We start from the raw sequence: 114,609 nt of genomic DNA, 5'->3' as shown, positions 1-114,609 counted from the left end.
TCGCGCACCGTCTCGACGATCATCTGCTGGTCTTCGTCGGGCGTCAGGTCGAAGTAGCCGGCGTTCCGGGTCGCCCCGTCGGGCAACCGGGTGGGGGCACCGTTGCCGGAGACCCGGTTGAAGGTGCGGGTCGCGGCGCCGAGGGTCTTGAATCCCGTCTTCGTGCCCTCGTAGGTGACGCGGTCGATGACCTGCCGCAGGTTGTACTTCTCGGCCAGGTCGGATCCCGTGATGCGGGTCAGGAACCGCATCGCGGCACCCATCGCGTCGCGCTTGACCGGGTTCAGGCCGACCGCCGAAGTGTCGCGGGGCTCACGCGCGGCGCCGTTCGTCTTCACAACGTCTTGGTTGCTCATCATGACCATTTCTCGCGGTTCGGTCTCGGACGCCCCTACCTTACTCCGGAGTAAGAAACGAAGTCGAGCACCACCGGAAAGTGTCGAGCATCACTCGGCCCCCTTCCCTCCTCGCGTTCGCGCACTTCTCGCGCGGCAGCCGGGGCCGGGCCCGGGGCCGCGACAAGTGCGCGAAACGCGGGGGAGTGGCGGCCGGGGTCGGAGCGAGGGGGAAACCTGCACACAACCTTCACAACTTCTCCGGGGGATCCCCACACCCGAGAAATACAGTCGATCCCGTGATCAACCGCGAACCGGGTAGCCAGCGCCGCGTGCTCGTCGTCGACGACGAGCGCACGATCTCCGACACGATCGCCGCGCGCCTGCGGGCCGAGGGCTACGACGTCCGCGTCGCGTTCGACGGGCCCACGGCGGTGACCGAGTGCGACGCCTTCGGTCCCGACGCGGTGGTGCTCGACGTCATGTTGCCGGGATTCGACGGACTCGAGGTGTGCCGGCGCATCCAGGCCGCGCGCCCGGTGCCGGTGCTGATGCTCACCGCGCGGACCGACGAGACCGACATGGTGATCGGACTCGGTGTCGGCGCCGACGACTACCTGAGCAAGCCGTTCAGCATGCGGGTACTGGTGGCGCGGATCGCGGCGCTGCTGCGCCGCTCCGACCGGACGACGCGGTCGGACGTCGTGGTGCTCGGTGACGTGTCGATCGACCTGAGCGCCCGGCTGGTCCGGTGTGGCGGTGCGGAGGTGCATCTGACGCGTACCGAGTTCGACCTGCTCGCGCACCTCGCGTCCCGACCGCGGGCCGCCATCGCCCGCGAGACGCTGCTCGAACAGGTGTGGGGTTGGGGCGCGGGCGCGAGCAGTCGTACCGTCGACAGCCATGTGAAGGCGTTGCGCCGCAAGCTCGGTGGCGCCGTCATCCGCACGGTGCACGGGGTCGGTTATGCGCTGGAGGTGCCGCGATGAACTGGCCCCGTCCGCTCGACCCGCTGCGCTCGTTCAAGGCCAAGACCGGCCTGCTGGTGGGCGCGTCGCTGGTGCTCGCGTCGCTCACGTTCTGGATCACCGCGCAGTGGCAGTTCCGATATGCCCTCCTGGCCGCGCTCGTCGCGGCGCTGGTGGTGACGCAGATCCTCGCGCACGGGATGACGTCGCCGCTGCGCGAGATGACGGCGGCGGCGAAAGCGATGGCCCGGGGCGACTATTCGCGCCGGGTGCGGTCCACGTCTCGGGACGAGATCGGCCAGCTCGCGACGGCGTTCAACCAGATGGCCGAGGATCTCGAGGCGCACGACCGCTATCGCCGGGAACTGATCGGCAACGTCTCGCACGAGCTGCGCACACCCATCGCCGCGTTGCAGGGGGTGCTCGAGAACGTGGTCGACGGCGTCGCCATGCCGGACGCGGCGACGATGCGGTCGGCGCTGGCGCAGACCGAGCGGCTCGGCGGGCTGGTCGCCGACCTGCTGGACCTGTCCCGGCTCGAGGGCGGCGCGGTCCCGTTGCGTCGCGAGGATTTCGCGATCGAGCCGTTCCTCGACGACGTCGTCCGGCAAGCGTCCAGTCCGGCGCGGCCGCTGTGGGTGGACGTGGACGTCGCGCCGGCGGGGCTGCGGGCGGTGGCCGACAGCGCGCGCCTGCACCAGGTGATCACCAACCTGGTCGACAACGCGGCCCGGCACGGCTCGCCGGACGCCCCGGTTCGGATCCGGGTGCGCACCGATCCCCGCGCCGGGGAGCTGCTCCTGGACGTCCACGACGACGGGCCCGGCATCGCCGTCGCCGACCGCTCCCGCGTCTTCGAACGCTTCGCCCGCGGCGGCACCCAGGACGGCGGCACCGGCCTGGGGCTGGCGATCGCCCGGTGGGCGGTCGAACTGCACGCCGGCCGCATCGAGGTGCTCGACACCGCGTCCGGCTGCTGCATCCGCGTGGCATTGCCGCAGAGCTAGAACGACCGAATTCGATTCGGGACGAGCGCTTTCCGCTCGTCCCGCGATGACGCCTGCCCTCGGGGCCGGCGCGGAGGAGGAGAGATGACTGCATCGACCGTGAGCCCGCCGGACGCGATTCCGGCTTCCGGCCGCGCCTTCCGGGGCTGGCCGCGCGGAGCCTGGCGCCGCGACCGGACGTCGCTGGCGCCCCGCGTGACGGTGGCGGCCGCGCTCGGGGCCGGGGCCCTCGCCACCCTCACCGTGCAGACCCCGGCGGCGAGCGTGGCCTACCTGCTCACCGGCGCGGCGGTGGTGACCACGGCGTTCGCGACGGTGCGTCCGCGCCCGAGCGCGCTCCGACTGGTGGCGGTGGCGGCCACGCTGGCACTGCTCGCGGTAGCCGCGCTGCGCGGGGCCGAGTGGCTGGTCGCGCTGTGCGTGGTGGCGAGCTGGGTCGCCGGCTCGCTCGCGCTCGTCGGCGGCCGCACCTGGACCGGGATGGCGCTGGGGGTCCTCGCACCGGGGTTCACGCCGGTGCGAGTCGCGGGATGGGTGCACCGGGGCCGGGCGCGGTGGCGCGGCGGACGGCGCGTCCACCCGGGGCGCGTCGTGGTCGTCGCGGCGCTGAGCGTCGCGCTGGTGGCGCTGTTCGGGTCGTTGTTCGTCAGCGCGGACCCGGAATTCGGCCGGCTCTTCGACGCGGTCGTGCCGGACGTGCGGGTGACGAACCCTCTCGGACGCCTGCTGCTCGGGGCCGGCGTCGCGGGTGTCGCGCTGGCCGCGGCCTACCTGCGCCGGCGGCCCCCACGGTTCGACTCGCTCGCCCCCGGGCCCGGTCGTCCCCTCGCATCGTGGGAGTGGGCGGTCCCACTGGTGTTGCTGGATCTGCTGTTCGCCGGCTTCGTGGCGGTGCAGGTGCGGGTGCTGTTCGGCGGCGAGGACCACGTGCGCGACACCGCCGGGCTCACGTACGCGAACTACGCGCGGCAGGGGTTCTGGCAGCTCGCGGCCGTCACCGTGCTGACGCTGATCGTCATCGCGGTGGTGGTGCGCAGGATCGACCGCGCGGGCCGCGGCGATCGCGTGCTCGCGCGCGTGCTGCTGGGGCTGTTGTGCGGGCTCAGCCTCGTCGTGGTGGCCTCGGCGCTGCATCGGATGTCGCTGTACGAGAACGAGTTCGGCTACACCCGTCTGCGCCTGTCGGTGATGGCGGTCGAGCTGTGGCTCGGTGTGGTGTTCGTGCTCCTGCTCGCGGCGGGGGTGCGGATGTCGGGTCGATGGCTTCCGCGTGCGGTGCTGGTGTCGGCGGTGATCGGTGTGCTGGGGTTCGCCGCGCTCGACCCGGACGGCTACATCGCAGGCCGCAATGTCGACCGCTATGCCGAGACCGGCCGTCTGGACGTCGCCTACCTGCGTGGGCTCTCGGTCGACGCGGTGCCCGAACTGGACCGCCTGCCCGAGCCGGCCCGTTCGTGCGCGCTGTCGGGGATCGACGTCGGCTCGGGAGCCACCGGATTCGACTACAACGCCGCCCGGGCGCGGGCGCACGACATCCTGCAGGCGCGGCCGGTCGGGCCGTGCACGATCAGTGCCACGGGGTGATCGGTGGCTTGACCCACATGATCTTCTCGTCGGCGTGGGGGCGGGCCGCTCGCGGGTCGTCGGGATGCTGGGCTGCCCACCGGTCCTTCTCGTCGATCAGCTCCGCGGCCACCGTCCAGGTCTCGCGGGTGCTCGGCGGGTTCGCCCCGGCGGCGCGCGCGAGCTTACGGAGACGGTCGTCGGGCATGTCCAGCAGTTCGGCGCCCGTGACGCGGCGCTCCCACGCGAACCGGGCGAGCCCCAGCGCCTTCTCCCGGCGCTTGCGGTCGGCCTGGTCGGTGTGGGCGAAGTCGACCTCGTCGGCGTCCATTCCTGTCACTCCCATCCGTATCGCTCCGGCGCACAACGCGGGGAAGGGTAATCAGCGGAGCCGGGCGAGGACCTCGTCGTGCAGCAGACCGTTGGTGGCGACGGCGCTCCCGCCGTGCGGGCCGTCGACGCCGTCGAGGTTGGTGAAGCGTCCGCCTGCCTCGCGGACCAGCAGGTCCAGCGGTGCCAGGTCCCACAGCGACACCTCGGGCTCGGCGGCGATCTCGAGGGCGCCCTCGGCGAGCAGGCAGTAGGAGAAGAAGTCGCCGTAGCCGCGGATGCGCCACACGTCGTCGGTGAGGTCGACGAACCGGTCGCGGATGCCCCGCTCCTTCCAGCCGGACAGCGACGAGAACGCCAGGCTCGCCGAGGCCAGGTCCCGGACCCCCGACACGGACAGTGGACGCGGCGCGCCGCCGTCGAAAGACGCCCACGCGCCCGCACCGGCCGACGCCCACCAGCGCCGGTGCAGGGCGGGGGCGCTCACCACACCGGCGACGGGCACGCCGTCCTCGAGCAGCGCGATCAGGCTGGCCCACACCGGGACGCCGCGGACGAAGTTCTTGGTGCCGTCGATGGGGTCGATCACCCACTGCCGTCCCTCGAACGTCGCGTCGCCGCCGAACTCCTCACCCAGCACCGCGTCGGCCGGACGCTCGACTCCCAGCACCGCCCGCAGCGCGCGCTCGACGGCCAGGTCGGCGTCGGAGACCGGCGTCAGATCGGGCTTCGAATCGACCTTCAGATCCAGCGCGCCGAAGCGGGCGCGGGTGATGGAGTCGGCTTCGTCGGCCAGGCGCAGGGCGAGTTCGAGGTCGGTCACGCGCTCGACGCTACTGCACCGCCGCGGCCCCTTCCGCCGGTGATCCGGGCCGCCGAGCCGCCGGTGTGGTCGGTGCAACTCCGGCCCACGCGATACACCCGGTAACCTGGATAACTGTGCATCCTGATGTTTCCGCTGACCTCGCCGAGCTCGACACCACTCTGACCACGGTCGAGAAGGTCCTCGATGTCGAGGAACTGCGCCGCCGCATCGACGAACTCGAGCACCAGGCGTCCGACCCGGACCTGTGGAACGACCAGGAACACGCGCAGAAGGTCACCAGCCAGCTGTCGCACGCCCAGGCCGAGCTGCGCCGGGTCGAGGAGCTGCGCTCGCGGCTCGACGACATGGCCGTGCTGTACGAGCTCGCCGAGGAGGAGGGTCCGGAGGCCGTCGCGGACGTCCACACCGAGCGGGCGCAGCTGCGCACCGACATCGAGGCGATGGAAGTCAAGACGATGCTCTCGGGCGAGTACGACCAGCGTGACGCGCTCGTCAACATCCGCGCGGGTGCCGGCGGCGTCGACGCCGCCGACTGGGCCGAGATGCTCATGCGCATGTACATCCGTTGGGCCGAGAAGCGCGGCTACGGCGTCGAGGTGTACGACACGTCGTACGCGGAAGAGGCCGGGATCAAGAGCGCCACATTCGCGGTCAAGGCGCCCTACAGCTACGGCACCCTGTCGATCGAGATGGGCACCCACCGCCTCGTGCGGATCAGCCCCTTCGACAACCAGGGTCGCCGGCAGACGTCGTTCGCCGAGGTCGAGGTGCTGCCCGTGGTGGAGACCACCGACCACATCGACATCGACGAGAACGACGTCCGCGTCGACGTCTACCGCTCGTCCGGCCCCGGCGGCCAGTCGGTCAACACCACCGACTCGGCGGTCCGGCTGACGCACGTCCCGACCGGCATCGTCGTGACGTGTCAGAACGAGAAGTCGCAGCTGCAGAACAAGGTGTCCGCGATGCGGGTCCTGCAGGCCAAGCTGCTCGAGCGCAAGCGCCAGGAGGAGCGTGCCGAGATGGACGCGCTCAAGGGCGACGGTGGCAGCTCGTGGGGCAACCAGATGCGCTCGTACGTGCTGCACCCGTACCAGATGGTCAAGGACCTGCGCACCGAGTACGAGGTCAACAACCCGTCGGCCGTGCTCGACGGTGAGATCGACGGATTCATCGAGGCCGGCATTCGCTGGCGGATGAGCGAAGCCCAAGCCCAAGCCTAGGACGCATGCAGACCACATATCTTGCCCTGACATTCACCCCGTACGACCGACTGCAGGAGTGGCTGAAGGTCACCGGCCTTCCCATCGCGCTGTCGATCCTCGGTGCGCTGATCCTGGCCCGGTTCGTGAACTGGGCCGGCGGTCGGATCACCCAGCGGATCGACGACACGTACCAGCAGGGCGACGCGTTGGTCCGGTCCGAGGCGACCAAGCACCGGCACTCGGTGGCGCAGGTCATCACGTGGGTGGTCATCACGATCATCTACGTCATCACCGCGATGAAGGTGCTCAACCTGCTGGGACTGCCGATCGGCAGCCTCGTGGCCCCCGCCACGGTGCTGGGCGCGGCGCTCGGCTTCGGTGCGCAGCGCGTGGTGCAGGACATCCTCGCCGGCTTCTTCATCATCACCGAACGTCAGTACGGGTTCGGTGACACCGTCCAGATCGCCATCACCGGATCGTCCACGGACGCGGAGGGTGTGATCGAGGACGTGACGCTGCGGGTGACCCGGATGCGCAACGCGGACGGTGAGGTCATCACGGTGCCCAACGGTCAGATCGTCAAGGCCGTCAACCTCTCCAAGGACTGGGCACGTGCGGTGGTGGACGTGCCGATCCCGGCGACCGCCGACATCAACCACGTCAACGACATCCTCCATCGCGTCGGCGTGGACGCGTACGAGGACAAGGCGCTGCGTCCGCTGCTGCTGGACACGCCGTCCGTGATGGGCGTCGAGAGCCTCGCGGTGGATCAGGTGAGTATCCGCATGGTCGCGCGGACGCTGCCGGGCAAACAGTTCCAGGTGGGTCGAGCGCTGCGGGTCCGTGTCGTGACGGCGCTGCGCCGCGCCGGGATCACCGTCTCGGCCGAACTCGAGACCGACGCGGTGGGCGGTGAGATCGAATGAGCCCGCAGGAGAAGGTGTCGCTGCTGTGGAAGCGCATCCCGCGCAAGCTGTTCGGTGGGCGGGTGCGGACCACGACGGTCGTCATGTGCGTGCTGTGGCTGGGACTCGCGATGCTCAACGCCGATCTCAACCCGGCACCCGAGCCCGCGTCGAACCCCCCGGCGCAGACGAGCTCCGAGCACCGAACGGATCCTGGTCCCGCGGTGCAGCCGCAGGAGCAGACGTCCAGCACCGAACCGCCGACCGAGACGTCCACGACGGCGCCGTCGCTGTCGGAGGAGCCGTCGGAGACCACGAGCCGTTCGGGTGGGCAGTCGACCACCACGACGGTTCCCGTCCCCGGACGTGAGAGCGTGACGCAGGAGACGACGGAACGGCAGCAGACGACCACGACGCAGCCGCAGCGCACGCAGAATCCGGTCACCACCACGCCCGGCTCGGAGTCGACGACCAATCCCACGCCCGAGGGCTGACGCGCCGTCGGGGCGCGTCGCTACCCAAGGTCACCGTTCGATAACGGCTAGACTGGCTCTCCGTGATCAGCGTCAAGGATGTCTCCAAGTTCTACAAGGCCTCCACCAGGCCCGCCCTGGACAAGGTGAGCGTCGAGATCGACAAGGGGGAGTTCGTCTTCCTGATCGGGCCGTCCGGCTCGGGCAAGAGCACGTTCATGCAGCTGCTCCTCAAGGAGGAGACGCCCACCTCGGGGGACATCCACGTCGCGGATTTCCACGTCAACAAGCTCTCCGGACGCAAGGTGCCCAAGCTGCGGCAGAGCGTCGGCTACGTGTTCCAGGACTTCCGGCTGCTGCCCAACAAGACGGTCTCGCAGAACGTCGCGTTCGCGCTCGAGGTGATCGGCAAGCCCCGATCGGTCATCGCGCGCACGGTCCCCGAGGTTCTCGAACTGGTGGGCCTGTCGGGCAAGGCCGACCGCATGCCCAACGAGCTGTCGGGCGGTGAGCAGCAGCGGGTGGCGATCGCGCGGGCGTTCGTGAACCGGCCGCTGGTGCTGCTCGCGGACGAGCCGACCGGCAACCTGGACCCGGACACCAGCGCCGACATCATGCTGCTGCTCGAGCGGATCAATCGCACGGGCACCACCGTGCTGATGGCCACGCACGACCACCACATCGTCGACTCGATGCGCCGCCGCGTCGTCGAACTCGACCTCGGACGGGTGGTGCGCGACGAAGCGAGAGGCGTGTACGCCGTCGGCCGCTGACGCCGACGACGCCTTTCACCACCCTCTCGAACAGACGACACAAGGACTGCATACTCCGATGCGCGCCAGCTTCATCTTCAGCGAGGTCCTGACCGGCCTGCGCCGCAACATCACGATGACCATCGCGATGATCCTCACCACCGCAATCTCGCTGGGACTGTTCGGCGGCGGTCTGTTGATCGTGCAGATGGCCGACAAGACCCAGCAGATCTTCCTGGACCGCGTCGAGGTGCAGTTGTTCCTCACGGAGGACGTCTCGGCGTCCGATCCGGACTGCCGGCAGGACATCTGCCGCGGCATCCGCAGCGACCTGGAGAACACCGACGCGGTCGTCTCGGTGCAGTACCTCAACCGGGACGACGCCGTCGCCGACGCCACCGACCGGGTGTTCAAGGACAACCCGGAGCTGGCCTCGCTCGTGAGCTCGGAGAGCTTTCCGGCGTCGTTCAAGGTCAAGTTGAGCGATCCCGAGCAGTTCGGGGTGATCAACGCCGAGTTCGGCGCCCGCCCCGGTATCGACAGCATCCTCAATCAGCGCGAACTGGTCGACCGATTGTTCAGCGTGCTCGGCGGCATCCGGAACGCGGCGTTCGCGATCGCGATCGTCCAGGCGATCGCCGCGATCTTCCTGATCGCCAACATGGTTCAGGTCGCCGCGCTCACCCGGCGCACCGAGGTCGGCATCATGCGGCTGGTCGGTGCCACCCGGTGGTACACCCAGCTGCCGTTCCTGCTCGAGGCGGTGGTCGCGGCGCTCATCGGCGCGGTCCTCGCCATCGTCGGACTCTTCAGCGCCAAGAGTCTGTTCATCGACAGGGTGCTCGCCGACATCTACGACGCGAACATCGTCGCGCGGATCTCCGACAGCGACGTGCTGTTGGTGACACCGTTCATCGCGATCGTGGGTGCCGGCATGGCGGCCGTCACCTCCTACATCGCCCTGCGCCTGTACGTGCGCGACTGACCCGCGGCGGCGGGTAAACGAGTTGCTACGACACCTATGCTGGTGTCGTAGCAATTTCAGGTCAGAACAGAACTGACGGCGGATCGAGGACAGTGAGGGCCCGCACGTGAAAGAGAAGGGCCGCAAGGTCATCGCGACCAATCGCAAGGCGCGACACAACTACACCATCATCGACACCTACGAGGCCGGTGTGGCGCTGCTGGGCACCGAGGTGAAGAGCCTGCGCGACGGCAAGGCCTCGCTGGTGGACGCATTCGCCACCGTCGACGACGGCGAGGTGTGGCTACGCGGGCTGCACATCCCCGAGTACACGCAGGGCACGTGGACCAACCACGCGCCGCGCCGTACTCGCAAGTTGTTGCTGCACAAGCGTGAGATCGAGCACCTGGTCGGCAAGACCCGTGAGGGCAACCAGACGCTGGTGCCGCTGTCGATGTACTTCTCCGACGGCAAGGTCAAGGTCGAACTCGCGCTCGCGAAGGGCAAGCAGGACTACGACAAACGCCAGGATCTCGCCCGCCGCACCGCGGAGCGGGAGGTGACCCGCGAGATCGGACGCCGCGTGAAGGGCATGCGCTGACCTCAGTCCTGCTCGCGCTCGTGGCCGCGGTCGGCTACGGCGTCAGCGACTTCGTGGGAGGAGTGGCGTCCCGCCGGGTCGCGGCCCTGCGGGTGGTGATCGTCTCCTACCCGCTCTCCCTGCTGCTGGTGCTCGCCCTCACCCCGCTCGTGGGCGGCACCGTCAGCGCCGAGGCGCTGCTGTGGGGTGCCGCGTCCGGGGTCGGTTCCGGTCTCGCGGTGTGGTGGTTCTACCTGGCGCTCGCCGCGGGGCCGATGGCGGTCGTCTCCCCGCTCACCGCCGTCCTCGTCGCGGGACTGCCGGTGGCCGTCGGCGTCGTGCTGGGCGAGCGCCCCGGACCGGTCGCGTACGGCGGGATCGTGGTGGCACTGGCGGCGGTGGTGCTGGTGTCGCGCGAATCGCCGGACGCGGTGGCCGGCGAGGTCGCCGGCGGCCGGCAGCTGCGCTTCACCCGGCCGGTCGCGTGGCTGACCGTCGGCTCGGGGGTGGCATTCGCTTTCGCATTCGTGGGTCTGCACGAGATTCCCGACGGCACCGGGTTGTTGCCGCTCGCCGCCGCCCGGGCCGCCGCGACCGCGGTGGTGTGGACGGTGGCGCTCGCGTCGCGGCACGTCCGCCCGCCGCACGGGGAGGTGCTGCGGCTGTCGGTCTACATTGCGCTGCTCGACGTGGTCGCCAACGCCGCGATGATGTTCGCGTTCCAGGGCGGGCTGCTCTCCCTGGTGAGCGTCATCGGGTCGCTGTACCCGGCGGCGACGGTGCTGCTGGCCATGGTGATGCTGGGCGAGCGGGTGAGCCGCACCCAGCAGGCCGGCCTGCTGCTGGCGCTCGCATCCGTCGCGATGATCGCCGTGGCCGCCGTGTGACCGGCGGAGATTCGGTCAGCAGTTCGTGGGCGCCGGCAGCCCGGCGAACCGGTCCTTCAGATACGTGAACGCCTCGGGCAGGCCCACCACCGCGTTGGTCATGTGTTCGGCGATCGGGTACCCGCGGAACATCAACGTCGCGCCGGCGCGGCAATAGCGCTCGGCGGTCGCCGCGACCGACCGATACGGGGTCAGCTCGTCGGTGGTGCCCTGCCACATGAATACCGGCGCGGTCGGCACCCCGGGGTAGTCGACGAGGCTGTTCTCGCGCATCACCGCCCGGGTGCGCTCGTCGTCGATCAGGCTCGTGGACTTCGCGACCTCGGTGACGCTGTGCAACAGGCCCTTGGCGATGATCATCGTGCGGCACTCGTCCTTCAATTCCTCGCGAAAGCCCAGCCCGCTCGGCGTGAGTTGATCACCGATCGGGAGCCGGTCCGGGTATTCGCGCTCGAGCCCGATCGCCGCCGCGAAGCCGAGACCGAATCCGGGGTGACGGTCGGCGAGGCCGAGACCGCGTGCCATCAGCTCGATGTCCGCCGGGATCCCGCCCTGTGCGACCCCGACCAGCCGGACGTCGGGCGCGTAGGTCGGGTTGAGGGCCGCGGCCCACGCGGTCGCCATACCGCCGCCCGAGTACCCGGCCAGCGCGACCGGGCTGTTCGACAGCCGCAGCTCCGGCAGCCGCTTGACCGCGCGGACGCCGTCGAGCGTGATCATGCCGCCGAGCTTGGCGGCGCCGTACGCGCTCTGCGGTCCCAGATGGTCCGGGATCGCGACCGCCCAGCCCTGCGCGAGCGCCAGCGGCAACCCGAAGACGTCCTTGATCTCGCCGGTGAACAACGCTGCCGACGGTGCGCAGCGCATCCCGAGCGAGTTGACGATCGCCTGGTAGGACAGCACCGGCATGTCGGCCGGCGCGTTGACGGGCTTGATGACCGTCGTCACCGCCGGAATCGGCTCACCGGCGGAGTTGGTGGAGCGGTACTTGATCTGCCACACCTCGTTGCCGGGCACCAGCCACGTGTCGGCGCGTCGGGTGGCGAGGATGTCGCCGGGCGCCTTCGACGCGATGTCGGGCGGCGCGGAGTAGAACGGATCCGGAAGGGGAGCGGGGTACGCCGGCGCGGCGGTCGCCGTCGCGGGAAGCGCGGTTCCGGCCACCACGGCGGTCAGCGCCAGAGCGGCAGCGGCCAGCAGTCGACGCGCCAATGACGTCATGCGTCCCCCCAGATGTCCCGTGCTGCGCGATGGTGATCTGCGTCACCGGATCGCGGTGTCGGGGCCCGACAGTAACGGAACCGGCTGCCTCCCAATGCGGAAATGCGCAGATGGGCGGCACGGCCCGGTGTGCTCGATCTCGACGCGTCGGTGTGCTCGAGCACAGCGGGGTCGTCGAACCGCGATAATCGGGATGAATCCCGGGGGCGGGGGAGTTACAGTAGGTGACCTCACGAGAGTCGTGGGGACGTACGGGGCTGAACGGTTTCGACTGCGTACGTTGAGTCAGGGGAAGCGTGTCGGTGCAGGCAAGAGACCACCGTAAGCGTCGCTGCAAACCAATAAGCGCCGATTCCAATCAGCGCGACTACGCCCTCGCTGCCTAAGTAGCGACTGCGTGTCTGTCAGCCCGGGTTCGCCCTCGACCCGGATCCTGGCATCAGCTAGAGGGCTCTACCGTTCCACTCGGTCGCGGGGTGGAGCGGGACAACCAACAGCGACTGGGATCGTCATCACGGCTTGTTCGCGAGACCGGGAGATCCAAGTAGAGGCATAGCGAACTGCACACGGAGAAGCCCTGGCAAAGCGGCGGAGGACCCGGGTTCGATTCCCGGCAGCTCCACTGGAGAGGGGCCCGATCGGAAAACCTTCCGATCGGGCCCCTTTTTCGTTGTCCGGAACCTGTCGACCCGCGGGCCGCCCGCCGGCGAAGGACGCGGTGGGCTGCCACACTCGGTGCATGGTCCTCGGTCACGCGCCCGCCGAGCCGTACGCGTCCGGGCTGCTGGAGGTGACCGACGGCCATCGCTTGTACTGGGAGACGGTCGGCCGCCCCGACGGCGTGCCGGCCGTCTGTCTCCACGGCGGGCCCGGGTCCGGCTGCGGACCGGGCATGCGCCGGTTCTTCGACCCGTCCGCGTTTCGGGCGGTCCTCTTCGACCAGCGCGGGTGTGGGCGCAGCCGGCCGCTGGCGAGCGAGACCGCCGCCGATCTCTCGACCAACACCACGGCGCACCTCGTCCACGACATCGAACGGCTGCGCGAGCACCTCGGCATCGACCGGTGGGTGGTAGTAGGGGTGTCCTGGGGCGTCACGCTGGGCCTGGCCTACGCGCAGGCGCATCCCGATCGGGTGATCGGCATGGCCCTCGGGGCGATCACATCCGGTACCCGCGCGGAGGTCGAGTGGATCACCCGCGACATGCGGCGGATCTTCCCGCGCGAATGGGAACGCTTCGTCGAACCCGTCCCGCTCGACGAGCGCGACGGCAACCTCGCGGCCGCGTACGCGCGGCTTCTCGCCGATCCCGATCCGAGGGTGCGGGACGACGCGGCCCGGCGGTGGTGCGAATGGGAGGACACCCACGTCTCACTCGCGCCGGGCTGGAGCCGGAACCCGCGCTACGACGACCCCGCCTTCCGCATGGTGTTCGCGCGGCTGGTCACCCATTACTGGGGCAACGACCACTTCCTGGGCGAGAACCCGATCCGCGACGGGATGGCGGCGTTGGCTGACGTTCCCGCGGTGCTCGTGCACGGTCGCCACGACGTGTCCGGACCGCTCGACACGGCGTGGGAGCTGTCCCGGCTCTGGCCCGGCAGCCGGCTCGTCGTGGTCGACGACGCCGGACACGGCGGCGGCAGCTTCACCGGTCACCTCGTCGCCGCGATCGACTCGTTCGCCGATGTCCACGTCCGTTCCGACGTGCAGGACACTCGTCGGCTGCCATGATCGGGTGCGGTCGTGGACCGGGGGCCGGCGCGCCGGTGAACGGAAGGGAGCGCAGTCGTGCAGGTCGTCGAGCGCCGAGAGGTGACGATCGTCGGGATCGAGGTGGTGGCGCCGTTCTCCGAACTCGCGGTGGTGGTGCCGCAGGTGTGGGCACGGGTGTTCGCGCGCCGCGGCGACCTGCCGAGCGGCCCGGACGACGGCCTCGTCGACTTCAGCACCGACCTGGGTGGCGGCGACTACCGCGAGGTGCTCGGCGCCGTCGTCGACGTGCCGCCGCTGTCCCTGCCGGAGGGCTGGACCCTGGGCCGGGCACCGGCCGGCCGGTACCTGCACCACCGGCACGTCGGGGACGTGTCGGCGATCGCCGACACGTTCGCCGAGATGTACCGGTGGGCGGCGACGAACGAGTTGCGGGCCGGCGCGCACAAACTCGACGTCGGATACCACCACGACCAGCACGGACCTCACGACCTGTACCTGCAGCTGCAGGGCCCTCCCGTCCGGCCGGACGCACCCCGTCGCGGACGATGACGGACAATCGCCGTGCCGATACTGGCGACGGGACGGATGGGAGCGGTCGTGGTGGAGGGACGGGCACTGTCCGTGGTGGCGGTGGGCGGTGCGGTGGGCGCGACCGTGCGGTACCTGCTCGCGCAGCAGTTTCCCGGCATCTGGGTCATCGCGGTCGTCAACGTCGTCGGCTCACTGTTGCTCGGAGTCCTGGCCGCGATTCTCGGACCCGACCGATTGTGGCGGCTGTTCCTCGGCGTCGGTGTCCTGGGCGGTTTCACGACCTTCTCGACGTTCGCCGTCGACGCGGTCCGCAACCCGGGTGAGGCCACTCTCTACGTCGTCGCGACGCTGGTGCCCGCGCTGCTGGCCGCCCGTCTCGGCATGGGCGTGGGCCACGCGGTGCACGTCCGGCTGCGGGCGGAGCGGGCATGACGGTGCTGCTGGTCGCGCTCGGGGGTGGTGTGGGCGCCGGTGTGCGCTATCTCGCAGCGCGGCACCTGCGGTCGTACGCGAGCTTCCCGGTGCCCACGTTCGTCGTCAACGTGGTGGGGTGCCTCGTCCTCGGGCTGTTGTCCGGGGCGACGCTGCCGGCCGCGGTCTTCGCGCTGCTCGGGACGGGCTTCTGCGGCGGACTCACCACCTATTCGACCTTCGCCACCGAGACCGTCGGCCTGGTGCGGGTGGGCCGGTCGGTCACGTCGGCGGTGTACGTCGCGGCCAGTCTCGCGGCCGGCATCGGCGTGGCGTGGGCGGGGTTCCATCTCACCGCCTGAGCGGCTCGACCCGCCGGTAACGTCCGCCCCTGGCACGATGAACGCGTAGGAGTTCACGGAGTCGGAGGGGTAGATGGTGCACGAACGAGCCGGACAGGTGGCACAGCCGCAGGATCTCGAGGACCTGGCGCACCTGGTGTCCGCGTACTACACGCGCACCCCCGATCCGGCGGACCCGTTGCAGCAGGTCGTGTTCGGAACCTCGGGCCATCGCGGCTCGAGCCTGGACTCGGCGTTCAACGAGGCGCACATCCTCGCCACCACGCAGGCCATCGTCGAGTACCGCGCCGCACAGGGCGTCACCGGCCCGCTGTTCCTGGGACGCGACACCCACGCGCTGTCCGAACCCGCGTGGGCGACCGCCCTCGAGGTGCTGGTCGCCAACGACGTCGCCGTCGTGGTCGACGCGCGGGACGGGTACACCCCCACTCCGGCGGTGAGCCACGCGATCCTTCGGCACAACGCCGCCGGGTCCGGCGCCCGCGCCGACGGCATCGTCGTCACGCCCTCGCACAACCCGCCCCGCGACGGCGGCTTCAAGTACAACCCGCCGCACGGCGGGCCCGCCGACAGCGACGCCACCTCGGTGATCGCCGACCGCGCCAACGAGCTGCTCCGCGCCGGTGTGTCGGAGATCGCGCGGGTGCCGCTCGCGCGGGCACTCGCGGCCGCCGGACGCCACGACTTCCTCGAGCACTACGTCGACGACCTGCCCGGAGTCCTGGATCTCGACGCGATCCGGGCGTCGGGGCTGCGGATCGGTGCCGACCCGCTCGGTGGCGCGTCGGTTGACTACTGGGCGGCCATCGCCGAACGGCACCGCCTCGACCTCACGGTCGTCAACCCGCTCGTCGACGCGACGTGGCGGTTCATGACCCTCGACGGGGACGGCAAGATCCGGATGGACTGCTCGTCGCCGCACGCGATGGCGTCGCTCATCGCCGCCCGCGACCGATTCGACCTCGCGACCGGCAACGACGCCGACGCCGACCGGCACGGCATCGTCACTCCCGATGCCGGGCTCATGAATCCCAATCACTACCTCGCGGTCGCGATCGACTACCTGTACACCCACCGCGCCGGATGGGCGCCCACGACGAAGATCGGCAAGACACTGGTCAGCTCCTCGATGATCGACCGGGTCGCGGACGGACTCGGTCGCGAGGTCGTCGAGGTGCCCGTCGGGTTCAAGTGGTTCGTGCCCGGCCTGCTGGACGGGTCCCTCGGCTTCGGCGGTGAGGAGAGCGCCGGCGCGTCGTTCCTGCGTCACGACGGTTCCGTGTGGACCACCGACAAGGACGGAATCCTGCTGGCGTTGTTGGCGGCTGAGATCACCGCCGTCACCGGACGGAGCCCGTCCGAGCGCTACCGCGAGCTCACCGAGCGGTTCGGGGACCCGGCCTACGCGCGCATCGATGCGCCGGCGACCCGGGACCAGAAAGCGGTGCTGTCGCGGTTGTCGCCGGAACAGGTCACCACGACCGAACTGGCCGGCGAGGCGGTCACGGCGACGCTCACCACCGCGCCGGGTAACGGTGCGGCGATCGGCGGGCTGAAGGTCACCACCGAGAACGCGTGGTTCGCCGCGCGCCCGTCCGGCACCGAGGACGTGTACAAGATCTACGCCGAATCCTTCCGCGGCCCTGACCATCTCGCGGAGGTGCAGGCGGCGGCGCAGGACGTCGTATCCCGCGCACTGGGATCGGCCTGAACCCCGGTTCTACCGCGCCGATACATTCGTCCGCAATGAGCACCTCGCCGGATACCTCCCCGACCGCCGACACGAAGCTGCCCAGGGAGATCTGGGTCCTCGTCGTGTCGGCGTTCATCGTCGCGCTCGGGTACGGGATCGTGGCTCCCGCCCTGCCGCAGTTCGCGTCCAGCTTCGGGGTGGGACTGACCGCGGCCAGCGCGGTGATCAGCGTGTTCGCACTGATGCGTCTGATGTTCGCGCCCATGAGCGGCACGCTGGTGCAGAAGCTCGGCGAGCGGCCCACGTACATGGCGGGTCTGCTGATCACGGCGACGTCGATGGGCGCATGCACGGTCGCCACCGATTATTGGCAGCTGCTCGTCTTCCGGGCGTTCGGCGGCATCGGGTCCACGATGTTCACGGTGTCCGCGCTGGGCCTGCTGATCCGCCTGTCCCCGCCCGGGGGACGCGGCCGAGTGTCGGGCATCTACACGGCCTCCTTCCTCACCGGCACCATCACCGGCCCGTTGTTCGGTGGTCTGCTGGCCGGGTTCGGGCTGCGGGTGCCGTTCGCGATCTACACCGTCGCGCTGGTCCTCGCGGCGACGGTCGTGTTCGTCGCGCTGCGCAACTCCCGCCTGGCCGAACCCGAGGGCGACAGCGAGATGCGGACGATGACGCTGCGGGAGGGACTGCGCTCGTCGCTGTTCCGGGCGGCACTGGCGTCCAACCTCGCGACCGGGTGGGTGATCTTCGGCGTCCGGATCGCGCTCGTGCCGCTGTTCGTCGTGGAGGCGCTCGACGGAGACACCGCCGGCACCGCCATCGCCCTGACCGTGTTCGCGGTCGGCAACGCGCTGGTCCTCATGCGGTCCGGCCGGCTCTCCGACCGCATCGGCCGAAGGCCGTTCGTCATCACCGGTCTGCTGGTCTGCGGGGTCTCGACGATGACGATGGGCCTGACCGACAACTTCGTCGTGTTCTGCGTCGCGACCGCGGTCTCGGGCATCGGGTCGGGGATCATGGGGCCCGCGCAGCAGGCCGCGGTGGCCGACGTCGTCGGGTCCGAGCGCCGGGGCGGGCCGCTCCTGGCGGCCTTCCAGATGACCAGTGACATCGGCGCGTTCGCCGGTCCGCTGGTCGCGGGGATACTGGCGGAGTCACTGTCCTTCACCGCCGCGTGGGCGGTGACCGGGGCGATCATGCTGGCCCCGGTCGTGCTCTGGATCGTGGCACCGCGGGGGTTCGGTCGCGACGCGGGATCACCCACCGACGCCGACGCCGACGAGCGCACCGACGAGGTAGGTGGCGCCGACGGCGATCGCACCGAACAGCAGCTGCCGGAGGGCGCCGCGGAACTTGGACTGGGCGGTGAAGTGCGCCGCGAGCGCGCCCGCGAGCAGTAGCCCCGCACCGCCGATGCCGAGCCCGGCGAACAGCGACTCGAATCCCAGCAGATAGGGGATGAGCGGAATGATTGCGCCGATCGCGAACATCACGAACGACGACCCCGCCGCCACGACCGGCGACGGCTTCTCGTTGGGATTGACCCCCAGCTCCTGGGTGATGTGGATCTCGACGGCCCGGTCGGCGTCGGCGTGGACCTCCGCGACCGCCACCCGCGCCGTCGCCTCGCTCATGCCCATCGACGTGAAGGTGTCGACCAGTTCGGCCTCCTCGGCCTCCGGGTGCGTGCGCAGCGCGCGCCGCTCGACGCGCACCTCGGCATCGATCTGCTCGTTGGCGGTCTTGACGGACGTGTACTCGCCCAGCGCCATCGAGAAGGCGCCGGCGACCAGGCCGGCGACGCCGCTGAGCACCACCGTGTGCGCGCCCACGCCCGCGCCGCCCACCCCGGCGATCAACGAGGTGTTGGTGACGAGACCGTCCATCGCACCGAACACGGCGGCACGCAGCCAGCCGCCCGACACGTCGGCGTGAGTGTGGTCGAAGTCGTGCGGCAGGGAACCGGCGTCGGCGGATACGGCGTTCACCAGACCGAACCTAGCTGGGAAGACGCGGACGATCCAGGCAGCGCAGGCATACCTGTTCGGTAGCGTGGGGGCCGTGTCGCAACGCAAGTGGACGCTCGTCGTGAGCCTCGTCGCGCGGTTCGGGCTGGCCGCGGTCTGGTTGATCTCCGGGTGGATCAAGTTCGCCGACCCGACGCAGACCGTCGTCGCGGTCCGCGCATATCAACTGCTGCCCGAGGACCTCGTGCGGCCGGTGGCGTACACGATGCCGATGTTCGAGATCGCACTCGGCCTGTTCCTGGTGATCGGGCTGGCGGTACGCGTCGCTGCCGTGGTGTCGGCCGCGACGCTGCTGGTCCTCATCGGCGTCATCCTCTCGGTGTGGGCGCGGGGGCTGTCCATCGACTGCGGATGCTTCGGCGGCGGCGGCGTCGCCGACGTCGACGGCTGGGACTACGCGCGCGAGATCGCCCGCGACGTCGGGTTCCTCGTGCTCGCGGTGTGGTTGGTGGTGCTGCCGCGCAGCCCGTTCGCGCTCGGTCCCCGGTCCCGGCCGCCGTTCTCAGTGCCCGCTCAGGCTGCGGTGGCAGAGTGAGATCCGAGTAGTGCCTGTTACACGGTCCCGGGGCGGGCACTCGGTCAGTTCCGGACGGATCTCACCCCCATGACGAAGGACGAGAAGTGAGTTCGAAGAACCCGAAGTCGGTCAAGTACAACCCCCAGCCGACCTCCAGCAAGGCCACGTACATCGTCGGCGGTCTCGCGATCGTCGTGATCGCCGCCCTGGTGGTCGGCGGCATCCTCCTGACGCGGGACAGCGACAAGCCGCGCAACGAGGGCTACGGCGCGGTCCAGAACTCCGCAGTGCAGGTGACGATGGAGGACGCCGGAGTGGTCCGCGTGGGTCTGCCCGACGTCACCAACACCATCGACCTCTTCGAGGACCCGATGTGCCCGTACTGCGCGCAGCTCGAGCAGAAGCACGGCCAGGAGGTGGCGCAGGCCGTCGACGAGGGCAAGTTCGCCGTTCGCTACCACATCCTGAACTTCCTCAACCGGCTCTCGGCCAGCGGCGACTACTCCACCCGCGCCGTCGCGGCGTCGCAGTGCGTCGCCCAGACCGGTGACGCGATCGCGTACTCGAAGTTCCACGGCGAGCTGTTCTCCCCGGACAACCAGCCCGCCGAGAACGGCAAGTCGGACCTGACCGACGAGGACCTCGCGAAGCTGGCCTCGGACGCCGGTGCCGACGAGAAGGCCGTCAACTGCATCACCAGCGGCGAACGCGTGCAGCAGGCCGCCGCGGACGCCGAGACCGGTCGCGCCGCGCTCGCCGCGTCCGGGGCGACGGGCACCCCGGCCGTCGTCCACGACGGTCAGGTGGTGGACGCCCTCGGCAACCCGGACTGGGTCTCTCAGGTGTCGCAGTAACGATTCGCTCGGTGGCCGGCCCCGACGGGTCGGCCACCGCCGGCGTGCCGCTGTAAACGCTTATGACCACCCGATTTGTTGTCCACGTCGGCGGTGGTGTAACTTTCTTTCAGCGCAAGGGAGTCACTCCGGAAGCGCGAAGCACAACTTCACACGGGGCTATGGCGCAGCTGGTAGCGCACCACACTGGCAGTGTGGGGGTCAGGGGTTCGAGTCCCCTTAGCTCCACTCCGAAGACCGGGCCACCATCATGCGATCGTGGCCCGGTCTTTTCGTATCCGGTCTTTTCGTGGTCCCGTCTTTCCCTACGATCTCGGGCGGCGGGCGCGCGGTCGCACCGAACGAGAAAACCCCCGATCCGTCCGGGGACGGGTCGGGGGTTTCGAGACTGCGGCTGACGAATCAGCTGAGGGCAGCCACCGCGCCGATGAGGCTCAGGATGGCGCCGATGCCGCCGATGACGGTGCCGATGCCGCTCACGACCGGCTGAATCTGCTTGATCAGCGCGAGATCTGCGTCAGACGAACCCATTTTTACTCCTCTTGTGTGTTCCACGCCGGCGTTCTCCACCGGGTGTCTGGCACCGTGAACCAAACGACCTTTCGGTCGATGACGGCAGACAGACCGTAAACCATGCTGTGGTGGATGTCTCGTCGAGGGGTCCACTGTGCGGACCGGATCGCCTATGCGCGCTCGATTTCCGCATAGTGCTCGACGGTGGGGAACGGGTCGTAGAAATGATGCAGCAGGCGTCGCCACTCCCGGTATTCGGCCGAGCCCCGGAACCCCTCGGTGTGGGCCTCGAGGCTGTCCCATTCCACCAGCAACAGATAGCCGTCGGGACGTTCGAGGCAACGCGACAGGGTGAGCCGCCGAAACCCCGGCATCGCGGCGATGATGTCCTTCGCCTGGGCGAATGCCTGCTCGAATTCCGAGGAGTGACCGGGTTTCACCTGCAGCGGCGCGTGTTCGAGGATCATCCGCGGATCCTCCCACGGTGCCGGGTGGGGTGTGGAGTCATCTCACACACCCCACCCGGTGGCCCGCTCGGGCAGGGGGGGGAACGCCGAGCGAGCACCGCTGCTGCCCAGGGGGGAGGGGCAACTTTTTGTACTTTAGTGCAATTTGTGGGGCGTCGCACGTCGCTTGTCCGGTCGGGCGTTTGACGTAGTCCGGCTCGTGTGTCCCCGTCGGCCCGCTACTCGACGTCCCGGGCGGGGTGGTGCGGGCGGGTGAGCGCACAGTCGCCGCAGTACCCGGAAGCCGGTGTGCGATAGAACAGGCAGCAACTTCGCCGCCGGTAGCCGGCGCCCTCGCGGTCGACAGTGGCCGCCAGTCGCGGATCACGCAGCAGCGTCTCGGCGAGTTGCCCCGCTGTACTTCCGGATTCGCCGTCGAGCAGCCGCGCGGCGCCGATCAACGCGGAGGCCGTGTTGCCCCACAGCAGTTGCTCCGACATCGGCTCCACGGCCCGGACGGCCGCGATCAGGGGTGCGAGGTGGCGGTCCAACACCATCTCGCGTGCCGACCGGGCCGGCTCGGCGTCCACCCGTCCCGTCGGCCGGTGCAGGTGCAGGTCGAGGCGACCGTCCGTGTCCCGCCAGTGCAGTCCGTCGAGATCGAGCAGGATCCCCGCGCGCACGGCGGCGCCGAGCGTCACGGACCAGAGCCGGGCCGCGTAGCCGAGGTACAGCGTGGACGCGGCCACCCGGTACTCGGTGGTGCCGAGCCGCGCTCCCACGTGCGCCACGACGGCGGCCAGGGCGGCGGGACGGGCATGGAGGTCGCGCACCGGCCGCCAGTGCCCAGGGGGTGGTTCGCCCGTCGTGACGGTGAAGTACGCGCCCAACTCGGCCAACTCCGTGAGGCAGGACGCGACCGCGGCGGGCGAGGACTGCCGGCCGGTGCGGGCGCGCGGACTGCCGAGACCGACCTCGAAAGCTGCTGACTGCGAATCGGACACGACGCCGATGCTCCCGTCCGGTGCGCGTTGTCCGCGCGCCTTCGCTCGATCCCGTGCCGCGGGGACTGACCGCGGAATTCTCGCACGCCCGCCGCCGGCGCAGAACCGGCCGAAACGGGCGGGGTCCCCGCCGACGCGAACCTAGTACGATGGCCGATCGGTTGTCATCGGTGGTGCGGAGGTCGGGTTGTCGAAGAAGCGGAGTCCGCGGTCGATCCCCGTCGTGGTGGTCGCCGGGTTCCTGGGATCCGGGAAGACGACGCTGCTCAACCACCTGCTGCGCAACAACGGCGGCACCCGGATCGGGGTGATCGTCAACGATTTCGGGTCGGTGAACATCGATTCGATGATGGTCGCCGGTCAGGTGGACTCGATGGTGGCGCTGAGCAACGGCTGCATGTGCTGCGCGGTCGACGTCAGCGACATGGACGAGATGCTGAACCGACTGGCGCACCGCACGTCGGAGATCGACGTCATCGTGGTCGAGGCGAGCGGTCTGGCGGAGCCCCGCAACATGATTCGTCTGGTGTTGGGCAGCGAGAACCCCTTCGTCACGTACGGGGGCCTGGTCATGCTCGTCGACGGCGTCGAATACCAGGTGAGCCGCCGGCGTCATCCCGAACTCGACCAGCACATCGCGATCGCGGACCTGGTGGTGCTCAACAAGACCGACCGGATCGACGAGGACGCCCACGACACGCTGCTCAGCGACGTGTGCCGGATCAACCCGCGGGCGGCCGTCGTCTCCACCGTCCAGGGCCGGGTCGATCCGGGGCTGTTGTTCGACCGCCCCCCGCGGCGGGAACCCCGGCCCGGTGAACAACTCTCGTTCGACGCTCTGCTCGCCGACGACGCCGACGCCGGCGCGTGCGGCGCGTGCGGCGGCGACCACGACGAGCACTTCCACTCGATGTACCAGAGCGTGACGTTCACGTCGGAGTGGCCGATGCACCCGCGGCGGCTCGTCCGGTTCCTCGAGAAGCAACCGGCCGGCGTATACCGGATCAAGGGGTACGTCTACTTCGGCGTGCCAGGGCACCAGCAGAAGTACCTGCTGCAGGTGGTGGGCGACCACATCGCCTTCCACCCGCAACGGTGGGAGAAGGGCGAGGGCCGGCGCACCGAACTGGTGGTGATCGGCACCGACCTCGACGCCGAATCCGTCGACGCCGTGCTCGACGCGTGCACCGAACCGGAGGCCGAGGGGCTCGAGCCCGACACGATGATGGGCGTGCACCGGTACACCGTCGAGATCTGACCGGACCCCGGCGAGCGCCCACACCCGGGCGGCTACCGTGGAGCGGTGACTGAATCCCTCGTTTCCGTGTACGAAGCCATCCGTCGGCGCCGCGACGTCCGAGCCGAGTTCAGCGGTGAACTGATCCCGGACGAGATTCTGCAGCGAGTCCTCGGAGCGGCACACGCGGCTCCGAGCGTGGGCAACACCCAGCCGTGGGACTTCGTCGTCGTGCGCGACCCCGACACCCTCGACAGCTTTGCCGAGCACGTCGCCGGACGGCGCAAGGCGTTCGCCGACTCGCTACCCGAGGACCGTCGAAAGACGTTCGACCCCATCAAGATCGAGGGCATCCGCGAAAGCGGCACCGGCATCGTCGTCACGTACGACCCGGCCCGCGGCGGCCAGAACATCCTGGGCCGCCACACGATCGACGACACCGGCCTGTTCTCCGCGGTGCTGGCCATCCAGAACCTGTGGCTCGCGGCCGCCGCCGAGAACATCGGCGTCGGCTGGGTCTCGTTCTACGACGAGGACCATCTCACCGATCTGCTCGGCATCCCGGCCCCGGTCCGGCCGATCGCATGGCTGTGCGTCGGCAAGGTCGACAAGTTCCAGGAGGTACCCGACCTCGAGCGTTTCGGCTGGCGCAATCGCCGGGACCTGGCCGACGCGATCCATTGGGAGCGTTTCTGATCCGCTCCCGGATCCGACTCGTCTCCGAGTCAGCCGCGGCGGCGGCGCGAGCCGCCGCCGGTCCCGGCGGCGGTGCCCGACGTGCCCGCGGCCGGGTTGGGCCGGGCGCCGGAGCGGCGACGGCCGCCCCCGGCCGGGGCGCCCTCCGCGCGCGTTCCGCGGGCCTGACCCTGTCCCTGCCCCTGTCGGCGGCCCTGACCCTGCCGCTGGCCCTGCGCGGACGGCGCACCGCCCCGGCGCGTCCGCTGTCCCTGGCGCTGACCGCCGCCGGCGGCCGGCTTGTCCTCCTTCGGCTGCGGGGCGACGTGCGGGGCGGGCTCGCCGACCAACCGGGTCACGTGCTCGGACTCGGCGGTCACCTGGAGGGGGGTCACGGAGATCGCGGCCTTGCGCATCAGCACCGAGAGGTCCTTGCGCTGTTCGGGTAGCACGATCGTGACGACGTCACCGGCGCTGCCGGCCCGCGCGGTACGACCCGAACGGTGCAGGTACGCCTTGTGTTCGGCCGGCGGGTCGACGTGCACGACGAGTTCGACGTCGTCGACGTGGACGCCGCGCGCCGCGACGTCGGTGGCGACGAGGACGCGTGCGCTGCCCTCCGAGAACGCGGCCAGATTCCGGTCCCGGGCGTTCTGGGAGAGGTTGCCGTGCAGGTCCACCGACGGGATACCGGCCTCGGTGAGCTGGCGGGCGAGCTTGCGCGCCTGATGCTTGGTGCGCATGAACAGGATTCGTCGTCCACGCCCGGACGCGAGCTTGTGGACGAGGGCCTTCTTGACGTCGACACCCGCGACGTCGAACACGTGGTGCGTCATCGCGGCGACCGGCGAGTTCGCCTCGTCGACCGAGTGCAGTACCTCGTTCTGCAGAAACCGCTTGACCAGCTTGTCGACCCCGTTGTCGAGCGTGGCCGAGAACAGCAGGCGCTGGCCGCCCTTCGGGGTCGCCGCGAGGATCCGCGTGACACCGGGCAGGAAGCCGAGGTCGGCCATGTGATCGGCCTCGTCGAGGATCGCGATCTCGACGCCGTCGAGTGAGACGAAGCGCTGCTTCATCAGGTCCTCGAGGCGGCCGGGGCACGCGACGACGATGTCGACGCCGTGCTCGAGGGCGTTGACCTGCCGGTTCTGCGACACGCCACCGAAAATCGTGGTGACCCGCAGGCCGACCGCCGCGGCGAGCGGCTCGAGGGCCGCGGTGATCTGGGTCGCCAGTTCGCGGGTGGGCGAGAGCACCAGGCCGCGCGGCCGGCGGGGACGGCGCTTGCCACCGGCGAGCCGGGCCGCGAGCGGGATGGAGAACGCGAGCGTCTTGCCGCTGCCGGTCTTGCCGCGCCCGAGCACGTCCCGGCCCGCGAGAGTGTCGGGAAGCGTGTCGATCTGGATGGGGAACGGCGCGGTGATCCCTCCGTCGGCCAGGGCCGTGACGATCGGGGCGGGGACGCCCAGCGACGCGAACGAGGCGGTGGAGGGGGAGGTGACGCTGGTGGACAAGATCCTGGGTGCCTTTCGGGCGTTCGTCAGGCGGGTGCGGCCGGGGAGCCCCGGCGCAGGGCCTGTACGAGGTGGCGACATTGCCGGTGGGCAAGGCCGATCGCCGCAAGACAAGCTCGGGAATGGAAGCGTTCTACGACGCTGGACGCCCCTCGGGGACGCCCAGTGCAGTCACCATACCGGTCGGGGAGTCCCCGACGCTCAGAGGCCCACCCACTCGGAGACCCCGGTGGCGAAGCGTTGCCGCTTCCAGATCGGCACCTCGGCCTTGATCCGTTCGACCAGCTCGGCGCAGGCTGCGAACGCCTCCGCCCGGTGCGGTGCGGCCACCGCGGCCACCAGCGCCAGATCGCCGATGGTGAGCTGTCCCACCCGATGGACGGCAGCGACGGGGAGCCCGGTCCGCGCGGACACGTCCTCGCAGCACTGCCGGAGGAATCGCTCGGCGTCGGGATGGGCCTGGTACTCGAGCGCCGACACCGTCCGGCCTCCGTCGTGGTCGCGGACCACACCGGTGAAGACCACCACGGCGCCGTGCTCGGGGCCCGCGACGGCGGCGTCGACCGCCGTGGGGTCGAGGGGCTCGGCGGAGATGACGGCCAGCACGTCACGCATCGTGGACACCGCCCCCGGCGATCTGCGCGAGCAGGTGGTCGAGGATCGGATCGAGCACCGCCAGCCCGTCCTTTACCCCACCCGGCGAGCCCGGCAGGTTCACGACCAGCGTGGGGCCGGCCAGCCCGACCACCCCGCGGCTCAGCGACGCGTGCGGGGTCACCTCGGTGCCGCGACGGCGCATCTCCTCGGCGATCCCGGGCAGTTCGCGGTCGAGCACGGCGAGCGTCGCCTCCGGCGTCGCGTCGGTGGGCGACGCCCCGGTGCCGCCGGTGGTGACGACGAGGGCGGGTGCGTCCGCGAGCGCGTCCGCCAGCCCGGCGCGGATGTCGGCGTCGGCGTACACCAGGGGGCCACGGACGGCGTGGCCGCGGGCGGTGAGCCAGTCGACGATCGCCGGACCGGTGGTGTCGGGGCGGGTGCCGCGAGCGCCGCCCGTCGAGGCCACCAGCACGGTGGCCGTCCCCGGCCGCACCGCGGGCGTGGCCACGGCCACGGGGGTGGGGGCGGCCGCGGAAGCGGGATCGTCGCGGCGCCACTCGCCGCGCTTGCCGCCCTCCTTGGTGAGCAACCGCACGCCGTCGAGGGTCGCGGCCGGATCGACGGCCTTGACCATGTCGTGCAGCGTCAGTCCGGCGACGGCGACCGCGGTGAGTGCCTCCATCTCGACGCCGGTGGGGCCGGTGGTCTTCGCGGTCGCCTCGATGGTGATCGACGACGCGGTGAAACCGAACTCGACCTTCACCGACGACAGCGCCAGCTGGTGGCAGAGGGGGATCAGCTCGGACGTCTTCTTCGCGCCCGCGATCCCGGCGATGCGGGCGGTCGCGAGGACGTCCGCCTTGGGCATGTCGTCGGCGCGCACCAGGGCCACGACGTCGGGCGTGGTCACCAGCTCGCCGGCGGCGACCGCGATCCGCAGCGTGTCGGTCTTGGCGCTGACGTCGACCATGCGGGCGCGGCCCTCACCGTCGAGGTGGCTCAGTTCGGTCATGTTCGGGTCACTCACTGCAGGGGCCACACCTTCACTCGATCACCCGCCGCCAGGGACGTGACGGCGGCCGGAACGTCTATCAGCACGTCTGCCCAGGCCAGCGCCGCCACCAGGTGCGACCCCGGTCCCGCGACGACTTCGACGCCGGAGCCGGTGCGGCGGCCGCGCAGGAACTGCCGCTTGCCGGGCACCGACGTCACCGCGTGGTCGAGGACGGACTCGGCGTGGGGGACCGGTGGCAGACCGGCGGCGCGCCGCAGCAGCGGCCGCAGGAACACCTCGAACGAGACCAGCGTGCTGACCGGGTTGCCGGGGAACGTGAGGATCGGCATTTCGTCGACCAGCGCCAGGCCCTGCGGGCCGCCCGGCTGCATCGCGACGGGCCCGAAGCGGGCACCGAGTTCGAGCAGCACGTCCTTGACGACCTCGTAGTCGCCCATCGACACGCCGCCGGAGGTGACGACCAGTTCCGTGCGCGCCACCGCGCGCCGCAGCGCCGCGCGGAAGGCGTCGGGCTCGTCGCTGCTGCGGTCGACGATCGCCACTTCGGCGCCGGCGGCACGCAGGCTCGCCGCGAGCGTGGGCCCGTTGGAGTCGTAGATCTGGCCCGGCCTCACCACGGCGCCCGGCTCGACGAGTTCGGCGCCGGTGGTGATCACCGCGACCCGGGGCCGGGTCCGCACGGCCACCGAGGCCAGCCCGACGGCGGCCAGGACGCCCAGGTGGCGCGGGCCCAGCTCGGTTCCGGCGGACAGCAGCAGCGTCCCGGTCCGCACGTCGCTGCCACGCTCGCGGACGTAGTCGCCCACCGCGCGGGACCGACGGATCGTGACCTTGTCGTCGACTGTCTCCGTGTCCTCCACGGGGACAACGGCATCCGCGCCGTCGGGCAGCACCGCGCCGGTCATGATGCGGACGGCCGTCCCCGGCACGTGCGGCGCCGGTTCGGCCGGGCCGGCCGGCACCGTCGCGACGATCGGCAGCGTCACCGGGACGGCGGTGAGCGAGGCCGCGTCGACCGCGAATCCGTCCATCTGCGAGTTCCGGAACAGCGGCAGGTCGACGGGGGCGGAGACGTCGTAGGACAGAATTCGGCCCAGCGCCTCGTCCAGGCGGATCGTCTCCGACGGCCGGGTCAGCAGCGGCTCCAGGAGTTCGGCCACCTCGGCGGCGTGCTCCTCGACCGATCGAGCAGTGCTACCCCGGCCCGAGTGCCGCTGCGCGTGTGCCATGAGAGCCAATCCTAGGCATCCATCGCCGCGCTCGCGGGCCGTGTCGGCGGCATACTGGGGGACATGACGACAGCGGCGCGGACGGCGACGGTGGTGGACGTGGGAATCCCCACCGTGCGGTCGGCGGCGCCGTCCACGGACGGGCGGCCGGACGTGCCCGAACTGGTGGACGGGTTCGGGCGGGTCGCCCGGGACCTGCGGGTGTCGATCACCGAGAAGTGTTCGCTGCGCTGTACGTACTGCATGCCGGCCGAGGGGCTGCCCGCGATACCTGCCCGGGACCTGCTGACCGCCGACGAGATCGTCCGGCTGGTCGGGGTGGCGGTGCACCGGCTCGGGGTCCGAGAGGTCAGGTTCACCGGTGGCGAGCCGCTGATGCGCCGCGACCTCGAGGCCATCGTGGCCGGGTGCACCGAGACGGTGCCGGGGATTCCGCTGTCGATGACGACCAACGCGGTCGGTCTCGAGCACCGCGCCGACGCCCTCGCGCGTGCCGGCCTCTCGCGGATCAATGTCTCGCTGGACACGGTCGACCGCCGGCACTTCGCCGAGCTGACCCGGCGCGATCGCCTCGACTCGGTGATCGCGGGGATCCGCGCCGCTCGACGCGTCGGTCTGGCGCCGCTCAAGATCAATGCCGTGCTGATGGCCGAAACGCTCGACGGGGCGGGTGATCTGCTGCAGTGGTGCCTGGACGCGGGCTGTGCGCTGCGATTCATCGAGGAGATGCCGCTCGACGCGGACCACGAATGGGCGCGGGCGAACATGGTGGACGCGCAGACGCTGCTGCGCGTGCTCGGCGAGCGCTTCGAGCTGCAGGAGGTGGGACGCGAGGAACCGTCCGCGCCCGCGGAGGAATGGCTCGTGAACGGCGGCCCGGCCACGGTCGGGATCATCGCGTCGGTGACCCGTTCGTTCTGCGCGGACTGCGACCGCACCCGGCTCACCGCGGAGGGCACCGTCCGGTCGTGTCTGTTCAGCGACCGGGAACTGGATCTGCGGGGCGCGCTGCGATCCGGCGCCGACGACGAAGACCTCGCGCAGTTGTGGCGCGCGGCGATGTGGAACAAGTGGGCCGGACACGGCATCAACGCGGCGGGCTTCGTTCCGCCGCAACGCAGTATGGGAGCGATCGGTGGCTGACAGGACAGAGGTGGCCGAGGCGATGGACGCGGTACGTGCGACGCCGCGGACGGTCGAGGTGCGGTACTTCGCGGCCGCCGCCGAGGCGGCGGAGCGGCCGGACGAGGTGCTGTCGCTGCCCGCGGACGCCGACCTCGCCGATCTGCGGTCGGTGCTGGTCGAGCGGTACGGGCCACGGATGGAGAAGATCCTCGCAGTGGCGGCCTATCTCGTCGACTCCGAACTGACCCGGGATCCGGCGCGACCGGTGGGCGCCCAGGTGGACGTGCTGCCGCCGTTCGCGGGCGGGTGACCGGTCAGCGGCGCGCCAGCCACTGAGCGAAGGTGACGGTTCCGAACCGGTTGTCCGGCACCAGGTTGCGTCCCTCCCGCCAGAAGGCGCCCATGCTGCCGGGCATCCGGATGTTCGTCACCCGGCCGCGGGCTCCCGTCGCGTCCTTCCAGGCGACGGCCATCTCGCGCATCGTGAGAATCTCGGGCCCGGCCACGACGGTCGGTGCCGCGGCGGGCCGAACCATGCCGGCAGCGTCGGCGAGCGCGCGGGCCACGTCGGAGGTGTCGATGGACTGGAACCGGGTGCGGGTGAACGCCGGCACGAGGCCCAACTTCGCGGCCGGTGCGCAGATCATGGGAACGAACTCGTGGAACTGGGTGGCGCGCACGACGTGGGTCGGCAGGGCCGCTTCCCGATACAACCGCTCCTGCTCGGTCTTGGCTCGGTAGTACGCGAATCTCGCCGTGTCGACGTTCACGATCGACAGCAGCACCGCACGGGCGACGCCCGCCGCGGCGGCCGCGGTCAGGAGGTTCGCGGCGCCGTCGGTCAGTACGGCACGCGTCCGTCGGGTCTTGCCGTCGGTCGTGTCGACGACGACGTCCACGCCGTCGAGCGCCTCGGCCAGCCCGACCCCGGTGAGCAGGTCGCCGACGACGTGCTCGATACCGTCACCGGTCCCGCCGCGCCGACTGAGGACGCGCACGGCGGCGCCGCGACGGACGAGTTCGGTGGCCACGGCCCGGCCCGCCACTCCGGTTCCGCCGGCCACCAGGTACGTCGTCATCGCGTCTCCCGGACGTCGCGGTCAGTCCTCGCGCCACCAGCTGTCCTGCGGGCTCACCGGCACGGTGCGCTTGTGCCGGGTGTTGCGGTACATGGTCTGCAGGTGGTCGACGACGTCCGCGCTCACGTCCTTGCCCTCGAGGAAGTCGTCGATCTGCGCGTAGGTGACACCGAGGGCAACCTCGTCCGGCAGCGCCGGCCGATCGTCCTCGAGGTCGGCGGTCGGCACCTTCTTCCACGTGCTCTCGGGCGCGCCCAGTTCGCGCAGCAGCGCCGCGCCCTGCCGCTTGGTCAGGCCGGACAGCGGGGTGATGTCGACGCCACCGTCGCCGAACTTGGTGAAAAAGCCCGTCAGGGCCTCGGCGGCGTGATCGGTGCCGACGACGAGATGGTTGAGTTCACCCGCGATCGCGTACTGGATCATCATGCGTTCGCGGGCTTTGATGTTGCCGCGCACGAAGTCCCGGATCTGACCGCGGTCGTCGAGCAGATCGCGCATCGCCCCCGACGCCTCCGCGGCGGTCGCGTCCGCGCCCGGCTTCACGTTCACGGTGAGGGACCGGTCCGGACCGATGAACTTCATCGCCACCTGGGCGTCGTCCTCGTCGACCTGGGCCCCGTACGGCAGTCGCACCGCGACGAACTCGGCGGTCCCCCCCTCGGCCCGCACCTCCTCGACGGCCAGCTGCGCGAGGCGCCCGGCCAGCGTGCTGTCCTGACCGCCGCTGATGCCGAGCACGAAGCCCTGGGCCGGGGTCGACCTCAGATAGTCCGCGAGGAACCGGACGCGACTGCGAACCTCGGCGGCGGGGTCGATCGTCGCCTGGACTCCGAGTTGCTCGATGATCTGTGCACGCTCAATCGCCATGGCAGAACTGTAGCGAGCACGGGCCGAGTGCGCACAGGTCTCGACGGCCGGGAAGGATGTGGTGCGGCGTCGGGTCGGCGCCGGTCGGCACGGGTCGGATGGGGAGAGTTCGCATGAGTGGTCCCGGCGTTCTGGTGGTCAGTGCCACCGCGGGGGAAGCGGCGCACGTGCCGGATTCGTTCGACGTCGTGGTCACCGGAATAGGCAAGGTCGCGGCGGCGGTCGCCGTCACGCATGCGCTCGCGCGGTACCCGTCGGAGTCGATGCCGCTCGTCGTCAACATCGGTACCGCCGGTGCCCTGCACGCGCATCACGGCGGCCTGTACCTGCCGTCGGCCGTGCTCAATCACGACATCAGCAGCGAGGTGCTGCGCTCGCTCGGCCATCCGGTGCGCGACGTCGTCGAGATCGAAGGCGGTGACGGCTCGGTCCTCGCGACCGGCGATTCGTTCGTCTCCGACGTCGAGGTGCGCGACGCCCTGGCCGCGCGTGCCGACCTGGTCGACATGGAGGGGTTCGCGGTCGCGTTCGCGTGCGATCGGCTGGGCGCCCGCTGTCGGCTGGTCAAGCACGTGAGCGATCACGCGGACGACTCCGCGATGGACTGGCCGGCGCAGGTGGACGCCAGCGCACGCGTGCTCGCGGACTGGCTGACCCGGACGTTCGGACCGCGCTAACCGGGCTCGTCGGGACGGTCCCGGTCCCGGCCGGTGGCCAGGTCGCCGCACGGGACGGCGGCCACCGCGGCGCGGTGCGTCCGCAGATACTCCCGCGCGCCCGCGTCGCCGGCGGCGCGGGCCGCGATCGGCCCCCAGTGTCGCCGCCCGAGGACGACGGGGTGCCCGGGCGTGGCACCGAAGTACGCGCGGGCCATCCCGCTCGGTGTGCTCGTGGCGGCGTCGATGGTGCGGGCGACGACGTCGGGCCCGACGTCCGGCAGATCGACGAGATGGACGACGACGTAGTCCGCGTCCGGGTCCTCGGCGACCACATCGAGTCCGGCGCGCAGCGACTCTCCCATGCCCTCGGCCCAGCGCGGTGCGTACACCGCCTCGGCCCCGGACGGCAGCGCGGCGCGGGCGGCGCCCAGCACGACGAGCACGCGGCCGCACCCGCCGGACCGCAGGGCGTGGACCGCAGTGCGGAGCCACCGGCCCTCGTGGGCAAGCACTTTCGGGTAGCCGTAGCGACGCCCGGCTCCCGCGGCCAGAAGCAGTCCGACGACGTGGTCCGTCCGGGCTCCGGGGACGGCGCCCTCGCCGGTCCCCGGCACCGCGGTGCCACCGCCGTCGCTCATCGGCCGACCGGCGAGACGTCGTCGCGGCGTGCGGGGCGGGCGCGGGGAGCGGGTGCGGTCCTCGCGACCAGGACCGACGCGGTCATCAGGACGGCGATCGCGGCGAAGCACGTCCCGTACCCGATCCGCGGCGCCAGGACGGAGACGAGGAACGGTAGCGCGAATCCCAGGTAGATCAGGCAGTAGTAGACCGCGACCGACTGTGCGAGTTCGTCCTCCGGCGCGAGTCGTTCGACCGCGACCAGGCCGGAGATCAGGAGCACGCCGTAGCACGAGCCGAGCAGGAGCGCGGCCCCGAAGACCGCGACGACCGCGACGGCGCCGTCGGTGTGGACGACGACGCCGGCCGCGCCCAGCCCCAGCACACCGAGCACCGCTCCCGCCGGCGCCCCCCACTCCTCGCGGTGCTCGAGGAACCGCCGGGCCCACGGCTGGATCACCGCTCCGGTGATCATGGTGAGCGCCGCGATCGTGCCGGTGAACGCGATCGACACCGCACCCAGTGACTGCTCCACGCGCGGCGGGAGCGTGGCGAAGGAGATGGTCGCGGTGCCGAACACCCACGGCGTCCAGGGAACCACGCCCCGAAGGAAGGGCGCCGTCGACAGCGCCGTCACGCGGGTGACCGCCGGAGTCGTTCGGGCGGTGCGTGTCTCGGGCACCGGCCACACCAGCGCCAGGGCGGCGATCATCAGCGCGATGTGGATCACGTACGGCGACACCTGAGGTGCGGGCAGCCACTGCGCCACCACGCCGGCGAACAGCGCGCCGCACCCGAAGCCCGCGGACAGGGACACCGCGGCCCGGCGCGCGCCGGCGCCGGCGGGTGCCCGGGCACTGAGTTCCTTCATCCACGCGGTGCCCGCACCGAACGCCATGCCGGACGCGACTCCGGCCAGCACCCGCCCGACGTAGAGCAGTTCGGGACTGAGGGGACCGAGCAGAAGGACGAGCGAGGAGACCACCGAGACCGGGATCATCGAGCGGATGACCACCCGGCGTCCCGCGCGATCCGCGACGCGGCCGAAGTACAGCAGCGCGGGAACGAGGCCGAGCACGTAGGCGCCGAGCATCGCGGTGAACGATCCGCTCGTGAGCCCCAGGTGCCGGCTGTAGACGAGCTGCATCGGCGCGAACTGGTTGGCTCCCCAGCTCACCGCGAACAGGGCGACGGCGAGACGCAACCACGGGGCAGGCATGGTCCGATCCTCGCAGAGGTGTGGAGCGTGGGGAGTATCAACTGTTCACAGCCCGGGTGTCGTCTTGCTGTGAAACCTGGCCGTTTCGCGCCGGTTACGCCAGCCCTACCGTGTGCTGCACCGACGATGCCGGAGGAGGCGCCGTGGCAGGATTCGGAGGCGGTCGGATCGGATCGACCGCGCGTGACATCGCTCGCGCAGTAACCGGACGCGAGGTATCGGCGCGCGCCGTGATCGAGGAGCACCTGGACCACATCGAAAACTGCAACCCCCGGTGGAACGCGGTGGTCACGGTGCCGGCGGAGCAGGCGTTGGCGGCGGCGGACCGCCTCGATCGCCGGCTGGCCCACGGTGACCCGGTCGGCCCGCTCGCCGGTGTGCCGTTCACCGTCAAGGATCTGATCGCCACCGCCGGCGTCCGGACGACGGCAGGGTCGCGGGCACTCGCGGCGAACGTGCCCGCGGCCGACGCCCCGGCGGTGGCGGCGATGAAGGACGCCGGCGCAATCCTGGTGGGCAAGACCAACACCCCGGAGTTCGGGGCGAGCGGTCTGACGCACAACGACCTGTTCGGCTACACCCGCAACCCCCTGGGCACCGAAGCGGACCCGCGCTCTCCGGGCGGGTCGAGCGGCGGGGAGGCGGCCGCTCTCGCGGCCGGGATGAGCGCGGTGGGCCTCGGGACCGACTTCGGCGGCTCCGTCCGCTGGCCCGCGCACTGCACCGGCCTCAGTTCCATTCGCCCGACGTCGGGCCGGGTGAGCGCGGACGGCCAGTACCCGGGAGTGGCCGCCGGCGACCGGGTGCTGGCCAACCCCGCGACCGTGCACGGCGTCGTGCAGACGATCGGCCCGCTGGCGCGGACCCTCGACGACGCCGCGCTGGTCCTGCGGGTCGTGTCGTCCCGTCGGTTCCGGTGGGCCGATCCGGCGGACGTGGAGGTGGACGGGCTCGACATCACCTGGGCGCGCGGGGAGGGCACCGTTCCCGTCGAAGCGGAAATCGTTGCCGCGGTTGCGGAGACGGCCGGCGGACTCGGGGCCCGACGGTACGCGGGTTCGGCCCTCCCGCGGGCGAACGACCTGTTCGGACGACTGCGCGCCACCGAGACCGCGGCGGACATCGAGGCGTACGGCGCACCGTCCGACTTCGGGGCGAATATCCGGGCGATGCTGGCGGCGGGGTCGGGACGACGAAGCCACCGCGACGTCGAGGAGTTGTGGGCGCAGCGAGCGCGTCTCACCGCCGGGCTGCTCGACGAGATGGGAGACGTCCTCGTGCTCCCGGTCGCCTCGATCACCGCGCCCCCGCTCGGGCTCGAGACGTTCACGGTCGACGGCCACTCGCTGACCTGGCAGGATGCGCTCGCATGCTGTCGGGCGATCAGCGTCACCGGACTTCCGTCCGTCGTCGTCCCGGTCGCGACGGCGTCCGACGGGTTGCCGATCGGCGTCCAGGTGATCGCGCGGCCGTGGCAGGAACACGTCGCACTCGCCGTGGCGCACAGTGTCCGCCGGACCAGTACCTACCGATCATCACACGAGGAGGCTTCGCGATGCGCGACATCCTGACGGAACTCACGGCGTGGTTCGACCGGGGCGAGGCGTTCGCGCTCGCGACGGTCGTGCGCACGTGGAAGTCGTCACCACGCACGCCCGGCGCGGCGATGGCGGTGTCCACGGCCGGCGAGGTCCTCGGCAGCGTGTCCGGGGGATGCGTCGAGAGCGCCGTGTACGAGTCGGCAATCGAGGTCCTCGCCGACGGATGCAGCCGGACGGAGGTGTTCTGCGTGGCCGACGACGATGCCATCGGGGTGGGGCTGACGTGCGGCGGGACGATCGAGGTGTTCGTGCAACGGGTCGACCGTGCCGCGTACCCGCAGTTCGCCGAGGTGGCACGCCTCGTCCGCGAGGGTGAGCCCGTCGCGGTGGTGACCGCCACGGATTCGGGGCGGCCGGCTCGCCACACCGTGGTCACCGCGGCCTCCTCGCGGGGGGCGGTGGAGGTGGCCGAGTCGGAAGTCGCCGACATCCGCTCGCGGTCGGCGGCAGGCACGTCGACGGTCTACGCGTTCGAACCGGCGACAGGGTCGTGCGCGTCGGCCATGGTCGAGGTGTTCGCGCCGCGGCCGCGGATGTACGTGTTCGGCGCGGTCGACTTCGCGGCGGCGATGTGCACGCTCGGCTCCTTCGCGGGCTACCACGTGACCGTCGTGGACGCCCGCCCGGTGTTCGCCACCCGGGCCCGGTTCCCCGGCGCGGACGAGGTGGTCGTGATGTGGCCGCACCGATTCCTCGAGGCCGCGCCCGTCGACGCGCACACGGTGATGGCCGTTCTCACGCACGACGAGAAGTTCGACATTCCACTGCTCGAACGCGCGCTCCGCTCGGACGCCTCGTACGTGGGGGCCATGGGCAGTCGGGCCACCCACGAGCGCCGCGTCGCCTTGCTGCGGGAGAGGGGCCTGACCGACGACGAACTGGGCCGACTGCACTCGCCGATCGGCCTCGACCTCGGCGCGCGAACGCCCGAAGAGACCGCGGTGTCGATCCTCGCGGAGATGATGAAGGTGGCACGCTCGGCAACGGCACTCGAACTGCGTGATCTCGACGGCCCGATCCACCGGGACCGGCGGAGCGATGTCCGCCCCGCGGACTGCCCGGCTTGAGCGCTGGACTTCACCGCCCTCGGGAGAGATGATCTCGAAGTCCGTGTGGCGCGCTGCCGAGTTTCGGGGGCGCGCAGATCAGAGGAGCAGGGTGGTGCGGTGACGGCGTCGAACACGTTCGCACCGGTTCCGCTCGATACCCTGCTGGCATCCGGACTCCTGCCCGGAGCGGCGCTGGTCACCGAACGTCCGGCCGCCGCGGGGGCGATCACGAACGTCGCCGTGATGGCAGTACCGGACGTCGGGCCGTGGCTTCGCCGCGACCAGCTGCTCGTCACGTCCGGCAGCGTCCTGGCGCGGCTGGCGTCGGTGTCCGACTTCGTCGCCCGGCTCGACCGACGCGGTGTCGCCGCTCTCGCGGTGCGGCTGGACACCGGCCCCGACCTTCCGCGCGAGCTGGCGGACGCCGCGACCGAGGCCGGAATCCCCGTGGTGACGTTCACGGCGGCCTGCTGTTCCGGGCACGAGATCTCCCGGTCCCTCGACCGCATGGCGGCCCGCCAGATCGACGCGGTGTTGGCCGCCGACCATGTGCGGCACGATCTGATGTCGGTGGTGATGACGGGCGGTGGTCACCGGGAGCTCGCCGCGGCGCTCGCGCGGGCGCTCGGTGGCGCGGTGCTCGTCACGACTCCGGACGGCCGGCAGATCAGCCGGGCCGGGGAGGACGCCGATCTGTGCCGGCTGACGGCCAGTAGTGCGCTCGACGCGACGGGACGGCTGCGGACGGACTCCGTGGAGGGCGGGCTGGGGCGGCGTGAGCTCGGCAACGGGTTCATCGCCGTCTCCGCGGTCTCCGCGAACGGCATCGATCACGGACGGCTCGCGTTCTTCACGGCGTCCCGCTCACTGGCCGACGAGGAGTTGTACCTCGTCGAGCGGGCCGCGGAGGTGTGCGCGCTGGTGGTGACCCGCGAACTCGCAGTCGCGGCCGTCGAGGAGAAGCATCGGGCGAACTTCGTCCGCGACCTGCTGCGTGGCCGTGGCGGCGACCCCGACCGGGTGGTGGCGCACGCCAGGACGTTCGGGTGGGATCTGTCGCGCCCGATCGTCGTCCTCGCGATCGAACCGGACCCCGTCGACACGGACGCCGCCGCGGCCCCGAACCGGATGCCGGTCGTCGAGAGGCAGGCGCGAGCGTTCTCCGGCGCCGTCGCGGCGCGTGATCCCGGGGCGGTGGTGACCGCGCTCTCGACGGAAACCGTGGTCCTGATGGGGGAGGGCGCCGACACGATGACCCTCGTCCACGAACTCGTCGCCCACGTGCGCGGCGCGGGCGGCGGGGGCCGTCGGCCGTTCGGTGTGGGCGTATCGCGCGTCTCGGCCTCCGTGGACGACCTTCCCGCGCTCTACAGCCAGGCGCGGACCGCGCTCGAGGTGGGTCGGCGCATCTCCGGGGAGTGGGCCGTGACGCACTTCGACGAGCTGGGGGTGTACCGACTACTCAGCCTCGTCGACGAACCCGAGGAGCTCGAGTCCTTCGCGCGGGAGACGTTGCGGGAACTCACCGAGGACACCGCCGAGGCGCAGGACATGCGCCGCACCCTCGAGGTCCTTCTGGCGACGAACATCAACATCGCGGAAACCGCGCGGCAGTTGCACTTTCACTACAACACCCTGCGCTATCGGGTCGTGAAGCTGGAGAAGATGCTCGGGCCCTTCACCGCGCACCCCGCTCTGCGTCTCGATCTCTCACTCGCGCTGAAGATCATCGCCATGCGTGGCATCAATTCCTAACATTGCCAATATCTTCCGTTCCGCACTGGCACATTGCTCTCACGCCGCCGCGATAGCGCTGTATTAGCGTTTCCCTCCTATCGAGGTGCAACTGTGAGCTGCAGCACACCGTGGACGGGTGTGTCGGCCCCGGCCCGTGGTCGCAGCAGGCACCGCCCTTCGTTCGAAAGGCCCGAGTATGCCCATGTGGACGTTGCACGGAGACGGTAAGACCATCGAACCGGGACAAGTGGTCGCGCCCGATGAACGATTGACCTGGGGCCGCACGATCGGGCTCGGCGGACAGCACGTCGTCTCCATGTTCGGCGCCACGTTCGTGTTCCCCATCATCATGGGACTCAATCCGCAACTGGCAGTGATGTTGTCGGGGTTCTGCACGCTGTTCTTCCTGCTGGTGGTGAAGGGCCGGATCCCGAGTTACCTCGGCACGTCGGCCGCGTTCGTCGGCGGTATCGCCGCCATCCGCGCGCAGGGCGGTACCTCGGCCCAGGTGACCGGCGCGATCATGGTGTCCGGCCTGGTGCTCGCCGCGATCGGTGTGGCCGTCCACTTCCTCGGCGGCGGTGTCGTGTTCAAGATCCTTCCCCCCGTCGTGACCGGTGCGGTGGTCATGCTGATCGGCTTCAACCTGGCGCCGGTCGTCGCCGGCACCTACTGGCCGCAGGACCAGTGGGTGGCGCTGATCGTGATGGTCGTGCTGGTGGTGTCGAGCGTGGTGCTCCGAGGGTTTCTGGGCCGGGTCGCGATCTTCCTGTCCCTGTTGTTCGGGTACGGACTGTCCTGGGTGCTCGACCGATTCGGGCCGGTCACGTCCTACGATCCGACGGCCGGCGAAGTCACCGAACACTTCCGCGTCAACTGGGACGGTGTCGCGTCCGCGCCCTGGTTCGGGTTGCCGCCCTTCTCGGACGAGGCCAACGGCGTCGTGGGCATCCACGCCCCGTCGTTCAGCCTCACGTTCATCGTCCTGGTCCTGCCCGGAGTCATCGCCCTGATCGCCGAGAACGCCGGCCACGTGAAGGCCGTCGCCGAGATCACCGGGACGGATCTCGACCCGATGATGGGACGCGCGCTGGCCGCAGACGGTTTCGCGACCGCCATCGCCACCGGCGTCGGCGGCTCGCCCACCACCACGTACGCGGAGAACATCGGCGTCATGGCGGCCACCAAGGTGTACTCCACCGCGGCGTACGCCGCGGCCGGGGTGATCGCGATGCTGCTGGGATTCTCGCCGAAGTTCGGAGCCGTCATCTCCGCGACCCCGGGAGGTGTCCTCGGCGGCATCACCGTCGTCCTGTACGGCATCATCGGCCTGCTCGGCGCCAAGATCTGGAAGGAGAACGGTGTCGACTTCGGCAACCCCCTCAACCTGATGCCGGTCGCCGCCGGTCTGATCATCGCGATCGGCGACACCACGCTGAGGTTCACCGACACCTTCTCGCTCAGCGGCATCGCCCTCGGCACGATCGTCGTCATCGTGATGTACCACCTGTGCCGCGCGATCGCGCCCCGGGACACCGACACCGAGCCCACTCGCCCGACGAATTCGGCGCCCCAACCGGACACCGACCCCGACGAGGGCGCGCGTGTCCCGGCCCCCTCGGTGTGACCTGGAATACATCTGCCATCGCCGAACTGTCAGGCTTGTCACATTTTCACGAAACGTCGCGCTCTGGATGCAGGCAGGATTTGAGAGATGAAACCGTCGCCACTGACTTACCACCGGCCCGGGTCGATCGACGAGGCGTGCACGGTATTGGCGCAGGTAGCGCACGAGGGCAAGGTACTCGCGGGTGGGCAGTCGCTGATTCCGCTGCTGTCGATGCGGCTCGCGGCGCCTGCGCACCTCGTGGACATCGGTGCCCTCCCCGACCTGGACGCCGTCACCGCCTCCGGACAGTCGGGTGTCACGTTCGGGGCGCTCACCCGCCACGCGGCCCTCGAGGCCGACCCGGCCGCAGCGCGCGTGCAACCGTTGCTCGGCCGCGCCCTACGCCTCGTCGCGCACCCGACGATTCGCAATCGCGGCACGACCGTCGGTTCCATCGTGCACGCCGACCCCTCGGCGGAGATGCCGGCCGTGGTGGCGTTGCTCGGCGGGACGGTGACGGCGCGGTCCGTCCGGGGCACCCGCGAGATCCCCGCGGCCGAACTGTTCGTCGGACCGCTCGAATCGGCGCTCGAGCCGGACGAGATCGCCACGAGTGTCACGGTGCCGGCCGCGCGCCCCGGCGTCGGTACCGCGATCGACGAGATCGCCCGCAGGCACGGTGACTACGCGCTCGTCGGTGTGGCCGCGCAGGTCCGCGTCGAGGGCGGTGTCGTCACGTCGGCCCGCATGGCGTACGTGTCCGCGGGCGAACTCGGCGACGTCGTCGACTACACCGACGTTCTCGGCGGCGCGTCCGCGAGCGACGCCCGGGATCCGCTGTGGCAGGCGCTGTCCGAGAGGGCGCGCGAGACGATCGAGACCGAGGCCGACATCCACGCCACGGCCGGGTACCGCTCGCAGTTGGTTGCCGCCCTGACCGCACGTGTCGGATTTGCCGCGGCGCAGGACGCGACGAGTGTCCGCGTGAACGAACTGGTTTCGGTGGGAGGAGCGTGAGGATGACGAAGACGACACGGGGCATCGACGAGCAACTCGCCGACCTGCAGGAGGAGACCGGCGAACAGCATGTGGCGGTGACCTTCACCCTGAACTCGGTGACCCAGACGGTGATCCTGCCGTCGAGGACGCTCGCGTCGGACGCGATCCGGCATCACCTCCGCCGGACCGGAACCCACGTGGGATGCGAGCACGGCGTGTGCGGCGCGTGCACGGTGCTGCTCGACGGCAAGCCGGTGCGATCGTGCCTGGTGCTCGCGGCGAGTCTGGAGAGCAGGTCCGTCACGACGGTGGAGGGCCTCGTCGAGCCCGACGGGACATTGCATCCCGTGCAGCAGGCATTCGTCGACTGTCACGGTCTCCAGTGCGGTTTCTGCACACCGGGATTCGTGACGACGATCGCGGCGTTCCTCGAGGAGAATCCGTCCCCCACCCGGGAGGAGGCGACCGAGGCGATTGCCGGCAACCTGTGCCGGTGCACCGGGTACCAGAACATTCGGGCGGCGGTCCTGCGGGCGGCGGAGATCACGCGCGAGCGTGCGGGTGGCTCGCCCCTGGGGCCCGACGACGCGGCCGCCCGGGCCTCCCTCGAGGGCAAGGTCCGCGGCACCACCGCGCCGGTGGGCGGAAAGGCGGGACGGGCATGAGCGTCACCAAACCCCAGCCCGCCGAGCGCCCCGCCACGGCCGCGGCGTCCGAGGTGGCGTCCGAGCCGGACCGGTACTTCGGCAAGCCGATTCCCCGGAGTGAGGACGCGCGCCTGCTCAGCGGCAACGGGCGGTACCTCGACGACCTCGGCCACAATGCCCTGATCGCGGCCTTCGTACGCTCACCGCACGCGCACGCGCGGATCACCGGGATCGACACCGATGCCGCCTCGGAGCTGGCCGGGGTGCACGCGATCTACACCTACGAGGACCTCGAGGCGGACTCGGCCGGTATGGCGGAGAACCTGCCGCTCCTGATCCCGCACCCCGCGATCACGGCACCCCGCAACGGGTATCCGCTGGCCAAGGACGAGGTCAACCACGTCGGCGAGGCCATCGCGATGGTCGTCGCGGACAACCGGTACATCGCCGAGGACGCCTGCGCGCTGATCGAGGTGGGCTACGAGATGCTGCCGCCCGTCGTCGGCATCGACGTGGCGCGCCGCGCCGAGAATGCCGTCCACGCCGATGTCCCCGACAACGTCGCCGCGCACCTGCAGCACGGCTTCGGTGACGTCGACGCCGAGTTGGCCTCGGCCCCGCACCGGCTGACGTTGGACCTCGAGATCGAGCGGTCCGCCTCGATGCCGATGGAAGGCAAGGGCGTCTACGCGCGGTGGGACGACGACGAGCAGACCCTCACCTTCTGGACCTCCACACAGACGTCGACCTCGGCGCGCGCCGCCATCGCGGCGCGACTGAACATGGCGCACAACAAGGTGCACTGCATCGCGCCCGACGTCGGTGGCGGTTTCGGCGTGAAGATCGTGCACCCCTGGCCGGAGGAGGTGATGGTCACGTGGGCCGCACGCCAACTCGGCCGCGCGGGAATCTCCAGTGAGGTCAAGTGGGTGGAGGACCGCCGCGAACATTTCGTGTCGAGCGCTCACGAGCGCGGCCAGCTCCAGCAGGTCACGGTCGGATTCGACGACGAAGGCAGGCTGCTGGCCTTCGACTTCACGTTCTGGCACGACAACGGCGCGTACCTGCCCTACGGCATCATCGTCATGCTGAACACCTCCACGCAGGTGCTCGGGCCGTACAAGCCGAGATCCTTCCGGGTGGACGCGTACTCGCTGTACACCAACACCGTGCTGGTGACGCCCTACCGGGGTGCGGGGCGCCCCCAGGCCGTGTTCGCGATGGAACGCTCGATGGATGCCATCGCCCAGTACCTCGGCAAGGACGTCCTCGCGGTCCGTGAGGCCAATCTCATTCGGCCGGAGGAGATGCCGTACGACTTCGGTCTGATGTTCCAGGACGGGCGGCCGCTCATCTACGACACCGGGGACTACCAGGCCGGGATCGACAAGCTGAAGGAGCTGATCGACTGGGACGGCTTCCCCGAGTACAAGCGGCGAGCCGAGGCGCAGGGTCGCACCGTCGGTATCGGCGTCGGCGCGTACGTCGAGGGCACCGGGCCGGGACCGTACGAGGGCGCCCACGTCCTCGTCGAGACCTCCGGGAAGGTCAAGGCCGCAACGGGTCTGACCACGCAGGGCCAGGGACACCAGACGTCCTTCGCGCAGATCGTCGCCGACGATCTGGGGGTGCCCGTCTCCGACGTCGAGATCGTCACGGGCGATACCAGACGGTTCGGGTACGCCGTCGGCACGTTCGCGTCACGCGGTGCGGTCATGTCGGGTTCCGCCTTCCACGTCGCGGCGCAGATGGTCGCGGAGAAGGCACGGAAGATCGCCGGTGAGCACCTGCACCTGGATCCGGACGATCTGGAACTGCGCGGCGGGCACGTCTGCCGGAAGGGCACGGAACCCGGTGCCACCGGCACGTCGATACCGCTCGGTGTGGTCGCGGTGCTGTCGAATCCGCTGCGGTACGCGTTCGACGAGTCGTCGCGGCAGGCGACGGGATTCGCGTCCACCGAGACGGACATGACCGTGCCCCCGGTCCGGGAAGGCGAACAGCCGGGCCTGGAGGCCACCGGCTACTACTCGCCGCCGACGTCGACCTTCGCGTCCGGTGTGCACGCCGCGATCGTCGAGACCGACCCGGTCACCGCCGAGATCCACGTGCGGAAGTACGCGGTGGTGCACGACTGCGGCAACGTCATCAATCCCCGCATCGTCGAAGGGCAGGTCGAGGGCGCTGTCGCGCAGGGGATCGGCGGCGCGTTGTACGAGAGGATCGTCTACGACGAGCACGGGCAGATGCTCAACGCGTCGTACATGGATTTCCTGATGCCCTTCGTCACCGAGATGCCCGACTCCCTCGACATGGACCACACCGTCACCCCGTCCGGTCTCAATCCGCTCGGCATGAAGGGCGCCGGCGAGGCTGGCGTGATCCCGACGTCGGCGGTCATCGCCGCCGCGATCGAGGATGCCGAGGGCATCCCGATCCGGTCCATGCCGATATCACCTTCCGAGTTGTTCGAGCTGCGTCTGACGCACGCAGCGTCCCAGAGCGAGGAGAACGAATGAGAATCGCCGGCACCGCGCAGCTGTTGGCTCCGCCCGAGGTCGTGTACGACAACCTGCAGGACGGGCGTGTGCTTGCCGCCACGATCCCGGGCGTGCAGTCGCTCGAGCAGCTCGCCGACAATCACTACAAGTTGTCGATCACGGCGGGCGTCGCCTCCATCAAGGGCACCTACGACGGAGAAGTGATTCTGTCGCAACAGAATCGGCCGGAGTCCTTCGTGCTCACCGCATCCGGCTCGGGCGCCCCGGGCACGGTGAAGGCCGACGTCACGGTGCGGCTCGAAGAGTGCGAGGGCGGCGGCACTCTGCTGAGCTACGACGCCGATGCCGTGGTCGGCGGCATGGTCGGTGGCGTCGGCCAGCGCATGATCACCGGTGTGGCCAAGAAGATGGCGGGCGTCTTCTTCAAGGGCATCGACGGTGTGATCGTCGACGGCATACCGGTGGCCGAGGCCCCGGCGGACGTCGTCGAAGCAGCCGAGATCGTCGCGGGTGCCTCGCCGGCCGCGCCCGTGGCGTCCGCGGCGCGCGCGGTCGGGGTGTCGGCCGTCCCCGCTCGGAGCGGCGAGTCCGTCTCCGCCCCAGCACTGTTCGCTTCGGCGGCGGTGGGGGCCGCGTTGGCCCTCACCGGCGTCGTGGTCGGCGGGATCCTCGCGCGCGGCGGCGCGCGAAGGTAGCCGTTCGAGCGAACGGCGGGAGCAGGCGCCCCGGGCTACGGCCCGGGGCGCCGTCGTCTGTGCAGCGGTGTCGTCAACCCCCAACGGGCACCGTCGGGTTCGGCGAAATGTGACAAAGAATCCGCGCGATCGAGCGGGTGGAATGGGAGCACGCAGGTAGGAACGGGCGAGACCAGCCAGGAGGCAGCGTGGAATCCAGGAAGATCCGGGTCGGCATCGACACCGGCGGCACATTCACCGACGTCGTGGCAGTGGACGAGGAGTCCGGGGCCGTCGTCACGACGAAGACCCCGTCCACGCCCGCGGATCCGGCGCTCGGATTCCTCGCGGGGATCGAGAAGGTGCTCGCGCAGCTGGGGGAGACCGGTGATGCGATCGGTGCCGTCAGTCACGGCACCACGGTCGCGACGAACAAGCTGCTCGAAGGGAAGGTGGGGCACCTCGGCTTCATCACCACCGAGGGCTACGAGCACGTGCTCGAGATCGCCCGCCAATCCGTCCCGGACGGATACGGCAACTCGTACTTCTGGGTCAAGCCCGACCGGATCGTCCCTGCCGACCGCGTACGCACCGTCCGTGGCAGGCTTGCCTTCGACGGCAACGAGATCCGCCCGTTGAACGAGGACGACGTGCGTTCGGCGGCCCGCTTCTTCGCGGACCGAGACATTCGGACGATCGGCGTGTGCCTGATGCACTCCTACGCCGACCCCAGCCACGAGCGGCGTGTCCGGGACATCCTGCTCGAGGAATTCCCCGACGCGACCGTGAGCATCTCGAGCGAGGTGCTGCGCGAGTATCGCGAGTACGAGCGGTCGATCACCACTCTCGTCGATGCAGCGGTGAAGCCGAACATCCGGAACTACGTCAACAACATCGCGACACGCCTGCGGGAGTTCTCGTCCGTCGAGGGGGAGCGGCGCGACATTCCGTTCTACGTGATGAAGTCGAACGGAGGCGTGCTGTCCGCCAAGGAGGTTGTCCACCAGCCGATCACGACGGTCCTGTCCGGGCCGGCGGCGGGCGCCCTCGGCGCGGCACTCATCGCCAGTGTGGCCGGCGTGGACCAGGTGCTCACCTGCGACGGTGGCGGCACGTCCACGGACGTGACCGTCGTCGTCCGTGGTGAGCCCGCACTCACCACCGAGGGACGGGTGGGCGTGTACCCGTCGAAGATCCCGATGATCGACGTGGTCACGGTCGGCGCCGGCGGCGGCTCGATCGCGTGGATGACGCCCGAGGGGACGCTGCGCGTCGGTCCGCAGTCGGCGGGGGCCGACCCGGGCCCGCTGTGCTACGGCAAGGGCGGCAGCGAGCCGACGATCACGGACGCGCACGTGCTGCTCGGCCGGATCCCTCCGCACCTGCTCGGCGGCGAGATCCCGCTCGACACCGAACTCGCCCGCAAGGGCGTCGAGGAGCTGGCCCGCACGTTGGGCCTCGACTTCGAAGCGTGCGCGACGGGCATCCTCGAGGTCTCGGCCTGGAACCAGGCCAACGCGCTGCGCCAGATCACCGTCAAGCGCGGGCTCGACGTGCGCGACTTCACGCTGGTGACCTTCGGCGGATCCGGCTCGCTGCTCGCGTGCCGGCTCGTCGACATCCTCGGACTCCGCGATGTCCTGATCCCGCCGAATCCGGGCAACGTCTCCGCGTTCGGTCTGCTCACGGTCGACGTGCGCAACGACTACGTGCAGACCCACGTCTCCAGGCACGACCGGTTGAAGGCCGACGCGCTGCAGTCCGAGTTCGACGCTCTCGCCGCGGAAGCGGAGCGCGCGCTCGCCGACGAGGGATTCGCGTCCGATCAGCGCCGCTATGCGCGCTCGGCCGACCTTCGCTACCTCGGCCAGGCGTTCGAGGTGCGCGTCCCCATCGGCGACGGTCCCGTCACCCGGACCCTCATGGACGAGGCGGCCGAGCGATTCCATCAGGCCCACCGCGAGCTGTACGGCTACGACTTCCGGGGAGATCCCCACCAGCACGTGGAGTGGGTGAACCTCCGCGTGAGCGGTATCGGACCGATCAAGCGCCCCGAGCTCACCGAGATCCCCGCCGGGCAGGGGGCTCAGAGCGCCGTCACCGGCACGCGCCCGGCCTACTTCGACGAGTGGGTCACCACCGCGGTCTACGACCGCACGAAGCTCGGGGCAGGTGACGAACTCGACGGTCCGGCGGTGATCGAGGAGTTCAGCTCCACCATTCCCGTCCATCCCGGATTCCGGGCACGCATCGACGCGTTCGGGAACATCCGCATCGCCAAGACGTCCGACTCGAACGGAGTGAACCGATGACTGCCATCACCGAGCCCGCTGCCGTGCAGGCGAGCAAGCCGTACCGGTTGAGCCCCCTGGACGGGGCAGCGCCCGATCCGGTCCTCGTGGAGATCGTCGCCGGTTACCTCGCCAGCGTGGAGATGGAGGTCGAGACGTCGATCTCGAGGACGTCGCGGTCGCCGATGATCCGCGACGCACACGACTTCCGCGCCGGCATCCACGACCGGAACCTGCGCAAGCTCACGGGCCGCTCGTACTCGGCGCTCGTCCACCCGGTCGCACGGGACTTCCCGCTGGAGACGATGAATCCCGGAGACGTGTACTTCCACAACGACGTCTACCTCTCCGAGGGTGGCATCGGTCACCTCCCGGATCTCTGCGTGACGGTGCCCGTCTTCGCCACCCGGCCCGGCGACACCGAGCCGTCCGTCGTCGCCTTCGTCCAGGCCTTCGGTCACCACGACGACATCGGTGGCTGCTGCCCGGGGTCGATGCCGTCCGGCGCGACCACGGTGTACGAGGAGGGGCTCATGGTGCCGCCGATCAAGCTGTGGGACCGCGGTGTGCCCAACGAGGCGGCGTTGCGCATCATGACCCGCAACTCGCGGATGCCCGACGCACTCGCGGCGGACCTCGACGCGGAGTGCTCCGCCTGCCTGATGGGGGCTCGGCGCCTGACCGAACTGTTCGAGCGCTACGGCGTCGAGACGGTCGAGGCGTGCTTCGACGCGATGATGGATGCCACCACGGAGACCTACCGGCGGGAGATCCTCAGCAAGATCCCGGTGGGCGAGTACACGTGGGAGGACTACGCCGAACACGACGGCGTCGACGAACCGAAGTTGCACACCCAGCGGATCACCCTGACCAAGACCGGCCCGGAGGACGCGGGCGGCGAGCGGCTCATCCTCGACTTCACCGGCACCGGTCCGCAGGCGAAGGGGCCGATCAACCACTGCGGCGACTACGCGGACGGAAACTTCCTCGTCAAGTGGCTGGCGCCGATTCTGCGCAATCTCGCGGACACCCCCGAGCGCATGGCGGAACTGGACGTCAACGAGGGCGTGGTGCCGCTGATCGAGATGAAGTTCCCCGAGAAGGGCACACTGATCACCCCGATCTTCCCGGCCCCCACGAACGCGCGCACCTTCGTGATCCTGCGTCTGCTCGGCGTTCTGGCAGGTGTGGTCGCCAAGGCCGTCGACGGGAACATGCCGGCCGACCAGGAGACGATCCGCTACACCGGCGTCTACGGCGAGGACTTCGAGGGGCACTCCTACCTCATGCGTGAGGTCCTCGGTGGCGGCTCCGGCGGCCGGCACTACGCCGACGGCGAGGACACGATCCACGTGGTCCCCGATTCCCGGAACCTGCCGACCGAGTTCACCGAGAGCCGCTTCCCCTTCATCGTCGAGAAGCTGGGCCTGGCCATCGATTCCGGAGGCGCCGGCCGCTACCGCGGCGGACTCGGGTACGAAAAGCACATCCGCATGCTCAAGGATGCGCACTTCATGTCGATCGCCGACCGCTCGATCCTGTCCTGCTGGGGAGTCAAGGGCGGCAAGGCCGGACGCCCCTTCTCGGTGGTCCTCGATCCCGGCGGGCCGAACGAGCGCGAGTTCGACGCCCTCACCGACGCGGAACCGATCAAGGCCGGAGAAGTGGTCCGGATCCGGACCACCGGCGGTGGCGGCTGGGGCGATCCGTTGGACCGGCCCGTCGAGGAGGTCGTCCGGGACGTGTTGTGGCGCAAGGTGTCTCCGGACGGCGCCCGCAACGATTACGGCGTGGTGCTGGCGCCGGAATCGACGACCGACGAGCCGATCGTGGATCTCGTCGCGACGACGCACCTGCGGGAACGGATGCGGACCGAGCGCAGTGACGGCGAACCGTTCTTCGACCGCGGCCCCGGCTACGAACGACTCTCCGGCGGGGCGAAGTTCGCCGAGTACGACTTCGTCGGGAGCTGACCTGATGGATCGGTTCCAGCCCCGCGGCGGCGAACTCGCCGTCATCGGCGCCGCCGGAAAGACCGGAGCGGCAGTCGTTCGCGCGCTCGCGGGGCGGCCGGTGCGCCGGGTGGTCCACACTGCCCGGCGCGCCGGTGACCGCCGCGTCGACCTCGAGACGGGGGAGGGGCTCGAGGCCGCCCTGACGGGCTGCCGGGGGGTGTACTTCATCGCACCCAACGTGCACCCCGACGAGCCGGGGCTGCTGCGCCGGACGCTCGACGCGGCGGCCCGGGCCGGCGTGCACCACGTCGTCTACCACTCGGTGGCGTGGCCGCACACCCCCGCGATGCCGCACCATCTCGACAAGGCGGTGTGTGAGGACATGCTGCGCACCCACGGGGGAGTGCAGTGGACGATCCTGCAGCCGTGTGCGTACGCCGAGAACTTCCCGACGCTGCTCGACGGCACCGCCACGGCGCTCGAGGTGCCGTACAGCCCGGACGCGCCCTTCACGTTCGTGCGCCTTGCGGACGTCGCCGCGGCGGCCGCCCGGGTGCTCGACGAGGGCGCCGACGTCCATCACGGCGTCACCTACGAACTCGGCGCCGCCGAGGTGTCGAGCATCGGGCAGTGGGCCCGCGCCCTCCCGCACGAGGTCACGGTGCGCCGCATCGGCGTCGACGAGTGGGCCGACAGATACGGCGGCGATCTGCCGCGCGACGCGCGCGATCGCCTGATCGCGATGTTCGACTTCTACGATCGGCACGGGTTCGTGGCCCGCAGCACAGGGTGGGAGGCATTGCTCGCCCGGCCGCCCGGCCGTCCCGCTCCCGATCGCGTGCCGGCGGGCCGCTGATCGGGCGGGCTCACACGCTGCGCAGCCCCAGGCCCGTCCCGTCGGCGCGGAGCAGGCGCATCGAGGGCCCCTCCACCGAGTACGTCACCTCGCCGTCCAGGACGTGCAGCACCGTCCGCTCGATCTCCGCGAGATCGTCCGGGCAGGCCGTGCGGGTGGTCGCGAGCGGTCCGAGGGTGATGGTGCTGTCGCCCACGCGTACCGGTCCGTCGAAGCGGTTGCACCCGGTCGACCCGGTGGCCCGGCCGTCCTGCCCGATCGTCAGGGTGGGTGCGGCAGCGTCCAGCGCGGTGGACGTCACGACCGCGTCGGGACCGATCAACGACTCGACCACCCACGCCGTCCCGACGACCGGCCGGTCCGGATCCGTGGTCTTCTTGTCGGCCAGCACGACGGTGACGCCCGGGGCCGCGAGGGTGAGGACGTCGTCGACGTACGTCCAACCCGGCCGGCTGGCGAACAGATCGGTCATCCACTTGTCGGCGCCGACGAGTTCCCCGGGGCAGGCCGTCATCGTCGTGGCGATCGGCCCGGTCGTCACGACGCCGTCGGCCAGGTCGACACTGCCGACCCCGCGGTTGCAGCCCGCACTCATCGCGATGCCGTCCCGCTCGGGGAATGCCACCTCGAGCGGCCCACCGCCGGGGATGGCCGTACCCGTCACCGCCGTCGAGACGAACGTCCGTCCCCACAGGGCATCGCCCGGCGACGACGGCGCGAGCGACGTGGTGTCCGCGGTCGCCGACGTGTCACGGCTGTCGGCGCTGCTGCTGCAGGCGATCGACGTCGCGGCGGCGGACAGGAGGACGAGGGCGGCCAACGGTGCTCGCATTCGCCCCACCCTGTCGGCGGACCCCGTTCGGGTGATCCTGCGCGCCAGGTCTTCCCAGCCGTCGGCGATCCGGTCGTGGGACATCCCGAGGACCCGGATCTGGTGTAGGACGAGGCCCGCCTCGAGCGGCGCGAGCAGTGCCACGGCGAGCAACTCGACGTCGCCGTCGACGCCGGCCTGGGTGAGCAGCGTCACGACGTGGCGCAGGCTCACCGCGCGCGCCGGGCCGCCGAAGCGGACGTCGGGGGAGCCCTCGGCCGCGCGCAGTACATCACCCTGCACGGTCACGATGTCCAGCCGCGCCCGGCCGAAGGCGATGAGTCGGCGCACCGGGTCGGCGCCGGGGCCCAGGGGCGGGGGACCGAACATGAAGGCGTTCTGCAGTTCGCGCTCGGTGTGGTCGAGCAGGGCGTTCATCAGTCCGGGGCGGCTGCCGAACCGGCGGAAGACGGTGCCCTTGCCGACGCCGGCCGCGGCCGCGACGGCCTCCATGGTCACGGCGTCGACGCCGCGGGCGGCGACGAGTTCCGCCGCCGCGTCGAGAAGCAGCTTCCGATTGCGGGCAGCGTCACACCGCTCGGGAACCTCGGCGTCCACCAGCGGAAGTAACGGGCTGTTCACACTCGGCATCGTAACCCAGCGGGAACATAAGTGGACCGCGGTCCGTTTAGGCTGCTATACCTGTTGCAGCGTCAACCATCGCACCACCGAAGGAAGCCCCCATGTCTCAGACCCGCGTTCTCGCCCTCGTCGGCAGCCTCCGTGCCGGATCCGTCAACCGTCAGCTCGCCGAGACCGCTGCGGCCGTCGCCCCCGAGGGCGCCGACGTCACGATCTTCGAGGGCCTCGGAGACCTGCCCTTCTACAACGAGGACGTCGACGTCCCCGGCGCCACCATCGCCGGCGTCGACGCGCTGCGTGCCGCCGCCGCCGAGGCCGACGCACTGCTGCTGGTCACCCCGGAGTACAACGGCACCGTTCCCGCCGTGCTGAAGAACGCCATCGACTGGCTCTCGCGTCCGTACGGCGCCGGTGCCGTCAAGGACAAGCCGGTGGCCGTGATCAGCGCGTCCCCGAGCCCCAACGCCGCCAAGTGGGCCCACGACGACGCGCGCAAGGCTCTCGGCATCGCCGGCGCCAAGGTGCACGACATCGAGCTGTCCATCGGCGGCACCATCCAGAAGTTCGGCGAGCTGCACCCGCGTGAGAACGCCGAGGTCGCCGAGCAGGTGCGCGGCGTCGTCGCCGCTCTGGTGGAAGCGTCCGCGGAGCTCGTGAACGCCTGATCCCCGGGGCCTCCGCCCTCCCGACCGAATGTCACATGCGAACGCATGTGACATTCGGCGTTTTTAGGTCGGGGCGCGGGCCGGTCACAGCCCGGCCCGGTCCATCGCGTCGTCGACGGCGTCGCGCACCGAATCGAAGTCGCCGCCCGCGGACAGGGCGGCGTGCTGCGCGGCCTCGATGCGCTCGCGCACCCGCTCGTACCGCGCCGTCCAGGCCTCCTTGTCGGCGCGCCAGTAGCCGATGACGTCGTACCGCGCGGTGGGCCAGCCGAGCTCGTGACGCACCCATCGGCGCACGGCGCGGGACAGGCCCGCTTCGCCGGCGAACCACACGTACCCCGGACCGTCCGGCCGGTTCCACACGCGCGCGGCAGCGGCGAGCGCACTCGGGCCGACGCCGTTGCCGGTGCCGTGCAGCCACGTGTAGGTGACGTCACCCGAGGTGGGGACCTGCTGCTCGTCCGCGGCGGTGGTGACCTCCGCGACCACGTGCACGCGCGTGCCGGGCGCGAGTTCCCCGACGATGCGGCCCACCGCGGGCAGTGCGGTCATGTCGGCGATCAGCAGCCGCCACGAGGTGTCGACCGGCGGGCGGTACCAGCCCGAGGCCGCCGTGACGCCCAGCACGTGGCCGGGACGGGCCTGCAGCGCCCACCGCACGGCCGCGCCGCCGTCGTGGACCGCGAAGTCGAGGTCCATCTCACGGCTCTGCGGGTCCCAGCGTCGGACGGTGTAGCTGCGCATCTCCGGGCGCGGCCCGTCGGTGGGGTAGTCCCAGGCGTTTCCCAGCCGCTCCGGGGCCGGCGGTCGCGCGGCGCCCTCGTCGGGGAACACCACCAGTAGTCGCTCGTCGGGGACGCCACTGGAGACGAAGCGCGCGAGGTCCCCGCCCGTCAGCGTGACGCGCTGCATGTTGGGGGTCACCCGCACGACGGACGACACGGGCGCGAAGAAATAGGGGCAGTCGTCGGGGGACACGAGGCCACCCTGTCACACGCCGGCCCGGCGGCCGTCCGAACGCCCGGCTAATTGTCAGCTAACGCCGGCGTGAGGCCCTTCGCCGCATCGTCGTGGGCGTTCACCGGACGGGTCGGCGTGTCGCTGCCGGGCGTGTCGGTAGCGGGGGCTCCGAGCACTGTGGGCCCGGTCTCCGCGGGGGCCTGGAGGACCTGCGGTCGGCGACCCCGAGGGTGCGTCCGGACGAGTTCCAGCGCCGGCGGGCGCAGCCCCGATCGCCGCCCACCGCGGACGCCGGCCGTGTCAGCGGATGTGGCGGAACTCACCACCCGTTTTGTGACGTGAAACACGCCCGAAAGCCGCCCGCGACGCGCGGGTGCGGGGTGCCGACCTGGGAATTTCAAGCGTGTCACTCACAAGATCTCGGGTTCTACGAATCTGTCGGACACAAGGTGTAGTGTCTACACAGCCGAGAGGGCACAACGGGAACCAAACGGATCCCGGGACCGGCCAGGACCCCGACGCTCGGCGCGAAGACTGCACAAACCCAGCTCGTCAGGCCGTTGGAAAGAGGACCACCATGAGCATCACCGTCTACACCAAGCCCGCCTGCGTTCAGTGCAATGCCACCTACCGTGCCCTCGACAAGGCCGGTCTCGAGTACGACATCGTCGACATCTCCGAGAACCCCGAGGCGCGCGACTTCGTGATGGCCCTCGGATACCTCCAGGCCCCCGTCGTGGTCTCCGGTGACGACCACTGGTCCGGCTTCCGTCCGGACCGCATCAAGGCCCTCACCGCAAACGCCGCCTGAGGCGACGCCGCGACGCGGGGTCCCGTTCCACGCTCGACCGAAATGGTGAACACCGATGGCATCGCTGGTGTACTTCTCCAGCGCGTCGGAGAACACACACCGATTCGTTGAACGACTCGGTGTCCCCGCAACGCGCATTCCGCTGCATGACCGCGAAGGCACGTTCGAAGTCGACGAACCGTACGTCCTGATCCTCCCCACCTACGGCGGAGGCACGACGGCCACGGGACGCGACACGAGCTACGTGCCCAAGCAGGTCATCCGATTCCTCAACAACAAGCACAATCGCGACCTCATTCGAGGGGTGATTGCTGCCGGCAACACGAATTTCGGCGAGTCGTACTGCTACGCCGGAAACGTGATTTCACAGAAGTGTCAGGTCCCGTACCTGTACCGCTTCGAACTAATGGGAACAGTCGAGGACGTCGTCGCAGTGCGCGAGGGCCTCGCACAATTCATGGAGAGTGAACAGTGGCACCGACCATCACGGATTCAGCCCCGGCTGGGAGTGTAGAGCGCGCTGCGGCACGACCCGATGCATCGGGCGAGCTGGACTACCACGCGCTCAACGCAATGCTGAACCTGTACGGTCCCAACGGCGAGATCCAGTTCGACAAGGACGTCGCCGCCGCTCGGCAGTACTTCCTCCAGCACGTCAACCAGAACACGGTCTTCTTCCACAACCTGGACGAGAAGCTCGACTACCTGGTGGAGGAGAACTACTACGAGCCCGAGGTCCTCGACCAGTACTCGCGTGAGTTCGTGAAGTCGCTGATCGACCGGGCGTACGCGAAGAAGTTCCGGTTCCCGACGTTCCTCGGTGCCTTCAAGTACTACACCTCCTACACGCTCAAGACGTTCGACGGCAAGCGTTACCTGGAGCGCTTCGAGGACCGCGTCTGCATGGTCGCGCTCACGCTCGCGGCCGGCGACGAGGAACTCGCCACCAAGCTCGTCGACGAGATCATCTCCGGCCGCTTCCAGCCGGCCACCCCGACGTTCCTCAACTCGGGCAAGAAGCAGCGCGGCGAGCCCGTCTCGTGCTTCCTGCTCCGCATCGAGGACAACATGGAGTCGATCGGCCGTTCGATCAACTCGGCCCTGCAGCTGTCCAAGCGCGGTGGCGGAGTTGCGTTGCTGCTCAGCAACGTTCGAGAGCACGGCGCGCCGATCAAGAAGATCGAGAACCAGAGCTCGGGTGTCATCCCGATCATGAAGCTGCTCGAGGACTCGTTCTCGTACGCCAATCAGCTCGGTGCCCGTCAGGGCGCCGGTGCGGTGTACCTGCACGCGCACCACCCCGACATCTACCGCTTCCTCGACACCAAGCGCGAGAACGCCGACGAGAAGATCCGCATCAAGACGCTGTCGTTGGGTGTCGTGATCCCGGACATCACGTTCGAGCTGGCGAAGAAGAACGAGGACATGTACCTCTTCTCGCCGTACGACGTCGAGCGCATCTACGGTGTGCCGTTCGCGGACATCAACGTCACCGAGAAGTACCACGAGATGGTCGACGACAAGCGGATCCGCAAGTCGAAGATCAAGGCGCGCGAGTTCTTCCAGACCCTCGCCGAGCTGCAGTTCGAGTCGGGCTACCCCTACATCATGTTCGAGGACACGGTGAACCGGGCCAACCCGATCGAGGGCAAGGTCACCCACTCCAACCTGTGCTCGGAGATTCTGCAGGTCTCGACGCCGTCGTACTTCAACGACGACCTGTCCTACAGCCACGTCGGCAAGGACATCTCCTGCAACCTCGGTTCGCTGAACATCGCGCTGACGATGGACTCTCCCGACTTCGCGCAGACCATCGAGACGTCGATCCGTGCGCTGACCGCGGTGTCGGACCAGACGCACATCTACTCGGTCCCGTCGATCGAGCAGGGCAACAACGACTCCCACGCGATCGGCCTGGGACAGATGAACCTGCACGGCTATCTCGCTCGCGAGCGCATCTTCTACGGCTCCGAAGAGGGCATCGACTTCACGAACATCTACTTCTACACGGTCCTGTTCCATGCGCTCCGCGCGTCGAACCTGATCGCGAAGGAGCGCGGCAGCTACTTCAAGGGCTTCCCGCAGTCCAAGTACGCGTCGGGTGAGTTCTTCGACAAGTACACCGAGCAGGTGTGGGAGCCGGCCACCGATCGGGTCCGGCAGCTGTTCGCCGACGCCGACGTGCACATCCCGTCGCAGGACGACTGGCGTGAGCTGAAGGCCTCGGTGCAGCAGTACGGCATCTACAACCAGAACCTGCAGGCCGTTCCGCCGACCGGGTCGATCTCGTACATCAACAACTCCACCAGCTCGATCCACCCGGTGGCCGCGAAGATCGAGATCCGCAAGGAAGGCAAGATCGGTCGTGTCTACTACCCTGCGCCGTACCTGACGAACGACAACCTGGAGTACTACCAGGACGCGTACGAGATCGGCTACGAGAAGATCATCGACACGTACGCCGCCGCCACCCAGCACGTCGACCAGGGCCTGTCGCTGACGCTGTTCTTCAAGGACACCGCCACCACCCGGGACGTGAACAAGGCGCAGATCTACGCGTGGCGCAAGGGAATCAAGACGCTGTACTACATCCGCCTGCGTCAGATGGCGCTCGAGGGCACCGAGGTGGAGGGTTGCGTCTCGTGCATGTTGTGACCGTCAATTCCGAAGCTCCGTCACGAAATTCGAACAGGGAAGAACGATGACCTCCGCTCCTCATGCGCATTCGCCGGCCGACGGCACGCGCGTCAAGCTGATCGACCGCGTCTCGGCGATCAACTGGAACCGCGTCCCCGACGACAAGGACTCGGAGGTGTGGGATCGCCTCACCGGCAACTTCTGGCTGCCGGAGAAGGTGCCGGTGTCCAACGACATCCAGTCGTGGGCCACGCTGACCCCGCACGAGCAGCAGCTCACGATGCGCGTGTTCACCGGACTGACGCTGCTCGACACCATCCAGGGCACCGTCGGCGCGGTGAGCCTCATCCCCGACGCGGTCACCCCGCACGAGGAGGCGGTGCTCACCAACATCGCGTTCATGGAGTCGGTGCACGCCAAGAGCTACTCGCAGATCTTCTCGACGCTGTGCACCACGCGGGAGATCGACGACGCGTTCCGGTGGTCGGAGGAGAACCCGAACCTGCAGCGCAAGGCGCAGATCGTTCTCGACTACTACAAGGGTGACGATCCGCTCAAGCGCAAGGTCGCCTCGACGCTGCTCGAGTCGTTCCTGTTCTACTCGGGCTTCTACCTGCCGATGTACTGGTCGTCGCGTGCCAAGCTCACCAACACCGCCGACATGATCCGTCTGATCATCCGCGACGAGGCCGTGCACGGTTACTACATCGGCTACAAGTACCAGCGCGGACTCGAGCGGATCACCGAGGCCGAGCGCGAGGACCTCAAGAACTACACGTTCGAGCTGCTGTTCGAGCTGTACGACAACGAGGTCGAGTACACGCAGGACCTGTACGACGAGGTCGGGCTCACCGAGGACGTCAAGAAGTTCCTGCGCTACAACGCCAACAAGGCGCTGATGAACCTCGGCTACGAGGGCTTGTTCCCGAAGGACGAGACGGACGTCAACCCGGCGATCCTGTCCGCCCTGTCGCCGAACGCCGACGAGAACCACGACTTCTTCTCGGGCTCGGGTTCGAGCTACGTCATCGGCAAGGCCGTCAACACCGAGGACGACGACTGGGACTTCTAGTCCGCTTCCACCTTCCGTGGCCGAATGTCACATGCGTTCAGTTCGACTGAACCGGTGTGACATTCGGCCATCGGTCATTTCGGGAGACGGTTGATACGGGTGGCGCCCACGCCTACTGTCGAACGTGCGAGAACTCAGCCGACGACCGATCGAGGAGACGGCAATGAGCGGTCGAGTAGTGCACTTCGAGGTCCCGTTCGACGACGGGGACCGCGCCCGCGACTTCTACCGGCAGGCGTTCGGCTGGAGCGCCACCGAAATGCCGGAACTCGAATACACCGGCGTGTCCACCGGCCCGGTGACCGACTCGGGTATGCCCGCCGAACCCGGGTACATCGGCGGCGGGATGTTCCAGCGCTCGGCGGAGTCGCCGACGGGGCCCGTGATCACCGTCGACGTCCCCGACATCGACGCCGCCCTGGAGAAGATCGAATCGCTCGGCGGCGCCACGGTCTCGGCGAAGCAGTCGGTGGGGGAGATGGGGTTCGCCGCCTACTTCCGGGATCCCGAGGGCAACGTGATGGGTCTGTGGGAGTCCGCGCGGGGCTGAGCGGGGCGGCACAGAGCCGCGTTCGGCCGCGTGGTTCAGTTGCGCGCGAACCACGCGCGTTCGTCGTCGCGCAACGCTGCGGGGATACGCCGCCGTGACGACTCGGTGAGATCGGGCGGCAGCGCGTCGGGCGCGAACCACCGCACGTCGAGGTTCTCGTCGTCGGTGACGCGGGCCTCTCCGGCCACCGCGCGGGCGAGGAAGCACACGTCCAGATAGCCGGCGACGTCGCCGTTGGGATACGTGATGGGGCCGGCGGTGTCCACACTCGTGACGCGCACCAGCTCCGCCTCGACACCGGTCTCCTCCCGGACCTCACGCAGCACGGCCGGCCCCGGTTCCTCACCGGGCTCGAGAATGCCCGAGACCACCGCCCACAGCCGGTTGTCGGCCCGCTGCGTCAGTAGCACGCGGCCGGCGTCGTCGAGTACGACGGCGCTGACCCCGGGCAGCCACAGCGGCGCGTGCCCGACGCGCTCGCGCAGGGCCGCAACGAATTCCGGAACCGGCATGGCGCTCCTAGCTCACGTAGGCGTTGAGGCTTTCCTGCAGGTCGGTCAGCACCGCGCGGGCCGCCACCACCCCGTTGCCGGCGTTCCACACGGCGTCGTCGACCGCGAACACGCGGCCGTCGGTGACGGCGCCCAGGTCGGACCAGGCATCGGACTCCATCACCGCCGTCCCGTGCTCGAGCCCGTCCGGCCCGTCGAAACTCACGTAGATCAGGTCGCCCTCGGCCGCCGGGAGACCGCCGAGGTCGTCGACGTCCTGCGACGCCACCTCGAGCCGCTGGTACGCCGGGCGCTGGACGCCGGTGTCGGCGAGAACCTGCCCCGAGAACGAGCCCGGGCCCTCGACCGCGGTCCGGTCCGCACCGAACCGGAGCACCGACGCCTGCGTCTGACGGGCGTTGATCTCGGTACCGATCCGGGCGGCGTTCGAGGTGTAGGCGTCGAGCGCCTGCCGGGCCGCACCGGCACGTCCGAGCGCCTTGCCGGACTCGAGGAAGCGCGACTTCCACTGGACCGGATCGCCGCCGACGAACACCGTGGGGGCGATCGCCCGCAGGCGGTCGGCGAGTTCGGGGGAGGCCGGGGAGGAGCCGAGGATCAGGTCCGGCGACGCCTTCGCGACGAGGTCCACGTCCGGAGCGGCCGTGGGACCGACGCCCGGCAGCAACGAGACGCCGGTGCCCAGGTACGAGGGCTGCGGGGTGTCGCCCGGGGAGGCTGCCGCGCCCACTACCCGCTCCCACAAGCCCAGCGCGCACACCGAATCCATTGCCGCGGCGTCGAGTACGACGATCCGCTGCGGGTCGGCCGCGCCAGGGTCCGCCGGTGTGGGGGTGGCGCAGGCGGCGCGGGTGTCGCGCTCGACGCTCACGACACCCGCGCCCGCGATCTTGGTGGTCGTCCGCACGATGGTGCTCGCGTCGTCGTCCGCCGAGTCACCGCAGCCGGTGAGTCCCACGAGGGCCGCGGTCGCCACGAGCACGGCGACGGTGGCGCGGCGGACGGTGCGGACGGGCTGGGAACTGGACAATGCGGCGACTTCCTGTTCGGCGAGCGCGACGTGCGGGCCGATCCAGGTTAGCTGTTGTGCGGATCGACTCCGAACGCCTCGGCGAGGTCGTCGAGGATCTCGTGCGCGCCCTGAATGCTCACCGGCGTCATCCACATCGCGTCGTCCACGTTCACGATGCGCCCCTTCAGTGTTCCCCACAGCGGGTTCTGCAGAAATGCCTGCGCCGCCTCGAGCGACTTACCCGCCGGATCCTCGTACGTCGCGACGAAGATGACGTCGGCGTCGGCCTCGTTGAGGCGTTCGGGGCTGATCGAGTTCATGATGCTGCCGGCGTCCGCGGGGTCCGGTCCCTGGCTGTCCGGGCGGGCGAGGCCGGCGTCGGCCAGCACGATGCCGCTGAACGACGTCGTGCGGTACAGGCGCGCGGTCGGCTCGCCGGCGAAACGGACGACCGAGACCTTGGGGTTGTTCGCCTTCGCGTTGATCTCGTCACCGATCGCCCTGGCACGCGCTTCGTACTCGCCGATCTTCTGCTCGGCCAGGTCCTCCTTGCCGAGGGCGCGTGCGACGAGCCGGATGTTGTCCTTCCACGTCGGCCCGGTCGACTGCGAGAACACCGTCGGGGCGAGGGCCGAGAGCGCCTCGTAGTTCTTCCCGTCGCGCACCTCCGCCGACAGGATCAGGTCCGGCTGGAGTTGCGCGACCTGCTCGAGGCTCACGTTCTGCACCTTGCCCACCGACACGGCGTCGGCCGCGTACTCGGTGCGGGCGTCACCGAGATAGTCCGGCAGGCCCTGTTCGCGGTAGTCGACGTAGCCGACGAGCGGCGACTCGAGGAGCAGGACGGCGTCGGCGTAGCTGTTGTCGAGTGTGACGATGCGCTGCGGCTGCGCGTCGATGGTCGCGGTGCCGCGGAAGTGCTCGACCGACCGGGGGAACCCCGGCGACGCGGTCGTCGTTGTCTCACCGGTGTCCGAGGTCGACGAACAGCCGGCGAGGGCGAGGCTGACGGCGACACCCACGGCGGCGACGGAGGTGAAGGTACGGCGGGACGATCTGAACACGAGTGAAGCTCCCGAAATGCTTAGGTGAGGCTGGCATAAATTAGGCGCACCTTAGCAGTTGTCGTGGTCGTCGCCGACCGCGCGGTCGGATGCGGGGCCTCCGATCCCGAGTCGGACTCCGTCGACACGCCGCGTCCGTGTGGGGTGGTTGGCCGATGGGGGACTAAAGTCCTGCTCGCGGCTCTATGGGTCGACGGCGGAAGGGCCCGTGTACGACAGGGAGTAGGACCCGGTCCACCGGGCTCGAAAGCACCGTCTACGATTCGATGAGCGCATGCCGGAGAACGCCTGCCTCGAACACGAGGGGGTGGGGGTTCGGAGCGAGCCTGCGGAGCGACCAAGGGCACATTCAGGAGGATCAGTGACTGCCGTAGCGCCCCAGCCAGTCCCAGAGATAGCCGCGAGGCCGTACCCGCCGCGGCAGGGACCCAAGGGCTCGTTCATTTACAAGATGGTGACGACCACTGACCCCAAGGTGCTCGGGATCATGTACCTGGTCACCTCGTTCGCGTTCTTCCTCATCGGTGGCCTGATGGCCCTCCTGATGCGTACCGAGCTCGCGGTTCCCGGTCTGCAGTTCCTGTCGAACGAGCAGTTCAACCAGCTGTTCACGATGCACGGCACGATCATGCTGCTGCTGTACGCGACCCCGGTCGTGTTCGGCTTCGCCAACTACATCGTCCCGCTCCAGATCGGTGCCCCGGACGTCGCGTTCCCGCGTCTGAACGCCTTCAGCTACTGGCTGTACCTGTTCGGCGCCCTCATCACCACGGCCGGCTTCATCACCCCCGGTGGTGCCGCCGACTTCGGTTGGACCGCCTACACCCCGCTGACGAGCGCGCTGCACTCGCCGGGCATGGGCGCCGACCTGTGGGTCATGGGTCTGGCCGTCGCCGGCCTCGGCACCATCCTCGGTGGCGTCAACTTCATCACCACCATCGCGTGCCTGCGTGCCCCCGGTATGACCATGTTCCGCATGCCGATCTTCACCTGGAACATCCTCATCACCAGCATCCTGGTGCTGCTGGCGTTCCCGCTGCTGACGGCCGCGTTCATGGGTCTGTTCGTCGATCGTCACCTCGGTGGCCACATCTTCGATCCGGCCACCGGCGGTGTCCTGCTGTGGCAGCACCTGTTCTGGTTCTTCGGTCACCCCGAGGTGTACATCATCGCGCTGCCGTTCTTCGGCATCGTCTCGGAGATCTTCCCGGTCTTCTCGCGTAAGCCGATCTTCGGCTACAGCGGCCTGGTGTACGCCACCATGGGCATCGCGGCGCTGTCGATTGCGGTGTGGGCGCACCACATGTACGCCACCGGCGCGGTGCTGCTGCCGTTCTTCTCGTTCATGACGTTCCTCATCGCGGTTCCGACCGGTGTGAAGTTCTTCAACTGGATCGGCACCATGTGGAAGGGCCAGCTGACGTTCGAGTCGCCGATGCTGTTCTCGGTCGGCTTCCTCGTGACCTTCCTCTTCGGTGGTCTGTCGGGCGTGCTGCTCGCGAGCCCGCCGATCGACTTCCACGTCACCGACTCGTACTTCGTGATCGCGCACTTCCACTACGTGCTGTTCGGCACCATCGTGTTCGCCACCTACGCGGGTATCTACTTCTGGTTCCCGAAGATGACCGGCCGCATGATGGACGAGCGTCTGGGCAAGTGGCACTTCTGGACCACGTTCGTCGGCTTCCACGCCACCTTCCTCGTCCAGCACTGGCTGGGCGCTGAGGGCATGCCGCGCCGCTACGCGGACTACCTGCCCAGCGACGGTTTCACCACGCTGAACACGATCTCCACCATCGGTTCGTTCGTCCTCGGTGCCTCGACGCTGCCGTTCCTGTGGAACGTCTTCAAGAGCTACCGCTACGGCGACGTCGTCAAGGTCGACGACCCGTGGGGCTACGGCAACTCGCTCGAGTGGGCCACCAGCTGCCCGCCGCCGCGGCACAACTTCACCGAACTGCCCCGGATCCGCTCGGAGCGTCCGGCGTTCGAGCTGCACTACCCGCACATGGTCGAGCGCATGCGCGCCGAGGCCCATGTCGGCCCGGGCCACGGCGGCAAGCACGCGGTCCTGGAGGACAGCAAGTCCTAGCGGACCCGAGGGTCCCTGCACTACCGGAAAGGCCCCGCCCGTTTCTCGGGCGGGGCCTTTCCGCTGCTCCCGGGCCGACTTGGCAGAATGGGGGACGGTCATTCGTTTCCACGAGGTTGGAAGCCCAAACGAACGGAGTTTCTCGGTGGGTGCGTCAGACGCCACGGTGCTGGTGACGGTTACTGGTCCGGACAGGCCCGGCGTGACGTCGGTGCTCTTCGCGGCGTTGTCGCGCCACGACGTGAGTCTGCTCGACGTGGAGCAGGTCGTCATCCGCGGCCGGCTCACGCTCGGTGTACTGGTGCAGTGCCCCACCGATCCGGAGGCCCTCCAGGAGGAACTCGAGGAGGCGATGGACACCGTCGGCATGAACGTCGACGTCGAGATCGGTGCCGACCCCGCGGGCCGGCAGCAGGTCTCGACGCACGCGGTCGTCGTCCTCGGCAGCCCGGTGAGCGCGCGGGCATTCCGTTCCCTCTCGCGCGAGCTGGCACGGCAGGGCGCCAACATCGACTCCATCCGCGGGATCGCCGACTACCCGGTGACCGGTCTCGAACTGATGGTCACCGCCTCGGGTACCGGGGCGGAGGCGGACGCGCAGTTGCGTGCCGGCCTGGCCGAGGTCGCCGCCGGGGTGAACGTCGACGTCGCGGTCGAGCGTGGGGGACTGGCCCGTCGCGCCAAGCGGCTCATCGTGTTCGACGTCGACTCCACGCTCGTGCAGGGCGAGGTCATCGAGATGCTCGCGGCCCGTGCGGGTGTCGAGGACGAGGTCCGCGCCGTCACCGAGGCCGCGATGCGCGGTGAGATCGACTTCACCGAATCCCTCAACCAGCGCGTCGCCACGCTCGCCGGTCTCGACGCGTCGGTCATCGACGACGTGGCCGCCGACCTGCAGCTGACGCCCGGCGCCCGGACCACGATCCGCACGCTGCGCCGTCTCGGCTACCACTGCGGTGTCGTCTCGGGCGGATTCCGTCAGGTGATCGAGGGTCTCGCGCACGAGCTCGAGCTGGACTTCGTGCAGGCCAACACCCTCGAGATCGTCGACGGCAAGCTCACCGGCCGGGTGGTCGGCGACGTCGTCGACCGGGCCGCCAAGGCCACCGCGCTGCGCAAGTTCGCGGCCGACGTCGGCGTCCCGATGGAGCAGACCGTCGCGGTCGGTGACGGCGCCAACGACATCGACATGCTCACCGCCGCCGGTCTGGGTGTGGCGTTCAACGCCAAGCCGGCGCTGCGCGAGGTGGCCGACACCGCCCTGTCGCATCCGTTCCTCGACGCCGTGCTGTTCGTACTCGGTGTGACCCGCAACGAGGTCGAGGCCGCCGACGCGGTCGACGGTGTCGTGCGGCGCGTGCCGCTGCCGTGATCCTGACGGACGACGGCTTCGCGGCACGTCACGCCGTGCTGGCCGCCGGGTACGGCAGCCGTCCGGACCCGACGGACCCGGCGCAGGTCCTGGCGATGCCGCTGGTGCTGCACATCCCCAAGATCGACCCGCCCGCGCGCAGCGCGCTGCTGGCGGCGGCCGCGTCGGCCACCGTCGCGCTGTGTCTCGACGAACGGGTCGGCCCCGCGGCCGACGGCACGCCCGGCCCGTGGCAGCACGCGTTCCGGGAATGGACCGACGCCCGTATCCGCAAGGTGGCCCGCAGGGCCCGCGGGGCGCAGTGGCGCGCCGCGCAGGATGTCGACGGGGTGACCGTGGACGCCGACGGCGCGCAGGCGCGGGCACTGGTGCCCGGCAGCGTCGGCGCTCTGGATCCCCGGATCAGGAAGCTGCAGATCGGCGGCACCGACCTCGAACCCGACGAGCCGGGCCCGACCCCGGATGGCGTGCCCGTGCTGTGGGTGAACGCGTCCCTGGGGATGACGGTCGGCAAGGCGGCCGCACAGGTGGGGCACGCGTCGATGATCCTGGCCGGTGCGATGTCGCTGACGCGGGCGCAGGCGTGGGCTGCGGACCACTACCGGTGCGCGGTCCGCGACGCCGACGAGGCCACGTGGACCGCTCTGTGCGACGACGTCGCGCAGGGGCGGGCCGTCGCGGTCCGCGACGCCGGATTCACCGAGGTGGCACCGGGCTCGATGACGGTGATCGCGCCCGTCGGCTGAGTCGCGGCGACACGCAGGTCCGGTCCGGTCGGCACCGCCGGTGGGCGGTACGCGAAGATGGTCGTCGTGTCGGAACCAGATCCTGATCTCCTCATCGATTTCGAAGATGTCCTGATTCGCCGCGGCGGAGCGACCCTCGTCGGCCCGGTCTCCTGGAAGGTGGAGCTCGACGAGAAGTGGGTCGTGCTCGGCCCCAACGGCGCGGGCAAGACCTCGCTGCTGCGCATCGCGGCGGCCGAGGTGCACCCCACCGCCGGTGTGGCGCGTCTGCTCGGCGAGACCCTCGGACGCGTGGACATCACCGAGTTGCGTCCGCGGATCGGCCTGTCGTCGTCCGCGCTCGCGCACCGGGTCCCCGCCGACGAGGTGGTGAAGGATCTGGTGGTCTCCGCGGGGTACGCGGTCCTGGGACGCTGGCGGGAACGCTACGAGGACATGGACACCGATCGGGCCGTGGAGATGCTCGAGAGCCTGGGCGCCGAGCACCTGGCCGACCGCACGTACGGCACCCTCTCGGAGGGCGAGCGCAAGCGGGTCCTCATCGCCCGGGCGCTCATGACCGATCCGGAGCTGCTGCTGCTCGACGAGCCTGCGGCCGGTCTCGACCTCGGCGGTCGCGAGGAACTCGTCGCCCGGCTCGGGGACCTGGCGGCCGACCCCGATTCGCCGGCCACCGTGCTCATCACGCACCACGTCGAGGAGATCCCGCCCGGCTTCACACACGCGCTGCTGCTGTCCGAGGGCCGCGTCGTGTCGCAGGGCCTGCTCGACGACGTCATCACCGCGGAGAACCTCAGCGAGGCGTTCAGCCAGTCCATCAGCCTGGACCGGGTCGACGGCCGCTTCTTCGCGCGCCGCACCCGGCACCCCGGTCTGCACCGCGCCTGACACCGGACACGACACGCGGCCGCGCAGTGGGACCGCACCTGAGGCGTCCGTCACTCGCAGCGTAGGTTCGCGGTATGGGAACCAGTCGGGAGACGGGCGCCTCCGGCGTCGCTCAGCAGGCCGAGACGAGCGCCGAGACGGCAGCCGCCGTGCCCAAGGACGCGTCCACCGTCATGCTCGTGCGCGACGGGGACTCGGGCGTCGAGGTCTTCCTGCTGCGACGGGTCGCGGGCATGGCGTTCGCGGGCGGCATGACGGTGTTCCCGGGCGGCGGCGTCGACCCCAGCGACGGTGTCGCCGACGTTCGTTGGGCCGGTCCGCCGGTCTCGTGGTGGGCCGAGCGGCTCGGCGTCGACGAGGTGCGTGCCAAGGCCCTCGTCTGCGCCGCGGTCCGCGAGACGTTCGAGGAGTGCGGAGTACTGCTCGCCGGTCCCACCGCGGACAGTGTCGTCACCGACACGGCCGGCTACACCGGGGCGCGTCGGCAGCTCGAGTCGCGCGAGTTGTCGTTCGCCGACTTCCTCGCCCGCGAGAACCTGGTGCTGCGCGCCGATCTGCTCCGGCCGTGGGCCAACTGGATCACCCCCGTGCAGGAGGGCCGGCGTTACGACACGCGGTTCTTCGTCGCGGTGCTGCCCGAGGGGCAGCAGGCCGACGGCGACACGTCGGAGGCGGCCGAGGTCGCGTGGCGCACCCCGGCGGCGGCCGTCGAGGACTGGCGCGAGCGGCGCAGCGTCCTGCTGCCGCCCACGTGGCGCCAGTTGGCGACGCTGGGCGAGTTCGACGGCGTCGAGGCGATTCTCGCTGCCGAGCCGGAGATTTCACCGATCCTGCCGGAGCTGTCGTTCGTCGACGGCAAGCCGCGGGTGTCCTTCCCCGGCGACACGGGCTACTACGACACCGGGGCGCTGCCCTGGGGGTGACGCCCAGTAGCCTGAGCCGCATGGCTGAGTTTGTGACCCTCGAGGTTTCCGAAGGTATCGGCACCATCCGTTTGGCCCGTCCCCCGATGAACGCCCTGAACCGGCAGGTGCAGGAGGAGATTCGGGCGGCCGCGCGTCAGGCGACGGTCGATCCGGACGTCAAGGCTGTCATCGTGTACGGCGGCGAGAAGGTGTTCGCCGCGGGCGCCGACATCAAGGAGATGGCGGAGCTCGACTTCGTGCAGATGAGCGAGATCATCGCCGACCTGCAGTCGGCGCTCGGTGCGATCGCCGACATCCCGAAGCCGACCGTCGCGGCCATCACGGGCTACGCCCTCGGCGGCGGACTCGAGCTCGCGCTCGGCGCCGATCGGCGAATCGCCGGCGACAACGTCAAGCTCGGTGTGCCCGAGATCCTGCTGGGCATCATCCCCGGCGGCGGCGGCACGCAGCGGCTGGCGCGGCTGGTGGGCCCGGCCAAGGCCAAGGACATGGTGTTCACGGGCCGCTTCGTCGGCGCCGAGGAGGCCCTCGCGATCGGCCTGATCGACCAGATGGTCGCGCCCGACGAGGTGTACAACGCCGCCCGCACGTGGGCCGCGCAGTTCACCGGCGCCGCGAGCCGGGCGATCGCCGCCGCCAAGGCCGCGATCGACCAGGGACTCGACACGGATCTGGACACCGGCCTGAAGATCGAGCAGCACCTGTTCGCGTCGCTCTTCGCCACCGACGACCGCACCATCGGCATGCAGTCCTTCGTCGAGAACGGTCCCGGCAAGGCGAAGTTCACCGGCAAGTAGGACCTCACCGCGGTTCGCGCACTCGCCGGCGTCCGGGCCACCCCGCGAACGTCGGCACGTGCGCGAATCGCGGCGCCGGAACCGGCAAAACTAGAACTTGTTCTCTCCTTACCATTCGGTAGGATTCCCGGCATGACTGCGAGCCCGCAAGACCCCGCGCCCAACCCGCACGCCACGGCCGAACAGGTCGAGGCGGCGTTGCAGGACACCAAGCTTGCCCAGGTCCTGTACCACGACTGGGAGGCCGAGACTTACGACGACAAGTGGTCGATCTCGTACGACGAGCGCTGCATCGACTACGCGCGCGGCCGGTTCGACGCCGTTGCCGGTGACCAGCCGTTGCCGTACGAGCGGGCGCTGGAACTGGGCTGCGGTACCGGCTTCTTCCTGCTCAACCTGATGCAGGGCGGGGTCGCGAAGACCGGCTCGGTCACCGACCTGTCGCCCGGCATGGTCAAGGTCGCGCTGCGCAACGCCGAGAACCTCGGCCTTCCCGTGGACGGCAGGGTCGCGGACGCCGAGACGATCCCGTACGACGACGACACGTTCGATCTGGTCGTCGGACACGCGGTGCTGCACCACATTCCGGACGTCGAGCAGTCGCTGCGCGAGGTGCTGCGCGTCCTCAAGCCGGGCGGCCGTTTCGTCTTCGCGGGCGAACCCACCACGGTCGGCAACTTCTACGCCCGCTGGCTCGGTCGTGCCACCTGGGCCGCCACCACCAGCGTCACCAAGCTGCCGTTCCTGACGGATTGGCGCCGTCCGCAGGCCGAACTGGACGAGTCGTCCCGCGCGGCCGCGCTCGAGGCGGTGGTCGACCTGCACACGTTCGACCCGACGGACCTCGAGAAGATGGCCGAGTCGGCCGGCGCGATCGAGGTGCACGCCGAGACGGAGGAGTTCGCGGCGGCGTTGCTGGGCTGGCCGGTCCGCACGTTCGAGGCCGCGGTTCCGACCGAGAAGCTGGGCTGGGGCTGGGCCAAGTTCGCGTTCGGCGGCTGGAAGTCGTTGAGCTGGGTGGACGAGAACGTGCTCAAGCACGTCGTCCCGCGCAGCTTCTTCTACAACGTCATGATCACCGGCGTGAAGCCGGGCGCCTGAACGACAAGCACTTGGGTTACGACTTCACGCTCGACGACGTCGCGTACCTGCGCAGCGACGCCGGTGTCGCGGCGCTGGCCGAGACGGCGGAGTCGGAGCTGTCCCCGCGCACGCGTCTGGCCGACATCGGGCGGGCACGTGCGCGTTTCGGCGATCGGGCGGGGCTGCTCGTCGAGACGGTACTGCTGCGACGCAAGGCGCAGGCCAAGCTCGACGAGTCCCGGTCGTGGCTGTTCACCGACGACGCGCTGCAGCAGGCCACGCCGCTCGCGGTCGCGCGCCATCGCGGCGCCCGGTTGGCGGGACGCCGAGTCCACGACGTCACGTGCTCGATCGGCGCGGAGCTGGCGGCTCTGGTCCCGTCGGCCGACACCGTGATCGGGAGTGACCTCGATCCGGTGCGGCTCGCGATGGCCGCGCACAACGTTCCCGCGGCATCGCTCGTGCGTGCCGACGCGCTGTACCCGTGTACGCGGGACACCGTGGTGATCGCCGATCCCGCACGCCGCTCCGGTGGCAAGCGCACCCACGACCCGGCGGCGCTGATGCCGCCGCTACCGGATCTGCTCGACGTCTACGCCGGCCGCGATCTGGCGGTCAAGTGCGCGCCCGGACTCGACTTCGACCGCCTCGGCTGGGACGGGGAGGTGGAGGTCGTCTCGCTCGACGGCGGGGTCCGGGAGGCGTGCCTGTGGTCGCCGGGGCTGGCCGGGCCGGGCGTGCGCCGGCGGGCGAGCGTGCTGCGCTCGGACGGGACGTCGTGGGAGATCACCGACGCCGAGACCGACGACATTCCCGAGCGCGAACCGGGGGAGTGGATCGTCGACCCGGACGGTGCCGTCGTCCGCGCGGGGCTGGTGCGCCACTACGCGGCCCGGCACGGGTTGTGGCAACTCGACCCGCGGATCGCGTATCTGACCGGCGACAGCGTGCCCGACGGTGTCCGCGGGTTCCGGGTGCTCGCGCGGCTGAAGTACACCGAGAAGGCACTGCGGCAGGAACTGGCGGCCCGGGACTGCGGGTCCGCCGAGATCCTCGTGCGTGGCCTGGACGTCGATCCGGCGGTGCTGCGTCCGCGACTGAAGCTCCGCGGAACCACGCCACTGTCGGTGGTGCTCACCAGAATCGGGCGCGCCCCCGTCGCCTTCGTGTGCGCGGCACGGGACTGATCCGGCCGTCACTTCAGGACGAACAACTCCCCGATGAGCGTGGGGGTGAGGACCTCGCCGTCCGGGCCGACCGACGTGCCGGCCGTGTAGCCGGACGCCCCCGGTAGCCGGTCCTGGTCCCTCGTGTCGCCCGTGCGGGTGTCGAACGTCAGCAGCGCGACGCCGTCGCCGTCGCGCACCGCCGTGTACCCGGTCGCCCCCGCGGTCTGGGCCGCGGCGCCCACGGGAGTGACATCGCTTCGCTCCCACAACGTCTCGACCGATTCGCCGCGATCGCGCAGTGCGGACAGGCGGGCCCGGTCGCCGCCGGCCGGGACGATCACGCCGTCCGACGACACGGACGGGGCGCCCAGCGGCCGGTAACCGAGGTCGTGGTCCCACCTGGTCTCGCCGGTGCTCGCGTCCACCGCCCACAGCCGACCGGTGTTGTCGCCGACGTACACGGTCTTGCCGTCCGCGGACAGCACCGGCGCGGAGGAGGCGCCGTCGGTGAGGACGGTCGACGACCACTCGGTGTCGATCCGGGGGTCGTCCCCGCCGGTGTAGCGCATCGCCACCAGATCGGCCTTACTCGCCCCGGGACGCCAGAAGGTGAACACGAAACGGCCGGAGTCCACGTCGATCGCGGGCGCGTCGGCCACGGGGCACGGTGAGGCGCCGTCGAAGCAGGCGCCGAGGCCGAGTCCGTTCGGGACGGGATCGACGTTCATGCCCTGGGTGTAGGAGGCGGGCGGGATCAGGTCGTACGCCGGCACCACCTTGAAGCCCGTCTGCGGGTCCAGCACGTCGATCTGCCCCAGCTGCGTGACGAACAGCAGGTTGCCGTCCCCCGTGAACTGACCCGACAGTGGTGTCCCGGTCACCGGTGTGCGCCAGCGCAACTGGCCGTGCTCGTTGAATGAGCTCATCGCGCCCTCCTCGCCGACGTACACGTTGGTGGCGGCGTCGACGACCGGAGCGGAGGCGGCGGCGCCGGGCCCGACGCGGTTGCACCAGCGCTTGCGGCCCGAGTCGATCTGGAAGGACAACAGATTGCAGCCCTGCTCGGCCTGCGAGGTGATGAAGATCTGACCGCCGGCGCCGACCGTCGCGTGCGTGGGCGTCGGACCGCCGATCGGCCGGGACCAGCCGAGATCCAGGGACTGTGATCCCGTCACGCTCGACGTACCGCTGTTGCGGGCGTCGGCGTGGGCCCCCGGCCAGCCCCCGGCGCCGAAGATGTTCTCGGTGCCGGAATCCGCGCCGCAGCCCGCGAGTAGGAGGGCCGAGATCGCCGTCAGCGCCGCCGCCGACGACCGCAGGGCACGCCGCATCACATCTCCTCGAATCGACATCGGTCCGGAGCAGAGACTATCCCGGCCACGATTCGGCGTCGGCGAACCGCCCCACCCCGTTTCGTGGGACCCTCGAAGCGGGCCCGGCGGCGTACGTCGACGCGGCCGAGGAATCCGTTCCGGCGGAGGAGGCCTCATGCGGATCGGTGTGCCGAAGGAGATCAAGAACGGCGAGCTGCGGGTGGCTCTCACCCCGCTCGCGGTCAGAGAACTGCGCGTGCGCGGCCACGATGTCCTCGTCGAGCGCGGCGCGGGTGACGGATCGTCGATGCCGGACGGCGAATTCGTGGCCGCCGGCGCGCACGTGGTCGATCGCGCGGAGGACGTGTGGGCCGACGCCGATCTGGTCGTCAAGGTCAAGGAACCGCTCGCTCCCGAGTACGGGCTCATGCGGCGCGGTCAGGTGCTGTTCACCTACCTCCATCTCGCGGCCTCGCTCGACTGCACCGAGGCGCTGCTGGCGAGCGGGGTGACGGCCATCGCGTACGAGACCGTGGAGCGGGCCGACGGGTCGCTGCCGCTGCTGGCGCCGATGAGCGAGGTGGCCGGGCGACTGGCCACCCAGGTGGGGGCGCACGCGTTGCAGGCGAGCGCCTCGGGCGACTGCTCGGGGCGGGGTGTCCTGCTCGGCGGAGTCCCGGGGGTGCCGCCGGCCCGTGTCGTCGTCGTCGGTGCGGGCAGCGCCGGCACCCAGGCGACGGCGGTGGCCGTGGGCATGGGGGCGCGGGTGACGGTGCTCGACCGTGACGTCGACCGTCTACGTGCCGTGGATGCCCGGTTCGGATCGCGAATCTCGACGGCGGTGTCCACCCGCACCGAACTCGAGTCGGTTCTCTCGGACGCCGAATTGGTGATCGGTGCCGTACTGGTGCACGGGGCCCGCGCGCCGCGCCTGGTGTCGTCGGAGCAGGTGCGCAGAATGCTGCCGGGCAGCGTGCTGGTCGACATCGCGATCGACCAGGGTGGGTGTTTCGAGGACTCGCGGCCGACCACACACGAACGGCCCACATATATGGTTCACAATTCGATCATTTATGCGGTTCCCAATATGCCGAGCATTGTTCCCTATACGTCCACCCGGGCTTTGGTAAATGTCACGCTGCCGTTCGTATCAGCCCTGGCGGAAAATGGTTGGCGCGCGGCGATGCGCGACGACCCGGCGCTGGCGATGGGGCTCAGCACCTGGTCCGGGCAGGTGACCCACGGTCCTGTCGCACTTGCGCACGCTCTCCCTTTCGTCGCGGTCGAGAACGCGCTGCGTAGCTGAAAAGTCCGATTCGCGTGAACATCATCAATGTCATCACCCGGGTCGGCGATCGTTGCCGATCGTTTATCCCGCTCCGTCGCGACACGCCGTCGTGAATTGTGTCTAATGGTTTCATGCAGCCGGGGACGCAGACGGAATCCGAACGACACGAGCGGGAGCCTGTTGCGGGTGGGTCTGCGGCGCGATCGCCGGATCGACCGGCCCCGAGTGCGCCCCCGGAGGCGCCCGGCGACGCGCGGATCGGTGAGGACGATCACCTCCTCGGTTCGCCGCGTGCCGGGATGGTCGTCACCACCCTGTTGGTCGTCGGTGTCGCGGGTGCGGTCGGCGTCGTGATGCTCTCGGTGATCGCGATGGTCGTGACGGCCGTCGTCGGCGCCCTCACGGCCTACGTGGTCGCCCACGACGACGACTGGGCGCGGCGGGCGCGGCGGCGTCGCGCGCGGCACCGCCAGATCGCCGTCGAACCGGGCTGGGCCGGTCGCAGCTGGGGCACGCACGGATGGAGCGAGCACGGGGTCGGACGCCACGCCGCGTAGCCGAGTCCCAGGGCACGTGACCGGGCGCACAGCGGCGATCCGTAGGCTGGTGTCCCATGACGAGCATGTGGGGCGCCCCGTTGCGCTCGAGGTGGCGCGGATCCCGGCGCCGGGACAGTGAGCAGGCCCGTTTCCTGACGTTGGCCTCGCTCAAGTGGGTCATCGCCAACAAGGCGTACACGCCGTGGTACCTGGTCCGGTACTACCGCCTGGCCAAGTTCAAACTGGCCAACCCGCACATCGTCACGCGGGGGATGGTGTTCCTGGGCAAGAACGTCGAGATCCACTCCACGCCGGGGTTGTCGCGCATGGAGATCGGCAAGTGGGTCCACATCGGCGACGGCAACGCGTTGCGGTGTCACGAGGGTTCGCTGCGCATCGGCGACAAGGTCGTCTTCGGCAAGGACAACGTCGTCAACACCTACCTCGACATCGAGATCGGGGCATCGACGCTCGTCGCCGACTGGTGCTACATCTGCGATTTCGACCATCGGACCGAGGACGTGACGGTGCCGATCAAGGACCAGGGCATCGTCAAGGGCCCGGTCCGGATCGGACCCGACACCTGGATCGCCGCCAAGGTCACGGTGCTGCGCAACACGCGGGTCGGCCGGGGCTGCGTGCTCGGGGCACACGCCGTGGTCAAGGGGGACATCCCGGACTTCGCCATCGCGGTCGGTTCGCCGGCCCGCGCGGTGAAGAACCGCCGCGCCGACTGGGAGGCCGGTGCCGACGAGCGCGCCAGGTACATCGCCGCCCTCGAGGACATCGCCCGCAAGAAGGCCGCCGCCGAAGGGGCGCCCGCGCCCGCGACGAACGGGAACGGGGCCTCCTCGGCCGCGAACTGAGACGGACCGACGCCGCTACCGACCCGGCAGCGGACGTTCGGGAATCGTTGGGCGGGCCAGCGGGTGGCGCACCCGGCGCTTGGCGCCGGAGTACACCTGGACGGTCTCCTCGGCCACCTTGCGCCAGTCGAAGTCCGCGGTCAGCCGGTCCCGCGCGGCCGCCGCGCGCAGCTGGGCCGCCGCCGGGTCGTCGAGCGTCTCGCGGATCGCGGAAGTGAGTCCGTCGACGCCGCCCGGCTCGAAGGACAGCCCGGTGACCCCGTCGACGACGGCCTCGCCGAGGCCGCCCGCGGTGGACGCGATCAGCGGGGTACCCGCGGCGGCGGCCTCGAGCGCGATGATGCCGAACGGCTCGTACCGGCTGGGAAGCACGATCGCGTCGGCGCCGTGCAGCCAGCCGAGGAGTTCCTCGTGGTCGAGGTTGCCGAGGAACGTCACCGAACGGGCGACCCGGTGGGTGCGGGCCTGCTGTTGCAGCCACTCGAACTGGGTGCCCTCACCGGCGATCGCCAGCGTCGTGCCCGGATGCGTCCGCCGGATCCGTGGGAGCGCCGCGATGGCGTCCTGCACGCCCTTCTCGTACTCGAGCCGGCCCACGTACAGCAGCGTGGCCGGTCCGGACCGCGGTGGCCGCGGCCGGTAGCTCCACGTCGTGACGTCGATCCCGTTGCGGATCACGGTGACGGGGGGAAGATCGGGGCCGTACAGCTGGGTGACCTCGTCCTCCATCGACGCCGAGCACGTGATGATCGAGTCGGACTCGTTCGCGAGCCACCACTCCACCGAGTGCACCTGGCGATTGATCCGGCCCGAGACCCAGCCGCTGTGCCGGCCGGCCTCCGACGCGTGCAGCGTCGAGACGAGCGGCACGTCGTAGAATTCGGCCAGCGCGATCGCTGGGTGGGCCACCAGCCAGTCGTGCGCGTGCACGACGTCCGGCTGCCACCCCTCGCCGACGCCACCTTTCGACAGTGCGACGCCTGCGCGGACCATCGCGTGCCCCATCGCCAGCGTCCACGCCAGCATGTCCTCGCCGAACACGAAGTGCGGCGGATCCTCGGCGACCGCGACCACCAACACACCGTCGGTGATCTCCGTGGTCGTCGGATGGGTGGACGGATCGGTGCCGGACGGCCGGCGTGCGAGCACCACCACCTCGTGCCCGGCCGCGGCCAGCTCGGTCGCGAGATGGTGGACGTGGCGCCCCAGCCCGCCGACCACGACGGGCGGGTACTCCCACGAGACGATCAGAACTTTCATCACTTGCTCCCAGCGGATACGGCGGTCGGCCCGGTGGTGCCGGCCTCGCGACCGGGCAGGCGCCGTGCGTCGAGTGCCGGGAACAGTCCGTCGGCGGCGTTCCAGCCCTCGGCGAGCCGGCGTGCGACGTCGCCGCGCCCGGAGGCGACGGCGTCGGCGATCTCCCGCAACGCGTGGGCGTGCTTGTGGGCTCGGTCGCGGGCGTACCCGGCCGCCGAGTCCTTGCTGACCATGAAAGCCCAGTCGCTCGAGACCGTCATCAGCGTCTCACGCAACATCTGGTCGTGGACCCGATTGCGTAGTTCCGGCTGTTCCGGATTCGCGTCACGGGACTTGTCGATGGTGTCGAGGGCGGTCTGCACCACCTCCGCGTTGAGCTGGACCAGGTCCTGGACCTGGTCGCCGGCCCACACCCGCCAGTCCTTGCCCGACCCCCACGACGAGTCCTGCAGTTCGACGGGCTCGCCGACGTACCCACGGGCTCGGGCGTCGGCCAGGGTGCCGATCTCGATTCCGGCCGCGGGCAGCGCCCGGAGCACCTTCTCGAGCCACTGCGGGCCCTCGTACCACCAGTGCCCGAACAGTTCGGTGTCGAAGGCGGCGACGACGAGTGCGTCCCGGCCGGTGCGCGCCGATTCGCTGCGCAGGCGCCGGCGGACGGTCTCGACGAAGTCGTCGACGTGCTTGTCGAGCGCGACCGCGGCGAGCGCCGGATCGTACGGTGCCTTCTTCTCCGCCGGCACCGACCGGCCGGTGACCCGGGCCGGCTTGAGACCGGTGTCGTGGTCGTAGGTGTGGAAGTCGCGGTAGGCGGCGTGCCCGGGGTACCCGGTCCGGGGCGACCACACGCGGTAGCTGACCTCGAGGTCGCGTCCGAACGCGACGACGTCGGAATCCCACACCGGGCGGCCGACGGAGGTGTCGCCGCGCAACGCCGGACCGTCGACCATGAAGTGCGACACACCCGCGTCGGCGTAGCCGCGTTCCATGCCGGGCGTGAATCCGCACTCGGGCGCCCAGATGCCGGACGGCGTGTGCCCCCACCGGGCCCGGGCGTCGGCGAGGCCCTCGGTGAGCGAGAACGCGCGCAGCCGCGGATCGAGCAGTGGCTGGAACGGGTGCGCGAGCGGGCCGCCGAGGAGTTCGATCGTCTCGGCGTCGATCAGCTGCCGGAGCACCGCCGAACCGCCGTGCCGCCAACGGGTCTCGAAGTCCTCGAGCGCGGCGGCGGAGGCGCGGTGCTCGAGGGCGCCCAGCTCGCGAAGTGCGGGCGACGGCATCCCCGCGGCCTCGTGCGCGCGGAGCTGCCAGTTGCCGAGCCAGTGGTGCATGCCGTCGAGGCAGTGCGGGTCGTCCAGCTGCGCCGCGAGCACCGGGGTGATGCCGAGCGTGAGCAGCCGGGTCCGGCCCTCGTCGGCGAGCCGGCGCAACACCGACGTCACCGGCAGGTACGTCGCGGCCCACGACTGGTACAGCCATTCCTCGCCGACCGGCCAGCGCCCGTGGTTCGCCAGCCACGGCAGGTGTGAATGCAGCACCAGGCAGAACATGCCCGGTTCGCGTCGGGCGACGCCTTCCCCCTGAGCCCCCGTCACGTCACAGGATCCTTGATGGCGACGGCGACGAGGTCGAGGCTGGTGTCGATGTCGTCCTCCCGCAGCACGAAGTCGTCGACATCGATGTCGGCCACGTCGCGGCTGAGGTCCGCGGGCCACGGCTCGCCGGCGAGCGCGCGCTCGATCTGGGCGTCGATGAACGACCCACCGTGCTTGGCGTCCAGCTCGCGTAGCCGCGGGCCGTGGTGCACGCCGGTCACGAGGGCGACGCGGAAGCCCGCCTGCTCGAGCAGTTCGGTGAGCTCGGCGGCGTTCAACTCGCGGGTGTGGAACGGGTTGAGCGGCGTGTCGCGCCCGGGGGAGAAGGTGATCCGGTTGGGCGTACTCACGAGAAGCTCGCCGCCCGGGCGCAGCACCCGGTGGCACTCGCGCAGGAACTGCGCCTGGTCCCACAGGTGTTCGATCACCTGGAAGTTGACCACCGTGTCGACGGACTCGTCGGTCAGCGGCAGTTCGGCGAGGTTGCCGTGCAGCATCTCCACCCGGGGGTACCGGGACCGGACGTGCTCGACGGCGGAGGTGTCGTAGTCGACGCCGGTCACCCTCGTCGCGACATCTGCAATCATGTTGGCGCCGTAGCCTTCTCCGGATCCGGCCTCGAGTACGACGCGGTCGGCGCAGCGGGGGAGCAGGTCGCGGTAGACCACCTCGTGGCGCCGGAACCAGTAGTTCTCCTCGGGGATTCCGGGCACGGTGCGCTCGCCGGTCAGCGGCAGCGTCGAGGCGTCGGGCGACGAGCCCGCGGCGGCGGCTGCACGTTCGGTCGTGGAACCAGCAGTGGATTCACTCACCTCAGCGAGGTTAGTGGCACGGACCGGACAGTTGTCGGGGTGGTCCACATCACAGCCGCGAAAGGCCGCGTCGGCGGTTATGGTGGGACCGGATTTCGCCTAAGTTACCCGCGGGTAACTTGCTGTGGGGTAATCTGTCGCACAGCCAACGTGCAACGAAATTGCTTACGAGAGCTCGGCATGTCGCGGAGTTCCTCGCGATCATTCAGCTAGCTACACACAGGAGGTCGACGAAGACCCATGACGAACATCGTCGTTTTGATCAAGCAGGTCCCCGATACGTGGTCCGAGCGCAAGCTCTCCGACGGCGACTACACGCTTGACCGTGAGGCCGCCGACGCCGTGCTCGACGAGATCAACGAGCGCGCCGTCGAGGAAGCCCTCCTCATCAAGGAACGTGACGGCGGCGAGGTGATCGTGCTGTGCGCCGGTCCCGATCGCGCCACCGACGCCATCCGCAAGGCACTTTCGATGGGCGCCGACAAGGCCGTCCACGTCAACGATCCGGCCCTGCACGGGTCCGACGCGATCCAGACCGGCTGGACGCTGGCGGCCGCGCTCGGTCAGATCAGCTTCGAGAACGGTGAGGCCGCCGACCTGGTCATCGCCGGCAACGAGGCCACCGACGGCCGTATGGGCGCCGTCCCGGCCATCATCGCCGAGTACCTGGGCCTGCCGCAGCTGACCCAGCTGCGCAAGCTGACCGTCGCCGACGGCAAGGCCACCGGCGAGCGCGAGACCGACGAGGGCGTCTTCGGCCTCGAGGCCGGCCTGCCGGCGATCGTCTCGGTCACCGAGAAGATCAACGAGCCGCGCTTCCCGTCCTTCAAGGGCATCATGGCCGCGAAGAAGAAGGAAGTTCAGGTCCTGACCCTGGCCGACCTCGGTGTCGACCCGGAGACCGTGGGCGTCGCGAATGCCGGCACCACCGTCACCGCCTCCACCCCCAAGCCCCCGCGTACCGCTGGCGAGCGCGTCACCGACGAGGGCGACGGCGGCAGCAAGATCGCCGCGTACCTCGCGGGCCAGAAGATCATCTGATCCGGCCCCCTCGAGACCAGCAGAGAAGACAGGGAGAAGTAAGCAATGGCAGAAGTACTGGTGCTCGTCGAGCACGCCGAGGGTGCGCTCAAGAAGGTCACCACCGAACTCCTCACCGCCGCCCGCGTCCTCGGTGAGCCGTCCGCGGTCGTCACCGGCCCGGCCGGCACCGCGGGCAAGCTGGCCGACGCGCTGGCCGCCGCCGGCGCCGCGAAGATCTACGTCGCCGAGTCCGACGACGTCGACGGCTACCTCGTGACCCCCAAGGTCGACGTCCTCGCCGGCCTGGTGGAGACCGCCAGCCCGGCCGCCGTCGTCCTGGCCGCCAGCGTCGAGGGCAAGGAGGTCGCCGGTCGCCTGGCGGCCCGCATCGGCTCGGGCCTGCTGACCGACGTCATCGAGGTCAAGGCCGACGGCAGCGCCGTCCACTCGATCTTCGGTGGCGCGTACACCGTCGAGGCCAAGGCCAACGGCGAGGTTCCGGTCATCACGGTTCGTCCGGGTGCCGTCGACGCGGAGCCGCAGGCCGCTGCCGGCGAGCAGGTCGTCGTCGAGGTTCCGGCGCAGGACGAGGGCGCCGTCAAGGTCGTCTCGCGGGATCCGATCGTCGGTGGAGACCGTCCGGAGCTCACCGAGGCGTCGGTCGTCGTCTCCGGTGGTCGTGGCGTCGGTTCCGCCGACAAGTTCTCGGTCGTCGAGGAGCTCGCCGACTCGCTCGGTGCCGCTGTCGGCGCCTCGCGTGCCGCCGTCGACTCGGGCTACTACCCGGGCCAGTTCCAGGTCGGTCAGACCGGCAAGACGGTCTCGCCGCAGCTGTACATCGCGCTCGGCATCTCGGGCGCCATCCAGCACCGCGCCGGCATGCAGACCTCGAAGACCATCGTCGCGGTCAACAAGGACGAAGAGGCTCCGATCTTCGAGATCGCGGACTTCGGCGTCGTGGGCGACCTCTTCAACGTCGCACCGCAGCTCACCGAGGCCGTCAAGGCTCGCAAGGGCTGACACCCGCCTCGGGTTCGCGAAACCCCCGTCACCATTGCGGTGGCGGGGGTTTCGCGTCTGTCGGGGTCGCGTCTGTCGGGTCGCGTCTGTCGGGTCGCGGCCGCGCGTGCGGGGCCGCGCGCGAATTCGTTCCCTGCGCGGGTAATCGAGCGCGCGGCAGGTCAATTCGCGCGCAGCACCGCGCCGAGCGGTCGCGGCCGACCGCCGCTGCGCTGCATCGCCCGGCGAATCCGCTGCCCGATCACATCCGGCCGGTCGAGGTCACGCCACGTCCACCGGGCCACCTCCCAACCGGCGTCGCGGATCCGGTCCTCGCGCGTCTTCTCGGCGAACACCGCATCGCCCGGATCCTGGCCGGGGCGCAGGTGCTTGCCGTACTTGACCTTTCCGTCGAACTCGCCGACCACGCCCGCGGCCGCGAACAGGAAATCCACCCGTCCCAGCAGAAGGCCGTCCGCGTCGAGCAGCGACGCCTGGAGGTCCGGCGCCGGCAGTTCGAGCGCAGCGAGCGCCACCCGGCTGCGGGATTCGCCCACGCTCTCGCTGCGGCCGTCGACGAACGCGAGCGCCCGCCGTGCGGCCGGATGACCGGGCCGACCCGCTGCGTACGCGAGAGCATCTCCGATCGCAGCGCGGGACAGACCGTTCGCCGACGCCGAATCTCCGACGACGACGGCCTGCTCGAACGGTGCTGTGCGGCACAGGTCTGCGACGGTGCGTGCGACGGCCGTCACGCGAATGCCGTCCAGCTCGACGACATCGCCTGCCGGCAGCGGTGCGCTGTGCGAGTGCAGGTGCCGGGTGCGGCGGCCGCCGCCGGTGCGCTCCCGGGTGACGTGGACGCGGTCGAGTGGAATTCGCCACAGCGCCAACCCGTGCAGCACGGCCGCGGACTGGTGACTGACCACGGCGTCGCGACCGAGCCCCGGCAGCGTCGCCTCGACCAACGCGCGGTGCCGAGCGGCCGCGTCGAGCGTTGCCTGCACTCCGGGCGACAGATAGCTGCCCGGGCGCAACCTGTCCCACCCGCCGCTGCGGCAGAGCGTGCGGAGTTCGCCGTCGGTGTACCCGCGAGCGAGGGCGTCGCGTCGCCGCAGCACGGTGGGTTTCGGTTCGGTCATGTCCTCATCGTCGCGGCCGGCAGGGGGCGTTCGGTGGTGCCGATGGTGATCTGTGGACAACTCTCGGGAGCATCCACAGGGCGCTGCGCGCGAATTCGTCTCCCGCGCGCGCAATCGAGCGCGCGGCAGACCGATTCGCGCGCGCCGCGACAGTTCACCGGACCTGCACCGGTGCGACACGAAGCCGACGCCGGAACGCCGTTCGGGGTCGATAGACCACTGGCATGACAACTTCGTCGGCTGTCGAGACCGTCTACTCCGCGCCGGTGACCTCCGGGTCCCGCTACTCACTCGTCATCTCCTCCGACCGCGAGCACCGTGAGGCCGCGCAGCGGCTGCGGTATCGCGTCTTCTCCACCGAACCGGGCTTCGTGATCCCCGTCTCCCCGGATGGTCGCGACGCCGACCGGTTCGACGACTTCTGCGACCACTTGCTGATCCGCGACAACGCCACCACCGAGTTCGTCGGCTGCTATCGCATGCTCCCGCCGGACGGGGCCCGCGCGGCCGGCGGGTACTACACCGCGACCGAGTTCGATCTGACGGCGCTCGATCCCGCCGCGGGCCGCGTCGTCGAGATGGGCCGTGCGTGCGTCGAGGCCGCGCACCGGTCGGGTTCGGTGCTGGGGCTGATGTGGTCCGGCATCCTGCACTACCTGCAGCTCACCGGACACGACACCGTCATGGGCTGCGTCTCGGTGCCCATGCAGGACGGCCCCGACGCGGCCATCGGTGCGAATGTGCGTGCCGTGCGGGACTTCCTGCTGGACCGGCACGCGGCGGACCGGTCCCGATGGGCGGTCCCGCTGCGGCCCGTCCGCGTCGACGGCCGAGCACTCGACGACATCGAGGCGCCCGCACGTGCGCAGGTGCCGCCACTGCTGCGCGGCTACCTGCGGTTGGGCGCACGGATCTGCGGCGAACCGGCGCACGATCCGGATTTCGGCGTGGCCGACTTCGTGGCCCTGCAGAGCCTGCACGCCGCCGACACCCGCTACCTCGACCGGCTGCGGCGGGCGTCGGCGACCCTTGAGGCGGCCGCGTGAGTCATCCGTGGCAGCCGACGAGCCCGTGCGGTGGCGGCTGCCTGCCCGCCGACGGTGACGGGGTGTCGCGGTGGGCCGTGACGCGACGGTGGTCGGCCCTCGTCCTCGTGACGTCGTGTTCGCTGCTGCTGCCCGCGGTGCGTCTGCTTCCGCCGCGCCCGCGCACGGTGGTGCACCGTTCGCTCGCGCGCGCCGCCTTGCGGGGCATCGGCATTCGGTTCGCGGTCTCCGGACGGCTCGACACGGACGGGGGAGCGCTCGTGGTCGCCGGACACGTCTCGTGGCTCGACGTCCTGGTCCTCGCGGCGGTGCAGCCCGGCCGGTTCGTGGCGCGCGCCGACCTGATCTCGTGGCCGCTGCTGGGAGGCGTCGCGCGGCGAGCGGGCGTCATCCCGATCGAGCGCGACCGGCTGCGGAGCTTGCCGGACACGGTCGCGACGGTCCGGGACCGCCTCGCGGCGGGTGAGACCGTCCTCGCGTTTCCGGAGGGCACCACGTGGTGCGGGACGGCCTTCGGCAGGTTCCGGCCGGCGCTGTTCCAGGCGGCGATCGATGCCGGGCGCCCCGTCGTTCCGGTGTCGATCGAGTACGTCGACGCGACCGGGGCGCGGACGACCGGCCCCAGTTTCGTCGGCGACGAGGGCATCGGGTCGTCGATGCGCCGCGTGCTGCGGGCGCGTGGGCTGCGCGCCGTCGTGACCGTGGGACCACGGCAGGAACCGGGGACGTGCCGCCGTGCGCTCGCGGTCCGATGTGAACGGCACGTGCGCCGCACGGCCGACCGGGACTCCCGGCGAGTGCTCGCCGTCCTGCGGGTATCGCGCCGCGCACACGTCGCGTGACGCGGAATCGGCTCTCCGCCGACATGCCGCTTCCGACCGAAGGGCTATCCTTGACGAGCCATGATCTCGCCTGCCCACAGCTCAGCGGTCTACCTCGACCACGCCGCGACCACGCCCATGTATCCGGCCACGATCGAGGCGATGACCGAGGTCTTCGCCTCGGTGGGAAACGCCTCGTCGTTACACGGATCGGGTCGTGCGGCCCGACGGCGGATCGAGGAATCCCGTGAAGCCATCGCCGCGTGCCTCGGCGCCCGGCCGTCCGAGGTGATCTTCACCTCCGGCGGCACCGAGAGCGACAACCTGGCCGTCAAGGGCATCTTCTGGGCGCGCCGCGACGCCGATCCGCGGCGTACCCGCATCCTCGCGAGCGCGGTTGAGCACCACGCCGTCCTCGACAGCGTCGAGTGGCTCGTCGCCCACGAGGGTGCGCAGGTGACGTGGTTGCCGGTGGATGCGACCGGTGCGGTGGATCCCGAGGTCGTGCGCGCCGAACTGGCCGTGCACGCCGACGAAACCGCGCTCGTGACCGTCATGTGGGCCAACAACGAGACCGGCACGATCAACCCGATCCGGGAGATTGCGGCCGTCGCGGCCGAACACGGCGTGCCGATCCACTCCGACGCGGTGCAGGCCGCTGCCCATCTGCCGATCGACTTCGCCGCCAGCGGCCTGTCCGCGCTGAGCGTCGCCGGCCACAAACTGGGCGGTCCGCAGGGTGTGGGAGCGCTGCTGCTGGGACGGCAGGTCCCGTGTGTGCCGCTGTCGCACGGTGGCGGGCACGAGCGCGACCTGCGGTCGGGCACGCAGGACACCGCCTCCATCGTGGGGCTCGCGTCGGCGCTGCGCATCACGGCGGCGGAGATGGACACGCGCGGCGCCGAGTTGACCGCGCTCCGTGACCGCCTGATCGACGGCGTCCGCGACATCGCGCCCGACGCGGTCCTCAACGGTCCCGCCGGTTCCGGCCGGCTGCCGGGCAACGCACACTTCACCTTCCCCGGCTGCGAGGGCGATTCGCTGTTGATGCTGCTCGACGTCGCGGGCGTCGAATGTTCGACGGGTTCGGCGTGCACCGCCGGAGTCGCGAGCGCGAGCCACGTGCTGACGGCCATGGGAGTCGACCCGGTGGTGGCCCGCGGATCGCTGCGGTTCTCGTTGGGGCACAACTCCACCGAGCGAGACGTCGAGACGCTGCTGTCGGTGCTGCCGCAGGTGATCGAGCGGGCCCGAGCCGCCGGGATGGCGAGTGCAGGCGCGCGAGGAGGGAATCGGTAGATGCGAGTTCTGGCAGCGATGAGCGGCGGAGTGGACTCCGCGGTCGCGGCGGCACGGGCGGTGGCGGCAGGCCACGACGTCGTCGGCGTGCACCTGGCGCTCTCGACGGCGCCGGGAACCCTCCGCACGGGCTCGCGCGGTTGCTGTTCCAAGGAGGACGCCGGTGACGCCAAGCGGGCCGCCGACGTCCTCGGGATTCCCTTCTACGTCTGGGATTTCGCGGACCGCTTCAAGGAGGACGTGATCGACGACTTCGTCGAGTCCTACGCGGCCGGCGAGACCCCCAATCCGTGCCTGCGCTGCAACGAGAAGATCAAGTTCGCCGCGCTCGCCGAGCGGGCCTACGCGCTGGGCTTCGACGCCGTCGCGACCGGTCACTACGCACGCCTCGACGACGGGGTCCTCCGCCGCGCCGTGGACGCTGACAAGGACCAGTCGTACGTGCTCGCGGTGCTGACCGCCGAGCAGCTCTCGCGGGCGATGTTCCCGGTGGGCGACACCCCCAAGGATTTGATCCGCGCGGAGGCCGCGGAACGCGGTCTGGCGGTCGCGAACAAGCCCGACAGCCACGACATCTGCTTCATCCCGTCGGGGGACACCCGCGCCTTCCTGGGCGCAAAGATCGGTATCCGGCCGGGCGCGGTCGTCGACGCCGACACCGGCGAGGTGCTGGCCGAACACGAGGGTGTGCACGGGTTCACGATCGGCCAGCGCAAGGGTCTCGGCGTGCAGGGCCCGGCGGCGGACGGTCGGCCGCGGTACGTGACCGCGATCGAACCCGAGACAGGCACCGTGCGGGTCGGCTCGGCCACCCGCCTCGAGGTCTGGACCATCACCGCCGACCGTCCCGTCTGGACGTCCGGGCAGGCGCCGGCCGGCCCGATCGAGTGTGTCGTGCAGGTGCGGGCGCACGGCGGCACGGCGCGGGCGGTGGCGGAGCAGTCCCACGACGGGCACCTCGTGGTCCAGCTGTCCGAGCCGCTCACGGGGGTCGCGAAGGGGCAGGCCGTCGTGCTGTACCGGCCGGACGCCGGCGGCGACATCGTGATCGGCAGCGGCACCATCGCGGGCACCTCCTCGGACCGACCGTGACGGACGCCCGGATCCCCGTCGGTGTGGCGACGGGCGTCGGATCCTGGCCCGGTACCGATCCCCGCGCGGCCGCCGGGATCGTCGTGGGAGAGTTGCCGGCGCTGCCACACCTGGTGGAATTGCCGGGCCGGGGACTCGGCGCCGACCTGATCGGGCGCGCCGCGGCTCTGCTGATCGACATGCCGCTCGACACCTCCACCACCGGCTACCGGCTGGCGCAGCGCGTGGGGGCCGCGACCCGCACGGCGCGGGACCTGCTCGCGCGGGACCTCGACGCGTTCGAGGAGGCCTGGGAGCTGGCGGGACGCCGCGGCACCGACCAGCCGGTGAAGGTGCAGGCCGTCGGCCCGCTGACACTCGCGTCGCAGGCCGAGCTGTTCGGTGGGCACCGGGTCCTCACCGATCGCGGTGCCCTGCGGGATCTGTCCGACTCCCTGGCCGAGGGGATCGCTGCGCACGCCGGGGACGTCGCCGACCGCACGGGCTCGCCGGTCGTGGTCCAGCTCGACGAGCCGGCGCTGCCGGCGGTGCTGGCCGGGTCGTTGCCGGGCGTGTCGATCCTGCAGGCCCCGCCGGCGATGCCCGAGCCGGAGGCGCTCCACGTACTGCAGACCGCGATCGCGACGATCGCGGCGCCGGTACTCGTGCACTGCTGTGCGGCCGACGTCCCGTGGGCGCTGCTGCGGCGCAGCGGCGCCGCGATGGTCGGGTTCGACGTCGGCGCGCTGCGCACCGCCGACCTCGACGGCGTGGGCGAGTTGCTCGACGGCGGCGTCGACCTGGCTCTCGGTCTCGTGCCGGCCATCGCACCCGAGCGCACACCCGGCTGGCGCGACCTAGCCGAGCCCGCGACCCGGATGGTCGACCGTCTGGGATTCCCGCGCGAGTACCTCGCGTCCCGGATCGCCGTCACGCCTGCGTGCGGGCTGGCCGGGGCGAGCACCGAATGGGCCCGGACGGCGCTGCGCGCGGCGAACGAGCTCACGCGGGCCTTCGCGGACGGCGCGGACCCGGACGAGCGGAGCTGACGGGTCCACGACGCCGGAAAACTGTCGCCAGGCTGCGATAACCTTCCCGGGTGGACCAGAACGAAGCCGCTACCGCCGTGACCAGTCAGCCCGACGTCGAGGTGCAGCCCGCGAGCGCCGAGGATCGCGAACGCTGGCAGGAGCTGGCCGAGGTGGTGCGCAACCATCAGTTCCGCTACTACGTGCTGGACTCGCCGATCGTCTCGGACGGTGAGTTCGACCAACTGTTCGGTCAGCTCAATGCGCTCGAGGAGCAGCACCCGGATCTGCGCACCGCGGATTCGCCCACCCAGCTGGTGGGCGGCGGGTTCGCGACCGAGTTCGCGGCGGTCGACCACCTCGAGCGAATGCTCAGTCTCGACAACGTCTTCAACGCCGACGAGCTGCGCACCTGGATCGCCCGCGTCGAGACGGAAGTGGATGGTCGCTCCGCGGGCTCCGCTCCTGCGACCGGCCCGGACCTCCACTACCTGTGCGAGGTCAAGATCGACGGCGTCGCGCTCAACCTCGTGTACGAGAACGGCAAGCTGGTCCGCGCCGCGACACGAGGGGACGGCCGCACCGGCGAGGACGTGACGCTCAACGCGCGCACCATCGCCGACATTCCCGAAACCCTCACGCCCAGTGACGAATACCCCATTCCGGCGCTGCTCGAGGTGCGCGGCGAGGTGTTCTTCCGGCTCGAGGACTTCGCGGCGCTCAATGCGTCGCTCGTACAGGAGGGCAAGGCGCCCTTCGCGAATCCCCGCAATTCGGCAGCGGGCTCATTGCGGCAGAAGAATCCGGCGGTGACCGCCCGCCGGCGTCTCGGCATGATCTGTCACGGACTCGGCCGCACAGAGGGGTTCGCGCCGGCGTCGCAGTACGACGCGTACACCGCGCTCGCAGCGTGGGGGCTGCCGGTGTCGAGCCACACGTCGCGGGTCGTCGGTGCCGACGCGGTGGTCGAGAAGGTGCAGTACTGGGACGAGCACCGCCACGACGTGGAGCACGAGATCGACGGTCTGGTGGTCAAGGTCGACGAGATGTCGCTGCACCGCCGCCTGGGCGCCACGTCCCGCGCCCCGCGCTGGGCGGTGGCCTACAAATACCCGCCCGAGGAGGCGACCACCAAGCTGGTCGACATCCGGGTGAGCGTGGGCCGCACCGGACGCGTGACGCCGTTCGCGTACATGGAACCGGTGCTGGTGGCCGGTTCGACGGTGTCGCTCGCGACGCTGCACAACGCATCCGAGGTCAAGCGCAAGGGCGTGCTCATCGGCGACACCGTGGTGATCCGCAAGGCCGGCGAGGTGATCCCCGAGGTGCTCGGCCCGGTCGTCGACGTCCGCGACGGCACCGAGCGCGCATTCGTGATGCCCACCGAGTGCCCCGAGTGCGGCACCACGCTCGCTCCCGCGAAGGAGGGGGACGCCGACATCCGCTGTCCCAACACCCGCTCGTGCCCGGCGCAGTTGCGGGAGAGGGTGTTCCACGTGGCGGGGCGCGGGGCGTTCGACATCGAGGTGCTCGGGTACGAGGCCGCCACCGCACTGCTGCACGCCGGCGTGATCCGGGACGAGGGCGACCTCTTCTCGCTCACCGAGGACGACCTGCTGCAGGCGCCGCTGTTCCGCACCAAGGCGGGCAAGCTGTCGGCCAACGGTCGCCGATTGCTCGACAACCTCGGATCGGCCAAGCAGCAACCGTTGTGGCGGGTGTTGGTGGCGCTGTCGATCAGGCACGTCGGGCCGACGGCCGCGCGTGCCCTCGCGGGCGCGTTCGGCAGCCTCGAGCGGATCGAGACCGCGGCCGTCGAGGAACTCGCCGCGGTGGACGGCGTCGGGGGCACGATCGCGGCCGCGGTCGTCGACTGGTTCTCCGTCGACTGGCACCGCGACATCGTCGAGAAGTGGCGTGCGGCGGGTGTGACGATGGAGGACGAGCGCGACGAGTCGATCGTGCGCAACCTCGAGGGCCTGTCCATCGTCGTCACGGGGTCGCTCGAGGGTTTCACCCGCGACGAGGCGAAGGAGGCGATCCTCGTTCGGGGCGGCAAGGCGGCGAGCTCGGTGTCGAAGAAGACGGCCTTCGTGGTGATCGGGGACGCTCCCGGTTCGAAGGCCGCGAAGGCGGAGGAGCTGGGGGTGCCGATCCTCGACGAGGCGGGTTTCCGGCGGCTGCTCGAGAACGGGCCGGACGGAGTCTGAGTCGTTCGCGGAGAACCGCAGCGCGACAGGAACTTTCACATCGCCACCCGCGGCTTGTCTACGTGACGAACGCCACTTCTACGACAGGGCGTCGTCGAGATGCGCGTTCCGGCAGGCGGAATCGGCACCCTGCGGCGCCGTGGTCCGTGGCCCCGCGGGTGGGCTGTCACCGCTGGTCGGCATCGATTCCGGAGGTGCCGGGGCGGGGGAGCCGGTCGTCCCGGCGGCCGCTCGTGGCCTGGATCCGATCCGCCCGCGAGTGTGGCGGGAGTCTCACCGCGGCGTCCGGATCGGTTTTTCCGGGGCAGGGAGCGGCTGACATAGTGACGCCATGATCGATATCCGACCCGTGACACCTGCCGAGTACGAGACCGTCGGAGCGCTCACCGCCGACGTCTACATCGGCGGCGGCTTCGTATCGGAGACAGACGGATACACGGAGCACCTGCGCGACACCGCGGCCCGCGCCGAACACGCGGACGTGGTCGTCGCCGTCCTGGACGAGGAGATCGTGGGCTCGGTGACCATCGCGCACCCCGAGTCGCCGCTCGCGGACGTCGCCGAGAAGGGCGAGCTGGAATTCCGGATGCTCGCGGTGGCCCCGTCGGCCCGGGGGAAGGGCATCGGCTCGGCTCTCGTGCGACACGTGCTGGACGTCGCCTACGACCGCGGGGACCGGGCCGTGGTCCTCTCCACGCAGTCCGACATGGTCGACGCCCGCCGGATCTACGACCGCAACGGTTTCGTGCCCGCCCCCGAGCGCAACTGGGAGCCCGTCCCCGGCATGGAGCTGACCGCGCTGGTGCGCGAACTGGTGTGACGCGTCGTCAGCCCAGCACGGTGGCGACGATCCCGGCGAGGTAACCGAGACGGGCCACCTCCGACGGGCGGAACTCCGGTCCACCGGGGCGGCCGAGGAGCAGTGCCCGGCCACTCGTTCCCAACGGGGCCGCGGCGAGCGTGGTGTCCATGTCCCGCCACGTCCCGGGGACCCAGTCGTCGTCGCCGTCGAGCACGGTGGCTCGCTTCAACGGCATCCACGGTGCATCGCCCGCGTGGGTCTCCGGTGCGCTCGGGCTTCCGACCACGCGGTACGCGCCGTGCGGGCCGATGTCCATGACGGTGCACCAGCCCACGCGCAGCACGCGGGGGGTGTTGTCGACGAGGACCTGCAGCCGGTCCGAACGCGCGGTCGCGACATGGTCGATCAGCTCGAGCTCGCGGTGGGTGTCGAGGATGCCCGAGTAGGGGCGGATCGAGTCGACGTGGACGTCGGAGAGCTTCTCCGCGGCGGTGATCAGCGTGTCCGGGAGCGAACCTGCCTCGACGTCGACCACCAGGTCGTCGACCGCGTACCCCGAGCCGCGCTCGACGACGTCCAGGGACAGGATGTCGGCACCGACGGATCCCAGCGCGACGGCGAGCGCGCCGAGACTGCCGGGCCGGTCGGGCAGCTGGACGCGGAGCAGGTAGGACACGGGTGGCCTTTCCGTTCGGTCGAGAGCGGGGCTCGACACCTGAAGGGGACACGGTCGAGGCGCCCGCCACCCTCCATCTTTTCACTCCGGGTGTGTGCGCGCTGGGGTGACGGCCTGCGCGACCGATCCGGGCACGCTCTAGGCTGGTCGCGAACGTTCACTTCGACCTGAAAGGGGTCACCGAAGGTGCCTGCCATCTCCCGTGACGAGGTCGCCCACCTCGCCCGGCTGTCCCGGCTCGCCCTGACCGACGCCGAACTCGACGAGTTCGCCGGCCAGCTGGATTCGATTCTCAGCCACGTGAAGGCGGTGTCGGAGGTCGCGGCAGATGATGTCCCGCCCACCGCGAACCCCCACTCCATCACCAACGTGACCCGGCCCGACGTGATCGTGCCCGGCCTCACGCCGGAGCAGGCGCTGTCCGGCGCCCCGGCCGTCGAAGAGGACCGGTTCTCCGTTCCGCAGATCCTGGGAGAGGGCGAATGACCGATCTGACCCGCCTCGACGCGGCCGAGCTGGCGTCGAAGATCCACTCCCGCGAGGTCTCCTCGGTCGAGGTCACGCAGGCGCATCTCGACCGGATCGGGCAGGTCGACGGCGAGCTGCACGCGTTCTTGCACGTCGCGGGCGAGCAGGCGCTCGTCGCCGCCGGCGAGGTCGATTCCGCGATCGCCGCCGGCGAGAAGCCGGCGTCCGCGCTCGCGGGCGTGCCGATCGCGCTCAAGGACGTCTTCACCACCACCGACATGCCCACGACGTGCGCGTCGAAGATCCTCGAGAACTGGGTCTCGCCGTACGACGCGACGCTGACGACCAAGCTGCGTGAGGCCGGGATCCCGATCCTCGGCAAGACCAACATGGACGAGTTCGCGATGGGTTCGTCGACCGAGAACTCCGCGTACGGCCCCACCCGGAACCCGTGGGACACCACGCGCATCCCGGGCGGTTCGGGTGGCGGCTCCGCTGCCGCGCTCGCGTCGTTCGAGGCCCCCCTCGCGATCGGCACCGACACCGGTGGCTCGATCCGCCAGCCCGCCGCCGTCACCGCGACCGTGGGCACCAAGCCCACCTACGGCACCGTGTCGCGGTTCGGTCTGGTCGCGTGCGCGTCGTCGCTGGACCAGGGCGGCCCGTGCGGGCGAACCGTGCTGGACACGGCCCTGCTGCACGAGGTGATCGCCGGCTACGACCCGCGGGACTCGACGTCCGTGAACGAGCCGGTCCGCCCCGTCGTCGAGGCGGCCCGCCAGGGCGCGTCCGGCGACCTGAAGGGTCTGCGCATCGGCGTGGTCAAGGAACTGCACTCCGACAGCTACCACCCCGGCGTCATCGCGTCCTTCGACGCCGCGGTCGAGCAGCTCACGGCCCTCGGAGCCGAGGTCGTCGAGGTGTCGTGCCCCAACTTCGACTACGCGCTGGCCTCGTACTACCTGATCCTGCCCAGCGAGGTGTCGTCGAATCTCGCGCGGTTCGACGCCATGCGGTACGGCCTGCGGGTCGACGACGGCAACATGAGCGCCGAGCAGGTCATGGCCGCGACCCGCGCCGCCGGTTTCGGCCCGGAGGTCAAGCGGCGCATCATGATCGGCACCTACGCGCTGTCCTCGGGCTATTACGAGGCCTACTACGGCTCCGCGCTCAAGGTCCGCACGCTCATCGCGCAGGACTTCGCCGCCGCGTACGAGAAGGTCGACGTCCTGGTCTCGCCGACCAGCCCGTTCACGCCGTGGAAGCTCGGCGAGAAGGTCAACGACCCGCTGGCGATGTACCTCTCGGACCTGTGCACGCTCCCGACCAACCTGGCGGGGCACTGCGCCATGTCGGTTCCGTCGGGCGTGTCCGCCGACGACGGTCTGCCGGTGGGCCTGCAGATCATGGCACCGGCGCTCGCGGACGAACGGCTCTACCGTGTCGGCGCCGCCTACGAGGCCGCCCGCGGCCCGATCGCGTCGCCCGTGGTCTAGCACCCTGCGCTGCGACGACAGCCCGGATCCGCGTCTCGGATCCGGGCTGTCGCGTCAGCGGGACTCGTACAGGCCCCGCACGTACGCGGCCTGTCCCACGTGCTGGAGGCAGTCACCGATCACGCTCACCAGCCGTACCGCCACGGTGACCGGGGGATCCCACCGTCGGTCGACGACTCGGTCCAGCTCCTCCGGGGTGAGTTCGTCGACGTACTCGAGCGTGGCCAGATGCACGTCGCCGTGGTAGTCGGCGAGCAGTTGCGCGTCGGCATGCACCTCGCCGACCTGCGTGCTGTCGTGGCCGTACCCGATGTCGCCGGTGGGAAACGGCAGTGCGAACCGCTCCTGCCAGCCGCGCGACGTCCACGCCTGCTCCACGCCGGCGGCGTCGCTGACGTGATCGTCCTGCACGCGGGTGAGGTGCCAGATCAGCCACGCGATCGAATTGGCCTGCCGCCCGGGACGATAGTCGGCCATCTCGGGCGTGAGGCCGTCGGTGACCGACACGACCAGTTCGCGGATTCGTTCGAAGTTGTCCCGCAGGATCGCCCGTGCGGCGTCGGTGTCCGTGCTTCCGCTCATGCTTCCACGGTAGGAGCGCGTCGCGGTGTTCGCAGTGGATCGGTCAGCAGCGCGGCATCGACAGTCCCTGATCCTCGCCGTAGCGGTGACCGTGCCCGGTGGGGGCGTCGAGCGAGAAGACCAGGTCGACGGTGGTCTGGACGAAGCTCGCGAACGGAATCCACTGGGGGACGGGCGCGTCGACCCGCGCGCGGCTCAGGTCGGGCGGGTTCGTCGCCAGCTCGGGCGACCACCACACGACCGGGTCGGACGTGTTGGCCAGCACCGCCGTGCCGCGACCCACGTCCACGGCGCCGGCGGGGGGTCCCGCCCACAGCACGCTGCACGTGCGCTCCCGCGCCGCGTCGTCGGCGAAGATCGCGCTGCCGCCGAGCGATCCGAGGCTCTGCCCGTAGACGTGGAGCGCCGGACGCGTGTCCGCGGGCATCGCCGCGACGTGCTCGGACACGGCGGTGAACAGCGCCCGCGCCGAGCGTTCGGCGTCGGCGCGGCCGAACAGGAACGTCCACCAACTGGGAGCGTACGAGTACTGCTGGCCCACTGTCGCGACGTCGCCGTCGAATCGCCGTTCGATTCCGCGAGCCGCCTCGCCGTCGATCCACCCGGATCCGGTCGGCACCGCCACCACGACGTGTCCCCGGGCGAACCCCCCGGCACGGTCGAGTTCGCGCACGGCCAGGGCGGCGCGGGCATCGACGTCGGGTGCCGAATCCAGACCGACGTAGGTGCGCACGCTGCGCGTGTCGGAGACCCCCGCCACGAAGCGCCGGCCCTCCACGCCCAGCGAGGACCACGGGACCAGTGAATCGGACTGCCGGGCAACCAGGCTCGGGTCCACGACGGAGCTCGCGGTGCGGAAGTGCTGCGTCGCCGCGGACACCGTGGCCGGGGCGGCGACCAACCCGAGCAACGGCACGGCCACCCCGGCCAGCGCGGCGACGCGCAGCGGGCCGAGGCGTCGCACACCCTTCGCGACGCCGCGCGTGATGCCGAACGCCAGCAGACACACCGCCACCGCCCAGAACCCGACCTGAGCCCAGTGCGTTGCTCCCGCGGCGGGCAACGCCATCGCCGAGCGCAGCGCGTTCTGCCAGTGGTCGGCGCTCGCGACCGACCACACAACGGTCGACACGCCCGCGAGGACGGCGACCGCGCGCGGTACCGGGGCTGCGACGGAACGGTGTCGGAGCCGGCCCAGTGCGGCCGCGGCGCCCCACGAGGCGGCGACGAGAATCCCGGTGAGCACGCCCTGCACCACGGGCGAGCGGGGAAGCAGGGACGGGGTGAGGGACACGACGGTGGCGCCCGCGACGGCCAGGGAGGTGCTCACCCGAGGAAGCGCGCGGGCGAGGAGCAGCGCGCGAGCGGGGGACAGCGCCACCGCTCGGGGCTGCGGGATCGCGCTCATACCCGCACCGCCCGGCGGATCCGGCGTACGACGGTGGTCGTCGCGAGAAGGCCCAGGGCGGCCAGTGTGACGGCGACACTGTGGCGGATCCACGGTTCGTCCACCGGGACGCCGTAACCCTGGCGGCGTGAATTCAGGCTCACCGCGGTCGTCGCGGTGTTCGCCATCGCGAAGCAGGACATCCGGTCCCGCTCCCTGGCGTCGCACGCGTCGTGCATGCGGCGGTCGAGCTGCGCATCCAGTGCGGTGCGGGCCCAGGGCCCCAGGTCGCCCCCGTTCAGGTGCGCGTACCGCAACAGGTCGTAGCCGAGATCGTGTGCCTTGCAGGCGGTGTCGAACTCGGTCGGCAGCGGGACGGGGGACGAGCAGGCCCCGCCGGGATTGACCAGCAGTCCGTCCTCGGACCGGGGCCGGTACCCGAAACGCTCGACGAAGTCGGCGGGCACGTCGGTACCGGCGATCGCGGCATCCGTCGCGATCAACTCCACCACGGCCCGCGCCGCGTCGGTGTCCTCTCGCGCCGCCGTGCCCGCGTCGGCCGGCGCGGCGGCGAGGGTGACGGTCATGATCGCGGTGCCGGCGAGAACCGCACCCGCCCATCTGGTCGCATCCATGGCAACGACGCTAGAAATGGGCCGTACACTGCGACATCACCCCGAAGTGCCGAACCGTTCAGCCTCCACCGACGGAGGGCCGAGCCGGCCCTCGTACCGCGGTACCGGGTCGATCTCACTCCCAGGTATGACGCTGGACGAGACGCGGCTCCCTAGAGTCGGAACCTGTGAGTGGCAGAGGAATGGTCCAGGGTGCGACACGACTCGTGCGCGGCCGCGGCATCGACGTCCTGATCGGTGTCGTGACCGTGACGTTGTACGCGGTGGCGTGGCCGACGCTGCACCTCACGCACCAGGTGTCGTATCCCGTGCAACCCGTCGTCGCGGCGCTCGCGGCCTGGCCGTTCGTCCTCGTCCGGGCCAATGCGGCACTGGGATGGGCGATCTCGGCCGTCTCGGCGCTGGTGATCCCGTGGGCCTTCGATCTGGTCCCGGACTCGGGTTACACCTACCCGTGGCAGGTCGTCCACATCATCGTGATCATGACGCTGCTGTTGTCGGTGAGTCTCACCGCCGGTCCGCCCACCGTCGCGGTGGCCTGGGTGTCGACGGTGCTGCTGTTCCTCGCCGACACCCCCGGCGACGACGGTGTCGGGTGGGCCGTGGGGTTGAGTGCGCTCGTCGTCTTCGGGCTGCTCGTGCGCTGGCTGGTGCTCTCGCGCCGGCAACTGGCCGCGGAGGAACAGACGAGCGAGCTCGAACGCGCCCGCCGAGCGATTCTCGAGGAGAAGGCGCGCATCGCACGTGATCTGCACGACGTCGTCGCTCACCACATGTCGATGGTGGTGGTGCAGGCCCAGAGCGCCCCGTACCGGCTCGGGGCGGTGTCCGACGAGGCGCGCGCCGAGTTCGAGTCCATCGGCGCCACCGCCCGGGAGGCGCTCAACGAGATCCGCGGACTTCTGGGGGTGCTGCGCAGCGACGCCGAGGCGGTCGAGCGTGCACCCCAGCCCGGTGCGGCCCAGATCGCGGAACTGCTCGACGGGAGCCGTCGAGCGGGAATCGCGCTGTCGTGCAACGTGGCCGGCGATCCCGACGTGCTGTCCGAGTTGTCGGGCCTCACCGTGTACCGGATCCTGCAGGAGTCGTTGGCGAATGCGGCACGGCACTGCCCGGGAGCGGCGGTGACGGTGGCGCTGGACTACGGGCCCGCCGTGACGTCGCTGCTGGTGGTCAACGGCCCGGCGGCGGTACCGGCCGGCGCCGCCCAGCGCCCCGAGTCTTCGGGCGGCAGCGGTATCGGCGGAATGCGTGAGCGCGCTGCCGCGGTGGGAGGCACGCTCGACACCCGTGTGCTCGGCGACGGCGGGTTCGAGGTCGCGGCCCGCGTCCCCAACACCCCCCTCGCCTAGGCTGTCCGGGTGGCGATCACGGTCTTCATTGCGGACGATCAGGCGATGGTGCGGCAGGGATTCGGCGCGTTGCTGGCCGCGCAGCCGGACATCAGCGTCGTCGGCGACGCGCCCAACGGTCGCATCGCCGTCGCCGAGGTCAAACGGCTGCGGCCGGACGTCGTGCTGATGGACGTCCGGATGCCCGAGCTCAACGGTCTGGACGCGACCCGTGAAATATTGTCCGCAGCAATGGATCCGCCGGTGCGTGTGCTCATGCTCACGACCTTCGACATCGACGAGTACGTGTACGAGGCGCTCGGGATCGGCGCGAGCGGCTTCATGCTCAAGGACGCGCCCGCCGAGGAACTGATCCGGGCGGTGCGCGTGGTCGCCGACGGGGACGCGCTGCTCGCGCCCAGCGTCACCCGCCGGCTCATCGCCGACGTCACGCGGCGGCGCTCGACGCCGCGCGGTCGACATCCTCGGTTGGAGTCGCTGACCCCGCGGGAGCGGGAGGTGCTCGAGCTGATCGCGGCCGGACTGTCCAACACCGAGATCGCCGAGCGGTTGTTCGTCGCGGAACAGACCGTCAAGACCCACGTGGGCAAGGTGCTGGCCAAGCTGGCGCTGCGCGATCGTGCGCAGGCCGTCGTCCTCGCATACGAGTCGGGGCTGGTCACCCCCGGATGATCGGCTCGGCGTGCCCGATCGTCGCGGGCGCGGCAAGATGAGAAGGGACCACGTCGCCACCCGAACGCCGAGGAAGTCCTGATGCGCATCGGAATCCTGACCGGAGGCGGGGATTGTCCCGGTCTCAACGCCGTCATCCGCGCGGTCGTGCGTACCGCCGACAGGCGGTACGGCAGCACCGTCGTCGGCTTCCGGGACGGCTGGCGCGGCCTGCTCGAGGACCGCAAGGTGCAGATGCGTAACGAGGACCGCATCGACCGCATCCTGGCCCGCGGCGGCACCATCCTCGGGACGGCGCGTGTCAATCCGCAGACGCTGCACGACGGCCTCGACCGGATCAAGCAGACCCTCGACGACAACGGCATCGACGTCCTGATCCCCATCGGCGGCGAGGGCACTCTCACGGCGGGCAGCTGGCTCTCCGACAGCGGGGTGCCGGTGGTGGGGGTGCCCAAGACGATCGACAACGACATCGACTGCACCGACGTCACGTTCGGCTTCGACACCGCGCTGACGGTCGCGACCGACGCGATCGACCGGCTGCACACCACCGCCGAATCCCACCAGCGGGTGATGCTCGTCGAGGTGATGGGCCGGCACGCCGGATGGATCGCGCTGCAGTCCGGGATGGCGTCGGGCGCGCACCTCATCCTCGTGCCCGAGCAGCCGTTCGACGTCGCGGAGGTGTGCCACATGATCAAGAAGCGCTTCCAGCGCGGCGACTCCCACTTCATCTGTGTCGTCGCCGAGGGGGCCGCGCCGGACCCGGCGTCGATGACGCTCCGCGAGGGCGGCATCGACGAGTTCGGGCACAAGATCTTCACCGGGGTGGCACAGCAACTCGCCGTCGAGATCGAGCGGCGGATCGGCAAGGAGGTCCGCACGACCGTACTGGGGCACGTGCAGCGCGGCGGCACGCCCACCCCGTACGACCGGGTGCTCGCCACCCGGTTCGGGGTTCACGCCACCGACGCCGCGCACAGCGGACAGTTCGGTCAGATGGTGGCGCTGCACGGCACCGAAATCGAGCTCGTGCCGCTGTCGGAGGCCACCAAGCAGCTCAAGACGGTACCGCTCGATCGCTACCGGGAGGCGGCCGCGTTCTTCGGGTGAGAAGGCGCATAAACTCTTGGGCATGACTGCCGCCGTGTCCGCTGACCTTCTCGACTATGACGCCGTCCTCGCGAAGTTCGAGCCCGTACTGGGCATGGAAGTGCACGTCGAGTTGCACACCGCCACCAAGATGTTCTGCCCGTGCCCGACGGCGTTCGGCGCCGAGCCCAACACGCAGGTGTGCCCCGTGTGCCTCGGCATGCCGGGAGCGCTTCCCGTCGTCAACCAGGCCGCGGTCGAGTCGGCGATCCGCATCGGCCTCGCGCTGAACTGCTCGATCACCCCGTGGGGCCGGTTCGCCCGGAAGAACTACTTCTACCCGGACCAGCCGAAGAACTACCAGATCTCGCAGTACGACGAGCCCATCGCGACCGAGGGCTACCTCGACGTCGTGCTCGACGACGGCAGCACGTGGCGCGTCGACATCGAGCGTGCGCACATGGAGGAGGACACCGGCAAGTCGCTGCACGTCGGCGGTGCCACCGGTCGCATCCACGGCGCGAGCCACTCGCTGCTCGACTACAACCGTGCCGGCGTGCCGCTCGTCGAGATCGTGACCAAGCCGATCACCGGCGCCGGTGAGCGCGCCCCCGAGGTGGCCCGCGCCTACGTCGCCGCGCTGCGCGACCTGCTCAAGGCCCTCGACGTCTCCGACGTCCGCATGGACCAGGGCTCGCTGCGCTGTGACGCCAACGTCTCGCTGATGCCGATCGGCGCCGACGTGTTCGGTACCCGCACCGAGACCAAGAACGTCAACTCGCTCAAGAGCGTCGAGACGGCCGTCCGCTACGAGATGCGCCGTCAGGCCGCCGTGCTCCTCTCCGGTGGCGAAGTCATCCAGGAGACCCGCCACTTCCAGGAGGGCGACGGCACCACGTCCGCCGGCCGCCGGAAGGAGACCGCCGAGGACTACCGCTACTTCCCGGAGCCCGATCTCGAGCCGGTCGCCCCCGACGCCGCGTGGGTCGAGGAACTGCGCGGCACGCTGCCCGAGCTGCCCTGGATCCGCCGCGCCCGCATCCAGGAGGAGTGGGGTGTCTCCGGTGAGGTCATGCGTGACCTCGTCAACGCCGGAGCACTCGAACTGGTGATCGCGACCACCGAGGCCGGCGCGCCGGCCGACGCCGCACGGTCCTGGTGGGTGTCGTACCTGGCGCAGCAGGCCAACACCCGCGGGGTCGAACTGGCCGAGCTGCCGATCACCCCCGCCCAGGTGGCCCAGGTGATCGAGCTGATCGACAGCGGCAAGCTCAACAACAAGGTCGCGCGACAGGTCGTCGATCACGTGCTGGCCGGCGAGGGCGATCCCGAGCAGATCCTGGCCGCGCACCCCGAGCTGGTGGTGGTGCGCGACGACAGCAAGCTGCAGGCCGCGGTCGACGAGGCCCTGGCCGCGAATCCCGACATCGCCGACAAGATCCGCAGCGGCAAGGTCGCCGCCGCGGGAAAGATCGTCGGCGACGTCATGAAGGCCACGCGCGGTCAGGCCGACCCGGCACGCGTCAAGGAACTCGTCATCGCGGCGTGCAGCTGACCTGACGCACCCCGCGACACGCGGCCCCCGGGCCATCGCCCGGGGGCCGCTGTCGTCGGTTTGCCGGCGGTTGTCGTCGGGGGTCGGTCAGTCGACGCCGCCGCCACCGGACGGCAGGGGCAGCTTGACGACCCGATCGTCGGTCGGACCCGGCGATCCACCCGACTTGTTCACGGTCGCGGCCCAGATCTGGCCGTCGGTGCCGAGGGCCGTGCCGGCCAGGCGGCCGTAGAGCTTCTGCGCGAGCAGCGCCGGCGCCGACGTCACCGCACCGGTGTCGCGTTCGGTCGCCAGCACCGCCATGGCCTGGCCGTCGGTGAGCGCGACCGCGACGGCACCCGGCCCGGCCGCACACCCCGCGACCCCGGGCTTGTCGGGCCACGTCCACGCGGGCTCGCCGACGGACCCGTCGGCGGCCACCCGCTGCAATCGGTCCTCGACGGCGGTGCGGTCGGTGACCCACACCGCTCCGTTCGGGTCCGTGCACACGTCGCCGGCGCGGCCGATACCTGTCAGCGCGACGGCCGGTCGCGGCGGGTTGGGGGCCGACGTCAGCGACGTGACCCGCAGCAGCTTCCCCGCGAGCGACGCGGGATCGGCGGCGGCCGCGGTGTTGCCGGCGTCCCCGGTCAGTACCAGCAGCTCGCCCGGGCGGGCGAAGGTGAGCGCGCCCGCGTTGCCCGCGGCGCCGCGCGGGATCCCGGTGAGCACGTCCTTGGGGCTGTCGCCCGGCGCGATGCGTACCACCCGGTTGTCGGTGGGCGTCGTGACGTACGCGTAGACGAGATTGTCCTCGGCGAACGTCGGGGACAGCGCGATGTCGAGCAGCCCGCCGTCGGACCCGGAATCGACCGGGATCCGGGCGAACTCGGCGGGCGGCGTGCCCTGCGCGACCCGCAGGATGCGGCCCGTGCGGCGCTCGGCGACGAGCGCTGTGCGATCGTCCGACAGCAGCACCATGCCGCCGGTGGTGTCGAGGCAGGTCGCGACCACGTTGGGGTCGCGGTCGAAACACGGATCGTCCGGTGCCGACGGCTCCGGCATTGGCGAGGACGGCGCGGACGGCTCACGCGGTCGCACCTCGGCACCGGACCCGAACGTGGGTTCCGGAGTGAACGGCGAGGACGCGGAGTCGTCGAAACGAGCGCATCCCGCGAGCACGAGGACGGCGATCGAGAACACCGCGGCTGCGCCGCCGCGGCGCGCCGTCCGACCCGGTTCACCCTTCATGGCGTTAGACGTTACGGAAGGCGGGACGGTCACCGCCACGTGGCGTGCTGCGACCGGCACGCCGGGCTCGCGCTACCCGGTGATCTTCGACGGCCGCCCCTAGGGTGGTTTTCGTGACCGACAAGCCGAAAGATCACACCGAGTCCGTCGGCGGGGCGTCTGCGCCCAGTCCGTTCGATCAGCCGACCGAGAGGTTCCCGGTCCAGCCCGCCCGGAGGACGGAACCGGTCGTTCCGCGCACCGACGAGGACCTCGACTTCGGCACTGCGCACGCGGACAGCCTGCCGACCGAGCGGATTCCCACCTTCCGGGCCGCGCCGGCTGCGCCGCCACCCGTACACGAGCAGCCCACCGAGGTACTGCGCCGCGACGAGGCGACCGACGCACTGCGCCGCGACGAGGCGACCGAGGCATTGCGCCGCGACGAGGCGACCGAGGTACTGCGCCGCGAGGACCGCACCACCGCGCCGCCCACCCGGGTGCAACCGGCCGCACCCGAACCCGCCGTCACGGAGCCGCCGGTGTCCGAGCCGATCGGCGGGGCCGGCGCCGCCCCGGTGGTGGTGCCGCCCGCCGCGGCGCCGGCCGAAACTGATTCGCGGCGAGGAACTCTCGACGTCGGGCTGCTGATCCTGCGGCTCGCGGTGGGAGGCACGCTGCTGGCGCACGGTCTGCAGAAGCTCACGGGGTGGTGGAACGGACCCGGCCTCGACGGGTACCGCGACCAGCTCGTCGATGCCGGTTTCGACCATGCCCGCGTGCTGGCGACGGCCGGCGCGGTCGCCGAGGTGGCCGGCGGCGCGTTGCTGATCCTGGGTCTGCTGACGCCCTTCGCGGCGGCCGCGGTTCTCGCGGTCATGATCAACGCGTGGTGCCTGAAGCAGTCGGCGGTGCCGGGTCTCGAGTACTTCGCCCCCGACGGAATCGAGTACGAGACACTGCTCGCCGCCGCGGCGGCCGCGCTCGTCCTCACCGGTCCCGGCCGCATCGCCCTCGACGGCCGGCGCCGCTGGGCGACTCGGCCGCACGTGGGGTCCGCGGTCGTCCTCGTCGCCGGCATCGCGGTCGGGGTCTGCGTGTGGATCTTCCTCAACGGGGCCAACCCGGTCATCTGAGCGGCCCGGTGAACAGCTGAAGGGTCCCTTCGTGCGCTGCGAGCGCACGAAGGGACCCTTTCAACTGTTGCGCGGGGGTCTACGGCACGTAACGGACGGCGCCCTTGTCGGCCGAGGTGGCCAGCGCTGCGTAGGCCCGCAGCGCCGTGGTCACCGGGCGCTGGCGGTCCACCGGCTGCCACGGGCGCTCCGACGCCTCCATCTTGGCGCGGCGCTGGGCGAGGGTCTCGTCGTCCACGAGAACCTCCAGGGTGCGCGTCGCGACGTCGATGCGGATCTGGTCACCGTCCTCGACGAGGCCGATCACGCCGCCGGCCGCAGCCTCGGGGGAGATGTGGCCGATCGACAGGCCGGACGTGCCGCCCGAGAAGCGGCCGTCCGTGATCAGCGCACACACCTTGCCGAGACCGGAACCCTTGAGGAACGCCGTCGGGTGCAGCATCTCCTGCATGCCCGGGCCACCCTTCGGCCCCTCGTAGCGGACGACGATGACGTCGCCCGGCTTGATCTGCTTCTGCAGGATCACCGAGACGGCCGCTTCCTGCGACTCGACGACCACTGCCGGGCCCTGGAAGGAGAACAGGTCCTCGTCGATGCCGGCGGTCTTGAGGATCGCGCCGTCGACGGCGATGTTGCCGCGCAGCACGCACAGCCCGCCCTCGACGGTGTAGGCGTGCTCGAGGTCCCGAATGCAGCCGCCCTCGGCGTCGGTGTCGAGCGAGGACCAGCGGTTGTTCGTCGAGAACGGCTCGGTGGTGCGGACGCCACCGGGAGCCGCGTGGAACAGCTCGATCGCTTCGTCGGACGCCTTGCCGGAGCGGATGTCCCACGTGTCGAGCCACTCGTCGAACGACTTCGTGTGAACGGTGGAGACGTCGGTCTCGAGCAGACCCGCACGGCGCAACTCGCCGAGCAGCGCGGGGATTCCGCCGGCGCGGTGGACGTCCTCCATGTGGTAGTCCGAGTTGGGGGAGACCTTCGACAGGCACGGCACCCGGCGGCTGATCTCGTCGATCGTGCTCAGGTCGAAGTCGACCTCGCCTTCCTGCGCCGCGGCGAGCGTGTGCAGGACGGTGTTGGTGGAGCCGCCCATTGCGACGTCCAGTGCCATCGCATTGCGGAACGCCTTGGGCGTGGCGATGTTCCGGGGCAGAACGGACTCGTCCTCGTCGCGGTAGTACCGCAGCGCGGCCTCGACGACGGTCGTGCCGGCGCGGCTGAACAGCGCTCGACGTGCCTCGTGGGTGGCGAGCGTGGAACCGTTGCCGGGCAGCGCGAGACCGAGAGCCTCGGTGAGGCAGTTCATCGAGTTGGCGGTGAACATGCCCGAGCACGAACCGCACGTGGGGCACGCGCTGCGCTCGACCTCGTCGAGGCCCTCCTCGGACACGGAATCGCTGGCGCTCGCGGAGATCGCGGTGATCAGGTCGGTGGGCGCCTGCGCGACGCCGCCGACGACGACGGCCTTGCCGGCCTCCATGGGACCGCCCGAGACGAACACCGTCGGGATGTTCAGACGCATGGCAGCGTTGAGCATGCCGGGGGTGATCTTGTCGCAGTTCGAGATGCACACCAGGGCGTCGGCGGTGTGCGCGTTGACCATGTACTCGACGGAGTCGGCGATGATCTCGCGGCTCGGCAGCGAGTACAGCATGCCGCCGTGACCCATCGCGATGCCGTCGTCGACCGCGATCGTGTGGAACTCGCGGGGCACACCGCCGGCGGCGCGGACGGCCTCGGCAACGATCTCGCCCACGTTCTTGAGATGAACGTGACCGGGGACGAACTGCGTGTAGGAGTTCGCGATCGCGACGATCGGCTTCCCGAAGTCGGAATCGGTCATGCCGGTGGCACGCCACAGCGAGCGGGCTCCGGCAGCATTGCGTCCGACGGTGGTGGTGCGTGACCTGAGCGGGGGCATGGGCTATTCCTTCGTCGATCAGCGGAACTCGGCGGCGGGGCGCGCACACCGAGTGCGGCGTCATTCGTAAACAGATGGGCCCGTGTAGGTGCTGGTCGGCTGGACCCGATTTCGGCTGGAGGTGCCGTCTCGTCATCTCCGGTGGGAGCGGGAGACGTCCTGGTGAGACGCTACTCCCGCACACGGATCAGTCGGTATTCGGCTCCGCCTCGGTGGACTCCCCACGCGCCCTGCGGTGCTCGGCCTCGCGGGCGGCGGCATACGGGTCGGTCACGCGGCCGCCGCTGGCCGACGCGAGCTGCGGCAGGCGACCGAAGGTCACGGTCGGCAGCGAGACCTCCGAGCCGTCGACGAGATCGGCGCGGGCCCAGCCGCGCTTGGGGAAGCGGAATCCCTTGATCCGATCCCACGATATGGACTGCGACGAGAAGGCGCGGCGCAGCTCGAGCCCGTCGGGGGTGACGGTGGTGCGCACGCGCAGCACCCAGGCGCCGATCAGGAACGGGATGACGAGCATCCAGCCGAAGGCGGCCGGCCACCCGAGAACCGGGAAGGTGATGCAGAACAGCAGGAAGATGCACGCGATCAGCGCGAGCGGGGAAATCCGGATGACCTGTCGAGGCTCGGCGGGCGTGTGGGATGATGGCTGCGGTGGCACGGGCTGCTGAGGAGATGACACCTCACCATCTTCGCACTGCAGCCGAGGCATCTCACATTCTGGGACAGGTCACTCACCAAAGTTGACTGTCTACGATCAGCGCGCCTACCGTCGAGCGCGTGAAGCAGAATGAGTTGCTCGTAATCGGCCGGCGCGTCGTCGCCTGAGCCGGTTGTTGCAACTCGCCAGATAACGACGCGCCACCCTCGTACAGCTGTTGCTGACGAGGGTTTTTTGTTGTCCTGATCCAGAACCACAGAGCCAGACCGCAGAGGATTTCTCCAGTGAGCGCACCAACCGCACGGCCTCAACCCACGCCGCGCAAGTCGGGGGCAGCCAGCCCGACGGCCGGAGACAACAGAGCCGCCACGAATCGTCGCCAGGTCGCCCCCGAGCGGGTCACCGGCGCGCAGTCCGTGGTTCGCGCACTCGAGGAGCTCGAGGTCGACACGGTGTTCGGCATCCCCGGCGGTGCCGTGCTGCCCGTGTACGACCCGCTCTTCGATTCGAAGAAGGTGCGCCACGTCCTCGTCCGCCACGAGCAGGGTGCCGGTCACGCCGCCACCGGGTACGCACAGGCCACCGGCAAGGTCGGCGTGTGCATGGCGACGTCCGGTCCCGGCGCGACCAACCTGGTGACCCCGCTGGCCGACGCGCAGATGGACTCGGTCCCCGTCGTGGCGATCACGGGCCAGGTCGGGCGTTCGCTCATCGGCACCGACGCCTTCCAGGAAGCCGACATCTCCGGCATCACCATGCCGATCACCAAGCACAACTTCCTCATCACCGACGGCGTCGACATCCCGCGCATCCTCGCCGAGGCGTTCTACCTCGCGTCGAGCGGCCGCCCGGGCGCAGTGCTGGTCGACATCCCCAAGGACATCCTGCAGGCGCAGACCACGTTCTCGTGGCCGCCGGAGATGCACCTACCCGGCTACCGCCCCGTCACCAAGCCGCACGGCAAGCAGGTGCGCGAGGCCGCGCGTCTGATCGCCGAGGCCAAGTCGCCGGTGCTGTACGTCGGCGGCGGCGTGATCAAGGCGGAGGCCTCCGCCGAGCTGCTCGAACTGGCCGAGCTCACCGGCATCCCGGTCGTGACGACCCTGATGGCGCGTGGCGCGTTCCCGGACAGCCACCAGCTCAACTGCGGCATGCCCGGCATGCACGGCACGGTCGCGGCCGTCGCCGCGCTGCAGAAGAGCGACCTGCTGATCACGCTCGGTGCGCGCTTCGACGACCGCGTCACCGGTCAGCTGGACTCCTTCGCGCCCGACGCGAAGGTCATCCACGCCGACATCGACCCCGCGGAGATCGGCAAGAACCGCCACGCGGACGTCCCGATCGTGGGCGACTGCAAGGAGGTCATCACCGAACTCCTCGAGGCGATCCGCGCCGACCAGGCCACCGGCACGACGCTCGATCTCACCGAGTGGTGGGCGTACCTGGACGGGATCCGCCGCACCTACCCGCTCGCCTACGACCGGCCGTCCGACGGTGCGCTGTCGCCCGAGTACGTGATCCAGGCCGTCGGCCGGCTCGCGGGCCCGGACGCCATCTACTGCGCCGGCGTCGGCCAGCACCAGATGTGGGCGGCGCAGTTCGTCAACTACGAGAAGCCGCGCACGTGGCTGAACTCGGGTGGCCTCGGCACCATGGGCTACGCCGTGCCGGCCGCCATGGGCGCCAAGATGGGCATGCCCGACCGCGAGGTCTGGGCCATCGACGGTGACGGCTGCTTCCAGATGACCAATCAGGAGCTCGCCACCTGCGCCGTCGAGGGTGTGCCCATCAAGGTCGCGCTGGTCAACAACGGCAACCTGGGCATGGTCCGCCAGTGGCAGACCCTGTTCTACGACGAGCGCTACTCGAACACGAACCTGGGGACGCACGGGGCCGTGCGGATCCCGGACTTCGTGAAGCTGGCCGAGGCGCTCGGCTGCGTCGGTATCCGCGTCGAGCGCGAGGAGGACGTCGAGGACGCGATCCGCACTGCGCAGTCGATCAACGACAAGCCCGTCGTCATCGACTTCATCGTCGGCAAGGACGCCCAGGTGTGGCCGATGGTCGCCGCGGGAACCAGCAACGACGAGATCATGGCGGCGCGGGGCATCCGCCCGCTGTTCGACGAGGACGAGGCGGCGGACGAGCCGGCCGTCATCCACGAAGCCATGCAGGACGCAACTGCACGCGAGTCGGCATCCGCTGCCGACGCCGGAGAGGAACGCCAGTGAGCACCAGCCACACTCTCAGTGTTCTCGTCGAGGACAAGCCGGGCGTGCTGGCCCGTGTCGCTGCACTCTTCTCCCGCCGCGGCTTCAACATCGAGTCGCTCGCCGTCGGTGGCACCGAGGTGCCGGACATCTCGCGCATGACGATCGTCGTCACGGTCGACGAGTTCCCGCTCGAGCAGGTGACCAAGCAGCTGAACAAGCTGGTGAACGTCATCAAGATCGTCGAGCAGGACACCGACGCGTCCGTGGCCCGCGAGCTCATCCTGATCAAGGTGCGTGCCGATTCCAGCGTCCGCACCCAGGTCATCGAGACGGTGAACCTGTTCCGCGCCAAGGTGATCGACGTCTCGCCGGAGGCGCTCACCATCGAGGCGACCGGCACCCGTTCCAAGCTCGACGCGCTCCTGCGCATGCTCGATCCGTTCGGCATCCGCGAGATCGTGCAGTCCGGTGTGGTGGCGGTCGGCCGTGGACCGAAGTCCATCACGGCCACCCGCTAGTACCGTCACACCGCCAACAACAGACAATCAAGCGTTCATAGAACCCAGAGGAGAGGTAACAAACTGTGGCAGTCGAGATGTTCTACGACGACGATGCAGACCTGTCGATCATCCAGGGCCGCAAGGTCGCGGTCATCGGCTACGGCAGCCAGGGCCACGCGCACTCGCTGAGCCTGCGCGATTCCGGTGTCGATGTGCGCATCGGTCTCCAGGAGGGTTCGAAGTCCCGCGCCAAGGCGGAGGAGCAGGGCCTGACGGTCGGCACCCCGGCCGAGGTCTCGGAGTGGGCCGACGTCATCATGCTGCTCGCCCCGGACACCGCTCAGGCGTCGATCTTCAAGAACGACATCGAGCCGAACCTGAAGGACGGCGACGCCCTCTTCTTCGGCCACGGCCTGAACATCCACTTCGATCTGATCACCGCGCCGGAGAACGTCACCGTCGCCATGGTCGCGCCGAAGGGCCCCGGCCACCTGGTGCGCCGTCAGTTCGTCGACGGCAAGGGCGTTCCGGCCCTGATCGCCGTCCACCAGGACCCGAAGGGTGAGGGCCAGGCCCTCGCGCTGTCCTACGCGAAGGGCATCGGCGGCACCCGCGCCGGCGTCATCAAGACCACGTTCAAGGAAGAGACCGAGACGGACCTCTTCGGCGAGCAGGCCGTGCTCTGCGGCGGCACCGAGGAACTGGTCAAGACCGGCTTCGAGGTCATGGTCGAGGCGGGCTACGCCCCCGAGATGGCGTACTTCGAGGTGCTGCACGAGCTCAAGCTCATCGTCGACCTCATGTACGAGGGCGGCATCGCCCGCATGAACTACTCGGTGTCCGACACTGCGGAGTTCGGTGGCTACCTGTCCGGTCCCCGCGTCATCGACGCCGGCACCAAGGAGCGCATGAAGGAGATCCTGGCGGACATCCAGTCCGGCGAGTTCACCCGCCGCCTGGTCGCCAACGTCGAGAACGGCAACAAGGAGCTCGAGGCTCTCCGCAAGGAGAACGCCGAGCACCCGATCGAGGTCACCGGCAAGAAGCTGCGCGACCTGATGAGCTGGGTCGATCGTCCGATCACCGAGACGGCCTGATCCACCGGCCTGTCGAGTCGGCCCGGGGCTGCGCGTGCACTCGCGCGGCCCCGGGCCGAAGTCGTTCCGCGGCGACGGAGAATCGCCGAATTCCCCACCGGCAGTGTCCACTATGTGGTAGCTCGTACCCGCCCTGCGGAATCGTGGCACGTGGCCAACTAAACTGATCCCGACTGCGACCCGCGCGTGCCCCGAACGGTGCCCGGCCGCGGACAATCGCTCCACCGACCCACCAGACACCGAAACACAGGAGAGTTCCTCGTGAGCCAGAATGGCCGTCCCGTTGTCCTGATCGCCGACAAGCTCGCACAATCGACCGTCGATGCGCTCGGAGACGGTGTCGAGGTGCGCTGGGTCGACGGCCCGGACCGTCCCGCGCTGCTCGCGGCCGTGCCCGAGGCCGACGCTCTGCTCGTTCGTTCGGCCACCACGGTCGACGCCGAGGTGCTCGCCGCGGCCACCAAGCTGAAGATCGTCGGCCGCGCCGGCGTGGGGCTCGACAACGTCGACATCCCGGCCGCCACCGAGCGCGGCGTCATGGTCGTCAACGCGCCGACGTCCAACATCCACTCGGCCGCCGAGCACGCGGTCTCGCTGCTGCTGTCCACCGCGCGCCAGATCCCGGCCGCCGACCGCACGCTGCGCGAGAAGACCTGGAAGCGTTCGAGCTTCAACGGCACCGAGATCCTCGGCAAGACCGTCGGCGTGGTGGGCCTGGGCCGTATCGGCCAGCTGTTCGCGCAGCGTCTCGCCGCGTTCGAGACCAACCTCATCGCGTACGACCCCTACCTGCCGGCCGCGCGCGCCGCGCAGCTCGGTATCGAGCTGGTCGACATCGACGAGCTGGTCGAGCGCGCCGACTTCATCTCGGTGCACCTGCCCAAGACCAAGGAGACCGCGGGCCTGATCAACGCCGAGCGCCTGGCCAAGACCAAGGACGGCGTCATCATCGTCAACGCCGCCCGCGGTGGTCTCATCGACGAGGACGCACTGTACGACGCCCTCGTCTCCGGCAAGGTCCGGGCGGCCGGCCTCGACGTGTTCAACACCGAGCCCTGCACCGACTCCAAGCTGTTCGACCTCGACAACGTCGTCGTCACCCCGCACCTCGGTGCCTCCACCTCCGAGGCGCAGGACCGCGCCGGCACCGACGTCGCCAAGAGCGTCCTGCTGGCGCTGGCCGGCGAGTTCGTTCCGGACGCCGTCAACGTCTCGGGCGGCCCGGTCGGCGAAGAGGTCGCGCCGTGGCTCGAGCTGGTCCGCAAGCTGGGTCTGCTGGCCGGCACCCTCTCGCCCGAGGCCGTGCAGAACGTCCAGGTCGTCGTGAGCGGCGAGCTGTCGGCCGAGAACGTCGAGATCCTCGGCCTGGCCGCGCTCCGAGGCCTGTTCTCCGCGAGCAGCGACGAGGCCGTCACGTTCGTCAACGCCCCGCAGCTCGCCGAGCAGCGCGGCGTGAGCGTCGAGGTCGAGAAGCACAGCGAGGCGCAGACGCACCGCAGCGCGGTCGAGGTCCGCGCGGTCGCAGCCGACGGCACCGTCACCACGGTGGCGGGTGCGCTGACCGGTCTGCAGCAGGTCGAGAAGATCGTCAACATCAACGGCCGCAGCTTCGATCTGCGCGCCGAGGGCCACAACGTCGTCGTGCACTACACGGACCGCCCGGGCGTGCTGGGCGTGCTCGGCACCGTCCTGGGCAACGCCGGTATCGACATCCAGGCCGCCGCACTGAGCCAGGACGCCGAGGGCGAGGGTGCCACCGTGATCCTGCGCGTCGAGCGCGTCGTGGGTGACGCCGAGATCGCGCAGATCGTGGAGAAGCTCGACGCCCGCGTCGCGCAGGTCGACCTGTCCTGATCCTTCCCGATCCTCACCCGGTGGCCGCGATCGTCGAGGACGGTCGCGGCCACCGGTGCTGCCGGGGTGTCCCACGCCACCGGTGGATTCCAGTCGAAAGAGAGTGTGCCCATGAAGCTTGCGGTCATCCCCGGTGACGGCATCGGTGTCGAGGTCACGGCGGAAGCGCTGAAGGTACTGCGGAAGCTGGTGCCGGACGTGGAGACCACCGAGTTCGACCTCGGGGCCAAGCGCTACAACGACACCGGTGATCTCCTCCCGGACGCCGAACTCGACGCGATCCGTCAGCACGACGCGATCCTGCTGGGCGCCATCGGCGATCCGCGGTACGTCGCCCCGGGCATCCTCGAGCGCGGGCTGCTGCTGAACATGCGGTTCCTGCTCGATCACCACGTGAATCTGCGTCCGGCCCGCACCTACCCGGGTTCGAGCTCGCCGCTGGCCGCGAACCCGGACATCGACTTCATCGTGGTCCGCGAGGGCACCGAGGGCCCGTACACCGGCAACGGCGGTTCGATCCGCGTCGGCACCCCGCACGAGGTCGCGACCGAGGTCTCGGTGAACACGTGGTTCGGCGCCGAGCGCGTCGTCCGCGCCGCGTACGAGCTGGCGCAGACCCGGCGTAAGCGCCTGACGCTCATCCACAAGACCAACGTGCTCTCCAACGCGGGCCGCATCTGGACCCGCGCGATGGAGACCGTCGGCGCCGAGTACCCGGACGTCGAGACCGCGTACTGCCACATCGACGCGGCCACCATCTACATGGTCACCGACCCCACCCGCTTCGACGTGATCGTCACCGACAACCTCTTCGGCGACATCATCACCGACCTCGCGGGTGCGGTCACCGGTGGTATCGGCCTGGCTGCCAGCGGCAACATCGACGCCTCGGGCACCAACCCGTCGATGTTCGAGCCGGTCCACGGCTCGGCGCCGGACATCGCCGGTCAGGGCATCGCCGACCCGACCGCCGCGATCCTGTCGGCCGCGATGCTGCTGCGTCACCTCGGCCGCGCGGACGACGCCGCCCGCATCGAGGCGGCCGTCGAGGCCGATCTGGCCGCGCGCGGCGACGCCCCGATCGTCACCACCGAGGTCGGCGACCGGATCGCTGCCGCCCTCTAGGCCTTCCGGCTTCGACACACGCGACCGCCGCCCGGTCTCCGGGCGGCGGTCGCTGTCGCTCCGGGTGGTCTCAGCGCCGTTCGGGTCGATCCGTCGGAACCAGCGGCGCCGCCACGAGCGGGAACAACGCGGTGACCGCGAACACCACCGGGAAGCTCACCGCACCCACCAGCGCGCCGAAGACCGGCGGTACCAGCGACGCCGCCAGGTACTGGCTCGTGTTCTGGGCCCCCAGAGCGCGTCCGCTCCAGTACGGGCCGGCGATCTCGGCGACCGCCGTGAATGCCAAACCGTTGTCCGCCACCGTGATCACCGAGGCGACGACCAGCAGCGCCACGGACACGGGGGAGTCCAGCCAGTCGGTGAGCGCCAGGGCGCCCATCGAGACTGCGGCCGCCAGGGCGACCCAGCGCAGTGGCCGCATCCGGCTTCCGACCCGGTCCGACAGCGCGCCCGCCGCGATCCGGCCTGCGGCGCCGAGCAATTGGGTCACGGTGATGAGCAGACCGGCGGACGCCGCCGACCAGCCCCGGTCGGTCATCAACCACAGCAGCGCGAAGGTCCACACCAGGTACTGCGGCACGACCAGCAGCACCGACACCCCGTGAATTCGCCACAGCACGCCCGAGTTCCGGTACGGATTGTCGAGCAGACCGGTCTCCCGCGCGGACGAACGTTCCGGGCGGGGCGGATCGACGACGAACAGGCAGGCGAGTGCGGCCACCAACGCCACACCCGCAGGCAGCGCCAATGCCCAACCGACGCCGTGCGATTGGGCGACCCGCGGCACCGTGAGCGCGGCGGCGGCGACACCCAGGGGCAGCGCCATCTGCCGGATGCCCATCGCGAAGCCGCGGCGCTGCGGGGGGAACCACCCGATCACGACGCGCCCACTGGCCGCGTTCGCGCTCGACGCTGCCATTCCGCCGAGCAGCAGGAAGAGGCCCGTCACCACCAACGACGAGGAACTAAGTGCGGCGCCCGCGCCGGCGAGCGCCGTGATCGCCATGCCCGTCACCAGCACTCGGCGCTCACCGATCCGGTCCACCACGACCCCCCACGCCATGAGGCTGACGAGAAACCCCACCGTCGGCGCGGCGACCAGGAGTCCGGCCCGGGACAGCGCCATCCCGTGCGAGTCCTGCAGGGTGGGCAGCAGGAAGGCCGGCGCGTTCGAGAACACAGCGCCCGCGGCCTGCGCGAGAACGCCGAGACCCAGCATCGACCAGCGACGGGCCGGACCCGTCTGTGTTTCCCGGACTACGGTCTCGTTCATGATGCACGTCCCAGTATGTGAAATGAACTTCTTACAATGTGGATATTGCTCGCAGTGTAGACCCCCGGCGGGCGGACGTGCGACGGGCACACCCGGTGGATGCGACCGGACTCGATAGACTCGGATCCATGCGCCTAGGTCGAATTGCCAGTCCCGACGGAGTTGCCTTCGTGTCGATCGAGGGGGAGGGCGACGCCCGGACCGCGAGGGAGATCGCCGAACATCCCTTCGGCACACCGACTTTCACCGGCCGTAGCTGGCCGCTCGCCGACGTGCGCCTGCTGGCCCCCATTCTGGCGAGCAAGGTGATCTGCGTGGGCAAGAACTATGCGGCGCACGCTGCAGAGATGGGTGGGGAAGCCCCGGAGGATCCGGTGATCTTCATCAAGCCGAACACGTCGATCGTCGGCCCCGGCGCCTCGATCCTGCTGCCGCCGTCGTCCAGCGAGGTGCACTACGAGGGCGAGCTCGCGGTGGTCATCGGCCGGCCCTGCAAGGACGTGCCGGCGGCCAAGGCTCGCGACGTCATCCTCGGTTACACGGTCGCCAACGATGTCACCGCGCGCGATCAGCAGCGCCACGACGGCCAGTGGACGCGAGCCAAGGGGTACGACACCTTCTGCCCCCTCGGCCCGTGGATCGTCACCGACCTGGACGTGTCGGACGTCGAGATCAGGACCGAGGTGGACGGCGAAGTCAAGCAGCGCAGCCGCACTTCGCTTCTGCTGCACGATATTCCGAAGATCGTCGAGTGGGTCTCCACGGTCATGACGTTGCTCCCCGGCGATGTCATCCTCACCGGGACGCCGGAGGGCGTGGGCCCGATCGTCGACGGACAGTCGGTGAGCGTCACCGTCGAGGGGCTGGGCACCCTGACCAATCCGGTTGCCACCAAGCGCTGATCGGATACCGCTCGGGGCGTTCGCGGGACTAGCCTGTAGGGGTCCGTTCCGTCCCTGGCCGCGCCTGACGGCGTCTAGCAGTGTCTATCCGAAGTGAGCCATGACCAGCAACGAAGTACGCGTCCGTTTCTGTCCGTCACCCACCGGCACCCCGCACGTCGGGCTCGTCCGTACCGCCCTGTTCAACTGGGCGTTCGCGCGACATCACGGTGGGACGTTCGTGTTCCGCATCGAGGACACGGATGCTGCCCGGGACACGGAGGAGTCGTACCAGGCGATCCTGGACGCCCTGCGCTGGCTGGGGTTGAACTGGGACGAGGGCCCCGAGGTGGGCGGGCCGTACGAGCCGTACCGGCAGTCCCAGCGGCGTGATCTGCACCTCGACGTGGTGCGGCGCCTACTCGAGGCCGGCGAGGCGTACGAGTCCTTCTCCACGCCCGAGGAGGTCGAGGCGCGGCACAAGGCGGCCGGACGTGACCCCAAGCTGGGGTACGACAACTTCGACAGGGATCTGACGGACGAACAGCGCGCCGCCTACCTCGAGGAGGGGCGCAAGCCGGTGGTGCGCCTGCGGATGCCCGACCACGACCTCACGTGGAACGATCTGGTGCGCGGCGAGACCACGTTCAAGGCCGGCACGGTGCCGGACTACGCCCTCACCCGCGGCAACGGGATCCCGCTCTACACGCTGGTGAACCCTGTCGACGACGCGTTGATGAAGATCACACACGTGCTGCGTGGTGAGGACCTGCTCTCGTCGACGCCCCGTCAGCTCGCGCTGTACGAGGCACTGCAGCGCATCGGCGTCGCCGAGTTCACGCCGGAGTTCGGGCACCTGCCGTTCGTGATGGGGCAGGGAAACAAGAAGCTGTCCAAGCGCGATCCGGAGTCGAACCTCTTCATCCACCGGGACCGCGGTTTCATTCCGGAGGGTCTGCTCAATTACCTGGCGCTGCTGGGCTGGAGCATCGCCGACGACCACGACGTGTTCTCGCTCGACGAGATGGTGGCGGCCTTCGACATCTCCAAGGTCAATTCCAATCCGGCACGGTTCGACCAGAAGAAGGCGGACGCGATCAACGCCGAGCACATCCGGTTGCTCGAGCCTGCCGACTTCTCGGCACGCCTGCGCGCGTACCTGACCACGCACGGCCACCCCGTCGACGCCCTCACGCCCGATCAGTTCGACGTCGCGGCCGACCTGGTGCAGACCCGCATCGTGGTGTTGTCCGACGCGTGGGATCTGCTGAAGTTCCTCCTGGTCGACGACTCCGAGTTCACGATCGACCCGGCGGCTGCGTCGAAGAATCTGGGGGCGGACGCCGCACCCGTGCTGGACGAGACGATCGCCGCGCTCGATGCGGTGGAGCAGTGGACGACCGCGAACCTCGAGGCGGCACTCAAGGCGGCGTTGATCGAGAAGCTCGAGCTCAAGCCGCGCAAGGCGTTCGCGCCGGTGCGTGTCGCGCTCACCGGCTCGCACGTCAGTCCTCCGCTCTACGAGTCGATGGAACTGCTGGGCCGGGAGAAGACCGTGGCCCGCCTGCGTTCGGCGCGTGAACGGATCGCCTGACAATTGCAGCCGCGTATCTCGGCCCGCCCGGTTCCTCGGGCGGGCCGAGTGCGTCCGTGCCGGGATTTACCGCCGTTGACCTGCCGATTTGTAGTTCGACGCAGGGTTGGTGCTAATCTTCTTCTCGGTTCGGAACGGAGGCCGCGATGCCCGCAGGGCAGGCCGAAGGAACAAGCCATTGGGGTATGGTGTAATTGGCAACACAGCTGATTCTGGTTCAGCCATTCTAGGTTCGAGTCCTGGTACCCCAGCGGAAGTCCGCGAGGTGAATGCCTTACGGATTTCGGCGAGTACGCTCGCCGGATATTCCAGACGCAGAGATTCGCTCGAGCAAGTCGCTGCAGCACATACACTGTGACCGCTCCTCGGAGCCGAACAGTCATACAGCGTTCGAAGCAAGTTCTCGGCCCCGTCGTCTAGCGGCCTAGGACGCCGCCCTCTCAAGGCGGTAGCGCGGGTT

Annotated in this window: 106 protein-coding genes, 3 tRNA genes, 1 other RNA gene and 3 pseudogenes (2 of these 113 only partly in view); 78 read left to right on the top strand and 35 right to left on the bottom strand. The window is 70.1% G+C overall.

The genetic code is table 11. From position 1 onward, the window contains the following. On the bottom strand, positions 1–365 hold the start of the coding sequence (locus E7742_RS12345) for an acyl-CoA dehydrogenase family protein (RefSeq protein WP_137799209.1). Its footprint begins 1,048 nt before the window's first position; only the first 365 of its 1,413 coding nucleotides appear in the window; its start codon is at positions 363–365; its stop codon lies off the left edge, out of view. Positions 366–667: 302 nt separating this feature from the next. Here E7742_RS12345 and E7742_RS12340 point away from each other — a divergent pair, with 302 nt between their 5' ends. From E7742_RS12340 to E7742_RS12330, 3 genes are all read left to right on the top strand, one after another. Further along, complete coding sequence (locus E7742_RS12340; RefSeq protein WP_137801182.1) at positions 668–1,324, top strand: response regulator transcription factor; 657 nt, start codon at positions 668–670, stop codon at positions 1,322–1,324. Beyond that, on the top strand, positions 1,321–2,310 hold the full coding sequence (locus E7742_RS12335) for a HAMP domain-containing sensor histidine kinase (RefSeq protein ID WP_137799208.1): 990 nt from the start codon (positions 1,321–1,323) through the stop codon (positions 2,308–2,310). The genes E7742_RS12340 and E7742_RS12335 overlap by 4 nt, the downstream gene beginning before the upstream one ends. 84 nt (positions 2,311–2,394) lie before the next feature. After that, positions 2,395–3,894: a DUF4153 domain-containing protein gene (locus E7742_RS12330; protein ID WP_137799207.1), complete on the top strand. Its 1,500-nt coding sequence runs from the start codon at positions 2,395–2,397 to the stop codon at positions 3,892–3,894. Here the strand turns inward: E7742_RS12330 and E7742_RS12325 are convergent. Together E7742_RS12325 and hisN are read right to left on the bottom strand one after the other, a co-directional pair. Beyond that, positions 3,878–4,204, bottom strand: coding sequence for a hypothetical protein (locus E7742_RS12325; protein WP_137801181.1), 327 nt, complete (start codon positions 4,202–4,204; stop codon positions 3,878–3,880). The two genes, E7742_RS12330 and E7742_RS12325, sit on opposite strands and share 17 nt — an antisense overlap. A 51-nt stretch (positions 4,205–4,255) precedes the next feature. Then, positions 4,256–5,026: a histidinol-phosphatase gene (hisN, locus tag E7742_RS12320; RefSeq protein ID WP_137799206.1), complete on the bottom strand. Its 771-nt coding sequence runs from the start codon at positions 5,024–5,026 to the stop codon at positions 4,256–4,258. Between the two features lie 116 nt (positions 5,027–5,142). Between hisN and prfB the strand changes: the two genes are divergently transcribed. From prfB to E7742_RS12285, 7 genes are all read left to right on the top strand, one after another. Then, complete coding sequence (gene prfB, locus E7742_RS12315) at positions 5,143–6,252, top strand: peptide chain release factor 2 (RefSeq protein WP_137799205.1); 1,110 nt, start codon at positions 5,143–5,145, stop codon at positions 6,250–6,252. A 5-nt stretch (positions 6,253–6,257) separates the two neighbouring features. Further along, positions 6,258–7,160 (top strand): mechanosensitive ion channel family protein, encoded by a 903-nt coding sequence (locus E7742_RS12310; protein WP_137799204.1) that lies wholly within the window; start codon positions 6,258–6,260, stop codon positions 7,158–7,160. Continuing rightward, positions 7,157–7,633, top strand: a complete 477-nt coding sequence (locus tag E7742_RS12305) for a hypothetical protein (RefSeq protein ID WP_137799203.1) — start codon at positions 7,157–7,159, stop codon at positions 7,631–7,633. The genes E7742_RS12310 and E7742_RS12305 overlap by 4 nt, the downstream gene beginning before the upstream one ends. Positions 7,634–7,695: 62 nt before the next feature. Beyond that, positions 7,696–8,385 (top strand): cell division ATP-binding protein FtsE, encoded by a 690-nt coding sequence (ftsE, locus tag E7742_RS12300; RefSeq protein ID WP_137799202.1) that lies wholly within the window; start codon positions 7,696–7,698, stop codon positions 8,383–8,385. Positions 8,386–8,443: 58 nt separating this feature from the next. Continuing rightward, entirely contained in the window at positions 8,444–9,349 is a 906-nt protein-coding gene (gene ftsX / locus E7742_RS12295; RefSeq protein ID WP_137799201.1) for a permease-like cell division protein FtsX, read from the top strand. A 106-nt stretch (positions 9,350–9,455) separates the two neighbouring features. Further along, positions 9,456–9,929 carry an SsrA-binding protein SmpB gene (gene smpB, locus E7742_RS12290; protein ID WP_137799200.1) on the top strand — a complete coding sequence of 158 codons (474 nt, stop codon included), beginning with the start codon at positions 9,456–9,458 and terminating at the stop codon, positions 9,927–9,929. A gap of 20 nt (positions 9,930–9,949) precedes the next feature. Continuing rightward, positions 9,950–10,795: an EamA family transporter gene (locus tag E7742_RS12285; protein ID WP_254698989.1), complete on the top strand. Its 846-nt coding sequence runs from the start codon at positions 9,950–9,952 to the stop codon at positions 10,793–10,795. A gap of 15 nt (positions 10,796–10,810) precedes the next feature. On the opposite strand, the gene E7742_RS12280 is transcribed toward E7742_RS12285, so the two are convergent. After that, positions 10,811–12,016 carry a lipase family protein gene (locus tag E7742_RS12280; protein WP_137799198.1) on the bottom strand — a complete coding sequence of 402 codons (1,206 nt, stop codon included), beginning with the start codon at positions 12,014–12,016 and terminating at the stop codon, positions 10,811–10,813. Positions 12,017–12,269: 253 nt separating this feature from the next. Here E7742_RS12280 and ssrA point away from each other — a divergent pair. The 7 genes and pseudogenes from ssrA to E7742_RS12245 all read left to right on the top strand — a co-directional run. Further along, positions 12,270–12,641, top strand: a transfer-messenger RNA (tmRNA) gene (gene ssrA, locus E7742_RS12275). A 114-nt stretch (positions 12,642–12,755) separates the two neighbouring features. Then, positions 12,756–13,748, top strand: coding sequence for a prolyl aminopeptidase (pip, locus tag E7742_RS12270; protein ID WP_137799197.1), 993 nt, complete (start codon positions 12,756–12,758; stop codon positions 13,746–13,748). Positions 13,749–13,805: 57 nt separating this feature from the next. Continuing rightward, entirely contained in the window at positions 13,806–14,279 is a 474-nt protein-coding gene (locus E7742_RS12265) for a GyrI-like domain-containing protein (protein ID WP_137799196.1), read from the top strand. Positions 14,280–14,315: 36 nt separating this feature from the next. After that, a complete protein-coding gene (locus tag E7742_RS12260) occupies positions 14,316–14,693 on the top strand; it encodes a fluoride efflux transporter FluC (protein ID WP_175420610.1) in 378 nt (125 codons plus the stop codon). Then, positions 14,690–15,034: a fluoride efflux transporter CrcB gene (gene crcB, locus E7742_RS12255; protein ID WP_137799195.1), complete on the top strand. Its 345-nt coding sequence runs from the start codon at positions 14,690–14,692 to the stop codon at positions 15,032–15,034. The genes E7742_RS12260 and crcB overlap by 4 nt, the downstream gene beginning before the upstream one ends. A gap of 73 nt (positions 15,035–15,107) precedes the next feature. Beyond that, the gene (pgm, locus tag E7742_RS12250) at positions 15,108–16,745 is read left to right on the top strand and encodes a phosphoglucomutase (alpha-D-glucose-1,6-bisphosphate-dependent) (RefSeq protein ID WP_137799194.1); all 1,638 of its coding nucleotides are present in this window, start codon (positions 15,108–15,110) and stop codon (positions 16,743–16,745) included. Positions 16,746–16,780: 35 nt separating this feature from the next. Beyond that, positions 16,781–17,908 (top strand): annotated as a pseudogene (locus E7742_RS12245) (MFS transporter); the annotation flags it as partial. 81 nt (positions 17,909–17,989) lie between these two features. Here the strand turns inward: E7742_RS12245 and E7742_RS23505 are convergent. After that, complete coding sequence (locus E7742_RS23505; RefSeq protein ID WP_137799192.1) at positions 17,990–18,721, bottom strand: VIT1/CCC1 transporter family protein; 732 nt, start codon at positions 18,719–18,721, stop codon at positions 17,990–17,992. 73 nt (positions 18,722–18,794) lie between these two features. Between E7742_RS23505 and E7742_RS12235 the strand changes: the two genes are divergently transcribed. The 3 genes from E7742_RS12235 (at position 18,795) to E7742_RS12225 (ending at position 20,359) form a co-directional block, all read left to right on the top strand. Next, positions 18,795–19,295 carry a MauE/DoxX family redox-associated membrane protein gene (locus tag E7742_RS12235; protein ID WP_137799191.1) on the top strand — a complete coding sequence of 167 codons (501 nt, stop codon included), beginning with the start codon at positions 18,795–18,797 and terminating at the stop codon, positions 19,293–19,295. Between the two features lie 86 nt (positions 19,296–19,381). After that, positions 19,382–20,131, top strand: coding sequence for a DsbA family protein (locus E7742_RS12230; RefSeq protein WP_137799190.1), 750 nt, complete (start codon positions 19,382–19,384; stop codon positions 20,129–20,131). A gap of 155 nt (positions 20,132–20,286) precedes the next feature. Beyond that, positions 20,287–20,359: transfer RNA gene (locus E7742_RS12225), tRNA-Ala, on the top strand. A gap of 174 nt (positions 20,360–20,533) precedes the next feature. On the opposite strand, the gene E7742_RS23615 is transcribed toward E7742_RS12225, so the two are convergent. From E7742_RS23615 to E7742_RS12215, 3 genes are all read right to left on the bottom strand, one after another. Further along, positions 20,534–20,662, bottom strand: coding sequence for a hypothetical protein (locus E7742_RS23615; RefSeq protein WP_302660003.1), 129 nt, complete (start codon positions 20,660–20,662; stop codon positions 20,534–20,536). Between the two features lie 152 nt (positions 20,663–20,814). Next, the gene (locus tag E7742_RS12220; RefSeq protein ID WP_137799189.1) at positions 20,815–21,111 is read right to left on the bottom strand and encodes an antibiotic biosynthesis monooxygenase family protein; all 297 of its coding nucleotides are present in this window, start codon (positions 21,109–21,111) and stop codon (positions 20,815–20,817) included. Between the two features lie 218 nt (positions 21,112–21,329). Continuing rightward, entirely contained in the window at positions 21,330–22,094 is a 765-nt protein-coding gene (locus E7742_RS12215) for a (2Fe-2S)-binding protein (protein WP_137799188.1), read from the bottom strand. Positions 22,095–22,281: 187 nt separating this feature from the next. Here E7742_RS12215 and E7742_RS12210 point away from each other — a divergent pair, with 187 nt between their 5' ends. Both E7742_RS12210 and bluB read left to right on the top strand, forming a co-directional pair. Beyond that, positions 22,282–23,352 (top strand): CobW family GTP-binding protein, encoded by a 1,071-nt coding sequence (locus E7742_RS12210; RefSeq protein ID WP_137799187.1) that lies wholly within the window; start codon positions 22,282–22,284, stop codon positions 23,350–23,352. A gap of 45 nt (positions 23,353–23,397) precedes the next feature. Beyond that, positions 23,398–24,027, top strand: coding sequence for a 5,6-dimethylbenzimidazole synthase (gene bluB / locus E7742_RS12205; RefSeq protein ID WP_137799186.1), 630 nt, complete (start codon positions 23,398–23,400; stop codon positions 24,025–24,027). A 29-nt stretch (positions 24,028–24,056) separates the two neighbouring features. On the opposite strand, the gene E7742_RS12200 is transcribed toward bluB, so the two are convergent. The 4 genes from E7742_RS12200 to E7742_RS12185 form a co-directional block, all read right to left on the bottom strand. Continuing rightward, a complete protein-coding gene (locus E7742_RS12200) occupies positions 24,057–25,550 on the bottom strand; it encodes a DEAD/DEAH box helicase (RefSeq protein ID WP_441346920.1) in 1,494 nt (497 codons plus the stop codon). A gap of 171 nt (positions 25,551–25,721) precedes the next feature. Further along, a complete protein-coding gene (locus E7742_RS12195) occupies positions 25,722–26,135 on the bottom strand; it encodes a molybdenum cofactor biosynthesis protein MoaE (protein WP_137799184.1) in 414 nt (137 codons plus the stop codon). Beyond that, positions 26,128–27,129, bottom strand: coding sequence for a bifunctional molybdenum cofactor biosynthesis protein MoaC/MoaB (gene moaCB, locus E7742_RS12190; RefSeq protein ID WP_137801179.1), 1,002 nt, complete (start codon positions 27,127–27,129; stop codon positions 26,128–26,130). The genes E7742_RS12195 and moaCB overlap by 8 nt, the downstream gene beginning before the upstream one ends. A gap of 11 nt (positions 27,130–27,140) precedes the next feature. Beyond that, positions 27,141–28,361, bottom strand: a complete 1,221-nt coding sequence (locus E7742_RS12185) for a molybdopterin molybdotransferase MoeA (protein WP_137799183.1) — start codon at positions 28,359–28,361, stop codon at positions 27,141–27,143. A 63-nt stretch (positions 28,362–28,424) separates the two neighbouring features. On the opposite strand from E7742_RS12185, the gene moaA reads away from it, so the two are divergent. Both moaA and E7742_RS12175 read left to right on the top strand, forming a co-directional pair. Beyond that, on the top strand, positions 28,425–29,504 hold the full coding sequence (gene moaA, locus E7742_RS12180) for a GTP 3',8-cyclase MoaA (protein WP_137799182.1): 1,080 nt from the start codon (positions 28,425–28,427) through the stop codon (positions 29,502–29,504). 22 nt (positions 29,505–29,526) lie between these two features. After that, entirely contained in the window at positions 29,527–29,796 is a 270-nt protein-coding gene (locus E7742_RS12175) for a MoaD/ThiS family protein (protein ID WP_137801178.1), read from the top strand. A gap of 4 nt (positions 29,797–29,800) precedes the next feature. Here the strand turns inward: E7742_RS12175 and E7742_RS12170 are convergent, their stop codons facing one another. Next, positions 29,801–30,565 (bottom strand): SDR family oxidoreductase, encoded by a 765-nt coding sequence (locus tag E7742_RS12170; protein WP_137799181.1) that lies wholly within the window; start codon positions 30,563–30,565, stop codon positions 29,801–29,803. Positions 30,566–30,586: 21 nt separating this feature from the next. Beyond that, on the bottom strand, positions 30,587–31,432 hold the full coding sequence (gene nadE / locus E7742_RS12165; RefSeq protein ID WP_137799180.1) for an ammonia-dependent NAD(+) synthetase: 846 nt from the start codon (positions 31,430–31,432) through the stop codon (positions 30,587–30,589). A 113-nt stretch (positions 31,433–31,545) separates the two neighbouring features. On the opposite strand from nadE, the gene E7742_RS12160 reads away from it, so the two are divergent. Continuing rightward, a complete protein-coding gene (locus E7742_RS12160) occupies positions 31,546–32,109 on the top strand; it encodes a nucleosidase (RefSeq protein ID WP_137799179.1) in 564 nt (187 codons plus the stop codon). Here the strand turns inward: E7742_RS12160 and E7742_RS12155 are convergent. Together E7742_RS12155 and E7742_RS12150 are read right to left on the bottom strand one after the other, a co-directional pair. Then, entirely contained in the window at positions 32,106–32,729 is a 624-nt protein-coding gene (locus tag E7742_RS12155; RefSeq protein ID WP_217497508.1) for a nucleotidyltransferase family protein, read from the bottom strand. The two genes, E7742_RS12160 and E7742_RS12155, sit on opposite strands and share 4 nt — an antisense overlap. After that, a complete protein-coding gene (locus tag E7742_RS12150) occupies positions 32,726–33,928 on the bottom strand; it encodes an MFS transporter (protein WP_137799178.1) in 1,203 nt (400 codons plus the stop codon). The genes E7742_RS12155 and E7742_RS12150 overlap by 4 nt, the downstream gene beginning before the upstream one ends. Positions 33,929–34,071: 143 nt before the next feature. Here E7742_RS12150 and E7742_RS12145 point away from each other — a divergent pair, with 143 nt between their 5' ends. From E7742_RS12145 to E7742_RS12095, 11 genes are all read left to right on the top strand, one after another. After that, complete coding sequence (locus E7742_RS12145; protein WP_137799177.1) at positions 34,072–35,499, top strand: amidase; 1,428 nt, start codon at positions 34,072–34,074, stop codon at positions 35,497–35,499. Then, positions 35,484–36,596: an XdhC family protein gene (locus E7742_RS12140; protein WP_137799176.1), complete on the top strand. Its 1,113-nt coding sequence runs from the start codon at positions 35,484–35,486 to the stop codon at positions 36,594–36,596. The genes E7742_RS12145 and E7742_RS12140 overlap by 16 nt, the downstream gene beginning before the upstream one ends. Positions 36,597–36,695: 99 nt before the next feature. After that, complete coding sequence (locus E7742_RS12135) at positions 36,696–38,333, top strand: helix-turn-helix domain-containing protein (RefSeq protein WP_137799175.1); 1,638 nt, start codon at positions 36,696–36,698, stop codon at positions 38,331–38,333. A gap of 178 nt (positions 38,334–38,511) precedes the next feature. Beyond that, positions 38,512–39,942, top strand: a complete 1,431-nt coding sequence (locus E7742_RS12130) for a uracil-xanthine permease family protein (protein WP_137799174.1) — start codon at positions 38,512–38,514, stop codon at positions 39,940–39,942. 87 nt (positions 39,943–40,029) lie between these two features. Further along, positions 40,030–40,941, top strand: a complete 912-nt coding sequence (locus E7742_RS12125) for an FAD binding domain-containing protein (RefSeq protein ID WP_137799173.1) — start codon at positions 40,030–40,032, stop codon at positions 40,939–40,941. Positions 40,942–40,943: 2 nt separating this feature from the next. Continuing rightward, positions 40,944–41,588 carry a (2Fe-2S)-binding protein gene (locus tag E7742_RS12120; protein ID WP_137799172.1) on the top strand — a complete coding sequence of 215 codons (645 nt, stop codon included), beginning with the start codon at positions 40,944–40,946 and terminating at the stop codon, positions 41,586–41,588. Beyond that, positions 41,585–44,089: an aerobic carbon-monoxide dehydrogenase large subunit gene (gene cutA, locus E7742_RS12115; RefSeq protein WP_137799171.1), complete on the top strand. Its 2,505-nt coding sequence runs from the start codon at positions 41,585–41,587 to the stop codon at positions 44,087–44,089. The genes E7742_RS12120 and cutA overlap by 4 nt, the downstream gene beginning before the upstream one ends. Then, positions 44,086–44,766, top strand: coding sequence for an SRPBCC family protein (locus E7742_RS12110; RefSeq protein ID WP_137799170.1), 681 nt, complete (start codon positions 44,086–44,088; stop codon positions 44,764–44,766). The genes cutA and E7742_RS12110 overlap by 4 nt, the downstream gene beginning before the upstream one ends. Before the next feature lie 188 nt (positions 44,767–44,954). Beyond that, positions 44,955–47,057 (top strand): hydantoinase/oxoprolinase family protein, encoded by a 2,103-nt coding sequence (locus tag E7742_RS12105; RefSeq protein ID WP_137799169.1) that lies wholly within the window; start codon positions 44,955–44,957, stop codon positions 47,055–47,057. After that, positions 47,054–49,009 carry a hydantoinase B/oxoprolinase family protein gene (locus E7742_RS12100; RefSeq protein ID WP_137799168.1) on the top strand — a complete coding sequence of 652 codons (1,956 nt, stop codon included), beginning with the start codon at positions 47,054–47,056 and terminating at the stop codon, positions 49,007–49,009. Before E7742_RS12105 ends, E7742_RS12100 begins: the two co-directional genes overlap by 4 nt. A 4-nt stretch (positions 49,010–49,013) precedes the next feature. Further along, positions 49,014–49,847: an NmrA family NAD(P)-binding protein gene (locus E7742_RS12095; RefSeq protein WP_137799167.1), complete on the top strand. Its 834-nt coding sequence runs from the start codon at positions 49,014–49,016 to the stop codon at positions 49,845–49,847. 10 nt (positions 49,848–49,857) lie between these two features. Here the strand turns inward: E7742_RS12095 and E7742_RS12090 are convergent. Together E7742_RS12090 and E7742_RS12085 are read right to left on the bottom strand one after the other, a co-directional pair. Beyond that, positions 49,858–50,529: pseudogene (locus E7742_RS12090) on the bottom strand (META domain-containing protein); the annotation flags it as partial. Positions 50,530–50,706: 177 nt separating this feature from the next. Then, positions 50,707–51,309 (bottom strand): annotated as a pseudogene (locus E7742_RS12085) (TetR/AcrR family transcriptional regulator); the annotation flags it as partial. 92 nt (positions 51,310–51,401) lie between these two features. Between E7742_RS12085 and E7742_RS12080 the strand changes: the two are divergent. Beyond that, positions 51,402–51,965, top strand: coding sequence for an NAD(P)H-dependent oxidoreductase (locus tag E7742_RS12080; protein ID WP_137799166.1), 564 nt, complete (start codon positions 51,402–51,404; stop codon positions 51,963–51,965). Between the two features lie 84 nt (positions 51,966–52,049). Here E7742_RS12080 and E7742_RS12075 read toward each other — a convergent pair whose 3' ends face one another. Then, on the bottom strand, positions 52,050–52,943 hold the full coding sequence (locus E7742_RS12075) for a siderophore-interacting protein (protein ID WP_254698988.1): 894 nt from the start codon (positions 52,941–52,943) through the stop codon (positions 52,050–52,052). A 559-nt stretch (positions 52,944–53,502) separates the two neighbouring features. Here E7742_RS12075 and nrdH point away from each other — a divergent pair. The 5 genes from nrdH (at position 53,503) to E7742_RS12050 (ending at position 57,995) form a co-directional block, all read left to right on the top strand. After that, positions 53,503–53,736, top strand: a complete 234-nt coding sequence (gene nrdH, locus E7742_RS12070) for a glutaredoxin-like protein NrdH (RefSeq protein WP_137799165.1) — start codon at positions 53,503–53,505, stop codon at positions 53,734–53,736. 55 nt (positions 53,737–53,791) lie between these two features. Beyond that, entirely contained in the window at positions 53,792–54,250 is a 459-nt protein-coding gene (nrdI, locus tag E7742_RS12065; protein WP_137799164.1) for a class Ib ribonucleoside-diphosphate reductase assembly flavoprotein NrdI, read from the top strand. Beyond that, entirely contained in the window at positions 54,208–56,391 is a 2,184-nt protein-coding gene (gene nrdE, locus E7742_RS12060; protein WP_175420474.1) for a class 1b ribonucleoside-diphosphate reductase subunit alpha, read from the top strand. Before nrdI ends, nrdE begins: the two co-directional genes overlap by 43 nt. Before the next feature lie 46 nt (positions 56,392–56,437). Further along, the gene (nrdF, locus tag E7742_RS12055) at positions 56,438–57,445 is read left to right on the top strand and encodes a class 1b ribonucleoside-diphosphate reductase subunit beta (RefSeq protein ID WP_137799163.1); all 1,008 of its coding nucleotides are present in this window, start codon (positions 56,438–56,440) and stop codon (positions 57,443–57,445) included. Positions 57,446–57,608: 163 nt separating this feature from the next. Further along, the gene (locus E7742_RS12050) at positions 57,609–57,995 is read left to right on the top strand and encodes a VOC family protein (protein WP_137799162.1); all 387 of its coding nucleotides are present in this window, start codon (positions 57,609–57,611) and stop codon (positions 57,993–57,995) included. Between the two features lie 35 nt (positions 57,996–58,030). Here the strand turns inward: E7742_RS12050 and E7742_RS12045 are convergent, their stop codons facing one another. Genes E7742_RS12045 through E7742_RS12035 form a run of 3 tightly spaced genes read right to left on the bottom strand, consistent with a single transcriptional unit; the run spans position 58,031 to position 60,541 of the window. Further along, positions 58,031–58,507 carry an NUDIX hydrolase gene (locus E7742_RS12045; protein WP_137799161.1) on the bottom strand — a complete coding sequence of 159 codons (477 nt, stop codon included), beginning with the start codon at positions 58,505–58,507 and terminating at the stop codon, positions 58,031–58,033. Positions 58,508–58,514: 7 nt separating this feature from the next. Continuing rightward, the gene (locus E7742_RS12040; RefSeq protein ID WP_137799160.1) at positions 58,515–59,537 is read right to left on the bottom strand and encodes an ABC transporter substrate-binding protein; all 1,023 of its coding nucleotides are present in this window, start codon (positions 59,535–59,537) and stop codon (positions 58,515–58,517) included. A gap of 47 nt (positions 59,538–59,584) precedes the next feature. After that, entirely contained in the window at positions 59,585–60,541 is a 957-nt protein-coding gene (locus tag E7742_RS12035) for an ABC transporter substrate-binding protein (protein ID WP_441346919.1), read from the bottom strand. A 403-nt stretch (positions 60,542–60,944) separates the two neighbouring features. On the opposite strand from E7742_RS12035, the gene ctaD reads away from it, so the two are divergent. The 8 genes from ctaD (at position 60,945) to E7742_RS11995 (ending at position 69,674) form a co-directional block, all read left to right on the top strand. Further along, entirely contained in the window at positions 60,945–62,675 is a 1,731-nt protein-coding gene (ctaD, locus tag E7742_RS12030; RefSeq protein WP_137799158.1) for an aa3-type cytochrome oxidase subunit I, read from the top strand. 145 nt (positions 62,676–62,820) lie between these two features. After that, positions 62,821–64,047: a phosphoserine phosphatase SerB gene (gene serB, locus E7742_RS12025; RefSeq protein ID WP_137799157.1), complete on the top strand. Its 1,227-nt coding sequence runs from the start codon at positions 62,821–62,823 to the stop codon at positions 64,045–64,047. After that, complete coding sequence (locus E7742_RS12020) at positions 64,044–64,793, top strand: peptidyl-tRNA hydrolase (RefSeq protein ID WP_137799156.1); 750 nt, start codon at positions 64,044–64,046, stop codon at positions 64,791–64,793. Before serB ends, E7742_RS12020 begins: the two co-directional genes overlap by 4 nt. A gap of 57 nt (positions 64,794–64,850) precedes the next feature. After that, positions 64,851–65,681 carry an ABC transporter ATP-binding protein gene (locus tag E7742_RS12015; protein ID WP_137799155.1) on the top strand — a complete coding sequence of 277 codons (831 nt, stop codon included), beginning with the start codon at positions 64,851–64,853 and terminating at the stop codon, positions 65,679–65,681. Between the two features lie 74 nt (positions 65,682–65,755). Then, positions 65,756–66,604: an NUDIX hydrolase gene (locus E7742_RS12010; RefSeq protein ID WP_137799154.1), complete on the top strand. Its 849-nt coding sequence runs from the start codon at positions 65,756–65,758 to the stop codon at positions 66,602–66,604. 20 nt (positions 66,605–66,624) lie between these two features. After that, on the top strand, positions 66,625–67,404 hold the full coding sequence (locus E7742_RS12005; RefSeq protein ID WP_137799153.1) for an enoyl-CoA hydratase/isomerase family protein: 780 nt from the start codon (positions 66,625–66,627) through the stop codon (positions 67,402–67,404). A 132-nt stretch (positions 67,405–67,536) separates the two neighbouring features. Beyond that, positions 67,537–68,505, top strand: a complete 969-nt coding sequence (locus tag E7742_RS12000) for a class I SAM-dependent methyltransferase (protein ID WP_137799152.1) — start codon at positions 67,537–67,539, stop codon at positions 68,503–68,505. A gap of 11 nt (positions 68,506–68,516) precedes the next feature. Beyond that, positions 68,517–69,674, top strand: a complete 1,158-nt coding sequence (locus tag E7742_RS11995) for a THUMP-like domain-containing protein (RefSeq protein WP_137799151.1) — start codon at positions 68,517–68,519, stop codon at positions 69,672–69,674. Positions 69,675–69,682: 8 nt separating this feature from the next. On the opposite strand, the gene E7742_RS11990 is transcribed toward E7742_RS11995, so the two are convergent. Further along, entirely contained in the window at positions 69,683–70,987 is a 1,305-nt protein-coding gene (locus E7742_RS11990) for an outer membrane protein assembly factor BamB family protein (protein WP_137799150.1), read from the bottom strand. 157 nt (positions 70,988–71,144) lie between these two features. On the opposite strand from E7742_RS11990, the gene ald reads away from it, so the two are divergent. The 3 genes from ald (at position 71,145) to E7742_RS11975 (ending at position 73,662) form a co-directional block, all read left to right on the top strand. Next, complete coding sequence (gene ald / locus E7742_RS11985) at positions 71,145–72,275, top strand: alanine dehydrogenase (RefSeq protein ID WP_137799149.1); 1,131 nt, start codon at positions 71,145–71,147, stop codon at positions 72,273–72,275. Between the two features lie 113 nt (positions 72,276–72,388). Next, a complete protein-coding gene (locus E7742_RS11980; RefSeq protein WP_254698986.1) occupies positions 72,389–72,814 on the top strand; it encodes a hypothetical protein in 426 nt (141 codons plus the stop codon). Positions 72,815–72,870: 56 nt separating this feature from the next. Then, positions 72,871–73,662 carry an acyltransferase gene (locus E7742_RS11975; RefSeq protein WP_137799148.1) on the top strand — a complete coding sequence of 264 codons (792 nt, stop codon included), beginning with the start codon at positions 72,871–72,873 and terminating at the stop codon, positions 73,660–73,662. Between the two features lie 15 nt (positions 73,663–73,677). On the opposite strand, the gene E7742_RS11970 is transcribed toward E7742_RS11975, so the two are convergent. From E7742_RS11970 to E7742_RS11960, 3 genes are read right to left on the bottom strand one after another with little or no spacing between them, the layout of a single operon-like run. After that, positions 73,678–74,922: a glycosyltransferase family 4 protein gene (locus tag E7742_RS11970; protein ID WP_137799147.1), complete on the bottom strand. Its 1,245-nt coding sequence runs from the start codon at positions 74,920–74,922 to the stop codon at positions 73,678–73,680. Next, complete coding sequence (locus E7742_RS11965) at positions 74,922–76,472, bottom strand: 1,4-alpha-glucan branching protein domain-containing protein (protein ID WP_137801172.1); 1,551 nt, start codon at positions 76,470–76,472, stop codon at positions 74,922–74,924. The genes E7742_RS11970 and E7742_RS11965 overlap by 1 nt, the downstream gene beginning before the upstream one ends. 41 nt (positions 76,473–76,513) lie before the next feature. Continuing rightward, positions 76,514–77,254 carry a class I SAM-dependent methyltransferase gene (locus E7742_RS11960; RefSeq protein ID WP_254699313.1) on the bottom strand — a complete coding sequence of 247 codons (741 nt, stop codon included), beginning with the start codon at positions 77,252–77,254 and terminating at the stop codon, positions 76,514–76,516. 315 nt (positions 77,255–77,569) lie between these two features. Here E7742_RS11960 and E7742_RS11955 point away from each other — a divergent pair, with 315 nt between their 5' ends. Continuing rightward, entirely contained in the window at positions 77,570–78,370 is an 801-nt protein-coding gene (locus E7742_RS11955) for an electron transfer flavoprotein subunit beta/FixA family protein (protein ID WP_137799145.1), read from the top strand. A gap of 45 nt (positions 78,371–78,415) precedes the next feature. After that, entirely contained in the window at positions 78,416–79,372 is a 957-nt protein-coding gene (locus E7742_RS11950; RefSeq protein ID WP_137799144.1) for an electron transfer flavoprotein subunit alpha/FixB family protein, read from the top strand. A 161-nt stretch (positions 79,373–79,533) separates the two neighbouring features. Here E7742_RS11950 and E7742_RS11945 read toward each other — a convergent pair whose 3' ends face one another. Further along, the gene (locus tag E7742_RS11945; protein ID WP_137799143.1) at positions 79,534–80,493 is read right to left on the bottom strand and encodes a hypothetical protein; all 960 of its coding nucleotides are present in this window, start codon (positions 80,491–80,493) and stop codon (positions 79,534–79,536) included. A gap of 224 nt (positions 80,494–80,717) precedes the next feature. Between E7742_RS11945 and E7742_RS11940 the strand changes: the two genes are divergently transcribed. The 7 genes from E7742_RS11940 to E7742_RS11910 all read left to right on the top strand — a co-directional run bounded on the left by E7742_RS11940 (position 80,718) and on the right by E7742_RS11910 (position 88,788). Beyond that, complete coding sequence (locus tag E7742_RS11940; RefSeq protein WP_137799142.1) at positions 80,718–81,539, top strand: GNAT family N-acetyltransferase; 822 nt, start codon at positions 80,718–80,720, stop codon at positions 81,537–81,539. Further along, on the top strand, positions 81,536–82,381 hold the full coding sequence (locus tag E7742_RS11935) for a lysophospholipid acyltransferase family protein (RefSeq protein WP_217497507.1): 846 nt from the start codon (positions 81,536–81,538) through the stop codon (positions 82,379–82,381). The genes E7742_RS11940 and E7742_RS11935 overlap by 4 nt, the downstream gene beginning before the upstream one ends. 60 nt (positions 82,382–82,441) lie before the next feature. Beyond that, on the top strand, positions 82,442–83,659 hold the full coding sequence (locus tag E7742_RS11930) for a cysteine desulfurase family protein (RefSeq protein ID WP_137799141.1): 1,218 nt from the start codon (positions 82,442–82,444) through the stop codon (positions 83,657–83,659). After that, positions 83,660–84,751 (top strand): tRNA 2-thiouridine(34) synthase MnmA, encoded by a 1,092-nt coding sequence (gene mnmA, locus E7742_RS11925; protein ID WP_137799140.1) that lies wholly within the window; start codon positions 83,660–83,662, stop codon positions 84,749–84,751. It begins immediately after the preceding gene. Next, complete coding sequence (locus E7742_RS11920; protein WP_137799139.1) at positions 84,748–85,779, top strand: methionine synthase; 1,032 nt, start codon at positions 84,748–84,750, stop codon at positions 85,777–85,779. Before mnmA ends, E7742_RS11920 begins: the two co-directional genes overlap by 4 nt. A gap of 101 nt (positions 85,780–85,880) precedes the next feature. Continuing rightward, positions 85,881–87,968, top strand: coding sequence for an NAD-dependent DNA ligase LigA (ligA, locus tag E7742_RS11915; protein ID WP_137801170.1), 2,088 nt, complete (start codon positions 85,881–85,883; stop codon positions 87,966–87,968). A 331-nt stretch (positions 87,969–88,299) separates the two neighbouring features. Further along, a complete protein-coding gene (locus tag E7742_RS11910) occupies positions 88,300–88,788 on the top strand; it encodes a GNAT family N-acetyltransferase (RefSeq protein ID WP_137799138.1) in 489 nt (162 codons plus the stop codon). 7 nt (positions 88,789–88,795) lie between these two features. On the opposite strand, the gene E7742_RS11905 is transcribed toward E7742_RS11910, so the two are convergent. Continuing rightward, positions 88,796–89,446: an amino acid-binding protein gene (locus E7742_RS11905; protein ID WP_137799137.1), complete on the bottom strand. Its 651-nt coding sequence runs from the start codon at positions 89,444–89,446 to the stop codon at positions 88,796–88,798. A gap of 186 nt (positions 89,447–89,632) precedes the next feature. Here E7742_RS11905 and gatC point away from each other — a divergent pair, with 186 nt between their 5' ends. Both gatC and gatA read left to right on the top strand, forming a co-directional pair. Then, complete coding sequence (gene gatC / locus E7742_RS11900) at positions 89,633–89,932, top strand: Asp-tRNA(Asn)/Glu-tRNA(Gln) amidotransferase subunit GatC (protein ID WP_137799136.1); 300 nt, start codon at positions 89,633–89,635, stop codon at positions 89,930–89,932. After that, entirely contained in the window at positions 89,929–91,410 is a 1,482-nt protein-coding gene (gene gatA / locus E7742_RS11895) for an Asp-tRNA(Asn)/Glu-tRNA(Gln) amidotransferase subunit GatA (protein ID WP_137799135.1), read from the top strand. The genes gatC and gatA overlap by 4 nt, the downstream gene beginning before the upstream one ends. A gap of 54 nt (positions 91,411–91,464) precedes the next feature. Here gatA and E7742_RS11890 read toward each other — a convergent pair whose 3' ends face one another. From E7742_RS11890 to E7742_RS11880, 3 genes are read right to left on the bottom strand one after another with little or no spacing between them, the layout of a single operon-like run. Then, positions 91,465–91,992 (bottom strand): mycothiol transferase, encoded by a 528-nt coding sequence (locus tag E7742_RS11890; RefSeq protein ID WP_137799134.1) that lies wholly within the window; start codon positions 91,990–91,992, stop codon positions 91,465–91,467. 43 nt (positions 91,993–92,035) lie between these two features. Next, positions 92,036–93,400, bottom strand: coding sequence for an alpha/beta-hydrolase family protein (locus E7742_RS11885; RefSeq protein WP_137799133.1), 1,365 nt, complete (start codon positions 93,398–93,400; stop codon positions 92,036–92,038). Beyond that, on the bottom strand, positions 93,397–94,014 hold the full coding sequence (locus E7742_RS11880) for a hypothetical protein (protein ID WP_137799132.1): 618 nt from the start codon (positions 94,012–94,014) through the stop codon (positions 93,397–93,399). The genes E7742_RS11885 and E7742_RS11880 overlap by 4 nt, the downstream gene beginning before the upstream one ends. A gap of 182 nt (positions 94,015–94,196) precedes the next feature. On the opposite strand from E7742_RS11880, the gene E7742_RS11875 reads away from it, so the two are divergent. The 4 genes from E7742_RS11875 (at position 94,197) to gatB (ending at position 98,685) form a co-directional block, all read left to right on the top strand. After that, positions 94,197–95,366, top strand: a complete 1,170-nt coding sequence (locus E7742_RS11875) for a sensor histidine kinase (protein ID WP_137801169.1) — start codon at positions 94,197–94,199, stop codon at positions 95,364–95,366. Between the two features lie 9 nt (positions 95,367–95,375). Beyond that, on the top strand, positions 95,376–96,038 hold the full coding sequence (locus E7742_RS11870) for a response regulator (protein ID WP_137799131.1): 663 nt from the start codon (positions 95,376–95,378) through the stop codon (positions 96,036–96,038). 81 nt (positions 96,039–96,119) lie between these two features. Beyond that, the gene (locus tag E7742_RS11865; protein ID WP_137799130.1) at positions 96,120–97,151 is read left to right on the top strand and encodes an ATP-dependent 6-phosphofructokinase; all 1,032 of its coding nucleotides are present in this window, start codon (positions 96,120–96,122) and stop codon (positions 97,149–97,151) included. A 22-nt stretch (positions 97,152–97,173) separates the two neighbouring features. Further along, positions 97,174–98,685, top strand: coding sequence for an Asp-tRNA(Asn)/Glu-tRNA(Gln) amidotransferase subunit GatB (gene gatB, locus E7742_RS11860; protein WP_137799129.1), 1,512 nt, complete (start codon positions 97,174–97,176; stop codon positions 98,683–98,685). An 87-nt stretch (positions 98,686–98,772) separates the two neighbouring features. Here gatB and E7742_RS11855 read toward each other — a convergent pair whose 3' ends face one another. Beyond that, positions 98,773–99,915, bottom strand: coding sequence for a PQQ-dependent sugar dehydrogenase (locus E7742_RS11855; RefSeq protein ID WP_137799128.1), 1,143 nt, complete (start codon positions 99,913–99,915; stop codon positions 98,773–98,775). Positions 99,916–100,028: 113 nt separating this feature from the next. Here E7742_RS11855 and E7742_RS11850 point away from each other — a divergent pair, with 113 nt between their 5' ends. Continuing rightward, the gene (locus tag E7742_RS11850) at positions 100,029–101,030 is read left to right on the top strand and encodes a DoxX family protein (RefSeq protein WP_137799127.1); all 1,002 of its coding nucleotides are present in this window, start codon (positions 100,029–100,031) and stop codon (positions 101,028–101,030) included. A gap of 79 nt (positions 101,031–101,109) precedes the next feature. Here the strand turns inward: E7742_RS11850 and ilvD are convergent, their stop codons facing one another. Both ilvD and E7742_RS11840 read right to left on the bottom strand, forming a co-directional pair. Beyond that, positions 101,110–102,951 (bottom strand): dihydroxy-acid dehydratase, encoded by a 1,842-nt coding sequence (ilvD, locus tag E7742_RS11845; RefSeq protein WP_137799126.1) that lies wholly within the window; start codon positions 102,949–102,951, stop codon positions 101,110–101,112. A gap of 187 nt (positions 102,952–103,138) precedes the next feature. Continuing rightward, on the bottom strand, positions 103,139–103,609 hold the full coding sequence (locus E7742_RS11840; protein ID WP_137801168.1) for a PH domain-containing protein: 471 nt from the start codon (positions 103,607–103,609) through the stop codon (positions 103,139–103,141). Between the two features lie 284 nt (positions 103,610–103,893). Here E7742_RS11840 and E7742_RS11835 point away from each other — a divergent pair, with 284 nt between their 5' ends. The 5 genes from E7742_RS11835 (at position 103,894) to E7742_RS11815 (ending at position 110,398) form a co-directional block, all read left to right on the top strand. After that, positions 103,894–105,840, top strand: coding sequence for an acetolactate synthase large subunit (locus E7742_RS11835; protein ID WP_137799125.1), 1,947 nt, complete (start codon positions 103,894–103,896; stop codon positions 105,838–105,840). Continuing rightward, positions 105,837–106,340: an acetolactate synthase small subunit gene (gene ilvN, locus E7742_RS11830; RefSeq protein ID WP_137799124.1), complete on the top strand. Its 504-nt coding sequence runs from the start codon at positions 105,837–105,839 to the stop codon at positions 106,338–106,340. The genes E7742_RS11835 and ilvN overlap by 4 nt, the downstream gene beginning before the upstream one ends. Positions 106,341–106,417: 77 nt before the next feature. Then, a complete protein-coding gene (ilvC, locus tag E7742_RS11825; protein WP_175420607.1) occupies positions 106,418–107,419 on the top strand; it encodes a ketol-acid reductoisomerase in 1,002 nt (333 codons plus the stop codon). Between the two features lie 261 nt (positions 107,420–107,680). Continuing rightward, positions 107,681–109,273 carry a phosphoglycerate dehydrogenase gene (serA, locus tag E7742_RS11820; RefSeq protein ID WP_137799122.1) on the top strand — a complete coding sequence of 531 codons (1,593 nt, stop codon included), beginning with the start codon at positions 107,681–107,683 and terminating at the stop codon, positions 109,271–109,273. Between the two features lie 111 nt (positions 109,274–109,384). After that, on the top strand, positions 109,385–110,398 hold the full coding sequence (locus E7742_RS11815) for a 3-isopropylmalate dehydrogenase (protein WP_137799121.1): 1,014 nt from the start codon (positions 109,385–109,387) through the stop codon (positions 110,396–110,398). A 70-nt stretch (positions 110,399–110,468) separates the two neighbouring features. Here the strand turns inward: E7742_RS11815 and E7742_RS11810 are convergent, their stop codons facing one another. Then, positions 110,469–111,674, bottom strand: coding sequence for an MFS transporter (locus tag E7742_RS11810; RefSeq protein ID WP_217497506.1), 1,206 nt, complete (start codon positions 111,672–111,674; stop codon positions 110,469–110,471). Positions 111,675–111,802: 128 nt separating this feature from the next. On the opposite strand from E7742_RS11810, the gene E7742_RS11805 reads away from it, so the two are divergent. The 4 genes from E7742_RS11805 to E7742_RS11790 all read left to right on the top strand — a co-directional run. After that, complete coding sequence (locus E7742_RS11805) at positions 111,803–112,576, top strand: fumarylacetoacetate hydrolase family protein (RefSeq protein ID WP_137799120.1); 774 nt, start codon at positions 111,803–111,805, stop codon at positions 112,574–112,576. A 100-nt stretch (positions 112,577–112,676) separates the two neighbouring features. Continuing rightward, entirely contained in the window at positions 112,677–114,149 is a 1,473-nt protein-coding gene (gltX, locus tag E7742_RS11800) for a glutamate--tRNA ligase (RefSeq protein WP_137799119.1), read from the top strand. A 179-nt stretch (positions 114,150–114,328) separates the two neighbouring features. Next, positions 114,329–114,400, top strand: a tRNA-Gln gene (locus E7742_RS11795). A 154-nt stretch (positions 114,401–114,554) separates the two neighbouring features. Further along, positions 114,555–114,609, top strand: a tRNA-Glu gene (locus tag E7742_RS11790); it runs 21 nt beyond the window's last position.

The organism is Rhodococcus sp. SGAir0479, assembly GCF_005484805.1.
Classification (GTDB): domain Bacteria; phylum Actinomycetota; class Actinomycetes; order Mycobacteriales; family Mycobacteriaceae; genus Prescottella.
This window is presented reverse-complemented; position numbering and strand designations above follow the sequence as displayed.

Excerpts from the sequence above, each read along its gene's own strand:
- E7742_RS12335 (WP_137799208.1), top strand. The coding sequence starts at position 1,321 with ATGAACTGGCCCCGTCCGCTCGACCCGCTGCGCTCGTTCAAGGCCAAG.
- E7742_RS12330 (WP_137799207.1), top strand. The coding sequence starts at position 2,395 with ATGACTGCATCGACCGTGAGCCCGCCGGACGCGATTCCGGCTTCCGGC.
- E7742_RS12325 (WP_137801181.1), bottom strand. The coding sequence starts at position 4,204 with ATGGACGCCGACGAGGTCGACTTCGCCCACACCGACCAGGCCGACCGC.
- E7742_RS12310 (WP_137799204.1), top strand. The coding sequence starts at position 6,258 with ATGCAGACCACATATCTTGCCCTGACATTCACCCCGTACGACCGACTG.
- E7742_RS12305 (WP_137799203.1), top strand. The coding sequence starts at position 7,157 with ATGAGCCCGCAGGAGAAGGTGTCGCTGCTGTGGAAGCGCATCCCGCGC.
- ftsX (WP_137799201.1), top strand. The coding sequence starts at position 8,444 with ATGCGCGCCAGCTTCATCTTCAGCGAGGTCCTGACCGGCCTGCGCCGC.
- E7742_RS12280 (WP_137799198.1), bottom strand. The coding sequence starts at position 12,016 with ATGACGTCATTGGCGCGTCGACTGCTGGCCGCTGCCGCTCTGGCGCTG.
- pip (WP_137799197.1), top strand. The coding sequence starts at position 12,756 with ATGGTCCTCGGTCACGCGCCCGCCGAGCCGTACGCGTCCGGGCTGCTG.
- E7742_RS12260 (WP_175420610.1), top strand. The coding sequence starts at position 14,316 with ATGGGAGCGGTCGTGGTGGAGGGACGGGCACTGTCCGTGGTGGCGGTG.
- crcB (WP_137799195.1), top strand. The coding sequence starts at position 14,690 with ATGACGGTGCTGCTGGTCGCGCTCGGGGGTGGTGTGGGCGCCGGTGTG.
- pgm (WP_137799194.1), top strand. The coding sequence starts at position 15,108 with ATGGTGCACGAACGAGCCGGACAGGTGGCACAGCCGCAGGATCTCGAG.
- E7742_RS23615 (WP_302660003.1), bottom strand. The coding sequence starts at position 20,662 with ATGGGTTCGTCTGACGCAGATCTCGCGCTGATCAAGCAGATTCAGCCG.
- E7742_RS12220 (WP_137799189.1), bottom strand. The coding sequence starts at position 21,111 with ATGATCCTCGAACACGCGCCGCTGCAGGTGAAACCCGGTCACTCCTCG.
- E7742_RS12195 (WP_137799184.1), bottom strand. The coding sequence starts at position 26,135 with ATGCGTGACGTGCTGGCCGTCATCTCCGCCGAGCCCCTCGACCCCACG.
- moaCB (WP_137801179.1), bottom strand. The coding sequence starts at position 27,129 with ATGACCGAACTGAGCCACCTCGACGGTGAGGGCCGCGCCCGCATGGTC.
- E7742_RS12185 (WP_137799183.1), bottom strand. The coding sequence starts at position 28,361 with ATGGCACACGCGCAGCGGCACTCGGGCCGGGGTAGCACTGCTCGATCG.
- moaA (WP_137799182.1), top strand. The coding sequence starts at position 28,425 with ATGACGACAGCGGCGCGGACGGCGACGGTGGTGGACGTGGGAATCCCC.
- E7742_RS12175 (WP_137801178.1), top strand. The coding sequence starts at position 29,527 with ATGGACGCGGTACGTGCGACGCCGCGGACGGTCGAGGTGCGGTACTTC.
- E7742_RS12170 (WP_137799181.1), bottom strand. The coding sequence starts at position 30,565 with ATGACGACGTACCTGGTGGCCGGCGGAACCGGAGTGGCGGGCCGGGCC.
- nadE (WP_137799180.1), bottom strand. The coding sequence starts at position 31,432 with ATGGCGATTGAGCGTGCACAGATCATCGAGCAACTCGGAGTCCAGGCG.
- E7742_RS12160 (WP_137799179.1), top strand. The coding sequence starts at position 31,546 with ATGAGTGGTCCCGGCGTTCTGGTGGTCAGTGCCACCGCGGGGGAAGCG.
- E7742_RS12155 (WP_217497508.1), bottom strand. The coding sequence starts at position 32,729 with ATGAGCGACGGCGGTGGCACCGCGGTGCCGGGGACCGGCGAGGGCGCC.
- E7742_RS12150 (WP_137799178.1), bottom strand. The coding sequence starts at position 33,928 with ATGCCTGCCCCGTGGTTGCGTCTCGCCGTCGCCCTGTTCGCGGTGAGC.
- E7742_RS12140 (WP_137799176.1), top strand. The coding sequence starts at position 35,484 with ATGCGCGACATCCTGACGGAACTCACGGCGTGGTTCGACCGGGGCGAG.
- E7742_RS12130 (WP_137799174.1), top strand. The coding sequence starts at position 38,512 with ATGCCCATGTGGACGTTGCACGGAGACGGTAAGACCATCGAACCGGGA.
- E7742_RS12125 (WP_137799173.1), top strand. The coding sequence starts at position 40,030 with ATGAAACCGTCGCCACTGACTTACCACCGGCCCGGGTCGATCGACGAG.
- E7742_RS12120 (WP_137799172.1), top strand. The coding sequence starts at position 40,944 with ATGACGAAGACGACACGGGGCATCGACGAGCAACTCGCCGACCTGCAG.
- cutA (WP_137799171.1), top strand. The coding sequence starts at position 41,585 with ATGAGCGTCACCAAACCCCAGCCCGCCGAGCGCCCCGCCACGGCCGCG.
- E7742_RS12110 (WP_137799170.1), top strand. The coding sequence starts at position 44,086 with ATGAGAATCGCCGGCACCGCGCAGCTGTTGGCTCCGCCCGAGGTCGTG.
- E7742_RS12100 (WP_137799168.1), top strand. The coding sequence starts at position 47,054 with ATGACTGCCATCACCGAGCCCGCTGCCGTGCAGGCGAGCAAGCCGTAC.
- E7742_RS12095 (WP_137799167.1), top strand. The coding sequence starts at position 49,014 with ATGGATCGGTTCCAGCCCCGCGGCGGCGAACTCGCCGTCATCGGCGCC.
- E7742_RS12080 (WP_137799166.1), top strand. The coding sequence starts at position 51,402 with ATGTCTCAGACCCGCGTTCTCGCCCTCGTCGGCAGCCTCCGTGCCGGA.
- nrdH (WP_137799165.1), top strand. The coding sequence starts at position 53,503 with ATGAGCATCACCGTCTACACCAAGCCCGCCTGCGTTCAGTGCAATGCC.
- nrdI (WP_137799164.1), top strand. The coding sequence starts at position 53,792 with ATGGCATCGCTGGTGTACTTCTCCAGCGCGTCGGAGAACACACACCGA.
- nrdF (WP_137799163.1), top strand. The coding sequence starts at position 56,438 with ATGACCTCCGCTCCTCATGCGCATTCGCCGGCCGACGGCACGCGCGTC.
- E7742_RS12050 (WP_137799162.1), top strand. The coding sequence starts at position 57,609 with ATGAGCGGTCGAGTAGTGCACTTCGAGGTCCCGTTCGACGACGGGGAC.
- E7742_RS12045 (WP_137799161.1), bottom strand. The coding sequence starts at position 58,507 with ATGCCGGTTCCGGAATTCGTTGCGGCCCTGCGCGAGCGCGTCGGGCAC.
- E7742_RS12015 (WP_137799155.1), top strand. The coding sequence starts at position 64,851 with ATGGTCGTCGTGTCGGAACCAGATCCTGATCTCCTCATCGATTTCGAA.
- E7742_RS12010 (WP_137799154.1), top strand. The coding sequence starts at position 65,756 with ATGGGAACCAGTCGGGAGACGGGCGCCTCCGGCGTCGCTCAGCAGGCC.
- E7742_RS12005 (WP_137799153.1), top strand. The coding sequence starts at position 66,625 with ATGGCTGAGTTTGTGACCCTCGAGGTTTCCGAAGGTATCGGCACCATC.
- E7742_RS12000 (WP_137799152.1), top strand. The coding sequence starts at position 67,537 with ATGACTGCGAGCCCGCAAGACCCCGCGCCCAACCCGCACGCCACGGCC.
- E7742_RS11990 (WP_137799150.1), bottom strand. The coding sequence starts at position 70,987 with ATGCGGCGTGCCCTGCGGTCGTCGGCGGCGGCGCTGACGGCGATCTCG.
- ald (WP_137799149.1), top strand. The coding sequence starts at position 71,145 with ATGCGGATCGGTGTGCCGAAGGAGATCAAGAACGGCGAGCTGCGGGTG.
- E7742_RS11980 (WP_254698986.1), top strand. The coding sequence starts at position 72,389 with ATGCAGCCGGGGACGCAGACGGAATCCGAACGACACGAGCGGGAGCCT.
- E7742_RS11975 (WP_137799148.1), top strand. The coding sequence starts at position 72,871 with ATGACGAGCATGTGGGGCGCCCCGTTGCGCTCGAGGTGGCGCGGATCC.
- E7742_RS11970 (WP_137799147.1), bottom strand. The coding sequence starts at position 74,922 with ATGAAAGTTCTGATCGTCTCGTGGGAGTACCCGCCCGTCGTGGTCGGC.
- E7742_RS11965 (WP_137801172.1), bottom strand. The coding sequence starts at position 76,472 with ATGTTCTGCCTGGTGCTGCATTCACACCTGCCGTGGCTGGCGAACCAC.
- E7742_RS11955 (WP_137799145.1), top strand. The coding sequence starts at position 77,570 with ATGACGAACATCGTCGTTTTGATCAAGCAGGTCCCCGATACGTGGTCC.
- E7742_RS11950 (WP_137799144.1), top strand. The coding sequence starts at position 78,416 with ATGGCAGAAGTACTGGTGCTCGTCGAGCACGCCGAGGGTGCGCTCAAG.
- E7742_RS11945 (WP_137799143.1), bottom strand. The coding sequence starts at position 80,493 with ATGACCGAACCGAAACCCACCGTGCTGCGGCGACGCGACGCCCTCGCT.
- E7742_RS11940 (WP_137799142.1), top strand. The coding sequence starts at position 80,718 with ATGACAACTTCGTCGGCTGTCGAGACCGTCTACTCCGCGCCGGTGACC.
- E7742_RS11930 (WP_137799141.1), top strand. The coding sequence starts at position 82,442 with ATGATCTCGCCTGCCCACAGCTCAGCGGTCTACCTCGACCACGCCGCG.
- mnmA (WP_137799140.1), top strand. The coding sequence starts at position 83,660 with ATGCGAGTTCTGGCAGCGATGAGCGGCGGAGTGGACTCCGCGGTCGCG.
- E7742_RS11910 (WP_137799138.1), top strand. The coding sequence starts at position 88,300 with ATGATCGATATCCGACCCGTGACACCTGCCGAGTACGAGACCGTCGGA.
- gatA (WP_137799135.1), top strand. The coding sequence starts at position 89,929 with ATGACCGATCTGACCCGCCTCGACGCGGCCGAGCTGGCGTCGAAGATC.
- E7742_RS11890 (WP_137799134.1), bottom strand. The coding sequence starts at position 91,992 with ATGAGCGGAAGCACGGACACCGACGCCGCACGGGCGATCCTGCGGGAC.
- E7742_RS11885 (WP_137799133.1), bottom strand. The coding sequence starts at position 93,400 with ATGAGCGCGATCCCGCAGCCCCGAGCGGTGGCGCTGTCCCCCGCTCGC.
- E7742_RS11880 (WP_137799132.1), bottom strand. The coding sequence starts at position 94,014 with ATGGATGCGACCAGATGGGCGGGTGCGGTTCTCGCCGGCACCGCGATC.
- E7742_RS11875 (WP_137801169.1), top strand. The coding sequence starts at position 94,197 with ATGGTCCAGGGTGCGACACGACTCGTGCGCGGCCGCGGCATCGACGTC.
- E7742_RS11865 (WP_137799130.1), top strand. The coding sequence starts at position 96,120 with ATGCGCATCGGAATCCTGACCGGAGGCGGGGATTGTCCCGGTCTCAAC.
- gatB (WP_137799129.1), top strand. The coding sequence starts at position 97,174 with ATGACTGCCGCCGTGTCCGCTGACCTTCTCGACTATGACGCCGTCCTC.
- E7742_RS11855 (WP_137799128.1), bottom strand. The coding sequence starts at position 99,915 with ATGAAGGGTGAACCGGGTCGGACGGCGCGCCGCGGCGGCGCAGCCGCG.
- ilvD (WP_137799126.1), bottom strand. The coding sequence starts at position 102,951 with ATGCCCCCGCTCAGGTCACGCACCACCACCGTCGGACGCAATGCTGCC.
- ilvC (WP_175420607.1), top strand. The coding sequence starts at position 106,418 with ATGTTCTACGACGACGATGCAGACCTGTCGATCATCCAGGGCCGCAAG.
- E7742_RS11815 (WP_137799121.1), top strand. The coding sequence starts at position 109,385 with ATGAAGCTTGCGGTCATCCCCGGTGACGGCATCGGTGTCGAGGTCACG.
- E7742_RS11810 (WP_217497506.1), bottom strand. The coding sequence starts at position 111,674 with ATGAACGAGACCGTAGTCCGGGAAACACAGACGGGTCCGGCCCGTCGC.
- E7742_RS11805 (WP_137799120.1), top strand. The coding sequence starts at position 111,803 with ATGCGCCTAGGTCGAATTGCCAGTCCCGACGGAGTTGCCTTCGTGTCG.
- gltX (WP_137799119.1), top strand. The coding sequence starts at position 112,677 with ATGACCAGCAACGAAGTACGCGTCCGTTTCTGTCCGTCACCCACCGGC.